Annotated in this window: 89 protein-coding genes; 27 read left to right on the top strand and 62 right to left on the bottom strand. The window is 67.0% G+C overall.

Going from position 1 to position 115343, the window contains the following annotated elements; translation table 11 throughout:
- Positions 1-47 precede the first annotated feature (47 nt).
- From ligD to AB0C34_RS20295, 3 genes are all read left to right on the top strand, one after another.
- On the top strand, positions 48-1022 hold the full coding sequence (gene ligD, locus AB0C34_RS20305) for a non-homologous end-joining DNA ligase (protein WP_357074980.1): 975 nt from the start codon (positions 48-50) through the stop codon (positions 1020-1022).
- 144 nt (positions 1023-1166) lie between these two features.
- Positions 1167-2117 carry a D-isomer specific 2-hydroxyacid dehydrogenase family protein gene (locus tag AB0C34_RS20300; protein WP_357074977.1) on the top strand — a complete coding sequence of 317 codons (951 nt, stop codon included), beginning with the start codon at positions 1167-1169 and terminating at the stop codon, positions 2115-2117.
- Between the two features lie 485 nt (positions 2118-2602).
- A complete protein-coding gene (locus AB0C34_RS20295) occupies positions 2603-3697 on the top strand; it encodes a methyltransferase (RefSeq protein WP_357074975.1) in 1095 nt (364 codons plus the stop codon).
- 19 nt (positions 3698-3716) lie between these two features.
- Here AB0C34_RS20295 and AB0C34_RS20290 read toward each other — a convergent pair whose 3' ends face one another.
- From AB0C34_RS20290 to AB0C34_RS20250, 9 genes are all read right to left on the bottom strand, one after another.
- Positions 3717-4070, bottom strand: a complete 354-nt coding sequence (locus tag AB0C34_RS20290) for a hypothetical protein (RefSeq protein WP_357074972.1) — start codon at positions 4068-4070, stop codon at positions 3717-3719.
- Between the two features lie 141 nt (positions 4071-4211).
- On the bottom strand, positions 4212-5117 hold the full coding sequence (locus tag AB0C34_RS20285) for a hypothetical protein (protein ID WP_357074970.1): 906 nt from the start codon (positions 5115-5117) through the stop codon (positions 4212-4214).
- Positions 5114-5728 (bottom strand): nitroreductase family protein, encoded by a 615-nt coding sequence (locus AB0C34_RS20280; protein WP_357074967.1) that lies wholly within the window; start codon positions 5726-5728, stop codon positions 5114-5116. The genes AB0C34_RS20285 and AB0C34_RS20280 overlap by 4 nt, the downstream gene beginning before the upstream one ends.
- The gene (locus AB0C34_RS20275; RefSeq protein ID WP_357074964.1) at positions 5728-6729 is read right to left on the bottom strand and encodes a ScbA/BarX family gamma-butyrolactone biosynthesis protein; all 1002 of its coding nucleotides are present in this window, start codon (positions 6727-6729) and stop codon (positions 5728-5730) included. The genes AB0C34_RS20280 and AB0C34_RS20275 overlap by 1 nt, the downstream gene beginning before the upstream one ends.
- Positions 6726-7646, bottom strand: coding sequence for a nucleoside-diphosphate kinase (locus AB0C34_RS20270; RefSeq protein ID WP_357074961.1), 921 nt, complete (start codon positions 7644-7646; stop codon positions 6726-6728). Before AB0C34_RS20270 ends, AB0C34_RS20275 begins: the two co-directional genes overlap by 4 nt.
- Positions 7643-8734 carry an SDR family oxidoreductase gene (locus AB0C34_RS20265; protein ID WP_357074958.1) on the bottom strand — a complete coding sequence of 364 codons (1092 nt, stop codon included), beginning with the start codon at positions 8732-8734 and terminating at the stop codon, positions 7643-7645. Before AB0C34_RS20265 ends, AB0C34_RS20270 begins: the two co-directional genes overlap by 4 nt.
- Complete coding sequence (locus tag AB0C34_RS20260; RefSeq protein ID WP_357074955.1) at positions 8731-9069, bottom strand: acyl carrier protein; 339 nt, start codon at positions 9067-9069, stop codon at positions 8731-8733. Before AB0C34_RS20260 ends, AB0C34_RS20265 begins: the two co-directional genes overlap by 4 nt.
- Complete coding sequence (locus AB0C34_RS20255; RefSeq protein WP_357074952.1) at positions 9066-12620, bottom strand: AMP-binding protein; 3555 nt, start codon at positions 12618-12620, stop codon at positions 9066-9068. Before AB0C34_RS20255 ends, AB0C34_RS20260 begins: the two co-directional genes overlap by 4 nt.
- Entirely contained in the window at positions 12610-15306 is a 2697-nt protein-coding gene (locus tag AB0C34_RS20250) for a phosphoenolpyruvate synthase (RefSeq protein ID WP_357074949.1), read from the bottom strand. The genes AB0C34_RS20255 and AB0C34_RS20250 overlap by 11 nt, the downstream gene beginning before the upstream one ends.
- Positions 15307-15519: 213 nt before the next feature.
- On the opposite strand from AB0C34_RS20250, the gene AB0C34_RS20245 reads away from it, so the two are divergent.
- The 3 genes from AB0C34_RS20245 to AB0C34_RS20235 all read left to right on the top strand — a co-directional run bounded on the left by AB0C34_RS20245 (position 15520) and on the right by AB0C34_RS20235 (position 17747).
- Entirely contained in the window at positions 15520-16224 is a 705-nt protein-coding gene (locus tag AB0C34_RS20245; RefSeq protein ID WP_357074946.1) for an ESX secretion-associated protein EspG, read from the top strand.
- 90 nt (positions 16225-16314) lie between these two features.
- Positions 16315-16689, top strand: coding sequence for a hypothetical protein (locus AB0C34_RS20240; RefSeq protein ID WP_357074943.1), 375 nt, complete (start codon positions 16315-16317; stop codon positions 16687-16689).
- Positions 16686-17747: a hypothetical protein gene (locus AB0C34_RS20235; RefSeq protein ID WP_357074940.1), complete on the top strand. Its 1062-nt coding sequence runs from the start codon at positions 16686-16688 to the stop codon at positions 17745-17747. Before AB0C34_RS20240 ends, AB0C34_RS20235 begins: the two co-directional genes overlap by 4 nt.
- Before the next feature lie 36 nt (positions 17748-17783).
- On the opposite strand, the gene AB0C34_RS20230 is transcribed toward AB0C34_RS20235, so the two are convergent.
- The 10 genes from AB0C34_RS20230 to AB0C34_RS20185 form a co-directional block, all read right to left on the bottom strand.
- Positions 17784-18083 (bottom strand): hypothetical protein, encoded by a 300-nt coding sequence (locus AB0C34_RS20230; protein WP_357074937.1) that lies wholly within the window; start codon positions 18081-18083, stop codon positions 17784-17786.
- A 76-nt stretch (positions 18084-18159) separates the two neighbouring features.
- Positions 18160-19260, bottom strand: coding sequence for a glutamate 5-kinase (gene proB, locus AB0C34_RS20225; protein ID WP_357075261.1), 1101 nt, complete (start codon positions 19258-19260; stop codon positions 18160-18162).
- Positions 19261-19446: 186 nt separating this feature from the next.
- Positions 19447-20901, bottom strand: a complete 1455-nt coding sequence (gene obgE / locus AB0C34_RS20220; RefSeq protein ID WP_357074935.1) for a GTPase ObgE — start codon at positions 20899-20901, stop codon at positions 19447-19449.
- A gap of 194 nt (positions 20902-21095) precedes the next feature.
- On the bottom strand, positions 21096-21362 hold the full coding sequence (rpmA, locus tag AB0C34_RS20215) for a 50S ribosomal protein L27 (RefSeq protein WP_357074932.1): 267 nt from the start codon (positions 21360-21362) through the stop codon (positions 21096-21098).
- Positions 21363-21384: 22 nt separating this feature from the next.
- On the bottom strand, positions 21385-21696 hold the full coding sequence (rplU, locus tag AB0C34_RS20210) for a 50S ribosomal protein L21 (protein WP_357074929.1): 312 nt from the start codon (positions 21694-21696) through the stop codon (positions 21385-21387).
- A 354-nt stretch (positions 21697-22050) separates the two neighbouring features.
- Positions 22051-25203 (bottom strand): translation initiation factor IF-2 N-terminal domain-containing protein, encoded by a 3153-nt coding sequence (locus AB0C34_RS20205; protein WP_357074926.1) that lies wholly within the window; start codon positions 25201-25203, stop codon positions 22051-22053.
- A 471-nt stretch (positions 25204-25674) separates the two neighbouring features.
- On the bottom strand, positions 25675-26091 hold the full coding sequence (gene ndk / locus AB0C34_RS20200; protein WP_357074923.1) for a nucleoside-diphosphate kinase: 417 nt from the start codon (positions 26089-26091) through the stop codon (positions 25675-25677).
- Positions 26092-26245: 154 nt separating this feature from the next.
- Positions 26246-26659: a DUF4233 domain-containing protein gene (locus AB0C34_RS20195; protein ID WP_357074920.1), complete on the bottom strand. Its 414-nt coding sequence runs from the start codon at positions 26657-26659 to the stop codon at positions 26246-26248.
- Between the two features lie 215 nt (positions 26660-26874).
- A complete protein-coding gene (locus tag AB0C34_RS20190) occupies positions 26875-28245 on the bottom strand; it encodes a folylpolyglutamate synthase/dihydrofolate synthase family protein (RefSeq protein WP_357075258.1) in 1371 nt (456 codons plus the stop codon).
- Between the two features lie 92 nt (positions 28246-28337).
- On the bottom strand, positions 28338-31016 hold the full coding sequence (locus AB0C34_RS20185) for a valine--tRNA ligase (RefSeq protein ID WP_357074917.1): 2679 nt from the start codon (positions 31014-31016) through the stop codon (positions 28338-28340).
- 1094 nt (positions 31017-32110) lie between these two features.
- Between AB0C34_RS20185 and AB0C34_RS20180 the strand changes: the two genes are divergently transcribed.
- A complete protein-coding gene (locus tag AB0C34_RS20180) occupies positions 32111-32731 on the top strand; it encodes an AAA family ATPase (protein WP_357074914.1) in 621 nt (206 codons plus the stop codon).
- 27 nt (positions 32732-32758) lie between these two features.
- Here the strand turns inward: AB0C34_RS20180 and AB0C34_RS20175 are convergent, their stop codons facing one another.
- Positions 32759-33721, bottom strand: coding sequence for a YegS/Rv2252/BmrU family lipid kinase (locus AB0C34_RS20175; RefSeq protein ID WP_357074911.1), 963 nt, complete (start codon positions 33719-33721; stop codon positions 32759-32761).
- Positions 33718-35295 (bottom strand): FAD-binding oxidoreductase, encoded by a 1578-nt coding sequence (locus tag AB0C34_RS20170; protein WP_357075255.1) that lies wholly within the window; start codon positions 35293-35295, stop codon positions 33718-33720. The genes AB0C34_RS20175 and AB0C34_RS20170 overlap by 4 nt, the downstream gene beginning before the upstream one ends.
- Before the next feature lie 165 nt (positions 35296-35460).
- On the opposite strand from AB0C34_RS20170, the gene AB0C34_RS20165 reads away from it, so the two are divergent.
- Together AB0C34_RS20165 and AB0C34_RS20160 are read left to right on the top strand one after the other, a co-directional pair.
- Positions 35461-36084, top strand: a complete 624-nt coding sequence (locus tag AB0C34_RS20165) for a helix-turn-helix domain-containing protein (protein ID WP_357074908.1) — start codon at positions 35461-35463, stop codon at positions 36082-36084.
- Positions 36085-36127: 43 nt separating this feature from the next.
- A complete protein-coding gene (locus tag AB0C34_RS20160; protein WP_357074905.1) occupies positions 36128-37678 on the top strand; it encodes a glycerol-3-phosphate dehydrogenase/oxidase in 1551 nt (516 codons plus the stop codon).
- Between the two features lie 28 nt (positions 37679-37706).
- Here AB0C34_RS20160 and AB0C34_RS20155 read toward each other — a convergent pair whose 3' ends face one another.
- Entirely contained in the window at positions 37707-38228 is a 522-nt protein-coding gene (locus AB0C34_RS20155) for a GNAT family N-acetyltransferase (RefSeq protein ID WP_357074901.1), read from the bottom strand.
- 51 nt (positions 38229-38279) lie between these two features.
- Positions 38280-38951 carry a TetR/AcrR family transcriptional regulator gene (locus tag AB0C34_RS20150; RefSeq protein ID WP_357074898.1) on the bottom strand — a complete coding sequence of 224 codons (672 nt, stop codon included), beginning with the start codon at positions 38949-38951 and terminating at the stop codon, positions 38280-38282.
- A 334-nt stretch (positions 38952-39285) separates the two neighbouring features.
- Here AB0C34_RS20150 and AB0C34_RS20145 point away from each other — a divergent pair, with 334 nt between their 5' ends.
- From AB0C34_RS20145 to AB0C34_RS20130, 4 genes are all read left to right on the top strand, one after another.
- On the top strand, positions 39286-40527 hold the full coding sequence (locus AB0C34_RS20145) for an FHA domain-containing protein (RefSeq protein ID WP_357074895.1): 1242 nt from the start codon (positions 39286-39288) through the stop codon (positions 40525-40527).
- A gap of 144 nt (positions 40528-40671) precedes the next feature.
- The gene (locus AB0C34_RS20140; protein WP_357074892.1) at positions 40672-42966 is read left to right on the top strand and encodes an FdhF/YdeP family oxidoreductase; all 2295 of its coding nucleotides are present in this window, start codon (positions 40672-40674) and stop codon (positions 42964-42966) included.
- On the top strand, positions 42963-43802 hold the full coding sequence (gene fdhD, locus AB0C34_RS20135) for a formate dehydrogenase accessory sulfurtransferase FdhD (RefSeq protein ID WP_357074889.1): 840 nt from the start codon (positions 42963-42965) through the stop codon (positions 43800-43802). The genes AB0C34_RS20140 and fdhD overlap by 4 nt, the downstream gene beginning before the upstream one ends.
- A gap of 153 nt (positions 43803-43955) precedes the next feature.
- Positions 43956-44414 (top strand): hypothetical protein, encoded by a 459-nt coding sequence (locus AB0C34_RS20130; RefSeq protein WP_357074886.1) that lies wholly within the window; start codon positions 43956-43958, stop codon positions 44412-44414.
- A 197-nt stretch (positions 44415-44611) separates the two neighbouring features.
- On the opposite strand, the gene mihF is transcribed toward AB0C34_RS20130, so the two are convergent.
- On the bottom strand, positions 44612-44926 hold the full coding sequence (gene mihF / locus AB0C34_RS20125) for an integration host factor, actinobacterial type (RefSeq protein ID WP_357074883.1): 315 nt from the start codon (positions 44924-44926) through the stop codon (positions 44612-44614).
- Between the two features lie 608 nt (positions 44927-45534).
- On the opposite strand from mihF, the gene AB0C34_RS20120 reads away from it, so the two are divergent.
- The 6 genes from AB0C34_RS20120 to AB0C34_RS20095 all read left to right on the top strand — a co-directional run bounded on the left by AB0C34_RS20120 (position 45535) and on the right by AB0C34_RS20095 (position 49654).
- On the top strand, positions 45535-46314 hold the full coding sequence (locus AB0C34_RS20120; RefSeq protein ID WP_357074880.1) for an AraC family transcriptional regulator: 780 nt from the start codon (positions 45535-45537) through the stop codon (positions 46312-46314).
- Between the two features lie 57 nt (positions 46315-46371).
- A complete protein-coding gene (locus AB0C34_RS20115) occupies positions 46372-46749 on the top strand; it encodes a nuclear transport factor 2 family protein (protein ID WP_357074877.1) in 378 nt (125 codons plus the stop codon).
- Between the two features lie 105 nt (positions 46750-46854).
- A complete protein-coding gene (locus AB0C34_RS20110; RefSeq protein WP_357074874.1) occupies positions 46855-47424 on the top strand; it encodes a carboxymuconolactone decarboxylase family protein in 570 nt (189 codons plus the stop codon).
- A gap of 230 nt (positions 47425-47654) precedes the next feature.
- On the top strand, positions 47655-48584 hold the full coding sequence (locus tag AB0C34_RS20105) for a hypothetical protein (protein WP_357074871.1): 930 nt from the start codon (positions 47655-47657) through the stop codon (positions 48582-48584).
- Between the two features lie 147 nt (positions 48585-48731).
- Entirely contained in the window at positions 48732-49094 is a 363-nt protein-coding gene (locus AB0C34_RS20100) for a DUF1304 domain-containing protein (protein ID WP_357074868.1), read from the top strand.
- A complete protein-coding gene (locus AB0C34_RS20095; RefSeq protein ID WP_357074865.1) occupies positions 49091-49654 on the top strand; it encodes a TetR family transcriptional regulator in 564 nt (187 codons plus the stop codon). The genes AB0C34_RS20100 and AB0C34_RS20095 overlap by 4 nt, the downstream gene beginning before the upstream one ends.
- A gap of 70 nt (positions 49655-49724) precedes the next feature.
- Here AB0C34_RS20095 and AB0C34_RS20090 read toward each other — a convergent pair whose 3' ends face one another.
- The 6 genes from AB0C34_RS20090 to AB0C34_RS20065 form a co-directional block, all read right to left on the bottom strand.
- The gene (locus AB0C34_RS20090; protein WP_357074862.1) at positions 49725-49991 is read right to left on the bottom strand and encodes a 50S ribosomal protein L7/L12; all 267 of its coding nucleotides are present in this window, start codon (positions 49989-49991) and stop codon (positions 49725-49727) included.
- Positions 49992-50539: 548 nt separating this feature from the next.
- Positions 50540-51820 carry an ATP-dependent Clp protease ATP-binding subunit ClpX gene (gene clpX / locus AB0C34_RS20085; RefSeq protein WP_357074859.1) on the bottom strand — a complete coding sequence of 427 codons (1281 nt, stop codon included), beginning with the start codon at positions 51818-51820 and terminating at the stop codon, positions 50540-50542.
- Positions 51821-52286: 466 nt separating this feature from the next.
- Positions 52287-52955 (bottom strand): ATP-dependent Clp protease proteolytic subunit, encoded by a 669-nt coding sequence (locus AB0C34_RS20080; RefSeq protein ID WP_357074856.1) that lies wholly within the window; start codon positions 52953-52955, stop codon positions 52287-52289.
- 70 nt (positions 52956-53025) lie between these two features.
- Positions 53026-53613: an ATP-dependent Clp protease proteolytic subunit gene (locus tag AB0C34_RS20075; RefSeq protein WP_357074854.1), complete on the bottom strand. Its 588-nt coding sequence runs from the start codon at positions 53611-53613 to the stop codon at positions 53026-53028.
- Positions 53614-53811: 198 nt separating this feature from the next.
- The gene (gene tig, locus AB0C34_RS20070) at positions 53812-55200 is read right to left on the bottom strand and encodes a trigger factor (protein WP_357074851.1); all 1389 of its coding nucleotides are present in this window, start codon (positions 55198-55200) and stop codon (positions 53812-53814) included.
- Between the two features lie 254 nt (positions 55201-55454).
- Positions 55455-56033, bottom strand: coding sequence for an FKBP-type peptidyl-prolyl cis-trans isomerase (locus AB0C34_RS20065; RefSeq protein WP_357074848.1), 579 nt, complete (start codon positions 56031-56033; stop codon positions 55455-55457).
- A 233-nt stretch (positions 56034-56266) separates the two neighbouring features.
- Between AB0C34_RS20065 and AB0C34_RS20060 the strand changes: the two genes are divergently transcribed.
- From AB0C34_RS20060 to AB0C34_RS20045, 4 genes are all read left to right on the top strand, one after another.
- Positions 56267-58732: a phosphoketolase family protein gene (locus AB0C34_RS20060; protein ID WP_357074846.1), complete on the top strand. Its 2466-nt coding sequence runs from the start codon at positions 56267-56269 to the stop codon at positions 58730-58732.
- 235 nt (positions 58733-58967) lie between these two features.
- On the top strand, positions 58968-59609 hold the full coding sequence (locus AB0C34_RS20055; protein WP_357074843.1) for a TetR/AcrR family transcriptional regulator: 642 nt from the start codon (positions 58968-58970) through the stop codon (positions 59607-59609).
- An 800-nt stretch (positions 59610-60409) separates the two neighbouring features.
- Positions 60410-60772: a hypothetical protein gene (locus AB0C34_RS20050; protein WP_357074840.1), complete on the top strand. Its 363-nt coding sequence runs from the start codon at positions 60410-60412 to the stop codon at positions 60770-60772.
- 157 nt (positions 60773-60929) lie between these two features.
- On the top strand, positions 60930-61472 hold the full coding sequence (locus AB0C34_RS20045) for a hypothetical protein (RefSeq protein WP_357074837.1): 543 nt from the start codon (positions 60930-60932) through the stop codon (positions 61470-61472).
- Positions 61473-61518: 46 nt separating this feature from the next.
- Here the strand turns inward: AB0C34_RS20045 and AB0C34_RS20040 are convergent, their stop codons facing one another.
- The 4 genes from AB0C34_RS20040 to AB0C34_RS20025 all read right to left on the bottom strand — a co-directional run bounded on the left by AB0C34_RS20040 (position 61519) and on the right by AB0C34_RS20025 (position 68310).
- Positions 61519-64065: an AAA family ATPase gene (locus AB0C34_RS20040; RefSeq protein ID WP_357074834.1), complete on the bottom strand. Its 2547-nt coding sequence runs from the start codon at positions 64063-64065 to the stop codon at positions 61519-61521.
- A gap of 42 nt (positions 64066-64107) precedes the next feature.
- On the bottom strand, positions 64108-66633 hold the full coding sequence (locus tag AB0C34_RS20035; RefSeq protein ID WP_357074831.1) for an AAA family ATPase: 2526 nt from the start codon (positions 66631-66633) through the stop codon (positions 64108-64110).
- Between the two features lie 111 nt (positions 66634-66744).
- Positions 66745-67326: a dihydrofolate reductase family protein gene (locus AB0C34_RS20030; RefSeq protein ID WP_357074829.1), complete on the bottom strand. Its 582-nt coding sequence runs from the start codon at positions 67324-67326 to the stop codon at positions 66745-66747.
- A 249-nt stretch (positions 67327-67575) separates the two neighbouring features.
- Positions 67576-68310, bottom strand: a complete 735-nt coding sequence (locus AB0C34_RS20025; RefSeq protein ID WP_357074826.1) for a MerR family transcriptional regulator — start codon at positions 68308-68310, stop codon at positions 67576-67578.
- 214 nt (positions 68311-68524) lie between these two features.
- Between AB0C34_RS20025 and AB0C34_RS20020 the strand changes: the two genes are divergently transcribed.
- Positions 68525-68881 (top strand): DUF1707 domain-containing protein, encoded by a 357-nt coding sequence (locus AB0C34_RS20020; RefSeq protein ID WP_357074823.1) that lies wholly within the window; start codon positions 68525-68527, stop codon positions 68879-68881.
- 6 nt (positions 68882-68887) lie between these two features.
- On the opposite strand, the gene AB0C34_RS20015 is transcribed toward AB0C34_RS20020, so the two are convergent.
- Both AB0C34_RS20015 and AB0C34_RS20010 read right to left on the bottom strand, forming a co-directional pair.
- Entirely contained in the window at positions 68888-71131 is a 2244-nt protein-coding gene (locus AB0C34_RS20015) for a tetratricopeptide repeat protein (protein WP_357074820.1), read from the bottom strand.
- A gap of 333 nt (positions 71132-71464) precedes the next feature.
- The gene (locus AB0C34_RS20010) at positions 71465-73009 is read right to left on the bottom strand and encodes an amino acid permease (RefSeq protein WP_357074817.1); all 1545 of its coding nucleotides are present in this window, start codon (positions 73007-73009) and stop codon (positions 71465-71467) included.
- A gap of 209 nt (positions 73010-73218) precedes the next feature.
- Between AB0C34_RS20010 and AB0C34_RS20005 the strand changes: the two genes are divergently transcribed.
- A complete protein-coding gene (locus tag AB0C34_RS20005; protein ID WP_357074815.1) occupies positions 73219-74283 on the top strand; it encodes an SPFH domain-containing protein in 1065 nt (354 codons plus the stop codon).
- 109 nt (positions 74284-74392) lie between these two features.
- Here the strand turns inward: AB0C34_RS20005 and AB0C34_RS20000 are convergent, their stop codons facing one another.
- The 18 genes from AB0C34_RS20000 to AB0C34_RS19915 all read right to left on the bottom strand — a co-directional run bounded on the left by AB0C34_RS20000 (position 74393) and on the right by AB0C34_RS19915 (position 102356).
- Positions 74393-79339 carry an NAD-glutamate dehydrogenase gene (locus AB0C34_RS20000; RefSeq protein WP_357074812.1) on the bottom strand — a complete coding sequence of 1649 codons (4947 nt, stop codon included), beginning with the start codon at positions 79337-79339 and terminating at the stop codon, positions 74393-74395.
- 167 nt (positions 79340-79506) lie between these two features.
- Positions 79507-80202: a hypothetical protein gene (locus AB0C34_RS19995; protein WP_357074809.1), complete on the bottom strand. Its 696-nt coding sequence runs from the start codon at positions 80200-80202 to the stop codon at positions 79507-79509.
- A gap of 1 nt (position 80203) precedes the next feature.
- A complete protein-coding gene (locus AB0C34_RS19990; RefSeq protein ID WP_357074806.1) occupies positions 80204-81232 on the bottom strand; it encodes a discoidin domain-containing protein in 1029 nt (342 codons plus the stop codon).
- A gap of 77 nt (positions 81233-81309) precedes the next feature.
- Positions 81310-81663, bottom strand: a complete 354-nt coding sequence (locus tag AB0C34_RS19985; RefSeq protein ID WP_357074803.1) for a helix-turn-helix transcriptional regulator — start codon at positions 81661-81663, stop codon at positions 81310-81312.
- 15 nt (positions 81664-81678) lie between these two features.
- Complete coding sequence (gene eccE, locus AB0C34_RS19980) at positions 81679-83403, bottom strand: type VII secretion protein EccE (RefSeq protein WP_357074801.1); 1725 nt, start codon at positions 83401-83403, stop codon at positions 81679-81681.
- Positions 83400-84758 (bottom strand): type VII secretion-associated serine protease mycosin, encoded by a 1359-nt coding sequence (mycP, locus tag AB0C34_RS19975; RefSeq protein ID WP_357074798.1) that lies wholly within the window; start codon positions 84756-84758, stop codon positions 83400-83402. The genes eccE and mycP overlap by 4 nt, the downstream gene beginning before the upstream one ends.
- Positions 84758-86281: a type VII secretion integral membrane protein EccD gene (eccD, locus tag AB0C34_RS19970; RefSeq protein ID WP_357074795.1), complete on the bottom strand. Its 1524-nt coding sequence runs from the start codon at positions 86279-86281 to the stop codon at positions 84758-84760. The genes mycP and eccD overlap by 1 nt, the downstream gene beginning before the upstream one ends.
- Positions 86278-87807, bottom strand: a complete 1530-nt coding sequence (locus AB0C34_RS19965) for a MinD/ParA family protein (protein ID WP_357074792.1) — start codon at positions 87805-87807, stop codon at positions 86278-86280. The genes eccD and AB0C34_RS19965 overlap by 4 nt, the downstream gene beginning before the upstream one ends.
- Before the next feature lie 34 nt (positions 87808-87841).
- Entirely contained in the window at positions 87842-88672 is an 831-nt protein-coding gene (locus AB0C34_RS19960; protein ID WP_357074789.1) for an ESX secretion-associated protein EspG, read from the bottom strand.
- Positions 88673-88725: 53 nt separating this feature from the next.
- Positions 88726-89040, bottom strand: a complete 315-nt coding sequence (locus AB0C34_RS19955) for a hypothetical protein (RefSeq protein ID WP_357074786.1) — start codon at positions 89038-89040, stop codon at positions 88726-88728.
- A gap of 44 nt (positions 89041-89084) precedes the next feature.
- A complete protein-coding gene (locus AB0C34_RS19950; RefSeq protein ID WP_357074783.1) occupies positions 89085-89393 on the bottom strand; it encodes a hypothetical protein in 309 nt (102 codons plus the stop codon).
- A 14-nt stretch (positions 89394-89407) separates the two neighbouring features.
- The gene (locus AB0C34_RS19945; protein WP_357074780.1) at positions 89408-90703 is read right to left on the bottom strand and encodes a PPE family protein; all 1296 of its coding nucleotides are present in this window, start codon (positions 90701-90703) and stop codon (positions 89408-89410) included.
- Between the two features lie 29 nt (positions 90704-90732).
- A complete protein-coding gene (locus tag AB0C34_RS19940) occupies positions 90733-91050 on the bottom strand; it encodes a hypothetical protein (protein WP_357074777.1) in 318 nt (105 codons plus the stop codon).
- 95 nt (positions 91051-91145) lie between these two features.
- The gene (eccCa, locus tag AB0C34_RS19935; protein WP_357074775.1) at positions 91146-95090 is read right to left on the bottom strand and encodes a type VII secretion protein EccCa; all 3945 of its coding nucleotides are present in this window, start codon (positions 95088-95090) and stop codon (positions 91146-91148) included.
- Positions 95091-95149: 59 nt separating this feature from the next.
- A complete protein-coding gene (gene eccB / locus AB0C34_RS19930) occupies positions 95150-96703 on the bottom strand; it encodes a type VII secretion protein EccB (RefSeq protein ID WP_357074772.1) in 1554 nt (517 codons plus the stop codon).
- Between the two features lie 256 nt (positions 96704-96959).
- Positions 96960-98720 carry a type VII secretion AAA-ATPase EccA gene (eccA, locus tag AB0C34_RS19925; RefSeq protein ID WP_357074769.1) on the bottom strand — a complete coding sequence of 587 codons (1761 nt, stop codon included), beginning with the start codon at positions 98718-98720 and terminating at the stop codon, positions 96960-96962.
- Between the two features lie 900 nt (positions 98721-99620).
- A complete protein-coding gene (locus tag AB0C34_RS19920; RefSeq protein WP_357074766.1) occupies positions 99621-101378 on the bottom strand; it encodes a hypothetical protein in 1758 nt (585 codons plus the stop codon).
- Between the two features lie 27 nt (positions 101379-101405).
- Positions 101406-102356 (bottom strand): NlpC/P60 family protein, encoded by a 951-nt coding sequence (locus AB0C34_RS19915; RefSeq protein WP_357074763.1) that lies wholly within the window; start codon positions 102354-102356, stop codon positions 101406-101408.
- A gap of 177 nt (positions 102357-102533) precedes the next feature.
- Here AB0C34_RS19915 and AB0C34_RS19910 point away from each other — a divergent pair, with 177 nt between their 5' ends.
- On the top strand, positions 102534-103490 hold the full coding sequence (locus tag AB0C34_RS19910; protein ID WP_357074760.1) for a hypothetical protein: 957 nt from the start codon (positions 102534-102536) through the stop codon (positions 103488-103490).
- 750 nt (positions 103491-104240) lie between these two features.
- Here the strand turns inward: AB0C34_RS19910 and AB0C34_RS19905 are convergent.
- From AB0C34_RS19905 to AB0C34_RS19870, 8 genes are all read right to left on the bottom strand, one after another.
- Positions 104241-106163 carry a type VII secretion target gene (locus tag AB0C34_RS19905; protein WP_357074757.1) on the bottom strand — a complete coding sequence of 641 codons (1923 nt, stop codon included), beginning with the start codon at positions 106161-106163 and terminating at the stop codon, positions 104241-104243.
- Positions 106164-106441: 278 nt separating this feature from the next.
- Positions 106442-108958: a hypothetical protein gene (locus AB0C34_RS19900; RefSeq protein ID WP_357074754.1), complete on the bottom strand. Its 2517-nt coding sequence runs from the start codon at positions 108956-108958 to the stop codon at positions 106442-106444.
- A gap of 7 nt (positions 108959-108965) precedes the next feature.
- Complete coding sequence (locus AB0C34_RS19895; RefSeq protein WP_357074751.1) at positions 108966-109286, bottom strand: hypothetical protein; 321 nt, start codon at positions 109284-109286, stop codon at positions 108966-108968.
- A 35-nt stretch (positions 109287-109321) separates the two neighbouring features.
- Entirely contained in the window at positions 109322-109693 is a 372-nt protein-coding gene (locus tag AB0C34_RS19890; RefSeq protein WP_357074748.1) for a hypothetical protein, read from the bottom strand.
- Entirely contained in the window at positions 109690-110433 is a 744-nt protein-coding gene (locus AB0C34_RS19885) for a hypothetical protein (protein WP_357074745.1), read from the bottom strand. The genes AB0C34_RS19890 and AB0C34_RS19885 overlap by 4 nt, the downstream gene beginning before the upstream one ends.
- Positions 110430-110774 carry a hypothetical protein gene (locus AB0C34_RS19880; protein WP_357074742.1) on the bottom strand — a complete coding sequence of 115 codons (345 nt, stop codon included), beginning with the start codon at positions 110772-110774 and terminating at the stop codon, positions 110430-110432. Before AB0C34_RS19880 ends, AB0C34_RS19885 begins: the two co-directional genes overlap by 4 nt.
- On the bottom strand, positions 110771-112246 hold the full coding sequence (locus tag AB0C34_RS19875; protein ID WP_357074739.1) for a PPE domain-containing protein: 1476 nt from the start codon (positions 112244-112246) through the stop codon (positions 110771-110773). Before AB0C34_RS19875 ends, AB0C34_RS19880 begins: the two co-directional genes overlap by 4 nt.
- 53 nt (positions 112247-112299) lie before the next feature.
- Positions 112300-113928 (bottom strand): hypothetical protein, encoded by a 1629-nt coding sequence (locus AB0C34_RS19870; protein WP_357074737.1) that lies wholly within the window; start codon positions 113926-113928, stop codon positions 112300-112302.
- Positions 113929-115006: 1078 nt separating this feature from the next.
- Between AB0C34_RS19870 and AB0C34_RS19865 the strand changes: the two genes are divergently transcribed.
- A partial coding sequence (locus tag AB0C34_RS19865) for a hypothetical protein (protein WP_357074734.1) occupies positions 115007-115343 on the top strand: 337 nt, incomplete at its 3' end.

Raw genomic sequence — 115343 nt, 5'->3', positions numbered from 1 at the left:
GTAGCACTCGAAACCTGATTCGCCCCGCATCGGCTAGGGTCGGATGCGTGGCCGGCAAATCTGCGGCGCCGACGATCGAACTCGAGGTCGGCGGCCGCACGATACGCATCACCAATCCGGACCGGGTCTACTTTCCGGAAACCGGCGCGACCAAACTCGACCTGGTCCAGTACTACCTGAGGGTCGGGGACGGCATCGTCAACGCACTGCGCGACCGGCCGTGCATGCTGCACCGATTTCCCAAGGGACTAGCGGGCGCGAAGGTGCACCAGAAGCGACTGCCCGCGAGCGCGCCGGACTGGATTCGGACTGTGCGGGTGCACTTCCCGCGCTATGACAGATTCGCCGACGAACTGTGTGTCACCGAACCGGCCGATGTCATCTGGGCGGTGCAGATGTCGACAGTCGAGTTCCATCCGTGGAACTCCCGCGCCGCCGACGTCGAGAGCCCCGACGAGTGGCGTATAGATCTGGACCCGATGCCGCAGTGTCCATGGTCGCGGGTGCGGCGGGTGGCCGATGTCGTGCACGAGGTGCTCGACGAACTCGGCGCCGTCGGCTGGCCGAAGACCTCCGGCGGCAAGGGGCTGCACGTCTACGTCCGGATCGCGCCGAACTGGGGATTCCACGACGTGCGCCGCGCCGCGCTCGCGTTCGCCCGCGAAGTCCAGCGACGGGCGCCCGACGAGGTGACCACCACCTGGTGGCGCCGCGATCGCGACCCGAAGTTGCTGTTCGTCGACTACAACCAGAACGCGCGCGACCACACGATCGCCGCGGCGTACTCGGTGCGCGGTGTCCCCGCCGCCACGGTCTCCACCCCGGTGCGCTGGGACGAGATTCCCGACATAGATCCACGCGAGTTCACCATCGCCACCGTCCCCGCCCGCTTCGCCGAGTTCGGCGACCTGCACGCGGGCATCGACGACGCGGTATTCCACCTGGATCGGCTGCTCGAGTGGGCCGCGCGGGACAAGGTCGACACCGAACTGGATGCGCACGCCGATCTGGCCGACAACTAGCCCCCGACCCGACGCGCAGGTGCTGTCCGACACTCCGCCACCCGGCGCTCACGCGACGGTGCTACCGTCGCTGCGGCGACCTCGGGTTGTCCACCCGTTGCACCACAGGCGCCCGAGCCGTACTGCACCGAAGGAGGTCCATCCATGAGCCGGCCGGCAGTTCCGATCGCGATCGGCCCCGCCGAACCTCCCCCCGCGTTGCTGGAGAAGGCGGTGGTCGAGGCGGGCGCCGCCGTGTCCGAACTCGACGATGCTCGCGCCCTGATTTGGGCCGGCGGTCCCGGCGAGTTCCCGGACGAGCTGCCCGCCACCGTCGAATGGGTACAGTTGCCTGCCGCAGGCATCGAGGACTGGTTCACCGCAGGTATCTTCGCCAGGTACCCTACTGTCCGATTCACTTCCGCCGCAGGAGCTTTCGCGGCCAGCGTGGCCGAGCACGCGCTCATGCTGCTGCTCGCGGGCGTCCGCTATCTGCCCGAGCACCTGCGCGCCGCCCGCTGGCGTCAGCAGGACTTCTTTCCGCACGTGGACACACTGCGCGGCAAGACGGTGACCATCGTCGGCGCGGGCGGCATCGGCCGCGCGCTGATCCCGATGCTGATCCCGCTCGGCGCGCACGTGATCGCCATCAACCGCAGCGGGCGCCCCGTCACCGGCCCTGGCATCCCGGAGACCGTCGAGACCCTCGCCACCGAGCATCTCGGCCGAATCTGGCCACGGACCGACCATGTGGTCATCGCGGCGCCCGCCACGCCGGACACCCGGCACCTCGTCGGCGCGGACGAACTCGCCCGACTCAAGCCGTCGTCCTGGATCATCAATGTCGCCCGCGGCAGCCTGGTCGATACCGACGCCTTGGTGACCGCGTTGGCTTCGGGCGCCATCGGTGGCGCCGGCCTCGACGTCACCGACCCCGAACCGCTCCCGGACGGACATCCGCTCTGGGTGCTACCCAATGCCATTGTCACACCGCATGATTCGAATCCGCCGCAGTTACGGTTCGCGGCGTTCGCCGATCATGTCGGTGAGAACGTCATGCGGTTCGTCGCGGGACGCGAGCTGATTGCCCCGATCGATCCCGAACGCGGATATTGAACACGAAAATGCCGCGGCGGCATAACGGTTGCGCGCCAGCGTAACGACTCGGGCGGCGAGCCTCCGCGCAGCCAGCCATGTCCGACGCTTCGGCGTCGGACACGACGAATCGTGGTACCAATCGACGCCGATCAGCGAAAACCGCGGATTGCAGCGATTTCCCAAAGGGCGGAAACCCGCGGCGTGACTCGGCGACGCCCTTCCTCGGCGGCTGATCGCGATTTGCGGCACAGCCGATCACGTTCGGACGCTTGATAATCGGCGTAGCACAGCGAGCCGTTCGGTACCTCCGACACCCGCGGCCCTGACCGGCCGCTGGAACCGTCGTCAGATATCCAGAGCCCGGTCGATAGGTGACGCCGCGCGTCCACAGCCCGCCGCCGTTCCGGGGTCCAGATTCGCGTGTGCGACTCCGGGCGAGCGCTCCCGCGACGTACGCTCCAAGAACACGCGCACAGTGCCGACCTTCGACGGATGGAGTCGCCATGACGTCCGACCGACCGAGAATCCCACCACGACCGCTGGTGCGCGCCATCGAGTCGGTCCGCGCGGTGCTGGCGCTGGCGTTCCGCAAACTGGTGCCGGGGCACATCGCCCTGATGGAGCTGATGGCCGCCGGATGGATCTCGCAGGCGATCCATGCCGCGGCAGCGCTCCAGGTCGCGGATGCGCTCGCGGCGGGACCTCGGACCAACGCGGAACTCGCCGCGGCGGTCGGCGCCGACCAGGACGCGCTGCGGCGGCTGCTACGGCTGCTGATCAGCTACGGCATCTTCACCCAGCGCGCCGACGGCAGGTACGCGCTGACGCCGATGGCACAGGCGCTGCGCCGTGATGCCGAGGTCTCGCTGCGCGACGCGATGCTGTTCTTCGGCTCGACGGGCCACCGCAACCACTGGTCACACCTCGTCGACGCCGTCCGCACCGGCCGACCCGTCGGCGAGAAGCTCTACGGCATGCCGTTTTTCGACTACGTGCGGCACGATCGCGAACTCGGCACGCTGTTCGACCGTGCGATGACCAGTATCAATACCCTGGCGATGGAACCGCTGTTGGCCGCCTACGACTTCGGCCGCCACGCGACCATTGTCGACGTGGGCGGCGGTGAGGGCGCTCTGCTCACCGAAATCCTGCGCCGCGCACCGCACTCGCACGGGATCCTGTTCGATCTGCCCGAGGTGGTGGCATCCGCGCCCACCCGATTCACCGAACTCGGCCTCGCCGATCGCTGCACCGCCGAAGGCGGATCGTTCTTCGACGCCGTCCCGAAGGGCGGCGACGCCTATATTCTCAAACACATCGTGCACGACTGGGCCGAACCGGAGACGAGCCGAATCCTGCGCACCGTGCGCGCGGCCATGGCGCCCGACGCACGACTGCTGATCATCGAGCTGGTCGTCCCCGAGCACACGGCCCCGCACCCGAGCAAGTTCATCGACCTGGAGATGCTGGTCAACGCGGGTGGACGGGAACGAACCGAGTCCGAGTACCGTGACCTCCTGGCCCGCCACGGATTTACGTTGACCAGGCTGGTCCCGACCATCTCCCCCGACAACGTGCTGGTGGCCGTACCGAGCTAGTATCCCGAACCGCTCGACGCTAGGGCGCCGCGACGGGTATGACGAACGCCGTGGTCGCGATACCCACCGCGTGGTCGGAAATGCAGGTGACCCGCATTGCCCCGCCGACCGGCGTCCGCTGCGACTCGAAGCCGCTATAGCGGCCGAACACGGGCGCGGATTGCGCCTGAGGCACGAAGAAGCCGAGGCACTCGGCCTCCAACACCGACGCGCCCGCACCGCTGTGACAGAGCGCGGTCGCATCGGTGAGGCCGCGGTCGACGAAACAACCGGTGGGCGCGGCCGTGGCCGGCCCGGTGGGCGCGAGAACCAGACCGCCCGCGAGGATCAGCAGGACGCCGCCTCCGCCCAGTCGCCGCATCATGGTGTGCATTGCAACCCTTCCTCGGCAGGCCTGGCCTGCCCGCATCCGGGGCCCGGCCACGCATTTTGCGCGAGTCCTCGACCCTCCAGCGACATTCCACCAGAATCGGGCGCACCGGTCGAGTGCGGTTCACCCGATGAACCGCGCCGTTCAGGGCACCACCAATGCCTGCGCGATCAGAACGAGATACAGCGCGAGGATGAAGAGAATCGCGGGAAGCACCGGGTGGTCCGACCGGTCCTGTGCGCCGAAACGCCAGGAACCGAAAGCAGGAATCAGCAGTAACGACAGCGGAATCCAGGCGATCAGCGCTGCCGGCCCGACCTGTACCCATGGTCGGACGAGCGCGACATCACCGAGCACCGCCACCACCGCGCACAGCAGCGCGGTCGCAGCACTTCCATTGGCGCCCAATATATTCGAGTACATCATTGTGCTGGGGTGAATGGTTCGCGTTGTCTTTCTGGCGAACTCGAATTGCAGGAATGCCCCCGCGAAGATCACCGCAACGGCTGCCGCACGCCAGTTCTTGCCGACCACACCGGTGTCGATCGCCGAAACCACGGCATACGCGGTGACCAGTAGCTGCACCGGATAGGTGACGACGAGGTTGACCAGGATGTTCGTACGGACCGTCAGGAACAGGCGCTCCATCCCCCATAGTGCGAGCCCGTACCCCAGCGCGGTGGTGATCATCACGGCCGATCCGACCGAGAGCGCGAGACTCGCGGCGACGGAAAAGATGGCGATAAAACACATGGCGACGCGTAGGTCGGCAGCTCGCACCGCACCGGTGACCAGCGGTCGATCGGGGTTGTGCACACGGTCGTATTCGAGATCCTTCTGCTCATCGACCATTCGCAGATACAACAGGACGACCGCGACGACCACGATGCGCACGACGGTGGCGGCGGTCGGATGCCAGTCCTGGTCGGTCACCAGCGCGGCGGTGCCTTCCAGCGCGAGCACCCACAGGATGCCGTAGAGCAGGTAGTGCGGCTTGTACATCAGCACCGTGAATCGCGCGATCCGCACCGCTGCGGCCGGCACGCTCATGCGCCGCCCCACCGGTCCCACATGGTCACTTCGGCGGCGGGGGCGCGGCGGCTGGACGCGGAAGATCCCGACCGCAGTGCTGCCACCGGGACCATTGCCATCTGTGTCACCTCGTCGAACGGAATGCCGAGCAGTTGCGCGACCTCACGCTCGTAGGCCAGATGCGCGGTAGTGAGGCAGGAGCCGAGGCCACGCTCGTGCAGCGCGAGCATGAAGTTCCACACCGCCGGATAGATCGAACCATAGAAACTCGCGAGTCGCGGTGGCGCGGCGGGCTCGGGTAGGCGACCGATCGAACAGACCAGCACGAGCGCGGGCACCTGATGAATATGCTCGGCCAGGTAGCGGCCGGAGGACAGGTCGGCGAGCTGGTCGGGTCGTATCGCGCGACCGGTGAGGTTGGCGGCGAATGCTTTTCGATAGTATTCGGCGATCCGCTGCTTCGTCTCGGGGTCTTGCACGATGAGGAACCGCCATGGCTGGCGATTGCTACCGCTCGGCGCCTGAACCGCGATCCGCACGCAGTCCAGCAAATCCTCGCGCGCCACCGGACGGGTCACATCGAGCCTGCGGCGGAAAGCACGGGTGGTGGTGAGCAGTTCGACACCCATCAGACGTCGTCCATGCCGGGCGTGGCGCCTGCCCGCGGCGGGTCCGCGACCAAGTCGTCCTCGGCGAATTCGAGGTCCACCTGGGCCGCCACCTCACCACACTGCCGGATCTCGCAATGCACGACGGTCCGGTCGGCCTGACTGCCGGTGATCTCCGCGACGCATTCGGCGGGACGATCCAGTTCGACGAACCGCTCGAACGAACTGGCGACGCACTCCAGCCGGGGCAACTGCCTCCCCACCATCGCCAGCGCGGTCTGTCTGCACGCCTCGATCAGCAGGCTGCCCGGCACGTGATCGAGCTGATGATCGAACAAGACGGGGTGGGCGAGATCAGGCGTGAGCAGCGCATGAGCGGTACCGCCCGCCAGCCGCGGCGAGCCGATCACCACATTGCGCCAGTTCTCCCTGCCCACCGCGGCGCACGCAGCGCGCTCGGTGCGCGCGGTGGCGCCGACGACCCGGCCGAGGCCGAGGCTCTCCCGGAAAGCGGAGCGCAGCGCCGACCACCGCTGCGGCGTCGTCCAAGAGAACGACCCATCGACCGTCATCATCGACTCGGCAGCGCCATCGATTTCCAGCACCATGTCCAAACCGGTCAACGTCTCGCCACTGTGGTGGCGGCGAGGTACCCGCACTCTCATCACCAGATTCGCGGGCGCCGTGCCGATCTGCCAGGCGGCCGTGTCCCCGCCGGCGCCATTGAAGGTGCGCACGATGAAAACCACCTCCGGCGGCACGCCGTAGAACTCGTGGGTGAGCGCGAGGGCGGCCTGCCGTGCCGCCTCCATCACCAGCAGCGGGTCATAGCGCACACCGAGTTGCCCGGCATGGTCACCGTAGTAGGCATGCATCCTGGGCAGTTGGGCGCCGACTACGAACTCGTCCGCCCCGAGCGAATCCAGCGAGGTGACGAACACCTCCGACACCGCACACCGGTGCGCGAGCTCGCGGGCGATCGTCCGATGATGGGTTGCTGTCTTCACCATCTCGATGTTCACGGTCGTGCCTCCAACCACTCTTTCGCGGACACCGGCCGCAGGGTCTGCGGCTGCGTGCCGGTTCGCATGGGAAGTACGTAGGACCCGAGCACGATCACCGACCAGGGATCGAGGTCCAGGTCGTCGGCCCATGCGGCATTCAGCAAGCGCGCACAGTCCGCGTCCGCCGCCGGATCGAAATCGGGCGGTACCGACACCCCGGCCCGCTCGAGATCACGCAGGATCTGCTCCAGCGCGTCAGTGCGATCGAAACTACGAGCCGGCGTGTGCGCATAGAGGTCGCGGGCGATCGCGACGGCATCGGACGAGCGGTCGCCGCCGGCCGCCGCCAGCGCCAGCAGCGACGCCCTGCTTCGCTCGTCGAGGTAGATGGCGAACTCCCGGAGCACGTCGGCGGGATCGTCCGGCGAGTGCACCAGGTTCAACAGATAGTTGTGCCGGCCGAGCAGGTAGCGCAGTTCGCCAGGCTTGCGACGCTGCGGATCGGTAGCGCCCTTCGCCTCGGCGAGCCGGACCGGTACCGGCACCTCGCCGTCCTCGCCCCGGACCACCAGCACCAGCACGTCCGCGATGCCCACCAGTAGATCGGCGAGACGCCTGCGCTCGGGCGAGGAGATGTTCCACGCGAAATACCACAGTGCGCGGGCCAGGTGTCGGTCCACCGGAATACGAAACGCGGCGACGACTCGAAACCCCTTGTCCCCTAACCATGTCAGTGCAGGTTCGACTGCCCTCGCGACAATAGCGTCCGGCTTGAGCAGCAGCAGCGAATGCTCCCTGGCGAAGGTCTCCGCATCGATACCCAGGCGGTCGAGCTGATCGACGGTCTCCTGCACGTAGGTATCGCTCAGGTAAGCGTTCACCTTCTCGGGTTGGGGAGTCAGCGCGGCGAGCAGCTCGCGCAGCGGCGCGCTCACCGGCCCGCTCCGCGGAGGTCGTCGCTCGCCAACACGTCCTCGATACCGGGCAGCGGGACACCGAGATAGCCGGACTCCAGGCAATGGTCCAGCAGCAACCGCAGATAGTCTTTGCCGGTGGCCGGGCTCCGCCTGCCGAGCAGTACCTCGGCCCGCGTGGTGTCGAAGACCAGACGGCGCCGGAAGTAGCTGGTGTAGAGCGATCCGATCCGCTGGTAGTACTCACGTTCGATCGCGCCGAGGTCGCGCTCGCTGAAAGTCGCTTCCGGCACGAATCTCGCGACCTCGAACGACGGGTATTCGGCCAACACGTCGGAGACTTCGCGTAACGACAGCGTGTCGCGGCCGAGCGCGTGCAGCGTGCGCCCCTGCGCCGAGTCGAAATCCAGAACCGCGGCCGCGACCACGTCGGCGACGTGGTCGATCGGCGCCAGCGACAGCGTCGCGTCGTAGCGACCGGGCAGCGAGCGCAACTTGCCCTCGACGATCAGCTTCAGGACGGCGTAGAGATTCTTGTACTCACGAATCATGCCGGTATCGCTCACCCCGGTCACGATGCCCGGCCGCACGACCACCGAGCGCAGACCGCGCTCACTCGCGGCCCGCACCAACTGCTCGGCGCGAAACTTGCTGCGCTCGTATCCGTTTCCGAACGACTGGCCGAGGTCGAGTTCGTCCTCGGTGATGGTGCCGCCCCGCATGCCGCACACATACGCGGTGCTGACGTACACCAGCGGCACGTCCCACAGCAGGGCGAGAGCGATCGCGTTCGCCGCTCCGCGCACATTGAGCTCGTCATACTCGATTGTGGACGCGTCGAAAGCCGTTGTCGCAGCGCAGTGCACCACGATTCCCACCCGCTCGGCGAGATCGTCCCGGTCGCGGTCGGCCAGGCCGAATCCGGGTGTACGGATGTCACCCGCGACCGACGTGCCCGCGCCGATCTCCGTGCCGTCGTTGCGCAGAATCGCTGCCGTGTTGTGCAGCACGGCAGCGACCGGCCTGCTCGCGGCGGCGAGCCGAGCGACCACCTCGGCGCCGACCAGCCCGGTGGCTCCGGTGATCAACACCGTGTCCGCGCCGCTCACCTCAGCGCCTCACCGAGGCTCGGCTCCGGCGCGCACGGCTGTGCGCTGTGCCTTGCGTGCATGCGCCGCCGCTCCCCTGCCGCTTCCGCCACGCCGCCCTCGACCAGTGCGATCACTTCGCCCACCCGCCGAACACCGACCAGGTCGCTCGGCTGATAACGCGGCAGATCGAAGGCCCGTTCGAGCACCACGGTGAGCTCCATCAACCGCAGCGAGTCGAAGCCGAGATCCTCCACGAGCCGCTGGTCATCGTCCGTAGGAGCCGCCTGATCGGGCGCCATCGCGCCGATGAGTCCCCGTACCCGGTCGGCCTGCGCGGAATCGGCGGCGGTCATGTCGGGTCCTTCGTCCGCAGGTGGGGTTGCTGCCCGCCCGAAGCCAGCAAGTCGCGCGCCTCGTCGAGGGGTAGTTCCGTGTCCAAATAGCCCGCGACGCGCAGCCAGTCGTATCCGATCGCCAGCGTGCGCCGCCATTGCTCGCGCGAAGCGAACGACGCCGGAAAGCCATCGGCACCGGCCACCGGGTCGGTTCCGGCGGCGACCCGGCGCACCAGCGTGACGAGATCATCGAGCACCGAAACCCCTGCCGCGATGTCGCCGCCCTCGGCGATGATCGCCGAGAAACGCACGCGTAGCGCTGATTCCACCTGTGCGAGCAGGTCTGTTCGATGTGCGGCCTGCGGGGGCAAACTCCGGCGCAGTGTCGCGGCCGGCGCGACATCGGCGGGCAACGGATGCAGACCGAAGGCCGACAACAACACCCGCACGCACATGGCGATCAACCGATGCGCCGCGATATCAGCGACCGGGCCCTGGGCATCCTGCACCGCGCCCGCCAAGTCCTCACGGGCGTTCTCCAGCACAATGTTCGACCACACCAGGTTCAGCGCGCATTCGGTGAAGCGTCGCGCGGGCAGTGCCGCGAAGGTCGCGACCGCGTCCGTGCGGGCCGCTCCGGTCAGACCGAGCGCGGGAGCGATTGTCGACGGCACCGGGGTATACGGACGCACGGGCGCGCACATCGCGAGCGCCGGAGTGATGAGTGAACCACCGCACCAACGCAATCCGACCAATCCGAGTCGAACGAATTCGGCGAGCTCGGCGGTGATGTCATGCTGCGCGCGTCCGAGCACATCGGCGACCGAGTGGCTGAACACCACCGATCGCCACGCTCGCGCACCGCTGTCGGAGAGCACGAAAACGTCGCGATCGCCGCGCAGCACGTGGATGCGCGAACCGATCGGCCAAGTGGTCACCCCAGGTATCCTGGCGAAGCGCACTCGTTGTGGATCGTCGACCGGTGCCTCGAGGCCCAGGTCCACGGCCAGCTCCAGCAGCTGTTCCCATGCGGATTCTTCGGCAGCCGCCCGGACAGTCGCGACGCCGAGCACATCGGTCGGGGCAGCGCCGAAGGCACGTGATTCGTCGGCGCCCGGCCACGCCGGGCCGTTCAGGTCGCGGTAGCGGTTGATCAGGTCGCCGCCGCCGATCCGATCGAGTTGCCCCGGGAGCCACTTGGTCTCCAGGTAGGTTTCGCCACGACGAGCGGCCCACCCTTTCATCGCCTGGAGCAGTCCGTCACGTGCCCAGCCCACCGCCTCGTCGGAAACCTTCAGTGCGCGCAGCGCCACCGCGTAGCGCAGCGCGTGGCGAGCGCGGCCGAACCACCAGTCGGCAAGGATGTCCGCGAGGACGGAATGCGGCAGCACCGTCCGCAATTCGGCGACGTCCGGAGCATCCGGCGTAGCGCGCACCACGGTGGCGCGCAGAAACCGCTGGCAACGATTGAGCACGTCCTCGGTCAGGTCATCGGTGGCCGCGGCGGCGGCCACCTGCTCGAGTTGACGGCGCAGTTGCGCTACCGAACGGGTACGGATCTCCACCCGGCGGCCGTCGACGAACAGCACCGTCGGCAAGGTCGGCAACTCTTCGGCTCCGGGGGCGAGGACCAGGAAGTCCACGTCGGAACCCGCGTTGCCGAATCCTTCGGCGAGCGAGCCCTCGAACAGGACGGCCGAGTTCGCCGGAACCGCGACGCTGTCCATGGCGCGGTCCAGCAGCTGCGTCACTCGATCGATGGGCAGCGCAGGTCGCGGTGGACGGTCCGCGGCGGCCGTCTCCGATGTCGTCGCGTCGGGTCCGGTCTCGGTGCGAGCCGCCACCTCGCCGACGCCATCGGCGAGCGTCGTCACGGTCACGCCGTCGGTCTCGTGCACGACCGCTCCCTCCAGTCCGCCGTCGCGGAACTGCTGCCATATGTGTCGGCGGCGCGGTTTGCCGCTGGAGGTCCGCCGGATGATGCCGCGCGGCCCGGTGACGATGGTGACCGTCTGCGCGGGACCGAGCTCGCCGCGAATAACTCTGCGGGCCGCCATGATCCACTCCCCGGGTGAGGATTCCACGAACAGTGCGACGCCCTGCGCACCGGGATCGGTGATCGCGACCGCCGCGAGCTTGCCCTTGACGATCCCGGTTTCCCCGGACACCCGCGATTCGAGGTCCTCCATGAACACCGAGCGTCCGCGCACCTTGAGGCTCGACCCCATCCGGCCGAGGACGAAAACCTCGCCGTGGTGCAGGAATCCGGCGTCACCGCTGTACAACGTGCCGTCCGCGATCCGGGTGGACGCGGTGGCCGAATCGTCCGAGTAGCCGAGCGCCACGGACTCGCCGACCACCACCATTTCGCCCAACACTCCGTCGGGCAGCTCTCGGCCTTCCTCGTCGACGACCCGCACCGTCGATTCGGGCGTCGAATAGCCGAGTCCAGTGATCCAGCCCGTGCCCTCGACCCGCTGGGTGTCGTCGAGTCGTTCCTCGGCGAGGATGGGCACCGGCGCACCGAACCGCAAACTCGTGTTGTCGATACGCAGCGCAGTGATCGGCCGGTCGCGTGCCGACGAGGTGACCATCAGCGTGGCCTCCGCGAGACCATAGGCCAGTGTGTACGCCTTCGTCGAAAAGCCTTGGCGGCCCGTGAGGTCCGCGAAGGATTGTAGATCGGCCATCTCGACCGGTTCGGAGCCGACCGCGAGCGTGCGCCAGCCGGACAAGTCCAGATCGGCGATCTCCGTCTGGCGCACTCGATGGGCGACATAGCCGAGGGCGAACGACGGCGAAGGCGAATGCTGGGCATGCGCCATCGCGCGCAACCACCGCGCCGGATCACGGACGAACTGATCGGGGCGCATCAGATACAACTCGCCCTGGTTGGTCACCGTGGTCAGAAACGCACCGACCAGGCCCATGTCATGGTAGAGCGGCAACCAGGAGACCATCGCCTCACCGTCACGCCAGTCGATCAGCGCCGAGATCATCGCGATGTTGTTCGCCAGGTTGTGCCAGCTCACCCGCACACCACGCGGTGCGCTGGTGGAGCCCGAGGTGAACTGCAGCAGTGCGCATTCACCCGGATCGCCGAACTCACGCGCCTCGAACGGGGTGGACAGCAGCGCGCCATCGACCACGAGTGGTTCGTCGGTGCGGCCCGCCACCTCGGCCGCCTGCCGCACCCACTGCTCGAACTCTGGGGAGGTCACCACCAGCCGGGGCCCTGCCTGCTGCAGAATCGCCGCGATGTGCGCGACGATCTGCGCCAGGTCGCCGAACATCGGCGGGGCGACGGGTGTGCAGATCCCGCCACAGGCCCACACGGCGTAGAACGCGGCGACACAGGAGAATCCGGTCGGCATGATCACGCAGACGCCGTCGCCGCTGCCCATACCGTGCGCGCGCATCAGTGCCGCGATCGACCAAGCCTGCTCGGCGAGCTCGGCATAGCTGCGGTACGTCCACCCGTCGACCTCGTCGGCCAGGTGAACACCGGTCGACTTCGCCGGGTCTACCAGCCAATATCGCACTGCCGCAACATCTTTGTCAGTCAGCATCGAGGTGATCCCCTCCGGACAGCACAGTAACCGCTCCATTGGTGCCGTCTACCCGAATTCTCGCGCCGGTCCGTATCTTTTTGGTGACGTCCTTGACCTGGACCACTGTCGGCACACCCAGTTCCCGCGCCACGATGGCGACGTGAGTGAGCGGACTGCCGCGCTCGATCACCAGTGCCGCGGCCGACGGCAGCGCGGCCACCCAGCCGGGATCGGTGCGGTAGGCCACCAGGATGCCGCCCGCGACGTCGCGCGGTTCGTCGACCACGACAGCATTTCCCTCGACTACGCCCGCGGCCGAGGGCGTGCCCGCGAATACCGTTCCCGCTTCGGCCGCCGGTATGTCGGTGACCGGGATCCATCCCTGGCCCGCCAATTCCGCACGGCCGAAGCCCGAACCGACCGTCACGAAGCGTGCCGGCGCGACCAGCCCGGAGTCTCTGACGCGCTGCGCCTTCCGCGCTGCGACCAGCTCGCGCAGGCCGTCGATGGCCGCTCCCTCGTAGCTGGCGCGCAATTCCTGCACGGTCAGGTAGAACACGTCGGAGAACTCATCGATCACCCCACGCTCGGCCAAGTCCCTTCCCATCGCCCGGATCATGCGCTTGACCATGCCGAACGCCCTGGTGCGGCAGAACCGCAGCCGCTCCCGATGCGCTGAGCAGCGGGACACCTTGCCGCGCAACCGTTCGTACATCCGGCGCCGGAGTCCGCCGAGACGCGCGTCGAGATACGCTTCGGCGTCGTCACGGCGGCCGAGCGGCGCGTCCGGAACAGCACTGCGCAGCATGATGAACAGGCTCGCCGGGTCCTCCCGCAGGTCGGGAGTCTCGAGTTTGAGCTCGTCGAGGCTGCGGTAGCCGTAGCGTTCGAGGTAATCGTCGACACGGACTCGGAATTCGGGATGGTTCGCCAGTGTGGGGTAGATCTGGTCCGGCGCGGTCGAGTTCACCAGCGCGGTGAGTTCCGGATCCGCGCGCACCAGCTCAGCGAGGAATTTCATCGCACGCGCCGGTTCTGCCGATTCCACGTCGGCTCCGGGGCCCACCACCGCGTAGAAGAACCACTCGGGCGCCGCGGGCAGGAACAGCTTGGTCAGCAGGTACAGCAGCCCCGTGCAGGTCAGCAGGATCGCATCCAACACCATAAGTGGTCCCCAGCGCTCTACCAGATCGCGGTCCACCCTGCGGTAAGCGCTATAGGCCCGCTCGCCGGAAAGCGCGGTGTAGTCGACGGAGTCGTATTCGGCGTACACGCGATAGAAGTCGACCATGAATTGCTCGACCAGTCGGTCGATCCCCAGCAGCCTGCGCACATAGGTCACCGAGGTGATCCCGCGCGAGAGCGCCCGACCGAACGGATTGCGAAACGTGAACGGACGCAGCGTCTTTGCTATCTCATCGGCAAGCGGCTCGTCCACACCGAGCGCCGCCTCCAGCACCTTGCGGTTGAGCGGATAGCCGGGCGCGATGCCCACCATGCGATACCAATGCAGCAGGTTGTAGTAGACGCGGCCGTGGAAACAGCCCAGCAGCACGGACGACCAGCGCTCGGTCTGGCACAGCTGCTCGCGCGGCACCCGTAGCGACTTCGCGTAGCCCTGGTACACCCGGCCGTAGATGTCGGCGGCGGTCGTGTAGGTGAGCGGGGAGGTGATGCCGTTGAAACTCTCGATGATGTTGGAGTTGTCCCAGATTCGCAACTCACCGTCCGCAACGTCCTCGCCGGCCCCGCGCAGGAACGCACCGCCCGGCACGCCGATCTCGGTCGTGATCGGCCGCGATTGCAGCACCCAGAGGCCGTCGTCGTCGAACGCCCACTCGATGTCCTGTGGCGCGCCGAAGATCGACGCTATCGCGTCCCCGAGGGCGACCACTTCGGCGATCTCGGCGTCCGACAGCGTCAACCTGCCCCGCCGCGACTCCTCGACCACGGTCACCCCGAGACCTTGCCCGCCCCTCGGCGCGTACGACCGGTCCTTGTCCCCCACCACCGTCTCCAGGATCGTGCCGGATGATTTCTCCACAACCACCGAGTCGGCGTCGACCGCGCCGGAGACCAGGCCCTCGCCGAGCCCGTATACGGCGCTGATCACGAGTTCGTCGGCGGCGCCGCTGATCGGGTTCGCGGTGAACGCCACGCCGCTGGCCCGCGCGGCGATCAACCGTTGCAGCACAACAGCGGTCGGGAGCGCCCGCGGCGTCCCGCCCGCGAAGGCATACCGGACCGACCGCTCGGAGAAGGCCGAAGCCCAGCAGTCGCGTACCCGGTCGAGCACCATGTCCAGACCGTTGACGTTCAGGAAGGTGTCGAACTGGCCCGCGTAGGACCGTTCGGCGCCGTCCTCGGCCACGACCGAGGAGCGCACCGCGATCGCGCCCGCGCCGAGCCGGTCGTACGCCTCGGCGATCAGCGCACCGATCTCAGGGGGAATGGGCGTCGTACCGATCGTGGCACGCATCGCCTCGGCCGCGGTCAGCGCCGCGTCGAGATCCGTAGCCTCCGTGATATCGATCACGTTCACCGACTCGGTCGCGGCGAGGAACCTGGCACAGACATCGGTGCCGAGCAGGGTCCAGTCCGGAACTCGGAACCCACCCTGATGCAGGCGATGCAATCCACGGGCCTTACCCCCGCCGATGGCGGATATCGTCGCGATATCGCTCCACGGTCCGAGAACCTGCACGGCATACTCCCATCCACCCCGATCCCCGTTGCGGAGCACAGCATCTCGGAACAACCAAGCCGAGTACAACCGGGTGGTTGCTTGTATATCCGAGAATTCGCCGCCGCGTTAGCCCCACCATACCTAGATCGTCGATCGTGACCGCTCCGCTCCTTGCGCGAGACCGCTAGGCTACGAGCAGCATTGGCGGTTCGGTAAGGATGTGATTCGGCCGTGGAATGGACCTTCACTCCAGACGAGTTCGCCCACATCTGGCGCGAGACCGATCTGGATCGCCACCCCTATCCCCTCCGCATCCTGGAGACGCCGCGGACCGAGACCGAGGCCGAGAAGCTACGGATCGCCCTCGCCGAACGGATTCCGCTCGGCTCCGACCCCGATCTCTCCGCCTGCCTGCGTATTCTGGCGCGGCCGCACACCCGGATCGTGGCGATCGGTGGCGCGCACCAACCCGGCACCGAACTGCGGCTGCTGGCCGCGACGATCTACAACCGTGCCGTGCTAGCGGTACAGGAGCCCGGGCCGATGCCGGATTTCGGCGATCGCGTGCGGATTTCGATCGGGCACAGCGCGAAACTGGGAACCCGGATCGCAGCGCTGCTTCCGAAAATCCCCCCGGGCAAGCACCCCGCCCGGGCCGCCTCGGCCGACGCCGTGCGCGATGAGGAGGCGGTGCCGGCACGGCAACCTGCCGCGCCACGGATCCGCAAGCTCTTACTCGAACCACATACCGCCGAGGGACACATTCGGATCGAGTCCCGGCTCGACCGGCCCACCCCACCGACACCGACCCACTACACCTGGATCGATGTCCGCGATGACGGGCGTTACCTGATCAAAGCGGGAGTCGAGGTGCATATCGCCCCCGCCTCGCCCGAGCAGATCGCAGCACAACTGCAAAAACGAATTCCCGCGTAGGCCATCGTCAGCCGACCGGTGGTTACAGCGGACCGACCACCCGGCTACCGGTTAGTCTGAGGCGGACCGAACGATCTCAGGGGGTGTGCGATGACGATCGAATCCAGCCGGGCCGATATCGCCCGATTCAAGGAAGCGGCGCAGGCGGGGACCGTACAGTTCGATCCGGCGGCGGCGCGACAGTGCGCCGAACAGTATGACCGGCAGGCCGATTCGTTGATCCACCTGCGGCAGCGCCTCGAATCCGCCGCAGAGTTGGACGGATTCGGCGGATTCGACTCCGCGCAGCAACTGCGCGCCGGTTTCAGCCGCAAGGCCGGCGACGCGGCCGCGCTGCTCGATCACTACATCGAGGCCGCCCACCGGATGAGGGAGGCATTCCTGATCAGCGGCGGACTGCTCGAAGAGGCCGACGCCGCGAGCGCCGCCGCCCTGCGCGCCGTCGACTCGAGGTCGGTCCGATGACCGGCTGCGACCCCGACTACATCGGTTCGATGGAGCACTTCGAGTCGATGCGACACGAACAGATCTATGCCAAGGCACAACAGATCGACGCCGCGCAGGTGTCGCGCGCCTCGGCAACGTGGCTGGAGGTGGCCGGCGCGCTCGCGACCTCGTTTCCGCTCACCAAGGGCAGCGTGGACCGCGTGCTGAACTCGATGCGGTGGCAGGGCGCCACCGCCGACGCCGCGTATGCCAGCGCCCGTAGCTTCGCAGCCTCGGTGGACGAGTTGGCCGCGGTGATGGGCGAGGTCGGCGCCCGGCTCGGCGGAGTCGCCGCGGCTGCCGAGGCGGTGAAACTCGCGGCGGTGCCGCCCGGCAACTCCGGACCGATCGGCACCGTGGCGAAACTTCTGGAGGCCGCACGCGTCATCGATGCGCAGATGGCTCAGGAGGCGCTGCGGCAGGAGGCCGTGCTCGCGATGAACATGGTCTACAAGCCCGCCTACTCCGCGGCCGGTACAGCTGTGCCCGCGCTGCCCGACCCGCCCGAGCCGCCCGGCGTGCGATCGGGCCCGGTCACGCCCCAGGCATCGGCGCCAAGCACGCCGAAGTACAAGACGCCCGAACAAGTAGGCCCGGACAGCCGATCTACGCCGGACACTCCGCGACCCACGCCCGCACCGGAATCGCCGGCGCCATCGCATGGTTCGGCACCAGGGGGCCAGCCGCAACCCGTTCCTCAGCCGACCCCGTCGATGCCACCGCCACAGCAATCGTCGCCGTCCGAGCGAACTCCTTCCACCCAGCCCGCACCCGCGCCGCAGCCCGCACCCGAACCGACCCCGCAGACGCAGCCGGCGCCGCCTCCTCCGCCAGTGTTGACACCGCCGCCGCCGAGCCCTCCTCCGGCACCCGCGATCCCGGAACCCGCGCGACCCGTGCACCCGCCGATCCCCAGCCCAGCCGAACCCCCGGTCCCGCTGCCCGATCCCGGCGGCCAGCCCGGCGTCACCGGCCCGGTGCAAGACAACCAGAACCAGGCACCCACCACGAACCAACCCGGCGTCGTCCCGTCCTGACGGGTGACGCCGCGCGTCAGCACGCATGGAGACCGATCAATTGCCGCGCTCTCGATTGCCCGCGGCATGAATTCCCAGCGGGATGTCGGGCGACTTTCTCCCTCGCTTCGGCCGCCTACCAAGGCAACCTTGCTCGACCGAATCGGCGCCGACCGGGTCTGCGATACCGGTCGCACCCATCAGCATTGCTTCGGCGAGACGGCGGTTGGCTCGATTGACCAGGCGCTTGCGTAGCGGAATATTCTTGCGCGAGGACCTGTCGTTCTCGCCGTAGATGTTGCGGCGATCCTTGGCATCGCTCAGCCGCATCTTCTCCTGAGAAGTCTTACGACGCATCCGCCGAGCGTCAGCCGGCCCCACCCGACGGGCGAGGCCTTCCCCGCGTCCGTGGTCGGGCGGCCGGCCGTGCGGACTACACCTTGACCAGGTCGTCGGCGTGAATGACCGGACGCTGCATAGTGTCCGGCAGTTCAGCGGTCGAGCGGCCGAGCATGCCGGCGAGTTCGGTGCTGTCGTATTCGACGACACCGCGGGCAACGACGCGAGTGTCGGGTGCCACCAGGTCGACCACGTCGCCGCCGGCGAATCGACCACGGACTCCGGTGACACCCGCGGCCAGCAGCGAACGGCGCCGATCAGCCACCGCCTGTACCGCGCCGTCGTCGATGAGCAACGCGCCGCGGCTGTCGGCCGCGTGCCGGACCCAGAACTTGCGGGCGGACAGGCGAACCGGACGGGCTGCGAAGGCGGTGCCCACCGCACCGGTGGTCAGGGCGGTGGCGGCCGAGGACGCTGCGGCCAAGAGAACAGGCACGCCCGCATCAGCGGCAAGGCGGGCGGCTGACAGCTTGGACGCCATGCCACCGGTACCGAGCGCACCACCGCTGCCCGCGATGACACCGTCCAGATCGGCACTGCTGCGGACCTCGGGAACGAGGGTCGCCGCGCCTTTGCGTGGATCGCCGTCGTAGAGGCCATCGACGTCGGACAGCAACACGAGCGCGTCCGCGCCGATCAAGTGGGCGACCAGCGCAGCAAGCCGGTCGTTATCGCCGAACCGGATTTCTTCCGTCGCGACGGTGTCATTTTCGTTCACCACCGCGACCGCGCCGAGGGAACGCAGGCGATCCAGCGTGCGCTGCGCGTTGCGGTAATGCTCACGGCGGCCGAAGTCGTTGGCGCTCAGCAGTACCTGGCCGACCGTTCGGCCATAGCGCGCGAAAGATGTTCCCCACGCGTGGGCCAGCGCCAGCTGCCCGACGCTCGCGGCGGCCTGCTTGGTCGCCAGGTCACGGGGACGGCTACTCAGTCCAAGCGGTGCGATGCCCGCACCGATGGCGCCCGAGGACACCACGACCACATCGGATCCCGCACGCATCCGCGCCTCGACCGCGTCCGCGAGCCGATCCAGCCGCGTGGTATCCAGCCCGCCCTGCAGACTGGTCAGTGCGGACGAACCGATCTTCACCACCACCCGGCGCGCCGATCCGATCGCCAACCGGGCCGCACTCATACCCGACGCCGAATCCGCCTCGGCGGTATCGGAACTCACCTGCATCGCAGCCGCACCCCCTGCACCACCATCGAATCGACGACAGTCCCGGCACAAGCTCGGACCCGAGCAGCACCGTGTCCGGTCGAGTCAGTCGCACGCGACTCACACCGCGACCAGGCGGTGGCCCGACCGTCGTCCATGGTCCTACTCCTCGTCTTCGTTCACCAGGCCACGCCGCACGCGGGACGCGTGCTTGCGCTCGGCCGCGCTCACCCGGTCGGACTGCTCCAACCGGATGTCGGTGCCACGACCCGTGGGCACCATATCGACGCCGGCCGAGATCTGCGGCTCCCACTCGAACGTCACGTCGCCGATGGTGACCGGGGCTCCCGGCTCGGCACCCATCTTCACCAGCTTGTCTTCGACGCCGAGCCGGGCGAGCCGGTCGGCCAGGTAACCAACGGCCTCGTCGTTGTCGAACTGGGTCTGGCGGACCCAACGCTCGGGCCGGGTGCCGCGCACGATGAAGCCACCGGGCTCCTCCGGGTCGGCGAGCACGCTGAATCCGGTCTCGTCCAGCGCGATCGGGCGGATGACCGGACGCTTCGGCGCCGCCTTCGGATGCTGCTCCCGGTACTGGCGCACCAAGTCGGCGAGGGCAAAGGTCAAGGGGCGCAGACCCGCCCGGCTCACCGCCGAGATTTCGAACACCGGCCAACCCCGCTCGGCGAACTCCGTGGTGACCATCTCGGCCAGCTCGGCGGCGTCCGGCACGTCGATCTTGTTCAGGATCACCACGCGCGGACGGTCGGCCAGGTCGCCGAGACCGGCGTCGGCGCTCAGCGCGGGCTTGTAGGCGGCCAACTCGGCTTCCAACGCGTCCACATCCGACACCGGGTCGCGACCCGGTTCCAGGGTGGCGCAGTCCACCACATGGGCAAGCACCGCGCAGCGCTCCAGGTGCCGCAGGAAGTCCAGTCCGAGACCACGGCCCTCGCTGGCACCGGGAATCAGGCCGGGCACGTCCGCGACCGTGAAGGTGGTCTCGCCGCTGGCGACCACGCCGAGGTTGGGCACCAGCGTGGTGAACGGATAGTCCGCAATCTTCGGCTTGGCCGCGGAGAGCACCGAAACCAGTGACGACTTGCCTGCCGAGGGAAAGCCGACCAGGCCGACATCGGCCACCGACTTCAGCTCGAGCACCAGGTCGCTGTCTTCGCCTTCCTCACCGAGTAGGGCGAAACCGGGGGCCTTGCGCGCCTTCGAGGCGAGCGCGGCGTTGCCGAGTCCGCCGCGGCCGCCCCGGGCCACGATGAAGCGGTTGCCCGCACCGACCAGGTCGACGAGTACCTTGCCGTCGTCGTCGAGCACCACGGTGCCGTCGGGCACCTTCAGCACCAGATCGACGCCCTGCTTGCCGTCGCGGTTGCCGCCCTCCCCCGGCTTGCCGCTGCCCGCCTTGGCGTGCGGGTGGAAGTGGAAGTCCAACAGAGTGTGCACATTGGCGTCGACCTCGAGAATTACGTCTCCGCCATTGCCGCCGTTGCCGCCGTCGGGTCCGCCGAGCGGCTTGAACTTCTCACGGTGCACCGAGGCGCAGCCGTGGCCGCCTTTACCGGCTCGCACATGCAGTACGACACGGTCGATGAACTTGGACATAGGCCGAATCATCCTCCTTCGGGACTGGTCGTACTCGGGCTGGGTCGTACTTCGGGCTGGTCGTATCAGAACACGAAAACGGGCCAGGGTTCGACAGACCCTGACCCGCTCGCTGTTGTACCGGAAGTGGTTAGGCGGTCACCTCGCCCGTGCTCGGCTCGGCGGAACTCCGCCCGGCCGCGCCCGTGCTGCGGTCAGGCCTGAACCGGCTCCGGGACGATGATGTTGACAGTCTTGCGTCCACGCTTGGTGCCGAACTCGACCGCACCCGTCGCGAGAGCGAACAGCGTGTCGTCACCGCCACGGCCGACGTTCACGCCGGGGTGGAAGTGGGTGCCACGCTGACGCACCAGGATCTCGCCCGCCTTGACCGTCTGGCCGCCGAAGCGCTTGACGCCGAGTCGCTGGGCGTTGGAATCGCGTCCGTTCCTGGAACTGGACGCACCCTTCTTGTGTGCCATAGCTGAATCTCCTCGGGATGTCTTACTTGATGCCGGTGACCTTCAGGACCGTCAGTGGCTGACGGTGGCCCTGGCGCTTGTGGTAGCCGGTCTTGTTCTTGAACTTGTGGATGCGAATCTTCGGGCCCTTGGTCTGCTCGACGACCTCGGCGGCCACGGAGACCTTCGCCAGTTTCGCTGCGTCGGTGGTGAGCTCGGCGCCATCGACGACGAGAACCGGGTTCAGCGCCACAGCGGTGCCCGGCGCGCCCTCGATCTTCTCGACCTTCACCAGGTCACCGACCGCGACCTTGTACTGCTTTCCGCCGGTCTTGACGATCGCGTACGTTGCCATCGGTCGGCTGCCCTTCTTTCCTGTAGTGCTCGGCACTCGCGGTGCTCGACACTTGCTCACGCGGCAGCTGCTCCGGCCGAAGAATGCCACCGGAGACCGCCACACAATGGTCTGGTAATCGCCGCCGCCTCGGTGCCTGGTGGCTCTCGGTATCGAACTGTCGAGAACCGGGCCACGAAGACAGAACACGCTGTCACCGGGCAGCGACTGACCAAGATTACAGGACGCGCACCGCCACAACCAAACCGGTGCCCGAGCGCGCACTCTGCCGACGCTGCGAGTTCGCTGCGGCATACGCGCGTGACCCCCGCCGGTCGCACCGACGGGGGCCACGTGGACTGTCAGCGACGGATGTCAGTTCGACGTCTCCGGCGCACCCGCCGGGCGGCCGACCGCACGTCTGCGTGGCCGCTCGCGCCGCGGCACCTCGACCGGTTCCGGCTCGGAATAGTCGATCGCGGGTGCCGGCGCCTGTTCTCCGGTGGGTAGCACGAACACCGCGCCGGAGCTGTCCGCAGCGGGCGCGGCAGCCGAACGGGCAACCCGGCGGCGGCGGGCCGGACGGGCCGCCGCCGGTTCGGACACGCCGTTGGCTCCGTGTTCAGCAGACGGCTCGGGCGCGGAAATGGGCTGCGCCTTCTCGACCACCTCGACAGCTTCGGCCGCCGGCTCGCCGGCTGGCACCACCACCGCGGCCTGGGCCGGCTCCACGTCGTCGGTCTCGATCGCCGCGGCGCCGCGGGAGACCGTGTCAACTTCGTCGACCGCCTCCGCCCGGGCGACCTCACGTTCAGCAGACTCGGCGACCGGCGACGGTACCGCCTCCGCCTTCGTCAACTGCTCGGCGTCCTCCGGATGATGACCTGCCATCGCCAACGCGACCGGGTGCGCTCGTTTCACAGCGGCGTCCTCGTCGCTTTCCGGCGCGGGGGTCGCGCCATTGGCGGCCGGAGCAGGCGCGGTGCTCGCGGCACCCTTGTCCCGCCCACGGCGCCTGCGCGAACCGCTCTCCCGGGGTCGCCCCGAGCCCTCGTCGCCGGAGCCGAGCTCCACCGGGTAGGTATGCACCAGGATGCCACGACCGTGGCAGTGCTCACAGGTGGTGGAGAACGCCTCGACCAGGCCGGTGCCCAGCTTCTTGCGGGTCATCTGCACCAAGCCGAGCGAGGTGACCTCGGAGACCTGATGGCGGGTCCGGTCACGGCCCAGCGCCTCGGTGAGGCGACGCAGCACCAGATCCCGGTTGGACTCGAGGACCATGTCGATGAAGTCGACGACGATCATGCCGCCGATGTCGCGTAGCCGCATCTGGCGGACGATCTCCTCGGCCGCCTCCAGGTTGTTCCTGGTGACCGTCTCTTCCAGGTTGCTGCCGCCGGAGCCGGTGAACTTGCCGGTGTTGACATCGATCACCGTCATGGCCTCGGTGCGGTCGATCACCAGGGTGCCGCCGGAGGGCAACCACACCTTGCGATCCAGTGCCTTGGCCAGTTGTTCGTCGATCCGATAGGTCTCGAACACATCGACGCTGTTGTTGTCGTGCCGAGATACCCGAGCCAGCAGGTCCGGCGCGACGGTGCCGATGTACTTCTCCACCGTGCTCCAAGCCCGGTCACCTTCGATGACCAACTTGGAGAAGTCCTCGTTGAACAGGTCGCGGATGACTTTGACCAGCAGGTCCGGCTCCTCGTAGAGGGTCTTCGGCGCACCACTGTCCTTGCCCGCCTGCCCAGCGATCGTGCGCCAGGTCGCTTGCAACCGTTCCACATCGCGGGCCAACTCGGCCTCACTGACGCCCTCGGACGCCGTGCGGATGATCACACCGGCGTCGGCGGGCACGATGTCGCGCAAGATGTCCTTGAGCCGCTTGCGCTCCGTGTCGGGCAATTTGCGGCTGATCCCGGTGGACGTACCGCCCGGCACATAGACCAGGAATCGTCCGGCCAGACTGATCTGGGTGGTGAGGCGGGCGCCCTTATGGCCGACCGGGTCCTTGCTGACCTGAACCAGCACCTGGTCGCCCGGCTTGAGCGCCTGCTCGATCTTGCGCTCGCGGCCGCCGAGCCCCGCAGCCTCCCAGTTCACCTCACCGGCATAGAGCACGCCGTTTCGGCCGCGGCCGATGTCGACGAACGCCGCCTCCATGCTGGGCAGGACGTTCTGCACCTTGCCGAGGTAGACGTTGCCGACCATGGACGCGGAGCCGGTACTCGTGACGAAGTGCTCGACCAGAATGTTGTCCTCGAGCACCGCGACCTGGGTGGCGGAAGGGTGGTCCTGGAAGGACTTCTCGCGCACGACCATGACCCGGTCCACCGCCTCACGGCGGGCCAGGAACTCCGACTCGGTGAGGATCGGCGGCCGGCGACGACCGGCCTCGCGGCCGTCGCGCCGGCGCTGGCGCTTGGCTTCCAACCGGGTGGAACCGGTGATGCCCTGCACCTCGTCGACGGTGGTGGCGGCGGCGCGGCTGCGGCTCTTGTTGCGCGGTTCGCGCTCGTGCACGACCGTGTTCGGCGGATCGTCATCTGCTTGCTCGTTCTCGCCGGAATCGCCCGCCACCTTGCGGCGGCGCCTGCGGCGGCGGCGACGAGTCGACCCCTCCGGCCCGCCGTCCTCGTCGTCGGACTCGGAGGTGGCGGTCTCGCCGGATTCCGTGGATTCGGCCTGCTCGGCGCTCTCGGCGGCGTGCTCGTCCTCGGTGTCGGATTCGGTGTCGGTCTCGTCGCCATCCGAGGACTGCTCGCCGCGACCGCGACCGCGGCCGCGGCGGCCACGACGCCTGCGGCGCGGCTGGCCATCGGCATCACTCTGCTGATCGAGCGACTCGCCGTCGTCCTCGGTGACCTCGGTCACGTCTTCCTCGGCCGGCTCCGGTGTCGGTTGCTCGGTTCGACGGGCCTCGCGCTCCGCGCGGCGTTGCTTGCGCGCCTGCTCGGCTGCCTGGGCGTCCGGCGGGAGGAACAGCGGCGTCTGCACGACGGCGGCGGACTCGAACGCTGCCGGGGCGGCAACCTCCGGGTTCTGCCGCACTGGGTGCGTGAACAACGATGACGGCTGGTGCGCCGGGCCGCTCGTTACCTCCGGCTGGTGGCCCGGACTGGGCGCGTCCAGTGCGGAGAAGACGACACCGGGACCGCTGACGGGGCCCTTCTCGGCCCGCGGTTGCCGCACGGGTTCCTGCTGCTCGGGCACGACGGACACCGGTTCGATGTCGCTCGGTCGCGCGATGTCACCGGCCTGCTCGGCGGTGCCCTTCTGCGCGGAGGTGACCTCGCCCGGCGCGGCGGCTTCCTCTCCCGAACCCAGGGCATCGCGCACCGACTCGGCGACAACTCGGTCGACGTTCGATTGCGCGCTGCGCGCGTCCGCCCCCAGCTCGGTTAATTTCGCCAGGATACGCTTGCTCGTTACCCCCAGCAGTTTGGCAAGTGCGTGAACTCGGATTCGCTCCGGCAATTGTTCGGCATCCTGTGATGTTGGTTCCAGCGGCTCTTTATCGGCCACGAAAGTCTCCTCGGGACCCCCGGGCGCGTCCCACCTGGTGGGAGTGACGCGGCCGACGCGGGGGCGCTGTCTATTCGACTCGCGCGCAAAGACGCGAGGTCAAGTGGTCTCGCCCCGCATGCCCGGTTATCTCCATGTCGTTTGTGTTCGGGCTAACTGGTCACGCGGCGCCTGGCTGTATGGCTGAACTCCGCGGATCGAGCGCTCATCCAGCGTGCCGACGCGAACAGCGAGCCCCAGCAACGGGCTGTTTGTCCATGGCAGCGATGATCGGCATCGAACCGTGGTATCACCCGGCTACGATCGCCACCTCTCGTGCACGCATCTGCGCGAACAGTCGGCGTCGAGCGCAGCCGATGCCAGTATCCCACACCGGCCGCCGGGCGTTCGCCATCGGCGCTCGGCTGCGCCGTGCCCAGCGCGCGTTCTCCCAGCATCCGGCCGGCGCGAGCACGGCGATCAGGACTCCGATCAGACCGGGAACGCGGGGAACCAGAGCGTGATCTCACGCTTGGCCGACTCCGGCGAGTCGGACCCATGCACCAAGTTCTCCTGGGTCTCCAGCGCGAAATCGCCACGAATGCTGCCCGGCACCGCCTTCTCGACCGGGTCGGTGCCGCCTGCGATCTGCCGGAATGCCGCGATCGCCCGCGGGCCCTCCAGAATGGCCGCCACGACCGGCCCGGAGGTGATGAACTCGATCAGCGAATCGAAGAAAGGCTTTTCGGCGTGCTCGGCGTAGTGGCCCCTGGCCAGCTCCTCGGTCACGTGCTTCAGTTCGAGGGCGACGATCTTCAGGCCCTTGCGCTCGATCCGGGCCAGCACCTCGCCGACAAGACCACGGCCCACGCCGTCCGGCTTGATGAGTACCAACGTCTGCTCAGTCACGGCGCACAGCCTAACGGGCATCCGTCCGGGCACCGAACCAGCGGTCGTCCAGACAACCGGTCCGGACGTTCCACGATCGCGCATCCACACCGGGACAGGTGTCGCTGGACGCAGTGTGACCGAATCCACATCGATCTCGGCGCACCAGCTGCGGCTAGGAGCGTGGGGGACGCTGGCTCGGTAGCAGCCCTTTCGCCATCCGGCCGCGCACATCGGCCCGCAGCACCAGAATGAAACCCCAGACCACCGCGAAAACTACGCCGATGACGCCGATAGAGACGTGGATGAACGCGCCGAGCAGGACGAGCACCTGCAGGCCCAGGTTGAACGGCAGCGCGAAGGAGCGCCGCTGCACCCCCGCGCCGAGGAACATCACCACCGCGAGTACCACCAAGTAAGTGCCCGACAGCCAGGTCACCCCGCCACCGACGTCGGCGACCACCGGCAGCGCGAGCAGCACGACGATCGCCTCGAGCACCAAGGTGCCCGCCATCACTCCGCGCAAGCCCTTCCACGGATCGGCCGCGGGCTGCGGCGGCCGCTCACCCTGATCGGCGGATTCGGTCATGCTGCATCCTCCTCGGCATGCGCGGGCCCTCCGTGGTCACACAAGCTGCCGCCTCCGGGCCTGACGCTCATGCCGCATCCTCCTCGGCATGCGCGGGCCCTCCGTGGTCACACAAGCTGCCGCCGCCGCCGGGCCTGACGCTCATGCCGCATCCTCCTCGGCATGCGCGGGCCCTCCGTGGTCACACAAGCTGCTGCCGCCGCCGGGCCTGACGCTCATGCCGGGTCCTTACCGAACAGTGCGCGGGTCGCGCCTGCCGTCACCACCGAGCCGGTCACCACGACACCCGCCCCGGACACCATTTCGCCCTGCCCCTCGATCTCCTCGGCGAGTGCGATCGCGGTCTCGAGCGCGTCCGGCAGGGTCGTGGCGGTGACTACCCGCTCGTCGCCGAAACGCTGCACCGCGAGATCGGCCAGGGTCTCCACGTCCATCGCGCGCGGCGAACCGTTGCTCGTGACGACGATCTCGTCGAACACCGGCTCCAGTGCGGCGAGGATGCCCTCGGCGTCCTTGTCACCGAGTACCGCGACCACGCCGACCAGCTTGCGAAAGTCGAACTCCGAGGTGAGGGTCGCGGCCAGCGCACGCGCGCCGGCCGGGTTGTGCGCGGCGTCGATAAAAATGGTCGGGGCGCTTCGGATGCGCTCCAGCCGGCCCGGACTGGTCACACTCGCGAAACCGGCGCGCACCGCGTCGATGTCGAGCTGCCGCTGAGCGCCCGCGCCGAAGAACGCCTCCACCGCGGCGAGCGCGAGCACCGCGTTGCGCGCCTGGTGTTCGCCGTGCAGTGGCAGGAAGATCTCGTCGTACACCCCGCCGAGACCTTGCAATTCGAGCTGCTGACCGCCGACCGCGATCTGCCGGGCGAGCACCCGGAATTCGGCGCCCTCGCGCGCCACCGCCGCGTCCACCTCGACGGCGCGGCGCAGCAGCACCTCCATCGCCTCCGGCTCCTGCTCCGCGATCACCGCGACGTTGTCGCGCGGGACCAGACTCTCCGGGGCGCGCTTGATGATCCCGGCCTTCTCCCCCGCGATGGACGCCAGGTCGGTCCCGAGGTATTCGATGTGGTCCAGACCGATCGGCGTGATCACCGCCACCTGCCCGTCGACGACGTTGGTGGCGTCCCAGGTACCACCCATGCCGGTCTCCACCACCGCGACGTCGACCGGCGCCTCGGCGAAGGCCGCGAAGGCCATACCGGTGAGCACCTCGAACTTGCTCATGGCGGGCCCACCCGCGGCGGCCGACTGCTTGTCGATCATCTCGACATAAGGCAGCAGCTCGCGGTAGGTCGCCACGTACTCGGCCGGTGAGATAGGCGCGTTGTCGATGCTGATCCGCTCGGTGGCCAGCTGCAGGTGCGGACTGGTGATCCGGCCGGTCCGCCGATGCAGCGCGGTGAGCAGTGCATCGATCATCCTGGTCACCGAGGTTTTGCCGTTGGTGCCCGCGACATGGATCGCCGGATAGCTCTGCTGCGGGGCGCCGAGCAGGTCCATCAGCGTGGCGATTCGCGTCAGCGACGGCTCGATCTTGGTCTCCGGCCAGCGCTTGTCGAGTTCGGCCTCGACCAGCGCCATTTCGGCCAGTTCCACCGGCGAGGGGCCGGAGTGCAGCCGGGCCGCGCCGCCGCGGTGCTCGTCGTCGCCGTACTGCGGTTCCGGCTCGGCGTTCACTTACCGCTCAGCTCGGTAAGGCGGGCGCTGATGCGCGCGACTTCGGCGGCGGCGATCTGTTGTCTGTTCTTGATCTTGTCGACCACCTGCTCGGGCGCCTTGGCCAGGAACGCCTCGTTGCCGAGTTTGGCAGCGGTGCCCTGGAGTTCCTTCTCCGCGGCCGCCAGGTCCTTCGCCAGGCGGCGGCGTTCGGCGTCCAGGTCGACCGTGCCGGAGGTGTCCAATTCCACGGTGACCGTCGCCCCGCTGAGTCGCACCTCCACCGACGCGGTCGCGGCGAAATCGGCGCCCGGCTCGGTGAGCCTGGCCAGGTTCGCCACCGACCCTTCCAGCGCGCTCAGTCCCGCCGCGTCCACACCGACCAGTTTGGCCGTCACCTTCTGCTTGTCAGCGAGGCCCTGGTCGCTGCGGAACCGGCGGATCTCGGTGATCAGCCGCTGCGCGTCCACGATGCGCTGCGCGGCGGTGTGATCCACGGGAACACCGGAGGGCTGCGGCCACGGCGCGATGACCACCGATTCACCACCGGTCAGCGCCTGCCAGAGCGACTCGGTGACGAACGGGATGACCGGGTGCAGCAACCGAAGGACCGCGTCGAGAACGGTGCCCAACACCACTTGGGTCGCCTCGGCGCGCGCACCCTCGGCGGCGAACTGCACCTTGGCCAATTCCAGGTACCAGTCGCACAGTTCGTCCCACGCGAAGTGGTAGAGCGCCTCGCACGCCTTGCCGAACTCGTAGCCGTCGAATGCCGAATCGACTTCGGCGCGTACCGCTTCCAGCCGATCGGTGATCCAGCGGTCGGCATCGGTGAGTTGCGCGCGATCGGGCAGGTCGCCGACCCGGGCGCCGTTCATCAGCGCGAACTTGGTCGCGTTGAACAGCTTGGTCACGAAGCTGCGCGCGGCGAGCGCCTGCGGCTCGCCGACCGACAGGTCACCGCCCGGCTGCGCGCCACGCGCGAGGGTGAACCGCAGGGCGTCGGCGCCGTAGGCGTTGATCCAGTCCAGCGGGTCGATGCCGTTGCCACGCGACTTGGACATCTTCTTGCCGTACTGGTCGCGGATCAGGCCGTGCAGGAACACGTCCTTGAACGGCACCTGACGCGCGGTTCCCTTGCCGGCGATCAGCACCGCGTCTTCGGCCACGTAGGTGCCGAACATCATCATCCGCGCCACCCAGAAGAAGAGGATGTCGTAGCCGGTGACGAGAACGCTGGTGGGATAGAACTTCTCGAGCTCGGCGGTGGCGTTGGGCCAACCCATGGTCGAGAACGGCCACAGGCCGGAGGAGAACCAGGTGTCGAGCACGTCCGGGTCCTGTACCCACCCGTCAGGCGCTTGCTCGTCGGGGCCGACGCAGACCACTTCACCCTCGGGGCCGTACCAGATCGGAATGCGGTGCCCCCACCACAGCTGCCGCGAGATACACCAGTCGTGCATATCGTCGACCCACTCGAACCAGCGCGGCTCTTGACTCTTCGGATGGATCACGGTGTCGCCATTGCGCACCGCGTCACCGGCGGCCTTGGCGAGCGATTCGACCTTGACCCACCACTGCATGGAAAGGCGGGGCTCGATCGGCTCACCAGTGCGCTCGGAGTGCCCGACGCTGTGCAGGTACGGCCGCTTCTCCGCGACAACCCGGCCTTCCTCCGCGAGCCGCTCGCGCACCTTGACGCGCGCCTCGAAACGATCCATGCCGTCGAATTCGGTTCCGGTCCCGGTGATCCGGCCGCGCTCGTCCATGATGGTGGGCATCGAAAGGCCGTGCCGCAGGCCCAGTTCGAAGTCGTTGGGATCGTGTGCCGGGGTGATCTTCACCGCGCCGGAACCGAATTCCGGATCGACGTAATCGTCGGCGATGATGGGGATCTGCCGCCCCGTGATCGGGTGCTCCAGCGTGGTGCCGATCAGCGCCTGGTAGCGCGGGTCCTCGGGGTGCACCGCGACGGCGGTGTCACCGAGCATGGTCTCCACCCGGGTGGTGGCCACGATCACGTGCGGCTCGTCGTCGTCGAGCGAGCCGTAGCGCAGCGAGACCAGCTCGCCCTGCACATCCTCGTACTTGACCTCGATGTCGGAGATGGCGGTGCGCAATTCCGGCGACCAGTTCACCAGCCGCTCGGCACGGTAGATCAGACCCGCGTCGTAGAGCCGCTTGAAGATGGTCTGCACGGCCCGCGACAGGCCCTCGTCCATGGTGAAGCGGTCGCGGCTCCAGTCGACACCGTCGCCGAGCGCGCGCATCTGCCACTGGATGGCGCCGCCGGACTCGCGCTTCCAGTCCCACACCTTCTCGACGAACAGCTCGCGACCGAAGTCTTCCTTGGTCTTGCCGTCGACCGCCAGTTGCTTCTCCACCATGGTCTGGGTGGCGATCCCCGCGTGGTCCATACCGGGCAGCCAAAGCACTTCGTAGCCCTGCATGCGCTTGCGGCGGGACAACGTGTCCATCAGAGTGTGGTCGAGCGCGTGTCCCATGTGCAGTGTGCCGGTGACGTTGGGTGGTGGCAGCACGATCGAGTACGCGGGCTTGCCGCCGGCGATGCTCGCCGTGAAATAGCCAGCGGCTACCCAGCGCTCGTACATCTCGGCTTCCACCTCGCTGGGCGTCCAGCTCTTGGGGAGGGCATCGGCACGATTACGCGTGTTGTCAGGGGCTGCGCTGGTCACCCCGCGATTCTAAAGCGCGACGATCTACGCACTTCGCGTCGGTCGACACCTATCCACTCGGGGTGACCTGTTCGGTGCCGAATACGTCACAGGAACCGGACCTGGATCTGACGCGGACACTACCGCTCGGCGCGGCCGGAGCCGCTCTCGGCGATCGACGACGAACCCGCTGCGCGTGGGATCTCGGCCGGTCGAGGTACAACTCTGCGCACTGGACACGACGAGAGGCACTGGACACAGAGAGGCGGAGCCTTCGGTGGATGAGGGACACCGAACACTCCGCCCACGTCAGCGAGCTTACCGGCGAACCTGGACTCGACCCTGAATCCATACGCAATTCTCAGCTTCCGGCATTTTCTACCCCGAATGTTCCCTTTATCCGACAGCAGGGAAATGGTCGTGGCGGTCGATACGAGGTCACTGTCGATCGCGACGTCGAATCGGCGCCGGCGAAGGTCGCCTGGGACGGCAGGTTGTCGCATTGCCACTACCCCGACCTCCGGTGAAACTGGTGCACTCCACCGGGTCTACGACGCATCCAGCAGTTGTCGTCGAACGCGCAGTTCAGCGCGACAAACCGTCCTCGTCGACGCGAAGGAAGCCCGCGCGCCCGGCAGCAAGCGCTTCGCCGGTCGGTCAGCGCTTTGCCACGCGGAGGCCGCCGGCCGGTGGACGCGCGACCTCAGGAGCCCGAGCACCGCGTGTTCAGGTGGGCACAGTCGGTGTCCGACGGGAGCTCGCGCCGGGGGAGAACACCACGTCACCCGTCACTGCGACAGCGGCGAGGTGTAGCGCAGACCCGGCTGGTGGATCCCCCGCCGCGTCGGCCGCGGGGTGAATGTAGTCAGCGGTTCGCGCTCCGCGGACCGACCGCGACCCAGATCCAGGAGCGACCGAAATGTCGGAGATTGCCGGATCGGGGAGAACCGAGGACTCTGGAGGAGGTGAATACCGCAGGAGATCCCGTCCCAACGAATCTCTTTGAAAGACCAGGGATTTCCCGGACGCCGAACGAATCTCCGCCGGGGACTACGCATAAGCTGACTACTCCCCTCGACGGGCTCGCGCCCCACTGCCCCGAACCACTGGTGCCCTTGGCGCCGCACACACTGCACGACCTGCGCGGTGGTTCGATCGCGGAGTTGCGGTACCCGAGGTCGGCGACACTGATCGTCGCGGGTGTCCCCGGCGCGGGCAAGAGCACCGCGCTGGACAGGTTGTTCGGCGCCACCTCCGACGCCGAGACGCCGCCGAGCGGACCGGACGGCTGCCTGGTGCTCGACTCACAGCAGGCGCGCAATCGTTGGCGGCGCAGGCTGTGGTGGCTGCCGTATCTGTTGCGCCGCCCAGTGGTGCACACCGCGCACTACCTCGCGATCCGCACCGCGTTACGCGAGGCGACCGGTGCGGTCGTGATCCACGACTGCGCCACCTTCCGCTGGACGCGCGCGCTGATCACGCACTGGGCGGCCCGCTACGACCGGGACCTGCACCTGCTCATGCTCGATGTGCCCGCGTCCGTGGCGCGCGCGGGCCAGCAGGCCCGCGGCCGGCGCGTCAACAGCGTGGCATTCACGGTGCACGCGCGGCGCTGGCGGCGACTGATGCGGACGGTAACGACCGAACACCGTAGACCGACAGGCGGTTGGTGCTCGGTGGTCATCGTCGATCGCGCGACCATCGACCGGCTGCGTCGCGTGGCCTTCGCCGCCTAGTGCTCGAACCCCTTGCCCGCGTAATGATCAGAGAACCAGCACGGTCAGCGCACGGGGTACCGCGCGCATCGTGATCGGCAGGGTACCCGCCGGCTCGCCGTCCGCGGTCGCGGGCGCGCCCGGCGCGGTGAGCGTGATCGCCGCGGCCCGGAACTGCTTGACCTGTGGATGATCCTGGCGTTTGCCCGCCGACAGCGATGGCAGCAGGCGCAGCATCTCGACCCTGGACAAGGCGCCGACCACGGTCAGATCGAGCAGTCCGTCATCCGGCACGGCATCCGGGCAGATGAGCATGCCCCCGCCGTAGGTGCGAGTGTTACCGACCGCGACCAAGACCGCCTCGGTCTCCAACATCGAGCCCTCGCCCGGGTTGCCGAGCCCCGCGGTCACCGCACCGGTCAACTCGACGCGGTACGGCACGGTGTAGCGCCCGGAGATCTCCACGAGCGCCGCGACCGTGTAGCGCAGCCGCCCCTTCGGCCAGCGCATGTCATTGGCGCGCAGGGTAACCCGCGCGTCGAACCCCGTGCCGGTGACGGTAGCGAACCAGATCGGTGCAGCCCCGGACGCGGCGGGCTCGAGGCGGCCGAGGTCGATGGTCCGCGTCCGTCCATTCAGCACGAGATCGGCCGCGGCGATCGGGTCCTCGGTCGGCACACCGAGTTCCCTGGCCAGATCGTTGCCGGTGCCCGCGGGAATCATGCCGAGCGGGACACCGGTTTCGGCGACGGCCGCGAGAATCACGTTGATCAGACCGTCGCCCCCGATGCAGACCACCGCGTCGGGCTTCGGCCCCTGCCCCACACCACCGATCTCGTCGCGCACCCGCCGAACCGATTCGGCGGCCGAGGGAGCACTCACTTCGGTGACCTCGGCGCCCCGGGCACGGAACCGGGCGATCGCGGCGCTTGCCACCGCACCGCCCTTGCCGAGCCCGGACTGCGGGTTGGTGACCACGGCGATCGTGCGCACGGTCGAATTCTCGGTCACGGCACCAGCTTTCCGGGATTCAGGATGCCGGCGGGGTCGAGCTCGGCCTTCACCGCGCGCAAGACACGTACACCCAGGTCACCGACCTCGTCCGGGAGCCATGGCCGGTGGTCGGTGCCGACCGCGTGGTGGTGGGTGATAGTGCCGCCCGCCGCGACGATGGCGTCGCCGACAGCTCGTTTGGCGACCTGCCACTGGGAGATCGGGTCGTCCAGTTGCTTGGCGACGACGGTGAAGTACAACGAGGCGCCGGTCGGGTAGGTGTGCGAGATATGGCACATGACCAGCGGTGGCGTCCCCTGCGCTCCGAGTGCGTCGGTCAGTGCGGTCGTCACCTCGGTCTTCAACGCCGCCAGGTTCGACCATGTGGTCGCGGTCTCCAGCGTTTCGCACAGCACCCCGACGTCCAGTAGCGCATCACGCAGATACGGCGCGGCGAAGCGGCCGTGCTCCCACTCCTCGGCGGGCGTCTCCCCGAGCTCGGTGCCACCCGCCGCGGTGAGTACCGCTCCTGCCTCAGCATTACGCGCCGCGACATGCGCCGCGGTGCCCTCGAACGTGGTGATGGCCAGACAACCAGCCACCGACTTGCCCCCCACGTTGCCAGAGCGGGCCAGATTGATTCCGGTCTCCGCCTCGTCGGACAGCCGCAGGACGGTCGGTGCGGCGCCCACCTGAACCACCGCACGCAGTGCGGCCACGCCGGTTTCGAAATCGGGGAACGACCATGCCTGATAGGCAATAGTTTCGGGGACGGGGTGTACGCGCAGGGTGACCTCGGTGATGACACCGAGTGCGCCTTCCGAACCGACGAACAGTTCACGCAAGTCGGGCCCCGCCGCCGAAGCGGGCGCGCGACCGAGCTCGAGAGTGCCGCAGGGCGTGGCGATCTTCAGCCGCTGCACCATGTCGTCGAAGCGGCCGTACCCCGCCGACGCCTGGCCGGAGGACCGCGTCGCAGCGAAGCCGCCGATACTGGCGAACTCGAAGCTCTGCGGAAAGTGACCGAGCGAAAGTCCGTGCGCGCCGAGCAACTCCTCCGCACGTGGACCGGTGAGTCCGGCACCGAGGGTCGCAGTGCCACTGATCGGATCGATGCGGGTTACGGCGTCGAGCCTGCGCAGGTCCAGCGTGATCACGGCGGCGAAGCGGCCGCGCAGCGGATCGACACCACCGACGACGCTGGTGCCGCCGCCGAACGGAACGACGGCGACAGCGTGCTCGGCGCACGCGGCGAGCACGGCGAGAACCTGCCCGTGATCAGCGGGGAAGACGACGGCGTCGGGTGCGTCCTGCGGGCCGTCGGCGCGGCGACGCAACAGGTCGGGGGTGCTCTTGCCGCCCGCGTGCCGCAGCCGGTCGCGGTGGTCGGTGGACACGTTGGCAGCGCCGACGACCTCGACCAACTCGGCTCGCTGCCCGGGCGTCAGCGCGGATTCGCGTAGTGGCACGTCATCCTCATCGCGTCGCGGCAGCGGGTCGCCCGACACCCCGAATACCTGGGTCAGCAGGCCCCGGATCTGCGCCGAAAGCGGCTTGTGTCCGGCAGGGATACCCCAGGCATCCCAGACCATGTTCGCCGCGATCCCACGGCCGCCCGAGTCAGCCGCGTGAGCCGACTGCTCATCGGTATGCTGCGTCTCCACCACAAGTTACAGTTTGACATAGACTGTCAAGCAGTAACTCTTCTTCTGGTCGACAGCCGAGCTGTCGACGAACCGACTACCGGTGGTGCCACCTTGACCGCTTCCCATGAGACCGACGCCGACGCCGAGAACATGCTGTCCGCACGAGACCTCGCGATTCTCGACGCGGCCCGCACCTGTGTGCAGGAGTTCGGCGTCCGCCGCACCACGCTCACCGAGGTGGCGCGCAGGGCGGGTGTCAGCAGGCCGACCGTCTATCGCCGCTGGCCCGACACCGGCTCGCTGGTGGCCGAACTGCTGGTGCGCGAGCTGCGCGGCATCGTCGCCGCCACCATGCCGTCCACGGGAATCGCGCGCACCAGGTTGGTCGAGGGCGTGGTCGCGGGCGCGGCACGGGTCCGGTCCAATCCGCTGTTCGGCAAGATCTTCCGCACCGACACCGACCTGATGCTCACGTATGTATTCGGCAGGCTCGGCCGTAACCAGCGAGCGCTGATCGAGCTGTTCTCGGCGGGTATCCGCGACGGTCAGCGCGACGGTTCCGTCCGCGACGGTGATCCGGACCGGATGGCCACCATGATGCTGCTGATCGTCCAGTCCGTCGTGCAGTCGGCGGGCACCGTCGCACCGATCCTCGCGAACGCGGACCTCGACACCGAACTCCGTCGCGCGATCGACGGCTACCTCGACGACGGCGACCCGAGCCGGCCGCGATGAACACCCCCGCGACGGCACCCCTTCCTACCGGAAAGGCATTGTGATGACCGCGAATTCGGTGCACACCGGAGATTCCGCGCTGAACGCCGACCGCCGCGCCGCGGCTCTGCGACGGCTGGGCGACGGCGCCGAGATCGACGTGCTGGTGATCGGCGGCGGCGTCACCGGCGCGGGGGCGGCATTGGACGCCTCCGCCCGTGGACTGCGGACCGTCCTGGTGGAACGCCGCGATCTCGCCTTCGGCACCAGCCGCTGGAGTTCCAAGTTGGTCCACGGCGGGCTTCGCTATCTGGCCGGCGGCCGAGTCGGCATCGCCCACGAGAGTGCGGTGGAACGCGGCATCTTGATCCGCACTACAGCACCGCATCTGGTGCGCGCACTGCCCCAACTGGTGCCGCTGATCCCCAGCATCGGCCCCGCGCAGACCGCGCTGGTACGCACCGGTTTCCTGGCGGGCGACCTGCTCCGACGCGGCGCGGGGACACCTGCCGCGATCTTGCCCCGGTCGCGCCGGATCGCCGCCGCCGAGGCGTTGCGGCTCGCGCCGACCGTACGCCGCGACGGGTTACGCGGCGGGTTGCAGGCATGGGACGGACAACTCGTCGACGATGCCCGCCTGGTGGTCGCGCTGGCGCGCACCGCGGCGGCATACGGCGCGACAGTGCTCACCCGCACCGCGGCGTTCGATGTGACCGGGAATTCGGCGATGGTGCGCGACAGCCTGACCGGTGAAACCATCGCGCTGCGGCCACGTACCGTGGTCAACGCCACCGGCGTTTGGGCCGACCAGGTGGATCCGAGCATCGAACTACGTCCGAGCCGCGGCACCCATCTGGTGTTTTCCGCCGCGTCCTTCGGCGGCCTCAGCGCCGCGCTGACCGTGCCGGTACCCGGCAGCACCAGCCGGTTCGTCTTCGCCTTGCCCGCCGCGCACGGCCGGGTCTACCTCGGCCTGACCGACGAGGACGCACCGGGGCCGGTGCCCGACGAGCCGAAGCCGACCGACCCCGAAATCGATTTCCTGCTAGACACCATCAACACCGCGCTGCGAGAGCCGTTGACGCGCACGGATATCCGCGGCTCGTATGCCGGGCTGCGCCCGCTGCTACAGACCACAGACGACAGCACGGCCGACATCTCGCGCAAACATGCGGTGTTGCGCTCCCCCACCGGCGTCATCACCATCGTCGGCGGCAAACTCACGACCTATCGGCGAATGGCCGAGGATGCCATCGATGCGACGATCGCGCACGGTGGCCTCACCGCGGGGCCGTGTCGCACCCGGCGACTTCCGTTGGTAGGCGCGGTCTCCGGCGCCGAGCGTGATCGCATCGATGCGGCACCGGTGCTGATCGAACGCTACGGCAGCGAGGCGGCCGCCATCGCGGTCGCGGCGCGCCGCGACCCTTCCCTCGCCGAGCCGGTGGCGCCCGGAATCGATGTGATCGGCGCCGAATTCGCGTTCGCGGTCTCGCACGAGGGTGTGCTGGACGCCGACGATCTGCTGGATCGGCGCACCCGCATCGGCCTGGTCGCTGAAGATCGCGCGGCGGCCGCCCCGGCGGCCGCGGCAGCGCTGGCGCCTATCGCCTAGGACGATTCTCGAGCAGCCCGCGCTCGGATCAATCCATCGACCACCCCGCGAGCTCCGCGCGCATGCACGCGCGCGGCCACCGGTCGAGGCCGTGAGCACGTTCGGCCGCCCGCAGCGCCCGCAAACCGGGCGTCTCCTCGTCCATCCGCAGAAATCGGAAGCCGAGCCGCTCGTAATACGGCCCGTTCCAGGCGACCTCGGTGAACGTGGTCAGGGTGATCGCCGCCATTCCCTCAGCGGCAGCCCACCGCACGGCTTGGTCGATGAGTCGCTTGCCGATCCGCCGCCTGGCGAAAGCCGGTCGTATCGAGACCTGGTCGATGTTGGCGATACCGTCGACCAGGTCCAGGACCAAGTAGCCGATCGGGTGGTCGGCGGCGTCGGCCCAGACCCAGGCGCGGCCGGCCCGCTGAAACGCGCGCAACGTGTCCAGCGCGGGCGGCTCGTCCTCGGCCACCGCCGTCATGCCCAGCGCCGCGAACGGCACACCGGCGGCACGCTCGATGTCCTGAAGTGCGCGGAGGTCGGCCGTCGTCGCTGGGCGGATCATCGGGCCATTGTGTACCGGGGCCCCGGCGCGAGCGAGCAAGTTTCCGCCCGATCAGTCCGTGGGCGTGGCGAGAATTCCGTTGACCAGTACCCGCACCGCCCAGGCCGCGCGCGCGTCGCCAGTGCCGGCCAGCAGCGCGTCGCGCATGGTCACCAGAGTCGGATACCGGTCGGCGGGCAGCTGGGCGAACTGCTGGGCAACGGCGGTGACGTAGTCCTCCTCAGTGCCGATCTTGGTGTTGTGGACGCTCTGCTCGACGGCCGCCGCGGCGATGTGCAGCGAGATCAGGTCTACCGCCCAGGCACTGGTGCGTTCGTCCAGCCCGGCCGCGGCCAGCTGCGCCAGCATCCTGTCGACCAGGTCCAACGCGTTCGGACCGGTCGGAATCGCACCGAGCGCGACAAGAGCCAATCCGTCGTGGCGGCTCATCGCCGCGACCGTGGATTCGATCAACGCGGTGAGTCGGTCGCGCCAGGTCGCTCCGGTCGGTTCGGGGATCGTGCCGAGGACGTGGTCGAGCATGGCAGCCATCAGGTCGTCGCGGTTGGCGACGTAGACGTAGAGCGAGGCCGCGCCGGTGTCCAGATCCTGGGCGACCCGGCGCATGGTGAGTGCCACCGCGCCGTCCCGGTCCAGGATTCGCAAGCCTGTCTCGATGATCACCTGGCGGCTCAGCGGGGCTTTGGCCGGGCGAGCCCGGCGGCTGGCGGGTGCTGCGCTCATGGGCCGAGCTTATCCCCGACGAACGCTGTTTGACACGAACATCGTTCGTTCATGCCGCCGTCGTCCGCGCGCGACCGGCACGGCGGTTCGCCACGGAGGGCTCCGGCATAGCCATTCGGTATTCCGACCGAGTCGACGGCCACGAAGCCCAACTCGACACGGTCGAGCTGGGTTGCGGGAAGGTGTACGGCAGCGACGAATTCGACGACGAGACGACAACGCGGACAGGACGCGTACCCGGCGGCGAGGTAGGTCGAGGCCACCGTTCGCACGTCGAAAACGCTCTATGCTGGCTTCGATATTCCGGTAGTTGCGCCGGGGAAGGAGGGCGCGGGTGCACGGAATTCCAGCCACCGTGGGTATCGCGCCGGGCGACGGTCTGGTCGCCCGCTTCGGTACGGTCGTCGCCTACGTCAGTGGCGAAACCACCTCCACAGACCGAATACTCGGCACCATCGAAGCCGTGGCCGACACCGAACACCCTGGTGCGGCGCTCGCGAAACGCCTGGCCGCGGTAATTTTCGGGAGCCCTTCGGAGCCGCCGCCGTTCGGTGTGGTCGCGCCGACCGAAGACGGAACACTGATTCTGTTGCGCGGACCCGTGGCCGCCGAGATCCACGGCGCGGAAGGCACCCGTCGACTGTCCGGCGCACGTGCGTTCACCTGGGTCGATGAGATCGTGCGTGAACCGGTGCGGCGCATCACCCTCGGCGCCGACACCGGCGCGGCACTGACACCGCGCCCGCGCAGCGATCTGCGCGCGGGTGTGGTTCCCGGTGGTGGCTTCGTCCTGCACGCGGCGGTCCGGCGGAAGGGAAAGGCCGCCCACCCACGCGCGGCGGAGCGCCCCACCGGCTCCGCCCGGCCCGCGCCGTCCACGGCAGCCGCCCAATCCGGGCCCGCTGCTGTGTCGAAGCCCGCACCCGAGCCCACCGCCGCGGCGGGCTTCGCGGCGATGCCCGAACCGACCGGCGCGTCCGCTGCCGTCGCATCGGTTCCCACCACCGCCGCGCGGACCGAGTCGGCGCGCCCGCTCGCCAAGCCGCGTCCGCCCAGGTCCGTGTCGGATCCTTCGCTCGCCTGGTCTCAGTTCCAGCCCGCGGCACAACCCGACGCCGAACCGGCCCCATTCCCCACGACTGCGAAAGCGGACGGTGGAACACGGGTGCGCGGTCCGGTCGACGCGGATGACGCCGTCGTCGGCGCACTGGTCGCGGAGGATGGCGCCGCCTATCCGCTGGACCGTCCCTACGTCCTCGGGCGCGGGCCACAGGTGGACGAGTCGGTCCGTGCGGCGACCGCCGCCCCGCTCGTCATCCAGCGGGACCGCCATGTCTCCCGTGTCCACGCCTACGTGTCGGTCGACGGCGGCAAAGTCTACGTGCGCGACGCCACTGCCACCGCAGGCACTTTCATCGCCGCCCCAGACACTGACGAGTGGACCCGAATCGGCACTGCCCCTACCGAGCTTCCGCCCGGTTGGCGCGTGCGTATCAGTGCCCGCATCCTCACCTATCAGGGCGATGACCAGCGCGCCGGAGTCACCGACAGCGCCGGCGCGCGACGCGGCGGCTGAGTGACGATGGCTCGCATCGACGAGCGGTGATACCGGCGAAGCAACCGAATCCGGGAACATTTTCCGGCACCCGTTTCGGGTGCCGACGATGCGACGAGCTAGCCCCCCGAGCGACTCAGACAGCTTTGGAGCACAATGGCCAGCATGCATCGAAATGGACCGGCCCGGGACATCGACGAGTCCCGGCTATCGGTGACCCCACCCAAGGAGCAGGCCGCCGGCGTCACCGCCGTGGCGGTCGCGTTGAAACGCTCGATGGAGGAGATGGGTGTGCTGCGCACCGCGCGCACGCTGTCCCGGGTCAACCAGGTGCACGGCTTCGACTGTCCCGGCTGTGCCTGGCCGGAGCCGACCGGCCACCGCAGACCCGCCGAGTTCTGTGAGAACGGCGCGAAGGCGGTCGCCGAGGAGGCGACGCTGCGCACGGTCACTCCAGAGTTCTTCGCCGCGCACTCGGTGGCGGACCTGGCGGACAAGTCCGGATACTGGCTCGGTCAGCAAGGCAGGCTGACCCACCCGATGGTGCTACGGCCCGGCGACACCCACTACTCCCCGATCGCCTGGGACGACGCCTACCAGTTGATCGCCGACCAGCTGCGCGCCTTGGCCACGCCCGACGAAGCCGTCTTCTACACCTCCGGCCGCACCAGCAACGAGACCGCGTTCCTCTACCAGCTGCTGATCCGCAGTTTCGGCACCAACAACCTGCCCGACTGCTCGAACATGTGCCACGAGTCCTCCGGCACCGCGCTGTCGAGCTCGATCGGGATCGGCAAGGGCTCGGTCACGATCGACGATTTCCAGGCCGCGGACCTGATCATCGTCGCCGGCCAGAATCCCGGTACCAACCATCCGCGGATGCTCAGCGCGCTGGCCGGTGCGAAGGCCAAGGGCGCGCGGATCATCGCGGTGAACCCGCTGCCGGAGACCGGGCTGCTCGGCTTCCGTGATCCGCAGACGGTCAAGGGATTCACCAGTGGCGTGGCGATCGCCGACGACTTCCTGCAGATTCGCCTCGGTGGCGACATGGCGCTGTTCCAGGCACTCGGGCGCCTGCTGTTCGAGGCCGAGGACCGCGCGCCGGGAACGGTGGTCGACCGCGAGTTCGTCGACGCGCACTGCGCGGGCTTCGCCGAGTACGAAAAGTCCGTGCGCTCGGTAGATTTCGCCACTGTCCTGGCGGCTACCGGCCTCACCAGAGCAGAACTCGACCACACCGCCGAGTTGTTCGCACGGTCGAAGAAGATCATCATCTGCTGGGCCATGGGCTTGACCCAGCAGGCACACGGCGTCGCCACCATCGAAGAGGCCACCAACCTGCTGTTGCTGCGCGGCATGATCGGCAAGCCCGGCGCGGGCGTCTGCCCCGTGCGCGGCCACTCGAACGTCCAGGGCGACCGCACCATGGGCATCTGGGAGAAGATGCCCGATGCCTTCCTCGACGCCCTCGACGCCGAATTCGGGATCACCAGCCCGCGCGAACACGGCTTCGATACCGTCGAGGCCATCCGCGCGATGCGGGACGGCCGCGCGAAGGTCTTCCTCGGCATGGGCGGTAACTTCGTCTCCGCCACCCCGGACACCACGGTGACCGAGGCCGCGCTGCGTGGCTGCGACCTCACCGTGCAGATCTCCACCAAACTCAATCGCAGCCATGTCGTCCACGGGCGGACCGCGCTGATCCTGCCCACCCTCGGCCGTACCGACGAAGACCTGCGCGATGGCGTCAAACAGCAGGTGTCGGTGGAGGATTCGATGTCGATGGTGCACCTGTCCACCGGCAGGCTGAAACCGGTCAGCGATCAACTGCGCAGCGAAGTCGCCATCGTCTGCGAACTCGCGCTCGCCGTGTTCGGTGCCGGCCACTCGGTGCCTTGGGCGCGGTTCGCCCGTGACTACGACGCCATCCGCGACGTGATCTCCCGGGTCGTGCCCGGCTGTGCGGACTACAACGCGAAGGTCAGGCAGCGCGGCGGATTCCAACTGCCGCACCCGCCGCGCGACCGCCGCGAGTTCCATACCGCCACCGGCAAAGCCAACTTCGCGATCAACGACCTGACCTGGCTTCCGGTGCCCGAGGACCGGCTCATCCTGCAAACACTGCGCAGCCACGACCAGTACAACACCACTATCTACGGACTCGACGACCGATACCGTGGCGTGCACGGCGGCCGCAAAGTGGTACTCGTGCACCCGGACGACATCGCCGCATTCGGTTACACCGATGGCGACCTGGTGGACGTCGTCTCCGAGTGGACCGACGGCGTCGAACGCCGTGTCGAAGGTTTCCGCCTCGTCTCCTACCCCACCCCGCGCGGCAATGCGGCCGCCTATTATCCCGAGACCAACCCGCTCGTCCCGCTCGACCATGTCGCGGCGCGGTCGAACACGCCGGTGTCCAAGGCCGTCACCGTCCGGCTCGAGCCGAGCCGATCATGAGCCGCGTGACCGCCCGCCGCCCGATGCGCCGGATCTCACCGGCCGGGGAGGTCCGGCGGCCGGATACCCTCGCCGTGGAGGAACCGCTGGAGATTCGCATCAACGGACGGTCGTTGATGGTCACCATGCGCACGCCGGGCAACGACATCGACCTCGTGCACGGATTCCTGCTGAGTGAGGGCATGATCGGCGACGCCGACGAGATCATCGCCGCGCGCTACTGCGCCGGTACCGACGACGAGGGACGCAACACCTACAACGTCCTCGACCTCACCCTGCGCAATCCCGTCCCGGTGGCGACCCGCAGCTTCCTGACCACGGGCGCCTGCGGCCTGTGCGGCAAGACCGCCCTGGACGAGGTGCGCACTCGCACCCGGTTCCCGCTGCCCGCGCAGGGCCCGGTAGTCGACACCCGCGCGCTGGCCACGATGCCGGACACCTTGCGGGGCCGCCAGTCGGTGTTCGACGCGACCGGCGGTATTCACGCCGCGGGTTTGTTCACCGCCGACGGCGCGGCGCTCACGGTGCGTGAGGATATCGGCAGACACAACGCGGTGGACAAGGTGATCGGCTGGGCGCTGCGCGAAAATCTGATTCCCGCCCACGATCTGGTGCTCATCGTCAGCAGTCGCGCCTCGTTCGAACTGGTGCAGAAGGCGGTCATGGCCGGGATCCCGATGCTCGGCGCGGTCTCGGCGCCGAGTTCGCTGGCAGTCGACCTGGCCGCCGAATCCGGACTCACGCTGGTCGGCTTCCTGCGCGGAGACACCATGAACGTCTACAGCGGGCCCGAGCGAGTCCGGGTCGAATCGGAAGCCGCCGCGCAGTTGGTATGACGCGCTCTTGCCACACCGGATCGTCCGTCTTACCGTGACGGCACAGCGTTCGGAACGTGTTCGGCGAGAACGGAGTGGCCGATGCGGATCTCGGTACCGGGAACCAGTGTGGGTCCGCGTGTGCCCAGCCGATTCGAGCATATCCGCGGCCGCGTGGCGATCACGTGGGTCATCCTGGCCATCCTGGCGGTACAAGGAGCGATCGTCGGGCTATGGGCCACGGTGGCGCCGCATTCCTGGTATTCCAGCTTTCCGGGATTCGGCACACAATGGGTGGCGGTGGACGGCCCCTACAACCACCACCTGGCCGGCGATGTCGGCGCGTTTTTTCTCGCCCTGACCGCCGTCACGATCGCCGCGCTCGTCGTCGAGGGCACCACGGCGACTCGGATCGCCGGCATCGGCTGGCTGACGTTCGGCATCCCGCACTTCGTCTATCACGCTGCGCACCGGCCCGCCGCGCTCGGCGCGACCAGCTTCGCAGTCAGCCTGATCGGCGCGTTCCTGCTCGTAGTCGCCGGCCTGTTCTGCGTCTTCGCCCCGCCGCTCGGCGATGTCCCGCGGCAGAGCGATAGCCGTTTCCCGGGCCGCCGTCCGCGTGCGTCCCGCTGATCAGCGCGGCGTCCGACCGTCCCGGTCGATTGCACGGTGACCGGGACGCCCGTGGGTCGTGCTCGTCACCACGGGCGTGATCCGGGGCGGCTGTCGTAGGACGCCGCATTCTTCGTGCACTTCTCGAGCGAGCGCCCGCGCCGCGATCCGCCGACGTGAGCGTTCGTTCCCCGGCATGGAGGACGACGACGCGTCCGTCAGTCCTTCAGCGCGTCGAGCAGCGCGGCACGCTGGCGCGCACCGAGGCCACCGATGCGGCGATCCTCCGGGATTTCCGCCTGGTCCATCAGTTTCGCCGCCTTGACCGGGCCGACGCCGGGCAGAGCCTTGATCACGGCAGCGACCTTCGTCTTCTTGACCAGCTCGTCGGAGTCGGCCTTCTTCAGCAGCTCGGCAACCGAAACCTTGCCCGCCTTCACCTTGCCGATCAGTTCGGAGCGTGCCTTGCGGACCGCAGCCGCTTTTGCCAGCGCTTCGGTGCGCTGCTCTGCGGTCATGGTAGGCAGTGCCATGTCTCCTCCGCTTCCACTCACTCGAACATCTGGTTGACCGGACCGAGTAAACATCACGGCGCCGAACCCGCAAGGCCGACACACCGGGGCCGATACAGCGGAAATAGCGACGAACTCTCCGGGTCCATGCCGTCCGATCGGGTGGCCGATCCGCGCGCAGCGGTCGAAAGGACGAAAGGAACAGCACGTCCCGGAGCTCTCGCGCACCCAGTTCGTCGCTTTCGACGGCACCTGTCGATCTTCCCGGTACTGGCCGGTGCCGGGAACCAACTGTTCACCGCCGATACCCAACCGCTCGGGCTCTGGCTCGCGGAATCCCTTGTGACCAGCAGCGGCGGGGTCATCGGCACCAATCGGAGCGCGGGTGCGCCGCAATAGGGGCGACCACGCCGAACAGGTCGCCGCGGCGCGGTAACAGTGTCGGCGTTTTCCTCGACAGGATCAGCAGGGCAGCAATACGGGACAGAAGGTTCAACGGCGAACCAGGAGGATCAACGGCGATCCCCGACACCGGGCGCGATCGGCTTCTGCCGATCGTCACCGTGTTCCACGGCGCGGGCGCGACAACAGAACACCGACTTCTTCTCGCCGCGTCCCACCGTGCCAGCATGACGAGCATGAGTCCGCCGGAAGCGCGCCCGCCCGCAGTCTTGTGGCTGTGGGCCGGACAGGCGATTTACCGTGGACGGTCGCTGCGTCTCGATGCGCATTCCACCGCGGTGGAATGCCTGGCGGTCGGAGTGGACGCGCCGTTCACCCTGGAGGCGGCCGGGACCGCGCGCATCGTGCGGAGCGCGTTGATTCCGCCACGCAGGGTGCACCGGGTCGTCGCGCACGGCGACGACATGATGTTCTGCTACCTGGATCCCGGATCCGCTCGGGCACGCGCAGGCCGCGACCGGATGACACTGTGGGACAACGATCTCGGGCTGACACATCAGGGCGAGGCGGCGCTCGCGGACGCAGCGGGCTGGGACCGGCCCGATCCGCAGGCGCTGGCGAATCTCATCGGCCTGGCGCCGCGTCCACCAACGGACGCCCGCATAGCGGAGGCGATGGCCACCCTTCTCGCGTACCCCGCGCGCGAGCTCACCGCGGACCGGCTCGCCGCGGCGGTGCATCTGTCGGAATCCCGTTTTCTGCACCTCTTCTCGGCGCAGGCCGGTACTTCGTTCCGGCGGTTCCGGCTGTGGGCCCGGATGCTCTGCGCTGGGCGAGCGATCGCCAAGGGAGCGAGCCTCACCACCGCGTCCGCCGACGCGGGATTCGCCAGTCCCTCCCATTTCAGCGACACATTCCACACCTTGTTCGGACTGTCGGCGACGGCACTGCTCGCCTCCGGTGTGCAAGTCGTGGTGCTGGACGAGGCTGGCGGGACCGAGCCGTGACCAGTGGACGCGAGTTAGGATGACAATTGGAACGTGTTCCACTTACTAGGAGGGGCCGTGACCACGCAGATTCGCGACGTGGTCGAGCAGTATGCGCTGCTGGCCGGGCCGGGCCGGACCGAGGACATCGTCACCCTGTACGGCCCCGACGCGGTCGCGGCGGACCCGATCGGCACGCCCGCGAATCGCGGCCACGATGCCATCCGCGGGTGCTACACCGCGATCGCAGCGCTAGACCAGGAGACCGAACTGCGCTGCGTGGTTGTCCGCGCCGCGGACAACCACGCAGCGTTTCCGTTTACCCTCGTCACCGAGGTCGACGGGCAGCGGGTCGCCCTGTCGCCGATCGACGTGATGGAGTTCGACGAGGAAGACCGCATCACCGAGATGCGCGCGTACTGGAGCCAGGCAGACCGGCGGGTCGAGCTCGAATAGCCGGTATGGATCCTGGTGCGCCAGGTCACAGCGCGATCTCATCACATTCCGTCGCGGTCTCTCGTCCGAGAAGTAGGAACGATCCACTGATCGAAGGAGATCGACATGGGTGCCACCCGTATCGCCGCCGTCACTCCGCAGCAGGCCAGCCCCCTGACCAAGCTGCTCTATCGGCTCGCCCAGCGCCGCTACCGCGCAGTACCTGAGCCTTTCGCGGTCACCGCCAACCATCCGAAACTGCTCGCCGCCAACGCCGTCCACGAGCTCATGGCGCAGCGGGCCAGCACCACATTGCCCGCGGCCGTCCGCGAGATCGCCGTCTATCGCGTCGCATGGACGGTCGGCTGCTCGTGGTGCGTCGACTTCGGCGCCATGCTCATGCGTCTCGGCGAACTGGACGTCGAACGACTCGAACATATCGCCGATTACGCTACGTCGCCGCGATTTTCCGATGACGAGCGCGCCGCCATCGCTTACGCCGACGCGATAACCGCCACCCCGACCACCGTCACCGACGTGCAGGTCGCCGATCTGGAGCGGCGATTCGGCCCGGCGGGCGTCGTGGAGCTCAGTTATCACATCGCACTGGAGAATTCGCGCTCGCGGTTCAACTCCGCGCTCGGCATCACCGCACAGGGATTCAGCACCGATTCGTGTCGAGTGCCCTGGGCGTGAGCCCCTGCGGCGGTCCGCAACGCGGCTGAAAGATGGTGGCCGACCTGGCACTTCGGGCCGGGTCGCCCGCCGGACTGTCGCTCCGGCCGGGAATGGACTAAGAATAGAACGTGCTGAGGCCGCATGTCCGCGCCCGGTCAGCGAGCTATCGTTGCGTGTTCGATGAACGGTAGCCCGTGTCGGCGTCTACGGTTTCTCGCGTTCCCCTCCGCCCAACCGTTTGGAGCCGCATGCTCGACGAACATCCCCTCGACGACGACGTCGCGCGGCTGGCGAGACAGGTCGAGAAAGCTCGCGGCCGCCTCGCCTACCAATTCGATCCAGCACTAACCGGCGCTCTGTCCGAAGAGGAGCTGAACGCCGAACGCGAACTCGCCGAACGGATCCGGACTCAGAATCGCGAGCAACGCTGGAAGCACGCCGAGGCCGCCGCCGAGGCGTCCGACCGAGCGCGCAACACCTCCGAGGCCATCGAGAAGGCGGATATCCGAGATCTCCTGCTGGCACGCAAGGCGATCGCCGCACAGCGGCGCGAATCCAGCCCGCATGCCCGGCTGGCCTCCCTGTACCGGCACCGCTCATGGTCGCTCGGCGCGTTGGCGGGCGTGGTCTTCTCGGGCATGCTGTGGTCGGCGGTCAACGTCCAGCACAACATCGCGCCTACCGGGCCGGACGATCCGCTGTACTGGTTCAGCTATCTGCTCGAGGCGATGATCAGCGTGTCGCTGATCATCATCATGATCGGCACGAACAAGGTCACCGAGTGGGGCGTGCTGGACAACCGCAGCCAAGTCGCGGCGGCCGAGATCGCGTTGCTCGCCCTGACGGTCGCCCTCAACACCTACCCGCATGTGAGCGCGGGGCGGTGGTTCGACGCCGCGGTGCATGGGGTTGCGCCGGTCATGATCGGCGTCGCGCTGCTCATCCACGACGCCGCCAGCGCACGCTACGGCCGCGCGATCACCTACGCCACCGAACAGGTCCGCAGTCTGCCCGATCCAGGCGCGCACGACCCGCTACCAGTACCACAGTCGACCTCGGACAACTCGGACGAACTCCCGGTGCCCGACGGCGCCGAATTCCAGCGGACGATGTCGGACGACGACATCCAGTGGTCCACAGCGCACACCTCCGACCTCGGAGCAAGCGCGTCGCGCTGATCAAAGCCGGATCGGTGGACGGTGAACCGCGCAGGTGCCGTGCCCACTGCCGCAGCGGTCGGACGGGCAGACCCCTCGTTCGGACTTTATCGACAGGTGTTCATAATTTATGGACAGGTGTTGATAAAAGCTGGAAAGGGGCCGATCGTGGCGGTCGTGGCAGGTGTACTGGTCGGGTTGATGGCGGTGCTACAGGCCTACTTCATGGTGTTGGAGATGTTTCTGTGGGATCGGAAGCCAGGGCGGCAGTTGTCCGGGTTCGATACGGAGATGGCGGTAGCGACGAAGCCGTTGGCGGCGAATCAGGGGTTGTACAACGGGTTTCTGGCGGCCGGGCTGGTGTGGGGACTGGTGGCGGACGACCCGGTCGGGTTCCAGGTGCGGGTGTTCTTCCTGATCTGCGTGCTCATCGCGGGTATCTACGGGGCGATCACGGCGAACTGGCGGATCCTGCTCGCGCAGGCGCTGCCCGCGACACTCGGGTTGGCCGCGGTATTGCTCGCGGGATGAGCGAGGGTGACCCACGGGCCGCGCGTACCCGGGCCAGGTTGCAGGCCGCACTGCTCGCCGAATGCGCCGAGCGTCCGCTCGAACAGGTCAGCGTGGCCGCTGTGGTGCGGCGCGCACGCGTGAGCCGCTCAGCGTTCTACCTGCACTACACCGACGCGCAGGCGCTGGCGGTGGACGCCTGCGCGGAAGTCGTCCGGGACGCGGTACTGGCGTTACACGCCTGGCGCGCAACACCCGATCCGTCGCGGCCACCACCGGCGTTGACGGGGTTCGTCGAGGGGATCGCGCCGCACGGCGCGCTATACCGGGCGCTGCTGCGCCCGGGCGGCGGCGGCCCGCTCGGCGAGTTACTTCACCAGGAGCTGCGCGAACGTAGCCGGATCGAGCGCACGCTGGCGGGCGCACCCGCCGCGGACCTGATGGCGTCCGCGGTCGCGGCGACTTTCGCAGGTGTGCTCGCCGACTGGCTGCACGGCGCGATCGAAGCCACCCCCGCACAGCTGGCCGCCCAGATCTGGCGACTGCTCATTTCGCTGCACCGAACGGCTTTATTGTCCTGACCACCGAAACTAGCTGTACCGAGCTGTTTTTCATGCGGTTGCCGCAAACCATCCCACGGACCAACATGGTTCAGTACGGATACCGCCGCTCGACCGCATCCTTGGCTTCTTTGAGCCCGCAGCCGGTCAACTCCCGGTACCGCTTGATCGCCTGAATCTTCTTTCCCTGCGCCAAAAGAGCATCGACCTCATCCAGACCATTGCCACTCGGCACGATGGCCCTGGTCTGGATCGGCGCGGCCGAAGGCAGCTCCGTGATACCGAGATGGTTCATGATCAGATCGAGCTTGAAGTTCAGCGCATCGATCTTGGGCTCTACTCGCCGGTTGCCAAACATGATTCGATCGTAGTGATCGACCGACGCTGCAGGCGGCTTTCAGCACCACGGCGACAAGACACCGGCACTCGCGAAGCACGCGCCCATCGGCGCTCGAGTCGATCAACGCGACGGGACCAGCGCGTACCACGACTGGAAAGACCCGCGCGTCGAGCAGTACACGATGCCCCACGCAGACGAACGTCACCTCGGACACGTCGATGATCAATCGCCGACCCCACGAATTCGACGAGCCGATCAATCAGCTTCGGAACACCTCGGCGAGATAGCGGTAGACCTCACCGACAGCGGCACAGCGTGCCCTCGCTGGGGCGCTGACAGCAACCGACCACCGCTCGGCGGGACCCGCCTACCTTCCCGTGCGAACGCCGGTGGCAGGAGCCGGCCAGCGAAACGTGTCGCCGTCAAGAACTCGGTTTGGTCGTCCGCGACCATCGGAAGACGCTGCCGCAGTAACTGCTGAGGCGACACGGCGGTCAGCCCTAGGCTGCTCACTCAACCCTCGAAGGTGGGGCACCAGTGGACCGCCCGTCCACCATGGTACCGATTTACGCCGACTTCTCCCGGCGCTCCGCCCGCTGTGCCTTTCGCGGCACAATCGTCGGTAGCACATTGTCGTTGACGGTGTCCGCGTCTACGACCACCTTGGCGACGTCGTCGCGGCTCGGGATGTCGTACATCGCGGGCTGCAGTACTTCCTCCATGATCGCCCGCAGACCACGCGCGCCGGTTCCGCGCAGAATCGCCTGGTCGGCGACGGCCTCTAGCGCGTCGTCGGTGAACTCGAGGTCGACCCCGTCCATCTCGAACAGCCGGACATACTGCTTGACCAGTGCGTTCTTCGGCTCGGAGAGAATCTTGACCAGAGATTCCTTGTCCAGGTTGGTCACCGAGGCGACGACCGGGAGGCGGCCGATGAACTCGGGAATCAAACCGAACTTGATCAGGTCCTCCGGCATGACGTCAGCGAAGTGATCGCTGGTGTCGATCTCGGCCTTCGACCTGACCTCGGCGCCGAAGCCGATACCGCGGTGGCCGGTGCGGTCGGAGATGATCTTCTCCAGGCCCGCGAAGGCGCCCGCCACGATAAACAGCACGTTGGTGGTGTCGATCTGGATGAATTCCTGGTGCGGGTGCTTACGCCCGCCCTGTGGCGGCACGCTCGCCTGGGTGCCCTCCAGGATCTTCAGCAGCGCCTGCTGTACGCCCTCGCCCGAGACATCCCTGGTGATCGACGGGTTCTCGCTCTTGCGGGCGATCTTGTCGACCTCGTCGATGTAGATGATGCCGGTCTCGGCGCGCTTGACGTCGTAATCCGCGGCCTGGATCAGCTTCAACAGGATGTTCTCGACGTCTTCACCGACATAGCCGGCCTCGGTGAGGGCGGTGGCGTCCGCTATGGCGAATGGCACGTTGAGCATCTTGGCCAGCGTTTGGGCCAGATAGGTCTTGCCGCAACCGGTGGGACCGAGCATCAGGATATTCGACTTGGCCAGCTCGACAGTCTCGCCGCGACTGTCACGGCCCTTGTCGCCGGCCTGAATGCGCTTGTAATGGTTGTATACCGCGACCGCGAGAGTGCGTTTGGCGGTGTCCTGCCCGATGACATAGTTCTCCAGGAAGTCCCGGATCTCGGCGGGCTTGGGCAGCTCATCGAGTTTGACCTCGCTGGACTCGGCGAGTTCCTCTTCGATGATCTCGTTGCACAGATCAATGCACTCGTCGCAGATGTACACCCCTGGTCCCGCAATGAGCTTCTTGACCTGCTTCTGGCTCTTTCCGCAGAACGAGCACTTCAGCAGATCGCCGCCATCTCCGATGCGCGCCATCTCTTGGGTCCCTACTTCCTTGTCCGCGTGCAACCGTCTGTCCAGGCACCAGCTGTCCGCCGCCTCCGTAACAACCGCACACACATCGACTGTTTTCTGGAGTATGAGGCAGTGCTGTCAACCGGGAACAAAGGTCCCTAGGTTGACCGTACCCGGTGTGTGGGATGGAGGTCGACAACTCGAGCATGTTTCTCCGGCGCGTTGTGCCAGTTCTCACGACAAACGGAATGCGATCCGTCCACCCGATGGTCGCCGTGAGCTTCGACCGTCCGCCATACGGCACCTGATCCGAACGGGGTTTCGAACTCGGGGTACCGCGAAAGTCCACCGGCCGGGCGGTGTGCCTCGTCATGCGCAACCCTCCCGGCCGGAATTCCCTGTTGTGGAGCGATTTACGCGCGAACTGCCGCCGGGACCGGCAATTCACCCCGTCATCCCGGTATACCCGGGATGACGAGCCGGAGCATTACTTCTGGGCGCTGAGCTTACGGTAATCGAACACCGTGTCGATGATCCCGTATTCCTTGGCATCCTCGGCGGTGAGAATTTTGTCGCGGTCGGTGTCCTTGCGGATGGTATCGGCGTCTTTGCCGGTGTGCCGTGCCAACGTGGTCTCCATCAGACGACGCATCCGCTCGATCTCGGCGGCCTGGATCTCCAGGTCCGACACCTGCCCCTGGATGCCACCTTCCAGCGACGGCTGGTGGATCAGCACGCGCGCGTTGGGCAGGCAGGCGCGCTTGCCAGGGGTGCCCGCGGCGAGCAGCACGGCGGCGGCGGAGGCCGCCTGGCCGAGGCAAACCGTGGCGACATCGGCACGCACGTATTGCATGGTGTCGTAAATGGCCATCAATGAGGTGAACGAGCCACCGGGCGAGTTGATGTACATGGTGATGTCACGGTCGGGGTCCAGCGACTCGAGCACGAGCAACTGCGCCATGATGTCGTTCGCCGAAGCGTCGTCCACCTGCACACCGAGGAAGATGATGCGCTCCTCGAACAACTTGTTGTACGGGTTGGACTCCTTCACGCCGAAGCTCGAGTGCTCGATGAACGACGGCAAAATGTAGCGCGCCCGCGGGCTCTGCGGGGCGATACCGGACAGGCCGGCGCGCGGGTCGATCGGATTGGCCATCTTCGTCTCCAAAGTCTGTGCGGCGGCTGGACGTTCGCGGCGTCCAGGCGACCTAGGGGTGATCAGGGAGTTACTTTTTGCCGCCGTTGGCCTGGTTCGCGTGGCTGATCACGTGGTCGATGAAGCCGTAGTCGAGGGCATCCTTCGCGGTGAACCAACGATCGCGGTCGGCGTCGGCGGTGACCTGCTCCACGGACCTGCCGGTGTGCAGTGCCTGCAACTCGTTCAGCTCCCGCTTGGTATGCGCGAACTGCTCGGCCATGATCGCGATGTCGGCGGCCGAACCGCCGATGCCCGCCGAAGGCTGGTGCATCATGATCCGCGCGTGTGGCAGCGCGTAGCGCTTGCCCTTGGTGCCCGCGGTGAGCAGGAACTGCCCCATCGAGGCGGCCAGCCCCATGCCGTAGGTGGCGATATCGCACTCCGCGAACTGCATCGTGTCGTAGATGGCCATACCGGCGGTCACCGAACCACCCGGCGAGTTGATGTAGAGCGAAATGTCCTTGGTCGGGTCCTCTGCCGACAGCAACAGGATCTGCGCGCACAGCTTGTTCGCGATGTCGTCGTCGACCTGGGTGCCGAGGAAGATGATGCGCTCACGCAGCAGGCGCTCGTACACCGAATCACTGAGGTTGAGACCAGCAGTCGCGGTTGTCATGACCCCTGCCTGGTTGATTGTCACGGATACCTGCCTTCTCTCGCCGGCTCGTTGCTGATAGCCCAACAGCCATCTCGGGTTCGCTTGTCACAAACAGTAACGAAGCAGGGCGGCACCGAACTCCCGGTACCGCCCTTCTTCGCTCACAGCGCAATCAGAGCACCCCTCGGGCGCCGAGCACGCTGGCATTCCATGAAATTATTCGGCGCTCGCGGCGGCCGTCTCCTCGGCCTTACCCTCGGTTTCGCCCTCGTCCACCGAATCCTCTGGGCCGCCGAACATTTCGGCGGTATCCACGGTGTTGCCCGCAGTGTCGGTGACAGTCACCCTACCAACCACACCCGCCAGCGCCTTGCCACGACGGACGTCGGCGAACACCGCGCCCAGCTGGCCGGCCTGCTGCACCTGCTGGATGAACTGCTCCGGCGACAGGCCGTAGCGCTGCGCCTGGAACAGGATGCGCTCGGTGAGCTCCTCCTGACCGACCTGCGTTCCTTCCGCCTCGGCGATCGCGTCCAGCAGCAGCTGGGTCTTCACCGACTTCTCAGCGGCCTCTTTGGTGTCGGTGTCGAACTCCTCGCGGGTGCTGCCCTGGGTCTCGAGCGCCGCGGCGAACTTCGCGTCATCGTGGTCGAAGCTGTGCACCGCGTCGTGGGTCACCGCGTCGATCTCGGCCTGCACCACGGCGTCCGGCAGCGGCACCTCGACCTGCTCGAGCAGGGTCTCCAGTACCTTGTCGCGGATCTCGCCGGCCTGCTGCACCTTCTTGACCTGCTCGACCCGGTTACGCAGGTCTTCCTTCAGCTCGTCGAGGGTATCGAACTCGCTGGCCAGCTGAGCGAACTCGTCGTCGGCCTCGGGCAGCTCGCGCTCCTTGACGGACTGCACCGTGACCGTGATCTCAGCGTCCTTGTCCGCGTGCTCGCCGGCGACCAGCTTCGAGGTGAAGGCCTTGGACTCACCCGCCGACAGCCCGATCAGCGCCTCGTCCAAGCCCTCGATGAGCTGGCCGGAGCCGACCTCGTGCGACAGTCCGGTGGTGGCGGCCTCCGCCACTTCCTCGCCGTCGACGGTCGCCGCCAGGTCGATGGAGACGAAGTCGCCGTCCTGCACCGGACGCTCGACACCGGTCAGGGTGCCGAAGCGCTGGCGCAGCGACTGCAGCTGCTCCTCGATGTCCTCGTCGCCGATGGTGAAGGCGTCGACGGTGACTTGGATGGTCGCGTAGTCGGGCAGCGTGATCTCCGGGCGAACGTCGACCTCTGCGGTGAAGGCGATCTCCTGGCCGTCCTCGATCTTGGTGATCTCGATCTCGGGCTGGCCGATGACCTTCACCTCCGAGGCGGTGACGGCCTCGCTGTAGCGGCCGGGCAGCACGTCGTTGACGACCTGCTCCAGGATCGCGCCGCGTCCGAGCCTGGCCTCCAGCAGTTTGGCGGGCGCCTTGCCCGGACGGAAGCCGGGGATCCGGACCTGCTTTGCCAGCGCCTTGTACGCCTTGTCGAAGTCCGGCTTCAGTTCCTCGAAGGGCACCTCGACATTGATCCGGACCCGGGTCGGGCTCAGCTGCTCGACGGTGCTCTTCACGGACATGCTCCTTGTTCGTCGTTCGTACTGGTCGGCGTTCGGTTTACGTGTTCCACCACGCATCCGGAAGGTCGGAATGAGCGGCGAAACGGCCCTGCGTGTGGTCGCCGCACTCCCCATCGGCGCTGGCCCGAGCCGATCCCGGCCCCGGCCGAGACGACGAGGGATGCGGCGTACGCATCCCGATCAGGGTAGTACTCCGGCCGAGCGGACTCGCACTCGGCGGTATCCCCAGCCGAAACGGCCGGTGTGCGTCACTTCCCCACCGAGACCGCGTCGGTGACGAACACCAGCGTCTCGTTCGGTGCGATGCCACGCCCGCCCGATCCATAGCCCAGGTCCGGCGGTACGACCAGCAGTCTGCGCGAGCCCGCACGCACGCCGACCAACCCTTGATCCCAGCCTTCGATGACCTGGCCCCCGCCGAGAGTCAGCTGGAAGGGCTTGCCACGGTCGAAGGAACTGTCCAGTTTCTGCTTGTTCGACCACGCGACCAGCGCGTAATTCATGGTGAGCTGCTGGCCTGCCACGGCGCCGGGCCCGCTGCCCTCGATCAGATCCTTGACGATCAACTGTGCGGGCGGGTCACAGTTGTCCGGAATGGTGATCGTCGGTGCGGCGCCGAAGTCACCCGTGACGCCGATGTCCTCGGCGGTGCATTCGCGGCCCTTGCTCTGTGTGGCCGGGCGCTGCGCTGCGGACGCCCCGGCCGACATCGTGGTCTTCGCGGAGGAGACCGCCGCGGATTTGTCATCGTCCGAGCCGCAGGCCGCCAGCGCGATGGCCGCCGCCGCGATGGTGCCGATCCCGATCATCCTGGCGAGTGTGTACATGCGGCGGACCCTAGACCACGCGCGCCCCCCAGCGGCCCAACCGGGCGGGAGCGGCTCCACCGCGCCGTGGTTTCCCACCTCCGCGCGCCCCGCGCTTTCCGCACCTCCGCACCGCCGGCCCCGCTAGGCTGACGATGAATTCTCCATCCGGCGTCGTCGACTCCGGTCGGTGACGATGCAGTCCCGCGAGAAGCGGTCCTTCGTGGTGCCCCGATCGTGAGGAGAGTCGGCGCATGATCCCCAGCACACGCACAGGTGACAGCACCTCGGCCGACAACGTCGGGAGCACCGGTGGTGCCACCGTCGCCCCACGTCCCTACCAGCTGAAGGGCACGCCTGGTCTGCTCGACCGCACCGAACTGACCGCGCTCGACGCCTGGTGGCGCGCCGCCAACTACCTCGCGGTCGGCCAGATCTACCTGATGGGCAATCCGCTGCTGCGTGAACCGCTGCGTGCTGAGCACATCAAACCGCGCCTGCTCGGCCATTTCGGTACCGTGCCGGGCCTGAACCTGGTCTGGGCACACGCCAATCGCGCGATTCGGCAGCGGGCTTTGCACGCGGTCTTCGTCGCGGGCCCCGGCCACGGTGGCCCGGGTCCGAACGCGTGCGCCTGGCTGGAAGGCACATATTCCGAGCTGTACAGCCACATTCCGCAGGACGCGGCAGGCATGGGTGCATTATTCGCACAATTTTCCTTCCCCGGCGGCGTCCCGAGTCACTGCGCACCGGAGACGCCCGGCTCCTTCCACGAGGGCGGCGAGCTCGGCTATTCGCTGTTGCATGCCTTCGGCGCCGCGCTGGATAATCCGGAGCTCACGGTATTCTGTGTGATCGGCGACGGCGAGGCGGAGACCGGCCCGCTGGCGGCGAGTTGGCACGTGAACAAGTTCCTCAACCCGGCGCGCGACGGCGCAGTCCTGCCGATCTTGGCGCTCAACGGGTACAAGATCGCCAATCCGACCATTCTCGCGCGGATTCCGGAGACCGAACTGGTCGCGCTCCTGCGCGGATACGGCTACGAGCCGATCATCGTCGCAGGTGACGAACCGACAGCGGTGCACCAGGCGATGGCGAGCGCGATGGATGCCGGTCTGGAGCGCGTCGCCCGGATCCAGCGCGCCGCGCGCGGCGGAATCGACGGGAATCGGCCGGTCTGGCCGATGATCGTCTTGCGCACGCCGAAAGGCTGGACCTGTCCGCCCGTGGTGGACGGCGATCGGGTAGAGGGCACTTTCCGCGCGCACCAGGTCCCGTTGCCGGCCGCCCGCACCGACGCGAGGCATCGAGATGTGCTCGAACAGTGGTTGCGGTCCTATCGCCCGGACGAGTTGTTCGACCCGACGGGCAGGCCGGTGTCGCAGTTGCGGGACCAGGTGCCCAGCGGCGATCGGCGGATGAGCGCCAACCCGGTCGCCAATGGAGGCGCGCTGGTCCGCGATCTCCGGCTACCGGACTGGCGTGATTTCGCCGTCGAGGTGAGCGCGCCGGGCGCGACCGAGCACGAGGCAACCAGGGTGCTCGGCGGGTGGCTGCGCGAGGTCACCAGAAAGAATCCGGACAACTTCCTCACTTTCGCACCCGACGAACTGGCCAGCAATCGACTGCAGGACATCCTCGAGGTCACCGGCCGCGACTGGCAGGCCGAGATCGGCGAATACGACGAGAGACTCGACCGCGCGGGCCGAGTGATCGAGGTGCTGTCCGAGCACATCTGCCAGGGACTATTGGAGGGCTATCTGCTCACCGGCAGGCATGGGGTGTTCACCTGCTACGAGGCGTTCATCCACATCGTCGACGCGATGTTCAACCAGCACGCCAAATGGCTCGATGCCAGCGCGGCGGTGCCGTGGCGGCGCCCCGTCGCCAGCCTGAACTACCTGCTGTCCTCGCATGTCTGGCGGCAGGACCACAACGGATTCACCCACCAGGATCCCGGTTTCCTCGATGTGGTGCTGAACAAGAAGCCTTCGATCGTGCGCATCTACCTGCCGCCGGACGCCAATACGCTGCTGTCCACCTTCGACCACTGCCTGCGTTCACGGCACTACGTCAACGTGGTGGTGGCGGGCAAACAGCCACAGGCCGACTGGCTTTCGGCGCACGACGCGGCAGCGCACTGCACGCGCGGCATCGGGATCTGGGACTGGGCCGGCCACAACGACATACTGGGCACCACCCCCGACGTGGTGCTCGCCTGCGCGGGCGATGTACCGACGCTGGAGACGCTGGCCGCCGCGGCGATACTGCGAGAACGCTTGCCCGAGTTACGTGTTCGGGTGCTCAACGTGGTCGATCTGATGCGTCTGCGGCCACGGGAGGAGCATCCGCACGGCCTGCCCGACAGTGAGTTCGACACGCTGTTCACACACGATCGGCCGGTGATCTTCGCCTTCCACGGCTACCCGTGGTCGGTCCACCGGCTCACCTATCGTCGGACCAATCACAGCGGGATGCACGTGCGCGGTTACCAGGAACGCGGTACTACGACAACGCCGTTCGACATGGTGATGCTCAACGACCTCGACCGCTATCACCTGGTGATGGACGTGATCGATCGCGTGCCGAGCCTGCGCGCACAGGCCGCGGGGCTGCGCCAGGAGATGGTCGATGCGCGCTTGGCCGCACGCATGTGGACCAGGGAGCATGGCGCGGACATCCCCGAAGTCGAGAACTGGACTTGGCCGTACGGCACCTGAGAACCGCGCGAAATGTCCTTACGGGTCTGCGCGCCAACGGCTTCGGGCCTCGCGTTGGAGTCCGAACGTCGTCAAGGTCGTGACGCCGCCACCAGCGACTTCGCCCGCCAGCAGCGCACACGCTTGCCATCGACCACGAATTAGGGATCCCACAGCCGCAGCGGGCAGTCCCGATCCGCGGACCGAGACGTCGGTCCCGGCAACGATACGGATGTTCATAAGTACGATCGATCGTATGCAAGATGGCCAGGAGCCCGTGCGACTCGCCCGAGAGGGCGGCGACATCACCGACAGGCGGCTGCTGCGCGGTGCGAAGACCCGTGCGGCGGTGCTGCGACAAGCCGTCGACATCGCCTCGCTGGACGGGTTGACCGGCCTGAGTTTCGGCAGGCTCGCCAACGAGACCGGACTGAGCAAGGCCGGCATCCAGACCCTCTTCCGCACCAAGGAAGCGCTACAACTGGCCACCGTCGACTACGCGCGCGGCCGGTTCGCCGAGGCGGTCGTCGACCCGGCACGGACCGCGCCGCACGGCCTCGGCCGCCTGCTGGCACTCGTCGAATCCTGGATGGTGTACGCCGAGACGCCGTTGTTCGCGGGCGGATGCTTCCGTGTCGCGACCATGGCCGAGTTCGACAGCAAGCCGGGTCCGGTTCGCGACGCGCTGCTCCGTGACCATCGAGAGTGGGTCGGATCGCTGGAACGCGAACTGCGTTTCGCGGTGTCCGCCGGTGAGATCGCCACGATGGCTGCCGATCAGGTCGCCTTCCAGCTCGACGCAGTTCTGTGCGCGACCAACACCGCGTTCCGGATCGGCGACACGGAGGCCGCCGATCGCGCCCGCCGCGCTATCGAAGGACTCCTGCGACCCGCCTGAACAGGGGCCGCACCCAGCGCGACGGAACGACGAACCCCTCGGTGCGCCCGTCCAGCTCAACCAGCCGACCACCAGGACGTGCGCGTCGGCACCACATTCCAGTCGTAATACCGTCATCGAGCTTCGCGACACACCACCGATCGCGCCTGACCGCGACCTACGGATCCCTTAGAATTCAGCCCGGGAAAACAATACGGACGATCGTATTTCGTTAGATCCCGCTAGGCGTCGCTCGCAGCTCGACCGACATCACCGCAGATAACCGCCCCGCAGACCGGCAGATCCTGAAATTTTCCCAATCCTGGGAAAACTGCTCGACAATAATCGACACGTCAATTAATGTGACGTTATCCAACGGCACGATAGACAGGGCATCGGAGAACGGACCGCAACGGCCCGCACCCGATCCCCGAGGTGACGAGAGAACGGACTTCGACAATGACCGGGATCACGGCACCACAGCGACGGACACAGACCTGGCTCGTCCGCCCGCTGATCGTGAGCGCGATAGCGGCCACGCCGGAAACCCCGGCGCCGACCGAAGCGCTGGCCGAGCCCGACACGACAGTCGCGGCATCGAGCCCCGGACGCCCGGGCCGCCAAGGAGACGACAGGCCGGGCTCCCCCCCTCGCAACGACCGGGACCGCGACGACCGGCACCGCACCGCGACCGACACGACGGCCGCGACGGCTGCCACCCGGCCCCATCTTTCGGCGGCTGCTTCGGCCACCGACGCTCGCCGGATCGACCGATCCGCGAGTCGTGCCGCACGCAGCTCAAATCCGAACGGAGACTTACGATGACCATCACCACCGCCGCCCGGCGACTGCTCACCTGTGCCGCGATCATCGGCGCCATCACCGCGGGTGGAGCGGGTATCTCCACCGCCGAGCCGCACGGCCCCTCGGACCCCCGTAACGGCACCGGCGACACCACCGGCTGGCATCACATCGACCCCATGGGTTTCAACCACCGGGACCGCAACCCGCTGCGGACCCAACAGCACAACAACGCGCTCCGCGACTACCACCAGCGCCAGAGTCAGGCAACGCCGGGCAACACCGGGACGGGCAACAACAGCAGCCCGAGCTGGTCGCATGCACAGCGCCCGGACGGCAGCGGATACACCGTATGCAAGCCGCAGGCCAGCTGGTGCCGGTGATCGCACCGCCGGCGCACTCACCAACATCCTGAGACTTCCCCGCATCATCCAATCCCTACCAAGTGTGCCGCTATGTAGCGGCACATTACCTGAAACATCCAAAATCTCGTAAATCCGATCGACATCGGCAGAGTTAGAACACGAAAGAGAAACACCAATGTTTAAAATCAACGCCCTGCGTCTGAAGCTCGCCCAGCGCACCGCCATGGCACGGACGCTGGCGCTGACACTGCTGGCGTCGTCCGCGCTGGTCGCGGGTGGCCTCGGCCTTGGAGCAGGCACCGCACAGGCCCAGGGCGCTCCCTGTCTCTGGGCGGGCAATGGCTACGGTCAAGGTGACACAGTCGTCGCCGGCGGCTGGAGCTTCGCCTGCGGTACCGACCAGTTCGGCGCCCCGTACTGGCACCGCGGGAACGCGGCGGGACAGCGGAGCACCGTAGCGAACCCGGGCGCGTCGGCCAACCCGGCCGGTCTGTTCAGCGCGGGCGCACGCCAGTACGGCACGGACTACAACGACTACTGCGTCGGAAACCAGCTCGTCGAGGGTTCCGAGGACGTCTACCAGGTCGTCTCGGACGGACGGGGTGCACTGTGGTGGAAGGCCGCGGGACCGATCGCGCAGTGGTCCTTCGACCCCGGCACCGGCCCGCAGCGTTCCTGGCGGTCGTCGAGCCTGTGCATCGACGGCTCGCTGACCTGATCGAACCCGACCCCGCCTGACGCCACGCCCGTAACCGCAACTGCGGTTACGGGCGTGGCGGCGTTCGTGCCGGACGCCGCTCGGTTTCCAGCTGTACCCGCTCCTCGAGGTGATCGGGTACGTGCCAGCTGATGTCGGCCCTGGTGGCCGCCATCAGCTTCCTGCGGACGGTGGCGACCTGCGCGTCGACCGTCCGGATCGAACTTCCTCTTCGCGCGGCGATCGCGCTGTTGGCCCAGCCCGCGGCGGCGAGTATCGCGACCTCGCCCTCCGCCGGCGTCAACTCGTCCCAGCGCGAGACAGTCACTCTGGCCTCGGGGAGTTGGCTCGGCACCTCGTCGATGGACAGCCTGCCGAGCACAAACCGTTGCAGCTCATCACGTTCCGGCCGCAAGCGCGCGCCGCGGTAGGCCGCCGCCGCGTAGGCGCCCACACTAATGATCGACGTCGCCACCTCGGTGGCGCCAGCGACGCCGCGCGCCACCAGCGTCACCCGGTCCGCGACGATGCCCATCGATCGGTGCAGCGTCGCGATTCCGCCCTGAAGATGGGCGATCTCGGTGGCGGCGGCGACCAGTTCGGCCCGGCCGGCGTCACCCGCGGCGATCCGGGCGGAGAGCAGATAGGTCAGTGCCATGGTGTGGAAGTGGACGACCCAGCCCGCCGTCCAGGTATCTCCGGTGGTCAGCACGCGTTCCAGGGTCGAACGCCCGAGCGATACCGCCTCATGTGGGTCGCCGTGTCTGGACACCGCGATCATCCATGCCAGTTCCGCCCAGGAGATCGCCCAGCCCGCGTCGGAGGCAACGGCCCGCTCCAGATGCCGTCGCGCGGCGCCGAGGGCCAGGTCGGCGTCCCCCAAGTTCGCACAGGTAAGTGCTTCGAACAGTTCACTGCGCTGTTCCCCCGCCCGATCGCCTGCGGCGGCGAATTTCCGCCGCGCCCTACCCAGAACGTCGACCGCCCGCAGGTCGAGCTGGACGAGAAGCAGTTCGAGGCCCCAGGTGAACTCGACCGCGGCAGGCAAGCCGACATCGGTGTCGGTGGTCTCGCGCCAACGGCGCCGCAGGTCCGGGTCGGACAAACACTCCGCTGCGCACTCGTCCAGCAGCTGCGCGGTATAGGCGTGTCTGCCCTGCCAGATGGCGATCCACCCGACCAACGCGGTCGCGTTGATCCGCAACCTGGTCGGCGGCGGGTCGACCCGTCGCGTAGCTTCCAGGGCTTGTTCGGTGAGGCCGGTGATGGCGCGGTTGGATCCGGTGATGAACGGGACGCGCAGCGCCATCAGCGTCGCGGCGGTCTCCAGGCCGACGACGGCCTCCTCCGGGTCGGCGAGGCTGGTCTCGATGGCGATGAGAATGTTGTCCCATGCCGCGCGGGCCCAGGCGAGCCACTCCTGCTCTTGCGGGCCGTACCAGGTGGCGGGCCCCGCGGCGACCCGGTCCCGGAAATGCCGCCGATGCCGAGCGAGTAGTCGCACCTCGTCCAGATCGTCATCGCGCGCCGACAACCGATCCCGCACGAATACCCGGACACTCTCGAGCAGGTAATACCGGACCGTAGCCGCGGTCATGTGCACGGAGAGCAACGACCGCTCGACCAGGCGCTCCAGCAGGCTCTCGATCTCCGCACCGGGCAGTGACGCGTCCGCACACACCGCCACGATGGCGTCGATCTCCACGCCGCCGCTGGGAGCTTCACTGTTTTCGGCGTCATAGCCGGTGGCGAACACCGACATCCGATCCAGCAGCAGCTGTTCGCGATCGGCACACAGGCCGTAGGACCAGGCGATCACGTCACGCACACTGCGATGACGCTCCCCTACCCCACCCCTGACATTATGTGACCACTGCAGGCGCCGGTCGTCGGTGTCGCCAGACAGTTCACGCAACACGATCGCCGGCGGCCGGTGTAGCAAGCGTGCCGCCGCGAGCCGAATGAACAGCGGGTTGTTGTCGACATGCCCGCAAATCCGGGCGGCGATGGCGAGTTGTCCAGGCTCCTCGGAGATGGGTCGTCCGGTCAGCTCGGCGCGCCGCCGGAACAGCTCGAGGGCATGATCGCCGGACAACGGCGGCACGGCCACCAAATGCTCATCGATCCAGCCGATCGGTTCCCTGCTGGTGGCGAAAATGGTGAGACCGGGCACCGCCTCCAGCAGGCTGACGATCAGCGGTCCCACCCCACCGAGCACGTGCTCACAGTTGTCCAGAACCAGTATCGTCGGCTCGCCCGCGCCAACGTCGCCGCCGCTGAAAGTCTCCACCAGGCCGTCCCAGGCCGACCGTCCCGCGACGTCGTCCTTGGCGACCGACTGCACCACTTCTTCGGCGACCGTCCCGGTCTCCGCTTCGGTCGCCAGCCGGGCCAGCCGTGTCCAGTAGACCGCGCGCCGCGCCGCGCCGCGATATCGACGTACTGCCTCCGCGGCCAGCGTTGTCTTGCCGATGCCGCCCGGACCGACCAGGGTGATCAGCCGGGCGCTGGATGAGCGAAGCAGCGTGTCGATCTGCCGTAGCTCGGCATGCCTGCCCACGAATTCACGGGGCGCGGCGGGGCCATCGCCACCGCCGCTTTTCACTTCCGACATGCCGGTGCACCTATCAATTCAGAAACCGTCGGTCGGAGCAGCCTATCGATTAGGCACCGACCTGCGAGAACGGCCGGGCCGTCGCTCGGACTCGTACCGTACGCGATCGCCGAGTTCGTCCGGAATATGGTCCACGATGTCGGCGCGGGAGACGATCATCAGTTTCCGTCGAATCGCTGCGACCTGCGCGTCGACAGTCCTGATCGAGCTGTGCCGCCAAGAGGCGATCGCGCTGTTCGACCAACCCGCTGCCGCGAAGACGGCGACGTCACGTTCGGCTTGTGACAACTCGCACCAGCGAGAGCTGGGCCGCCTCGACGTCGGACGCGGGCCGGCGGGCCGGTCGGGTCGCCGCGGTACGGGCGCCGCATCCCTGGCCGACCACCACAACTCGTCCAGCTCGGGGCGTAGCCGGGTCCTTCGTTCGGCCGCGGCGTACGCCCGGTCACCGAGCACCGCGCGCGAGACCTCCGACGCACTGCGGATCTCGGCGGCGATCAACGGAACCTGGTCGACGGTGATCCCCATCGACCGCTGGCGCGCCTTGAAACTGCCTATCAGATAGGCGATCTCGGTCGCGGTGAGGGGATCGCCACCGGTTTCTCGATCCGCGACGAGCGTCTGTGCGAGCGCGACGATGTGCGCGCCGACTGCCCAGCTCGCCGTCCAGGTGTGCTGCTCGCCGCCGTGGCGGGTGAGCACGCCGTTGGTCAGCGCGCGCGCCTCGGTTGCGGCCCCGTGTTTGGCCAACGCCACCGCGCGCGCGATTTCTGCCCACGCCGTCGACAGCGTCGAGCCCGACGACACCGAACGCTCCAGGAACCGCGCGGTGTGGTCCAGCGCTTCGGTCCGGTCGCCGATGAGCGCGGCACAGAATGCGACGAACACGTCGCTGCGCTCGGCACCGATGCGGTCGCCGATTTCTCCGAATTTGCGCCGCGCCCGGGTGAGCACGGTGATCGCGCGCCGGTCGGCCCGCACCAGCATCAACTCCAGGCCCCACATCCATTCGACCGGCGCGGACAGGCCGAAATCGGTGTCGGTGCAGCGCGGGCCGGCGCCGGATTCGCCAGCCCTCGAGAATGTGACGCAGTCCGCAAGCAGCCGCGGAATGTGATCGGTCCGTCCCTGCCAGAGCGCGATCCAGCCGAGCAGGGCGGTAGCCAGATCACCGAGGCCGGATGGACCGAGCCCGGACGCTCTGGTGGCATCCAGCGCTCGTTCGGTCAGCCGAATGAGCGCGGCCGCGCCGGACCGTACGAACGGCACCTTCATCGACAACAGGACGGTCGCGGTTTCCAGCGCGACGACGGCCTCCGCCGGATCCGCGAGACCGGATTCGATACCGAGCACGATGTCGTTCCACGCCGACCGCACCCACCGCAGCCATGTCTGGTCCTGTGGGCCGAGCCACATAGCCTGTCCAGCGACGACTTTGTCCAGGAAGTACCGGCGATGCCGGGCGGCGAGACGGTCGGACTCGCCGCGGTCGCGGCGACGCAGCCGGTCACGAGCGAAGACACGCACGCTTTCCACCAGGTACCGACTGACCGTGGTCGTGGTGTGATGCGTCGAGAGCAGCGATTGCTCGGCCAGCCGTTCTAGCAGGTAGTCGATCTCACCCGCTGGCAGGGCGTCGTCCGCGCACACCGCGATCGCGGCGTCGAGCTCGATGCCGCCACGCAGCGATTCGTCATCGGTCTCGTAGCCTGCGGCAAAAACCGACAAGCGCTCAAGCAGCAACTGCTCTTTCGGGGTACAGAGCTCGAAGGACCAGGCCACCACGTCGTACACGCCGCGGTGGCGCTGCTCGGCGCCCGCGCGCGCCCCATGCGTCCAGTGCAGGCGCTTGTCGTCGGCGTCTCCGCTGAGGTCACGCAACACCATGATCGGTGGCTGATGCCGCAGTCGCGCCGCGGCCAGCCGGATGAACAACGGATTGTGGTCGACTCTGCGGCAGATCCGCGCAGCGATGGTCACCTGCTCGCGCACGTCGGGGATCGTCCGCCGGACGAGTTCGGCTCGCCGACGGAACAACTCGAGGGACTGGCAGGGCGATAACGGGGGCACGGCCAGGATGTATTCGTCCACCCACCCGATCGGCTCCCGGCTGGTAGCCAGGATCGTGAGCCCCGGCACCGCCTCCAGCAGGTCGGCGATCATCGCGCCGACGGCGCCGAGCAGATGCTCGCAGTTGTCCAGCACGAGGACCGCGCGGTCGGTGGAAGTGGCACCGCTGGTGAGGGGGCGAATCAGGGTGTCCGCGGTCGGCCGGGAGCCGAGTTCGGTGCGCACCGCCGACTGCAGCACATCCTGCGCAGTCGCCGTGCTGTCGGGCTCCAGCTCGGCCAGTCTGGCCCAATAGACCGGCCTGCGCCTGGCCCGCGGGCAGCGGCGAAGTACCTCGGCCGCTAATCGCGTCTTACCTATTCCACCCGACCCGACCAGGGTGACCAGGCACGCGTCACTGTCCAGTAACACGCCGAGCCGGTCCAATTCCGTTTCCCGGCCGATGAATTCACTGGTGGATGCGGGGAGCACGCCGCCACGTGCCTGAACCATGGCCATACAAACGAAAGTTAGCCGACGCGGCGGCTACGCGCTCGACAATGCCGGGTCGAATTCCGACGACACCCCGCCGCCTTCCCTGCGGCGGGGTGTCACCGTTGCGCATGCGCGCTACCGGGACGACGCCGCGGCCGCCTGTTGGTAATGCATCTGGACGACGGCGCTGTCGAAGGTCAGTACATCGACCAGCTGCAATCCCGACACCACCGAGGGTGTCGGGAACAACGGGATCCCGCCACCCAACAGGATGGGGTGGACGAACAGCCGGTACTCATCGATCAGATCGTGCTTCATGAATTCCGACGCCGTCTCGGCGCCGCCGAACAAGACCATGTCACACCCGGGTCGCGCGCGCATCGCGGTGATCTCCCCGACGAGATCCTCCCGGACAATCCTCGTGTTCCACTCCGCCGCCGCCAGGCTGCGGGAGAACACGAGTTTGGGCGTCTCCTTCCAGCACCGCGCGAAGTCGATGTAGAACTCCGATATCGCTGGATCCACGTCGGCGGTCGGCCAGAACGATGCCATGATGTCGTACGTCTTGCGCCCGTAGAGGAACATGTCGGCCGAGCGCAGTTCGTCCAGAAACGATTCGCACAGTTCCTCGTCGACCACCGGCCAGTGGATTTCCTGATCCGGTCCCTCTGCGAAGCCGTCGAGCGACATCTGCATCCACAGTGTCACGCTTCCCATTGCCACACCCATCTGTCCGCTTTGTGCGATTGGCAGATTGTCGGGGAGAGCAACACCGGCGCGCATCGGTAGATTCGCCGAGGGCCTACGTAGGTAGGCGGGCATCAGCAGATTCCCACCCCGTGTAAACGTGGTCGGATGAAGCCAATATACCGCTAATCAACGGCACGTTACTGCCCCGCATCTCCATTCGTGGGAATGCGACAAGCACACCAGGCAGCGCCGGCCCATAGCCACCGCTCGAGCCGGTTACGCCTCCTGTAGCGCGTCGACCAGCTCGGCGTCCTGATCGAGATACCTTGCGACAAACAGGCTTACGAGCTCGGCGGTCACTTCGCCGGGAACCGGGCGCGTCGCCGCCAGCCGCTCCCCCAGCTCGGCGACTTCAGCCGGGCCCCGATCGGAGTCCTGGAACGATGACCAGGCAGTGCGGCGGAACAGATCCACGAATCGACGTGCTATGCGCTCGGCGTCCGCGCGCAGCTTCTCCAGCTCGCCGACTACCTCGTCGGTTGGAATACCGCCCGACCGCAATCGCTCGAGACGATTCACCAGCTGACGATCCGCGATGCGATAGGTCGCGGCATCGACCGGCTCGTACAGCCCCGCCGCGACGACCCGCGCGAGACCGTTGGGCACGTCGTCGTAGCGCTCGGCGAGTTCGGTCGCCGCGATCATGTCACCAGCGGCCACAGTGACCGATTCACCCGCTTCGGACTCGGCGACGCCGAGGATGTCGCCCAGGTCGTCGCCGCGATCCCAGGCGTTGAGCAATTCCTTGATGCCGTTGAGTTTGATCCCGCGATCGAGCAGCTTGCTGATGGTCCGTACCCGATTCAGATGGTCGGCGCCATAGAAGCCGGTCCGACCCTTGACCTGCGGTGGCGGCAGCACGCCGCGCTCGTGGTAAACCCGCAGGCTGCGCACGGTCGTACCGGCCTCCCGTGCCAGCTCATCGATCGTGTACTCCACACCCGCAGTCATACCTCAAGCAAACCACATCACAACACGAGCCGACGGTGGCTGCACGGGCATGTTCGGTAACCACCCCAACTTTAGCGACAATTCAGCAACACGACTTTATCCGGTCCGATTCGCTTGGCGCGGCACGGCGCGGCACGCCAGCGCAACACTCGCCTTCCCGCCCATGGAAACCGACGTGGTACACGGCTTTTGCCACTGCGCCTATCCTTCCGTTATGGCTGAATCTGCAGGCCCCCCGGCCAGCATCGCGGACCGTGAACGAGCACTGCGTGAGCTGACCCAGCACTTAGGCGCGGGCAGACTGGGCCTGACCGAGTTCGACGAACTCAGCGCGGCTGTCGCGGCGGCGACCAGCAAGAGTCAACTCGCCGAACTGTTCGCCGACCTGCCAGGCAGCACACCGCCGCCACCAGTGGTGCAGCCGACCAATCCGCTGCCTCGCATGGCGGTGCTGGCGGGGGCGGCCGTGGTGTTCGCCGTGGTGCTCACGGTATCCACCGGTAACTGGCTCTGGTTGCTCGTGATCCTGGCCGCACCAGCGCTTTTCATGATCACCGCGCGGACGGCCTGAGCTCGGTCACCACCTGGACTTCGGCCGCACGGAGTTGGCCAGGTCGACCAGGCGGTACCGGTGTAGGCGCTGCGGCGCGATGCGGGCGAGCGCGCGCAAACTCGATTCGAGCCCGCGCTGCAGCCCCAGGGGGGTCACCGGGAAACCGAGCAGGGTCGCCTCGGAATTCACCGACGCCCCGCCCGCCCGCACCCACTCCAGCGCCGCACCCACAACGATGACCTGCAATTGCAGTGCCCTCGGCTCGTCGGGCGCGGCATCGAGTCGCGCCGCCGCCTCGGTGAGATCGGCCTCGGCGGTCTCCGGAATAGGCTGCGAGACCAAAAGCAGACACCCGGTCATCCGCGCCACGCTCTGGTACCGCGATGCCTCCGGCACCTGGTCCAGAACCCCAACGGCCTCCAGCAGTTCGCCGTCGGCCACAAGCCTGCGGGCCAGGCCGAACGCCGCGCTCACCACACCGTGGTTGGTCCGCCACACCGTCCGGTAGTACTCCGTGGCGAGCCGATGCCAGCGGTTGTCGTCGTCGGGTGTGCCGAGATGCTGCAGCGTCAGCTCCGCGGTGGCGGCCAGCGCCAGGGCAGGCGCGATCTCGCCGGGCAGCATGTCGTGCACCAGGGCGAAGTACTCATAGGCGCGCTCGTATTGGCCGTCCAGCAGCGCGGCAACGGCGGAATACCACTCGATACGCCAGTCCGTGGGGTAACCCGGACGCAGGTCTGCGAGCCGATCGCAGGCGGGGACCACCTCCCCGAGATCGAGGTGCGCGCGGACCGCGGTCAGCGTTCCCTCCAACTCGAAGGTCTCGGGCTCCAGGATCGTCCCGGATACGATCCGGTCGGCGGTGCGGCGCAGCGCGTCGAGGGCGTGCCTCGGGTCGCCGTGCAGCAAGGTCGACAGCAGGTCGGCGCTGGGATCCTCGCTGTCGATCAATGGAACCGGTAGGGCCGCCACGACACTCGGCGCGTCCAATGCCGGCAGCCGATGACGTCCGTCGGCCATGCCATCGGTCTGTCCGATCAGCGTCTCGATGCCGAAATCGCCACGCATGGAGCCGAATTCCAGCGATGCCTGGGGATGCTCCGAGCCGGTGTCGGCAGCGAGCACCATTCGAAGGACCCCGGCTAGTTGGCCGTACATCGAATAGGCGGACGGAAAGCGCCGCTGCGGATCCGGGTCGGTGGCCCGCCGCAGCAACCGGTCCAGCGAGGGGTATCGCCGCAGCAGCGGCTGCTCGTCGGCTGACGGAATGCCGGGCAGTTGATGACCGTCATCGGTCTTGGGCATGTTCAGCACCAGCGCGGCCAGGGTGCGGCCGACGGTGTAGATGTCCGAGGCCACCGTCGGACCGGTCTCGGTGATCTCGGGCGCCTGGTAACCAGGGGTGCCGTAGATGCTGCCGTAAGACTCCATCGCGGCGACCGCGCCGAGGTCGATCAGCTTGACCTCGTCCTCGCTGACCATGATGTTGTCCGGCTTCAGGTCGTTGTAGGCGAGTCCGAACGAGTGCAGGTAGTCCAGCGCGGGAAGGATCTCCATCATGAAGGCGATCGCCTCCGAGACCGGAATGCGGTCCGGCGCGCGCAGATCGAGCATTCGCTTGAGCGAACGGCCGCCGACGTACTCCATAACGATGTAGCCGTCGGGAACATCACGCCCAGAGCGGTGCTTGACGAAGTTGTGGATCTTGACGATGCCGGGATAGGCGACTTCGGAGAGGAATTGACGTTCGGCGAGCGCGACCACATGAGCCTCGAAGTCGAGCGGATTCTGCAACCCCTTCAGCACCACCCAGCGATCGCTCACGTTGCGATCGATGGCGAGATAGATCCAGCCGAGACCGCCGTGCGCGAGACAGCCCTGTACCTCGTACTGGTCGGCGACCATCTCGCCTTGGTCGAGCGAGGGACGGAAGTTGAACGGAGATCCGCACCGGCCGCACTCACCCTCCACCACACCGGGCCCGGCGTCGCTGGTTCGTCCGACCGGCTGCTGACACTTCCAGCAAAACCGTTTGTGCTCTGGCATTTCCGGACTCTGCATGACCGCGGTACGCGGATCGAGCGGGCTCACCTTGGGCATGGACACCAGGCCATCACCCAATCTTCGAACGCTCGGCCGTGAGCGCGCACTGCGTCCGGAACCGGGATCCGATTCGAGATCGTCGAGCAGGTCGGCGGTGCCGATGGTGAGTTCGGGAGACGCGGGATCCCCGGCGGTCGACCGTGCGACGCTCGGGATCGAGTCCACCGTGACGGACCGTTGGGTCGGCGGACCCTCCACGTGCTGAGGCGTGGACCATGGATGAGGCAGTCGTGGGGGCATCTCGGTCTTGAGTAGATGCCGAGTCGCCCAGGGGTCGGAAGTTCGCCGAGGCACTTCGGTGCCGCGCATTCGCCGATTCGCCCACGGATGCGCAAGTGGACGGTCGGAGGCGCTGGGGTGCTCCGGCATACGAACCTCTCAAACCCACCGTTGAATCGGGGTTTCATTCTGGTCCGCTACCTGTCGATGCGCGCGAGTATTGTTCCCGAGATTGGGAATAGTATCCGCCCCGGGTCGAAGCCCGGGGCGGATACTGGCTCACTCCTCGTCGGGTTTGTCGAGGATCACCACCGCGTCACTACCCGCTGATGCGCGGTTACGCGGGGGCCGCTCGGCCAGGACCGGGAACTGACCGGTGACGCCCTGCCGGACCTCCGCAATGCGCAGTACCCGCTTGCGTGCCAGGAACCAGCCGGCGACCAGCGCGGGAGCGACGACCAGACCCATGGCGATCACCGCGCCGCGCTGCACCTCATCGTCGCTGCACGCCATCAAGATGACTACCGCCACGAGGAAGGCCAGCGTCGCGAAGCTCGTGTAGGGCGTACCGATCAGCCGGAAGGATGGGCGTTCCGCGCGACCCGTGCGCGACCATCGCCACAGTTGCAGCTGGCACACCACGATCGCGGCCCACGCGACGATGGTGCCCAGCGCCGACATGTTCAACACGATCTCGAATGCCTTCTCCGGCACCACCGCATTCAGCCCGACACCGATCAGCGCGACCGCGCCGGTGGCGAGGATGCCGACATAAGGCACTCCGCCCTTCGACATTCGCGCAGCGATGGTGGGCGCACTGCCGTTCATCGACATCGACCGCAGGATCCGACCGGTGGAGTACAGCCCAGCGTTCAGGCTGGAGAAGGCGGCGGTCAGGACGACGAGGTTCATCACCGAGCCGGCGCCATCCAAGCCGATTCGCGAGAAGAAGGTGACGAAGGGGCTCTCACCGTTCTTGAAAGCGGTGTAGGGCAGCAGCAGGCCGAGCAACACCAGCGATCCGACATAGAACAGCGCGATGCGGGCGATCACGGAGTTGATCGCACGCGGCATGATCTTCTCCGGGTTCTCCGCCTCACCAGCCGCCGTGCCGACCAATTCCACCGCGGCGTACGCGAAGACGACACCCGTGGTGACCAGAACAAGCGGGAGCAAGCCGCTGGGGAACAGTCCGCCACTGTCGGCGATGACACTGGGGCCGGTGTGCTGTCCGTCGATGGTGAACCGGCCCGCGAGGAAGACCGTGCCGATGATCAGGAAGGCGACCAGCGCGACGACCTTGATCAGCGCGGCCCAGAACTCCAACTCGCCGAACCATTTCACCGAGACGAGGTTGACACTCACCACCAGCGCCAAGGCGACCAGCGCGATCAACCATTGCGGGATCGCCTCGAAGGTCCCCCAGTAATGGACATAAGTCGCGATGGCGGTGATATCGACGATCCCGGTCATGCACCAGTGGAAGAAGTACATCCAGCCGACCGCGAACGCCAGTTTCTCGCCGTAGAACTCACGCGCGTAGGAGACGAACGACCCCGAGGAGGGGCGATGCAGCACCAGCTCGCCGAGCGCCCGCAGGACGAAGAACACGAACACGCCACAGATGGCGTACACGATGAACAGCCCGGGACCCGCGCTGGCCAGCCGCCCGCCCGCACCAAGGAACAATCCGGTGCCGATGGCGCCACCGATCGCGATCATCTGCAGCTGACGCGGGCGCAACGACTTGTGGTAACCCGCATCCTCCTCGTGGAGCGTGCCCGCCGGCGCGGGCACCTCCGAGGGAGGTCGAACTGTGGTCATGAGGATGGCCTTTCAGGTGACGGCGATCATAACTTCGCTCAATGTACCGTTAGATAGCGGCACGCTCAATAGTGACCCAACTTTGTAACAGTCCAGATACCGAAGACAGCCCTGAAAACGGTGTTCGAGCAGCAGCGATGGGAAGGGCCTCGTTGATCGGGCCACCGCGTGTCGGTACGCTCGGGATGAAATCGGCTGATGGAGCGCAGATGGCGTGGTTCGAACGGGAGTTCATAGCGGTCCCCGAGGATCGTAAGAACCAGATGGTCTACAAGTGGCCGGATGTCAATATCCGCCGCTACTCACGCGCGATGGTCAACGCCGACGAGATCGCCTTGTTCGTCAAGTCCGGGCAAGTGGTCGCGGCGATGGGCCCTGGACGGCATCGCATCGACGCCGACGAACTGCCGGTGCTCGGCGCGCTCGTCGACACCGTCACGGGCGGCAATTACTATCGCGCCGAACTGTATTTCGTCTCGACACGGGAGGTGCCGGGCGTCCGATTCGGCGGGCGACTGGCCGACATCCTCGACCCGGTCAGCGAGCAGGTGGTGACCTTGCGCGTCTTCGGCGAATTCGCGCTCGCCATCCGCGATCCGGCCGAACTGCTTACCTCGCTGGCGGGCACCGCCGATCTCACCGATCAGCACAAAGTACAAAACTGGTGCGCAGATCTACTGCTCAAGTCCATGAAAATCGCTGTCACCCAAGGAATTTCGCGAGGCGACTGGCAAGTACTCGGACTGTCGGCGCAACTACAGCCGATCGAAGCCGCGGTCATGCACCAGACCAACACCGCGCTCTACGAGTACGGGCTACGTATCCCGCGCATGGGTAACTTCGACATCACACTGGCGCCGGAGGACGCGGAACGGCTGAAGCGGCTCGCCAAGGACGTCAAATACATCAGCCTGACCGGCGACTTCCAGCGCTACGCCGCGGGCGAGCTGGCGCTCGGCGCGGGGCATGGGTTGGCACATGGTCACCACCACGGCGTAGAGGGCGGATTCCTCGGCGCCGCACTAGGTATCAGTGCCATCGGACAGCATGTGTCCAACCATTCCGGCGCGCCGCAACTTCCGCCCGCCACGGCCGACACCGGGCAATCCCTGTGCGCCAGTTGCCATACCGCTAACCCGGCGAGCGCGCGATTCTGCATGAACTGCGGAACCGCCCTTGCGCCACGGCCGCGGCACTGCCCCAGCTGCGGCACGGAATCGACGGCTGCGGCCAAGTTCTGCGGAAACTGCGGAACACCGATGCCCGGCGGCTGACGCCGAACCCGTCTGAGCTCACTCCGCGCTCATTCCACGGAAACCGCGGAAACGCCGATGCCCGGAGGCCGACGCCGAGCGCGTCGAACCTCCGGGCATCGTCCGTATCTCAGCCGACGACAGTCGGTGCTACGGCGGTGGACTCGCCACCGCTGCTCACCATGCTCCGGACCTGCCGCGCCGCGACCGAGAGCGAGGCGAGATCATGGGTCTCCGCAGCGAAGATCTGCGCCAGCGATGTGCCCGCGCGCGCGAGCCGCGACCGGTTGGTGGACTCCCAGTACGCGATCTTCTCCGCGGTGCTGTCCTGCGGTTCGGTGGCGGTCAGCACGTCGAGCGTCAGCGAGCGCAGCGAATCGTAGAGATCCTCGCGGACCGCGAGACGCGCCAGCGTGCGCCAGCGCCCGCCACGCTCGAGGTTGCCGACCGCGGTCAACAAGCGCTCGATCTGGAAGTGCTCGTTGAGCGCGTAGTACAGCACCGCGACCTCGGAGGGATCACGCTCGGCGATCTCCGCCAGATCGGTCACGTCGAGCAGTGGGAAGCGGTGGATGAGCCCGAACGCCTCATCGGCAAGATCCTGCGGCGCGCCACGAGAGATCGCCCCGCGTGACCGCTCGGCCAGGTCGTCGGCGAGGTAGCCGGTCAGCAAGACGGGCACCTGACTGGCGAGGGCACGGACACCGTCCCGGTACCTGGCGATATCGGCGCCGATCGCGATCGGCTGTGGACGGTTGGACAGCAGCCACCGGGACGCCCGGTCCAGGTTGCGTTTGGTCTCCAGTTCCAGTTCGTTGCGCGCTGCCGTGGACATCGGGGTCTGCCGGATCCGCTGCCAGAGCACGTGCAGATCGAAGATCTCCACGGCGGCCGTGTACGCGCGCACCGCGTCATCGGTGGTCGCGCCGGCCTCTTCCGCGAGCCGGAAGACGTAGGTGATCCCGCCGAAGTCGACCATGTCGTTGATCACCACCGTGGCCACGATCTCGCGCCGCAGCGGGTGCCTACCGATCGCCGCCGCGAACCGCTCACGCAGCGGTGCGGGGAAGTAGGCGGGCAGCACCGACGCGAACGCTGTGCTGTCGAGCAGGTCACCGGCGAGCAGATCGGCCTTGAGCGACAGCTTCACATGCGCCATCAGATTCGCCAGTTCCGGAGAGGTCAGCCCGGTACCCTCCGCGGCACGGCGCGCCAGTTCCGCATCCGTCGGCAGCGCCTCGAGCTCGCGATCGAGGCCGCGGCGCGCCTCGAGATCCGCGATCAGCCTGCCGTGCACGCCGGACATACCAGCCGCGTCAGCCCGTGACATTCCCAGACGGAAGTTCTGGGAGATGTTGTCACGCAGCACCAAATCGGCGACTTCGTCGGTCATCGAGGCGAGCAGCGGGTTGCGGTCGGCCACCGCGAGTTCGCCGCTGGAGACCACCGCATCCAGCAGGATCTTGATGTTGACCTCGTGATCGGAGCAGTCCACACCCGCGGAGTTGTCCAACGCGTCGGTATTCATCCGGCCGCCGTTACGGCAGAACTCGATCCGCCCCAACGCCGTGGCACCCAGGTTTCCGCCTTCGCCGATCACCTTGACCCGCAACTGGTCCGCGCTCACCCGCACCGCGTCGTTGGACTTGTCGCCGACATCGGCATTGGTCTCGGAACTCGCCTTCACATAAGTACCGATGCCGCCATTCCAGAACAGATCGACCGGCGCGAGCAGGATCGCCTTGATCATCTCCGGCGGGGACAGCGTAGTCACGTCCGGAGCCAAATCGAGCGCCGTGCGCACCTCCGGAGTCACCGGAATCGCCTTGGCGGACCGGTCGTAGACGCCGCCGCCGGGGCTGATCAGGGACTTGTCGTAATCAGCCCACGACGAACGCGGAAGCCCGAACATCCGCTGCCGCTCCACAAAAGACGACACCGCGTCCGGACTCGGATCCAAGAAAATATGACGATGATCGAACGCCGCAACCAAACGAATATGCTCCGACAACAACATCCCGTTGCCGAACACATCACCACTCATATCACCGACACCGACAACAGTGAAATCCTGCGCCTGCGTATCGATCTCCATCTCACGGAAATGCCGCTTGACACTCTCCCACGCACCCTTGGCCGTAATACCCATCGCCTTGTGGTCATACCCCGCCGAACCACCCGACGCGAACGCATCACCAAGCCAGAAACCATAACGCTGCGCCACATCATTCGCGATATCAGAAAACGTCGCCGTCCCCTTGTCCGCAGCCACCACCAAATACGTGTCATCGCCATCACGACGCACCACCCGCACCGGCGGAAGCACCTGCCCCGTCGCACGATCCACATTATCGGTGACATCCAACAAACCAGAAATAAACGTCCGATAACACCCCACACCCTCAGCACCCATAGCCTGGCGATCAGCCACCGGATCCCCCGTCACCACAGGGGGTTGCTTCACCACAAAACCACCCTTGGCACCCACCGGCACAATCACAGCATTCTTCACCGCCTGCGCCTTCACCAAACCCAAAATCTCGGTCCGGAAATCCTCCAACCGATCCGACCAACGCAAACCACCACGCGCCACCGAACCAAACCGCAAATGCACACCCTCCACCCGCGGCGAATACACGAAAATCTCGAACTGCGGCCGCGGCTTCGGCAACTCCGCAATCGCATGCGGATCGAGCTTCACCGACAGATAATCCAGCGGATTGCCCGCGTCGTCGTTTCGATAGTAATTGGTGCGCAGCGTCGCCTCGATCAGGCCGAACAGGGCACGCAGAATCCGGTCGGTGTCCAAGCTGACCACGGCATCGATCTCGGTCTGCACGCGTTCGGCGATCTCCGCGGCCCTGGTAGCGGCCTCCGGACCGACACCGTCCGGATCGAAGTACGCGGCGAATAGTTCGGTGCACGACCGCGCGGTCACCGGATGGGTCAGCAACACGCGGGTGATATTGCCGAAGGTGTAGGCGAATCCGGCCTGTTGCAAGTACTTCGCGTACGCGCGCAGCAGCACCACCTGACGCCAGTGCAGCCCAGCACGCAGCACGAGTTCGTTGAGTCCGTCGACCTCGGCGCGCCCGAACCACATCGCGGTCACGGCCTCCGGGAAGCGCCGTCGCACACTGGTCTCCGGCAACGCGCCGACATCGGCCGAATGCACGAGGTGCTCCGACGGCTCGCTGTCGATGGCCTCGCGCAGCGGCGCCGAAGTGACCCGCAGTCCGAAGTCGTAGATCCACCGGTCAGGGCGGTCCGGCACCGTGATGCGGTAGGGCCGCTCGTCGACGACTTCCACACCGAGACTGTGCAATACCGGCAGCACGCGGCTCAGCGAGATCCCCTCGCCCGCCACATACAACGTGAATCGCCACTCAGCCGAGGAGGTTTCCCGCTGCCGGTACAGGTTGGTGTCGATGGCGCCGTCGGCCAGCCGCTCGAGCCGTCGTAGATCGGTGAGCGCGTGTGCGGGCTCGTGCTCCTGCTGGTAGCTCGCAGGGAAGGCGGCCGCGTAGTCGGTGGCCAGCGCCTGCGGTACGTCGGGTGCGCCGGCGGCCTCGGCCACCAAGCGGTCGCCCCAGGTCCAGGTCGTCGCCAACAACAGCTCCTGGATCCGCTCGCGGTTCTCCTCGGAGATGTCGGCCGGTTCCGCACCCTGCTTGCGGTGCACCGTGAAATAGACGACGGCAAGTTCCGATTCGGTGGCCCGCGCCGAATAGGCGATCTGCTCGGCGTCGAACTCCTCCCGCAGAATGTCGCCCATGCGCAGGCGGACCTCGGTGGAGTAGCGGTCGCGCGGCATGTAGACCAGGCAGTAGATGGCGGCGCTGCGCGCGTCACGCCGGATGAACAGCCGCACCTGCCGACGCAGGCCCAGATTCATGACGGCGGAGACGGTTTCGAACAGCCGGCGCGCGTCGGTGGAGAACAGCTCGACCCGGGGGAACGACTGCATCATCTCCAGCATCGCCTGCCCGGAGAACGAATCGAGACCGAAGCCGGCCCATTCGATGACCTGCAGCACACGGCGCGAGATGACCGGAATGTCCAGGATGTTCTCGTGCAGGCCGGCGACGGTGAAGGTACCGACGAAGACGTGCTCACCCTTCACCATGGCGACGGTGTCGCCTGCGGCCGCGCGGCCACTGGGATCGCTGGAGCCGTAGTCGGCGACGCTGATGAAATACAGATGCCGCGAGCCGGGCAGCAGCGAGTCCACCGAGCCGTTGGCCAGGCGAAGGACCGTCCGCTTGGCGCCGACCACCGGCACGCTGATGTCGGCGACGGCACCGTTGCCGAGGACGCCGAGTCCGGTTCCCGGCAGCTGCCAGGGCTCGAAGTCCGCGTCCACGCTCGGCGCGGAGCGGCGGAAGTGGTAGTAGCCGTACCCAAGTGGGGTGAAGTGACCGTCGGACAGCCAGCGCAGCAGCTCGGCGCATTCCGGGATCTCGGCGTCGTCAGCCCACTGCGCGGCCTGGTCGAGCTGGGCGGCGACGGTGGTCAGCATCTCGCCCATGGTGGGCGTGTCGCCGGCGACCTGGCGCAGGTCGACCAGCAGAGGCGGGAGTTCGCGCTCGATCCGGTCCACCAGTTCGTCGGCGAGACCCGCGCCGAGCTGAACATGGATCCACGACTCGCGCAGCGTGTGGCCATCGGACTCGGTGCCAGGCTCGGCCTCCCCCTCACGGGGCGCGATGGCGAGCAGCTTTCCGTCCGCGTCGCGGGAGACATTGAACACCGGGTGCACGACTTCGGTGACCGTGGCGCCCAGGCGGCGCAGCGCGGCAGTGACCGAGTCGACCAGCAGCGGCATGTCGTCGTTGACGATCTGGATCGCGGCGCCGAGTCCGGTGCTGTCGTCCGGCCGGTACACCCGTGTGGTCGCCGAACCGGACGCGCGGTGGGCGGCCAGCTCGAGATGCTGCCGGAAAATCCGCTCGGCCCGATCCGTGATCGCCGAACTCGAGGGGCCCGGCTGGATCCACCGGAAGTAGGCCGCCTCTAGATCGGTCGGATCATCGCGGAACCGCTGCGATGTAATCGTCTGCTGGGTGGTTGCCACCATCGATCCGTTGCCTTCCCGAGAACTGCGCTCGTACGTTTTCGTACTGCAAATAACGTACCGCTAGATAACGGCACAATCAACAGTGTAACCATAATCATGTTTGCCGGACGGCGGTCGCGGCTTCCGGATCAGGGACTTCTCCGCCCAGGGATCCGGGTGGCACCCCGTCAGCGGACCAGACCTGCTCGCGAGAGGAAGGTCTGGGCGCCCGCCTTACCGGCGAACGTCCCGGTCTCCAACTTCAAACCCAGGCGGGTGTCCGCGTACCAGACGGTTGCCGACGGCCCGATCGCGACATATACGGGACCGTCGACGAGCGTCGTGCCGCCCGCGGCGCGCCACCGAGAGATGGCGTCCGCCAGGCGATCCGGCTGCGGATGCTCGGCATAGAAGGTCAGCTCCCTGCCACCCGCGATGCCACCGAAGAGCATCGGATGGTTGGCGGCGATCACACACTTCTCGCTCTTCCCACTGGAGTCCAGCGGCTGACACGCCGCCGCCGACCGCAGTGGCTCCGGCGTGATCTGCTCCGGCATCCCTCCGGGGAGCGAGGACAGCGAGGGCAACGACACCGAACAGGATCGGGCGACGACGATGGCCAGCACAATCAGGACCAGGATGGCCACCCCGACCGCGCGCCACTGCCAGCGCGGATATCCCCCGCTCACAATCTTTTCCGCATCGGCACCGAGTTTCTCGGCGGCCTTGGCAACCTTCGCGAGTTTGGCGGGCGTCTCCTCGACGACGGTCTCCACAGCGTGCGCGACGGCGCGTAACGGCGCCCCGCAGTGCCCACAGCGAGAATCGGCACCTGCGTTGCGGTGCGCGCAATACTGGCAGATCAGCTCGGACAGCTTCGACACCTCATCGCCCCGTGATGACGACCGACGAGATGGCGGTGGTGTTGACCGAGGGGTCGCCCTTGGATTCCAGCACGGTCAGCACGATCCGCGAAGCGCTCACCGGCGGATCGATCTTGGTCACCACCAACGTCCGCTGATCGAGCGTCGGCTGGGTATAGACAGTCTTGTTCCCGTCATCGAGCCGGTAGGAAACCCGGCTCACCGTACGGTATTTCCCCCACTGGTCGGTACCGTCCGAACTGATGTTGTCCCAGCCGGGCACGATACCGATCGAGTCGACCTGGTAGGTCTTGCCCAGATCGATCGTCACGACCTGGCCGTCGACCTTGTAAGCCCGTACACACGACCACGCCTTACCCGACTGCCCGCTGAAGGCGTCCATCGCCGATGTGCTTCCCGGCGGACACTTCGCATCCGCCGACTTCACCTGGATGATGGAACCCGCCGCGGGAGCGGCCGATGTCGAGGGCGCCGCCGACGTCGGCGGCGGGGTGACAACCAGGATCTGATCCTGTGCCGTGTCCTTCTCCTGGCCACCCGTGGTGATCAGAAGTAGCACGAGCAGCACCGCGACGACAGCGCCGACAGCCAGCGCCACCTTCGGTTTACGCAACTGAGTCAGCGCGTCTTGCCCGACCTGTTTGGCGGGCGCGAGCCGGTCCGCCTGCGCGGATGCGGGCCGAACCGGTTCCGGCTCCTCGGGCGCGACCTGCTTCGCGGATACCGCGGAATAGTCGTTCCCGAATTCCATCGTGGACGCGGATTCCTGTGGCTGACCGTTCAGCAGCGCGAGAATGCGCTCGCTCGCCCGCGGGCCGTCACCCGCGCGGCGACGTGGCGCGGCGGCCTCGGGCTCCGAATCGAAGTCGGGCATTCCGAACGACGGGACGCTGTATTCGGGAGTCTCGACAGGTTCGGGAGATTCCCGCGTTGCCACGCTGGAGGGCCCTAACGACGGATCGGACAGCAATGCGTCCAGGACCGCACCTCGATGACGGAGAAATACATCTCCCGGGTCCTCGTCGGGCATGATTCGGATCGTATCCGGGCCAGACCGCATGCCGAGCGAGCGCTATTCCCACTGGGGAGAACAACATTCGGGCTCGGTCAGCGTTTCTTCTCCTCGGTGACGAAATACTCCGGTGGCACATCGAACACTCTGGCCAGTGCGATCACCAGGTCAAGACGTGGGATGGCGTCACCGTGGATGAGCCGATACAGACCGGACTGCGACACCGGCACATCCGGATACGCCAATTCCAGGTGCTGCGCCAACGAGTACAGCGTCAGCGACCGCGTCGATCCGTCCTCGGTGGAGACGACGGATTCCGCGATCAACTCCGACAGCCGGCTGGAGAAAATCGCTGCGGCGGCCTGCCTCGGGGTTAGCGCATCCCCGGCGTCCTGATGAGAGAGATCGCCGCTCTCGGAATGCGTGTCCGCTACCACGGTGATAGACATTACCGACCACTCCCGTCAGCTCACGCGACGGCCACCAGGTTGCGGCGGCGCAACCGTGGGCCCATGGCTACCCGCGGTGATCGCGGGTGGGCCGTCGACGGAATCGAAATAGCGTGTTTCGCCTCTTGGCTCGATGAGATCGACCCGCACCGTGCGCATCGGAATACTCACGTCCACCGCGGTCGCGCTGACCTGATTGATCGCGAGATCGACGGACCGCCTACGCGGACCACCCGGTTCACTGATCGTGACGGTCGTCTGCGCGCTGGACGCTCGCAGCGGCATGTGGTCGAAGACAGCGATGGTCGCGGGAACCTCCCCGTCCGTCGCGCCACCGGCTTCCGGTCCCGCTCCGCCGCGCTCCGCCAGCCGCAGTGAGCGCGGGTCGCCGACCGCGGCGACCAGTTGCCGCCAGCTGTCCGGCCGCGCCGAGTGGATCTCCACATCCGCGCCGACCACCATCGCCCGCAGGATGATCTGCTGGGCGACCGGCAGCATGGCGTGCACGTCGATCGTGCGCCTGCGCGGGTTGTATCGGGCCGGGTCGAACAGCGGTAGCGCCAGGGTGTGCCGCGGCTGCCCGCTGATCGCGCCGAGAATCTGGCCGTTGGGGCCGATGGCGATGGTCAGATCAGCGATGAGGTCGTCAGGGGCGATGTCGGAACCCGACTCCGCACTGCGCAGCGCGCGGACCGAGGAGCCGGTGGGCAGCGACGCCAGCAGGGCTGCCGACTGGTTGCCGCCGAGCAGCCGCAGGTAGTCCGGCGGCTCGGTAGTCACGGCGGGCCCGATGAACCGGACAATCGCGCGCGGACCCGCTGTGTCGTCGCTCAGGCTCACCACGAGCGTGGTGCGGCCACGGTTCCAGGTCCAGCAGTCGTCCAAACCGACGCCGTCCAGGCGTGTCCAGTCGATCAAGAAGCTGGTTACGCAACGCCCGGGCACCGAAGACTCGAGGGAACTCCAGGTCTCCCGTAGATCAGACAGTTCGACCCCGGCGTGCAGCAATCGTGTGGCGTCTCGCAGGGCGGACGCGGGAAGCGCGTGCGCGGCGATACCGCGTTCGCGCAGTCGTCCCGCGATCCGGTGCGCGGCGGTCGCCAGTGCCTTGGGCGCCGCTATCGAACACGGACCACGCTTGCTCAGCGCGGCCAGGTTGCGCTCCTGGTCCAGCCGCACCACCAGCCAGGTCAGCCGGTCACCGACCACCGGGTGCGAGCCGATCAGCTGGTCGTACAGCATGCTGTAGCTGCCGGTCGACCGAACCCGCTGGCCGGTTGTCACGATGTCGATGTCGACGGCGATGCCGAAGTGGTCGAGCATCGGATGCAGCAGATCGACCGGGATGGTGTCCTCGGTGTAGAGAGTTCGGTCGCTGATCACCGTCGGCAGATCGAGGTTGGGCGCGAGTTGGATCATCGCGACCAGCGTGGTGTCCGCCTCGTTGATGCCGCACACGCCCGCGGCGACCTCGACATCACGGATCCGGGCCTGCCCTACCCGTTCTCGCGCCCTGGCGGTGCGGCCGAAACGGTACTCTGTCCAGTCGAGCAGCCAGCGCGCGCTGGTGCGTTCGCCAACCCGGACGGTCACGGTAGTGAGCAGGACCGTGACGATGACGGCGCTCACCCACCACGGCGTTTTCGCAGACAAGCCGACAAGCAGTGGACTGCCAACCACCACCATCGTGGCGAAGGGACCACGATCGACGCCGCCAACCCGAACACTCGGAAAACTCACCGCTGCCTCCGCAGCAGGGTGTTGGCGCGACTTCCACCGAGACCGAGCAGCACGGCCACGACGATGACGGCGGTCGCCGCGGCTGCCGGCCGAACGTCTTTCGCGCGGGCCGGGGCAGGCATGACCAACTCGGTGGACTGGAACAGTCCGGCAGGCTTCGCTGGGGGCGTGCGGTAACTCAGCGCGGCCAGCGGGTCGATCATGCCCGCGCCGACCGCGTTGTCGATACCACGGGCCGGAGCGTGCGCGCTGGCCTGCAGGCGGGAAGCGATCTCGCCAGGCGTTTCGTTCGGAAAGCGCGACCGCAACAGCGCGGCCACCCCGGCGACGTAGGCCGCGGCGAAGGAAGCACCACCCACCGGCACCAGCTTGTCCGGTTCGCCGACGCCATTGATCAGACCGCCGCCGCCGGGCCCGAGCGATTCGATGCCGGTTCCGGGTGCGGCCACCGAAACCCATGGGCCGGTCAGCGAATCCGGCATCGGCGCTCCGGTCGCGGTGGTGAATCCCACCGTGAGCACGTCGGCCCCGAACCATCCCGGCGTGGAGATCGTCTTCACGTCCCGCCAATTGCGCGTATCGGTCGGACGGGTCGGGTCGATATCCGGATTCTGCGCACAGTTGGCCGTTCCCGCGGCATTGCCCGCGCCCGCGACGATGAGCGAGCCACGGACATGCACCGCGTATCCGATAGCGGCCGACAGCATGGACTGGTCCACTCGCGCCGCCGCGGGCACACAGATGGGCAACGAGATGACGATTACCCCGGCTCCTTGATTCGCCGCGCGGGTGATCGCCCGCGCCATCGTGCGAATATCGACGGCAATCCGCTGATCCGGATCGGAGTTCGGCGTATCGGGGGTGAACGCCCCGGAGCGGACCCGAATAGAGATAATGCGCGCATCAGGTGCGACGCCGGAAAATCCGTCCGTGGGGTCGGACGTCGCGCCGACGATGCCCGCCACCAGCGTGCCGTGAGCGTCGCAGTCGGACAATCCGTCACCGCCCGCCGCGATGTAGTCACCGCCTCCGACGAGGTTGGGCAGTCGCGGACCGGGCTGCACGCCCGTATCGATCACCGCGACGGTGACGCCTGCGCCCCGGCTCAGTGCGCGAGCACGCCGCAGATCCAGCGCCAACTCCGGCGGCGGTGTGCGGGACAGATCGCTGTCCGGCAGCACGCCCGAGGCCAGACAGCCCTTGTTCTGTTTCATCGGGACTTCCGGCCCCGGTGGATCATCCGCGGGCGGCGACCCGACCACCACCTGAGGCGGTTCCAGTGCACCAGCCGGCGCGGCGGTGACGGCCAACAGTACCCCGGCCAGTACCGCGACAGCGGCGCTGCCGACCTTCATCAGATCCCTCGCATCGCCGTGTAGACACCCATGATCCAGAAGGCGATGACCGGAACAACCAGGATGAGCGCATACTCCACCAAGTCGATGACCCGGCGGGTCACCGGGGAGAGCCGCCTACCGGGCAGGCGAAGCGCCGCGACGCATCCGGCACACGCGGCAAGGACCGCCACCAGTCCGACGACGAGACGCGCGGCCGGACTCTCGTAGGCACCCACCAAGACAAAACTCACGCCGCACACGGTGACCGCGGCGGCGGTGATCAGGGCGATCGCCTGGACGCGATCCGGATACCAGCGCGCACGCATCGCCAGCAAGCCCGCGATCGCCGCGGACATGACGATTTCCCGGATACCACCCGGGGCGACCGCGGCGGTGATCACGGCCGCGACCGACAACAGGGTCGAGACCGCGACGATCAGACCGCGCAGACTGGTCACCGCGAGCCGGGCCCTGCCCTCGATACCGACCTCGTTGTTTCGGCGCTGCAGTTCGCTGTCCTCGGTGTGCTCGTGATCGTCACGCACGGTTTCCGCGTCGAACAGATCGGTCAGCGTCGTCGGCGAGACCTCGTTGCCCGGGTCGGGCAGATCCGGCGGCCGTATCCGCGCGATCACCACGGCCAAGCGCGGCGCCGCGGTCAACAGCACGATCCCGATGAGAACCGCACCGCCTGCCACCTGACCGACCGACAGGTCCAGATAGGTCAGCGGAAGCGCCGCTATGGTCACGACCACGCCGAGCACCGTCACCGCCATCAGCGTCGCGATACCCAATCCGCTCAACCGCATCATGGTGGCGGCGGCGACCGCGGCCACCACCGCACCGGCTGCCAGATTCGCCGCGGCGAACGGACCCGGCTGGCCGTAGGCGGGCGGCACCAGCATCGCACCGCCGGCGAACAGCAGCGGCGTGGCCGACAACGACAAGCCGAGGCAAATCTTCGCCGCGCCACCCCGACGCCGGACGGCGGCGGCCGCCCCCCAGCAGACGACGCCGAGTAGGAGGGCGGGCAGCGCACACCACAAGAGCGAACCGGTCTGGGTCCACGACCACGCCAACATTCCGGCCACCGCCGTCGCCCCGACGCCCAGCGTGGCGAGGCCGACGACCGCGGCGGTATTCGCGTCGAACTCGGCGAACTCGCGCTCGTTGATCAGCGCCAGCGCGTCGGTGATGTCCTCGACCACCGGCGTGAACACCTCCGCCGATTCGACCACGGACAGCATCAACACCGTGCCGTCATCGATGTCGTGGTCGGCGAGACTGCGCCAGCGCGGGATCGGCGGTTCGCCGGGGCGAGCCAGACTCCACTGCCCCTGTGGCGGGATGAAGTCGACGCCCTCGTCATCGATGGCCGAGGCGAGTACTACCAGCAAATCGTCGATGAACGTTTCGATCGTGAACTTCGTCGGCACCACCACGTCGACCTGGTAGGTGGAGACCATCACGGCGATTCGGGCCCGGGCGACCTCGGCTGACGGCTGTGTCGCGGACGCCGCGGGCGCTACGGCGGTGCTCATCGCCACCCTCCACGATCACCGGAGTTGTCGGCGCCGCCGGTCAGGTACCCGGGGAATCCATCCGCCAACCAGGCCGCCATTTCCTCATATGCGAGCAACGTCTCTTTCTCCAGCAAGCGCAGATCGATCTCGCCGCCTTCGGCCAGATGGGCATCGTAGGGCATCACACACGTGGGGCGCTGCGCGGTGGCGAACAGCTTCTCGATCGCGTCGACATCGACGGTCGGCTTCACCGGCTGGTGGTGCACGATCGCCACGATCGACTTGGCGATCAGGTGCTGCAGGCCGTGCGCGCTCAGCCAATTGAGCGTGGCGACGGCCCCGGTCACGCCACCGACGGTAGCCGGAGTGACCACGACTACGGCATCGCTGGTCTGCAAGACGGTCGCGGTCGCGGAATCGAGCACACCGGTGCCGCAGTCGACCAGCAACAGGTTGTAGTGCCGGCGCAGAACCTCGACGGCCGTGGCGTATTCGCGGCCGGAGAGGGCCTCGGTGGCTTCGGTGGTCCACGGCGAGGCGATCACCGCGAGATCCGCCGTGTTGATCGACGTGAACGACTGGACCGCGGAGAACGCGTCCAAATTCTGCGACTGCGCCAAGTCACGCAAGGTCAGACCATAGGGGTGCCTGCTGGTACGGGTGGCCAAATCGCCGAAGTCCGGGTTCGCGTCGATGGCGACGACCCGGTCCGGACGCAGGCTGGCGAAGGTCGAGCCGAGTGTCGCGGCGGTGGTGGTGCGGCCGACGCCGCCCTTCACACTCACCACCGCGATCTGGTAGGTCGCGGTGAGCTGGCGCCGGATGCGGTTGCGGCGATCCTCGGCACGCTGCTCGGCCGGCGAGAGCCCCAAGTTGAAACCGACCTTGTTCAACGCGCCCCGGACGCCGGAGTTGGAGCGCAACTGAGCGCGACGCGCGGCCGAGATGTCGGCGAGCAGTTCGATCGAGCTGAGCGCCGCGGGCAACACCTCGATCCGTGGCGTCTGCTCGTAAGCCGAGCGGTCGACCCGCTCGGGAACCCAGGCCGTCGCCGATCCGGACTGCCAGTCTTGACTCGGCTGGGCGGGATCCGTCCGCGCGATCGCTTGCGACGGCTGGTCGACGGAGTACTCGACCTGCTGCGCGCTCTGATACTGCTCGGCCGGCTGTTCTCGAGCCGTATGTTGTTGAGCTGCTTGCTGTTCAGCCATCTGTTGCGGAGCCGCCGTCGGCTGTGCAACGGAATGGTCGATGGGCTGCACGCTCGCCGGCGGCGGCGGACTCGCCCCCGGCGGCGGTCCGACGACGCTCTGGGCCGGACGAGCGCCGGATTCGGCGACGGGGGGCGCCTGCCGCTCGCGCGGCGCGCCGACTATGGGATCGACGTGGGTGAACGTGGCGGCATCCTGGCGGGCTTCGGGGGCCGGCCCTTGCGCGACGGATGTGTCCGTCAGCTCGCCGGTCTGTGCGAAGTACGCGTCGTAACCGCCGCGAGCCCGCGCGGCATCGGCCGAATGACCGTTGGTGCTCGGTGCTCGGTTCATTTCGTCGTCCTCTCGACAACCACGGTCCGACGTCTCAGCTCATTCTGCTGGTGTCGAACCAACTTCGGCCGGGTAATAGATCGACGAGGGCGGCGATGCCCGACCGCAAGGCGGCGTCGTCGCCCGGAGCGTACGTCGACCAGATCTCCCCGTCCATCGCTCTACTCGGGGTGACGATGAGTCGCCCTGACGGTGTGTCCAGCACGCTCACACAAACCTCCGGCTCCGCCGAGCTTCCGTCGTGATGCTCGATCACGAGGACCTCGGCGCGACGCACCACCTGATCGAGCACTCGGCTCAGCACACCCGCGGTGTGCGACTGTGCCCCCAACTCCAACAACGCGTGTCGCCGCTCATCGGGGTCGGACGGGACCTCGGTGAACTGCTCCAGTGTCGCAGTCAGTGGCACGAATTGTAGCGCTGGGCAAGGCCCCAACGCCGCGGCCAGGGCCGCGGTGACAGTGTGCAGGTCCCGCCCTTGTTGGAAGACCGACTGGACGACCACTTCGTCGTCGCAGCGCACAGCGAGCACATGCGTGTCACCACACCGCACAAACGACAACCGAAGCATCGCCTGCGGCTCACCATCGCGGCCGGTATCTACGATGCGGGCAACCAACTCCATATCCGGCCGGTACAGGCATTCCAGCCAATGTGCAATCGTAGGATGCACGCGGTCGCCCTCGACTACGCCCGCACTGGCGAGCTCGTCGAGGACGACAGCATGTACCCGAGCCTGGTCGGCCTCGTTGTAGATATTCGGCATCAACGCCAATACCGGAGGGTAGGAATCGATGTCGAGCATGGACTGCAGCACCAGGGCCGCATCCACGTTGAGAGTGACCAAAACCGGATCGGCATCCATGTCACACCGAACATTCAGCCGATTCCGGAATTGCAAGTCGAACCACGGAGTGTCTAGATCCCGCCGGTTCCGATGCCCTGAAACCTCATGCCCTGGCCAACGTCGACCGCCCGGAACATACCGTCGATGCCAGACACACTCTTGGTTGCGCTCTTCAACGCCGTCAGCGCCTCGTTGTACTGGTCGATCAGCCTTCCCACGCGCTGCTGCAGCTCGTAGTTATCGGTACCGGCGGCACCTTGGAAGTTCTCAGCGACCAGATTGACCAGCGTCGTCCGCTCTCCAGCGTCGACAGTCATGTCACTGAGCACCTTGTCGGTGCGAACAACCAGACCCTCGACGTCGTCGTACTTATTTACAAGAGCCATTTTCGGAAACCTTTCTCGATGGCTTTCTGCCGCAGACCGTCAGATCAGAAATTGAGATTGTATTTGTTGACATTTGCTGCGCCCTCTTGATCCTGGGCGTCGAAATTCGCGCCCGAATTGTTCAGCGCATCGACAATCTCCATGAAGGTCTGGTGCAGCTTGGCCCCTTTGTCCAGGGCTCCCTGCATCCCGCTCTGAATGGCATTGCCGGTGTTTCCCTGAACCGCAGGGGCGTACTCCATTTTGATGCCTTCGAGGATCCCCATGTGGGTCTTGAACGTGTCGGCATGCGTGAAGAACTTCTTGGCGGCGGCGTTGATCTCAGCAGGGTCGCCGGTGTAACTGGTTGGCATATCTTTTCCTTATCTTATGAAGCGTTTACCTGGCCTCGGTCCGGTTCGCCGAGGACGTTGACAAGGTGTGCGTCGGAATCATCGAGACGCGGTTCAGGCTCATCGACATACTCGATCACACCGATGACGGGGGGTTTCTCCAGAACCGGCACCTCCTGAGGTTCTCCGGGGACGAATACAGTCGCCGGTTTCTTGGATTTCTCGTCGTCCCGGCGGCGACGTCCCGTCTTAGGTGCGAAGGCGCCGCGCGGCGGGCCTTTGCGGGCAGGAGCTGCGGTGTTCGCGCCGTTGTTCAGCGGAGCACCGAAGGCTGTTCCCTTACCGAGCGACCAATTCGTCGGCATTCGGAAGCCGGTAGCGCCTCCTGGAATGGAACCCAGACCACCGCGCATCAAACTGACCCCCGCCAGGCCCCCCATACCGCCGTTCAGGGCGGCCAGTGTGGATGAACTCGGTGAGGTCCCGAAGAAGCCGGCATCTTGCGCCGTTCCATCGATCAGCCCCTCCGAGCCATAAGGCGCATCCGCGGGCAACTGCATCGGATCGGAGACGGGCTGCTGCACGTCCGACGGTGTGTTACCGAGGTCCGACTGGCCCGGCTGGTCAGGGTGCGTCGGCGTATCGCCACCGGTCTTGCCAGTATCCTGCGACACAGAGTTGTCCTGCGACACAGAGTTGTCCTGCGACCCGACACGGTCCTGCGTAGAACCGCCCGGATCGCGACCGACGATCCGTTCTATGCCTGACCCTTGTTTGAGGCCGGGGTCGGAACCCAACGGCGATGGATTGCCGATCTGGGGTGGGGACGGCGGTGGCGGTAGCGTAGCTGTATTCGCCATCGTCGCGCCGTGATACGCGTACATCGTCACGGCAGCCTGCGCCCACATGCCCATGTAGATCGCTTCATTGATGGCGAGTGCGGCCATGTTCTGACCCATGCCATTACTCGCCACCAAGGCCGCCGACGCCGCCCTGTTCGTCAGAATCACCGGCAACGGCGGCATACTGGCCAATGCGCTGGTGTACGCTTCCGCTTGGACGAGCGCGTGCTGCGCGACAGACTGCGCGATGCCTCCCTGTGCGCGTAGCCAACTGATATGCCTACGAAATGCCGCCTGCGCCGTATTTGCCGAATCTCCCTCCCACGTAACAGCCATCGCCGTGGTTTGACCTTCAGCGCCCGCCGCGGCCGCCAGCAATCCTTCGGCGATAGCCGAGTATGCGGCGGCGGCCGCTATCATCGGACCAGGCCCCAGCCCAAAGCTAAGCCTCGCTGAGTTGACCTCGGGTGGATACGCCGCGTACAACACGGCAGCCTCCTCTCAATGACCGCTCCGCGTTAGAAAGACTGGCTGGACTGCACCACGCACCCGTCGGCGACGTCGGTGGTCAGATACGCCGTACTGACGGGCACCAGCAATTCGGCGTCGCCGAGTAGATTGACCAGGCCGTCCACTGTCCCCGGCAAGAATTGGTCCACAGAATACTGGATGAAGGCTGCCGATCCCTGGCAGCTCGTGTCGTCGAAGGCAGCCGGGAACGGGCAGGTGGCAGGGGCTGCGCCAGCCACCACGGAAGTGATGGTGGCCTGAGTGACGCACATTTGCGCACTGGTGAGTTGCAGATGGTCTGGAGAGACAGCGGTAGGGAGTGCCATGGTGAAACTCCAATCGAGCGTAACTACCATCTCGGATCGAGCGGTACTTGAGAAAAACGGTAAGTCATTCCCAACAGTGGGAGTCATCACAGAAGTCAGAGCTGCTGCGGCACCCAAGCCACCTGCACGAGATCTCTGCGGGAGTTCATCGGCTCCACGAAAATCCCTCGTCCCGCAGGCTGTTTCGTCGCTCGCACGTCACCGATCAGCACGCCGTCGAGCTTCGAACCATCCATGACCAGACCCGAGGAGTTCAGGTTCTTCATCTGGCCGATCACGTTGTCGTAGAGGGCGGTATCGGCCTGCGCGATGTTGCGCGCCGCGATCACGTGCAAGCCGGTATCACGGCCGTCTACCAGGATTTCCTTCAACGGTTCCAGCGGGTTCATCGCGCCGCGCTGCGCCACCATGTGGTAGTCGTCGATCACGACGAAAACCTCGGGGCCGCTCCACCAGGACCGCTCCGCGAGCTGACGGGTGGTCACGTTGTCCGGTGGGCGCCTCGAGCGCATCTTCTCGACCAATGCCGGCAGCGCGTCGCGCATGTCCCGCTCGTTCGTCACGTGCCCGATGAGCATGTCTCCCGGGACGGTCTCCAGATGCCTACGGCGGTAATCGATCAGCAGGACGCGCGCTTGTGAGGCGTCGTACTGGAGCCGAATGGATTCCAGCAGTGCGGCCAACGTGGTGGACTTCCCCGACCCCGACGAGCCGAGCACCATGAAATGTGTCGACACCGCGAAATCGATCGCCGCGGGGCCGAGATCGGACTCTCGCACACCGAATGGGACAACGAGCCGCTGTGCCAGCGTCTGCGGTGCGGGAATGCCCGCCCGGACGGCGTCGAGGCCGATCTGCGGTGGCAGCAATTTGACCTGCGGCGCTTGCCGACCGGGATAGCGTTGGCGGATTTCGCCGACCGCGGCAGCCAGACCGTCCGCTGCGGAATCCGCGTCGCCCACACCATCGATGCGAGGCAACGCCGTCAGCATGTGCAGACCATCGGTCGAGATACAACGTCCGGGACGATTGGCGGGGATAGCGGCCACCACGGCGCGATGCGTGTTGAAGCTCGTGTCGGCCAGGTCACCCAGCCGCATCTCGACGCGGGTTTGCACCAAGTCCTTGATCGCGGGTCGGATTGCGATCCAGCGTGAACTGGTGAGCACCAAGTGGATACCGAAGTTCAGCCCCTGCAGGGCAATCGATTCCATGACCGAGGTGTACTCGTCGTAATACGGGCTGTTCGTGCCGAATCCGATGTCCCAACCGTCGATGACCAGGAATACATCCCCGTAGGGATCGCGGTCTATCCACGGCGGCTTCGCCCCTGGAGCGTTGCGCAGTGCGCGGAATTTCCGTGTGGTATCGATACCGAACTCGGCGAACATCGTTTGCCGGCTCTCGAGCAGGTTCGTGATCAGGGCGATGGTGCGCCGAATACGGTCACCATCGCGGGCGGCGGCCACCGATCCGACATGCGGCAAGTTCGCCAACGCCGACAATCCGCCGCCCGAGAAGTCCAGGCAGTAGAACTGGACCTGCTCCGGGGTGTGGGTGGTCGCCGCCGACAGGATGAGGGTTTGCACCGCAGTGGATTTGCCGGACTGCGTACCACCGACGATGGCCATGTGCCCGCCGGCGCCGGACATATCGACCGACCATACGTCCTGGCGCTGTTGACGGGGCTTGTCGACCAGTGCCAACGGTATCTGCAACGACCCTTGCGGCACGGCGGGAACCATCCGCTCCAGTGTCGGAGGTGCGATCAGAGGAGGCAACCACATCCGATGAGCCGGCTGGCCATGACCGGCCAGTTGCTGCAGCACTGCCTCCATCACGGTGATCGTTTCGCCATCGGCTACCTCTGGCGTGTCCTCGACCCGCACCGTTTCGACCACGGTGGGCCGGGCGTCGGCGATATGGACTGTGGTGAACCGCTGCGGCGGCCGATATCCGCCACCAGGCCGTCGCGCACGTTGCGCGGAAGCCGCTGACACCTGCGCGGGCGCGGTGTACCGCTCACCCACGTAGGCGGCCTGGAACCGTTGCAGATCGCCCGCGCCGACCCGCAGGTAGCCCGCGCCCGGTTTCTTCGGCAGGTGGTAGGCATCGGCGGTGCCGATCGCATCACGCGAGTCACTGGTCTGGTTGGTGCGCAACGCAATGCGATAGGACAGGTGTGCTTCCAACTCGCCCATCCGGTTGGCCGGCACCTTCTGCGACGCCAGAAGCAGGTGGATGCGAAGTGATCGACCGAGTCGGCCGATGGCTACGAATAGTTTCGAGAAGTTCGGGTGCTGCTCGAGCAGTTCGGCGAACTCGTCGAGAATGATCAGCAGGGTGGGCAAAGGTCGCAGGTTCGCGCCCTGTTCCCGAGCCCGCTCGTAGTCGGCGACACTGGCGAAATTGCCCGCGTCACGCAGAATCCGCTGCCGCCGCGACATTTCGCCGGTGATCACGTCTTCCATACGGGTGACCAGATCGGCTTCTTCCTCCATGTTCGTCACCACGGCCGTCACGTGGGACAGCCGGTCGAAGCCGAGGAAGGTAGCGCCACCCTTGAAGTCGACGAGCAGCAGGTTCAGTGCATCGGGGGAATGCGTCCCGACCGCTGAAAGCACCAGGGTCCGCAGGAATTCCGACTTACCCGATCCGGTAGCGCCGATGCACATTCCGTGCGGGCCCATGCCCTCTTCGGCCGATTCCTTGATATCGAGGTAGGTGACGCCGCCGGCCGGGTCATAGCCAAAAGGAATGTTCAGCCGTGCCCGGTCCTCGTCGCGGCGCGCGATCCAGGTCCGCTCGACCAGGATGGCCCCTGGATCGGCGATACCGACCATTTCCTCCCAGGAGGTGCCCCCGCTTGCTTGCTCGGCGGCCACCGCCTCCACCACCGTGGACAACCGGTAGGGCGAAATGTTGCGCGCCATCGCCGTCACCGCGGCGACCGACAGCGTGTCGGCGACGCCGACGCGGCGCAACCCGCGCGCGCTCACCTCGTTCAGCGATCGATCTTCGGTCACCGTGAACTTCAGGGCACGCGGCAGATTCTGTTCCGAAGCGCCCAGTCGCAGCCACGTACAGCCGTCGATACCCGAGATGTCGCGGTCACTCGCCGGGCCGCCGACGTCGACGATCAGCAGATAGTGTTTGCGATCCAGGGTGGGCTGCGAATTCGCGGAGAACGGCCCGCGATTGAGTCCGGCGAGCACCTTCGTGCGCAACTCGGCGACGGTGCGGTAGACCATCCGGCTCGATCCGATGGCGTCGGTATCGCTGGGATGCTGGGTGTGCGGCAGCCACTTGAGCCAGGACCATTCCGGCCCGTCCGGGTTCGACAACACCGCGGCAACCGCTACCTGGTCCGGCCCGTGCAGCACCACGACCTCGGCGACCATCGCGCGGATGAGTCCGGCCACCTGCTGCGCGTGGCCGTCGATCCCGACCTGTGGCGCGGACAGGAGGTTGATCGCGACAGGCATGCCGCCGACCGTGGAATACGCCTTCGCGAACCGGGTCAGTTCGACGACGCCGACCGGATCCAGATCCGAGGTGGGCGCCGCCTCGGGCACGATCACGCGCACCTGGTTCGCGATGCGGCCGAGGCCCACCCGTACGCGGAGGAACTGCGGACTGGCGACCTGCACCTCCCACATTCGCTTGCCGCCGATCAGCCGGGCGATTTCGTCCGCGCCCGGATGGGTGTAGCGCAGGAAGGAGTACAGCTCCGCTTCCGCCCCGTGCACTGTTTTGCGATTGTCGGTGATACTGCGGAGATAGTCTTTGCGTTCTTCGTTGAGGCTTGCCGCTCCGCCACTGTTGCCGCCGAGCGCGCCGCCCATCATGCCGCCCATCGAGACCAGCATCATGATCGGGAACATCAACATCATCGGCGACGGCGCACCGCCGCCGCGGAACATCATGACCATCATCCCGGCCATGGCCGACACCATGATCACCGGCATGATCATCTTCAACCGCGACGGCGGAACCGGCCGCGGCAACTCGGTCGGTGGCTGCAGTCGCAGCTCGGTCACGGCAGGCGCTTTGGGGCCGCGCACCATGCGGGCGGGTCGGACAAATCTACGAGTACTGGTCACGAAGTCCCACCGAGTCCGGCGACGATCTTGTTGGTCGGAATCCCGTCATGCTGAATGCGAGCGTCCTTCTGGGACAAGGCGGGGCCGACTGCGAACAACGAGACGATGCTCCATGGCGCGGGCACCGGCGCACGCATCCCGAGTGCGGTCAGCGTCGGGTCGCCTCCGTCGTGTTTCGGGTCGACGACGATGCCGTAACGTACGCCGCTGTCGGAGACCCAGTACAGCGATTCGCGCAGCGGCGACCCCGGCTCGATACCCGTCACCTGCACGAAACTGCCGGTGTCGCGAGGAAGGTAAGCCCCATCTGCGGTAGTGCCGCGAGAGGTGGGCGCGGACACGAGGTCTACCGCTTGGCCCTGCTCTTCTTTGGTCAGCGGCAGTTGCCTGCCGACCAAGAGTTCGGTGGCCGCATTCGGGTCGGCCCCGGAGCGCGACCAGTGATAGCAGGTCACGCCGGAGCGTTCCGGGTCGACGAGCCGGATGGGGCGGGTGGGATATGTCGCCGTACCCGGCCACGAGCCGGGACGTAGATTGGCCGCGATCACGTCCGGCCCGACCGTCCGGGTCGACACCGCGCCATGCGAGTCCGCGTTTCGAATCATCGCCGCCAACACGGCGGTCACCCGAATCAAACCGGTCTGCGAGACCAGGTAATAGGAGGCGGTCTGATCCGGCGTCGACACCGTCAGCACCGACCCGACCGGCGACGTGAATCCGGAGCTCAACGTCATCATGTCGCCTGCGCCAGGCACCTCCGGCACCCGCAACGGCGGCGCCTCCGGAATGGCGTTGACCAGCCCTTTGGACGCGGCTATCACTGGAGCGGTCGAATCGATGCCGAGCGCCATCGCGACGGCCGTATTCGACAGGTCGATCGCTGCGCGCACGATACGTTTCTCGCTGTCGCCGTACACCAGCCAGGTGGTGGTGTCGTCGCGCAGCAGGCGGGCCTCGCCGTCGCCCAACTGACGATTCGCATCACCGTCGAGGGTGAGCGGACCACCGATGGCCGTCGTCCGCACCGCGGAGCGGCTCACGGTCGGCAGACCGGTCGCCGGATTGACCGGCGCGGCGGCGCCGGTTCTCGCGGTGTCGCACACGGTCCACGACGAATCCGTATCGCCGGTGTCGACGATGCTGCCGGGTGCCCCCGGAATTCCGACCCACGGCCCACGCGGATATTTCGACAACTCGTCGCGGGAGACCTGAACCGGATTGTCCGGCGAGCCGACGATGAGGCGTGCCGAGGTCAGATTCAGTGCTGGGAACAGCCGGTTGTTGAGTCGCACGAACAGCGCGCCGGAGTCCTTCTCGGCCACGATCTTCGAGTCCGCGACCTTCTTGGCGGGTTTGAAGAACGCCAGCACCGCAGCGCCCGCGATGATCACACAGGCCAGTGCGATGCCGATCGACAACGCGGTGGAGCGGCCCCGTTGCGGGTCGTCGATCATCGAGGCATCCCGACGAACCAGGGCGTGTTCGATCCGACGCAGCAGAAAACGCCAACCAGATATCTGGTGTTTGGTCACAACCCGGAAGCGCGCCACCGGTTTTCGTTCCTTCCGCCGACCTGCAATCACACCATATCCGCCGGTTACAGGGCGAATACGGAACCTCTCCCCAGTCTTGGGAATTGCCTGACCGGAAGTATTGGACGGTTGAACAGTAGCGACCCCGTGACCATCAGCCAAGCAGCCCGATCACTCCCCGCGGCGCGAAGACGTGAATACGGCACGAGCGCCGGCGAAGTCCGACCAGGTGAAGTCCCACGCGCCGCACAATAGAACGACCCAGGCGAGGGTGTCACCCCCGGTTGGACGGCGCCAATCCTTCCAGCGCCGCCGTGACATCGAAGGCGTCGATGGTCATCAGTTCTTCGTCGGTCATCGCGGCGATGTCCACGTTCTCCCTGGTGAAGCGATAGTCACGTTCAGCTTCGGCTGCCTCGACCACATTGCGGACGAAGCGGCCGTTGCCCGCGAGGTCGATCAGCCGCCGACCGTTCTTGGTCTGTCCCGCCAGCTCTTCGCAGCGCAGGCGCAGCACCTCGCGCCCCTGCTCGGAGAGGATCGAATCCTTCTTGCCCGCGATGTGATCGGCGATCTGCACCAGTTCGTTCGCGTCATAGCTGGCGAATCTGATCCGCTTGGTGAATCGCGACGCGAGGCCGTCGTTGGACGCGAGGAACCGGTCGATCTGATCCTCGTATCCAGCGATGACCACCACGAGCTTGTCCCGGTCGTTCTCCATCCTGGCCAGCAGGGTGTCGACCGCTTCCTTACCGAAAGCGTCACCACCGGACAGACCTTCCTGGATCAGGGTGTATGCCTCGTCGATGAACAGCACGCCACCCAGGGCCGAGTCGATCAGCGCATTGGTCTTCGGCGCGGTGTGCCCCAGATGGGTGCCGACCATGTCGTTGCGGGACACCTCGATCACCTCGGCGTTCTCGACGACGCCGAGCCCGGCGAAGATCTTGGCGATCACGCGAGCGATGGTCGTCTTGCCGGTGCCGGGCGGGCCGGAGAAGATCAGGTGTTGCGACCGCGAATCCACGGCCAGTCCACGTTTGGCACGCACCTGATCCATCAGCACGCCGGATTTGAGCCGGTCGACCTGCTCCTTGACCGAGTCCATGCCGATCTGAGCCTGCAACAGATCCGATGCCTCCGACAGGAGGCTCTCCCGTTCCGCGCGCGCGGCGGTGGCAGCCGCCTCGGCCGGGTCGTCGCCCGTTTTCGGGTCCCACTTATTCGTCCGGGACGCGATGAGTTCGGCGGTGGCCACCTCGAAGCGGTACGACTTGTCTCGCACCGCGCGCTGCCATTCCTCGCGTTCGGGCCACAGCCCGGAACCCTGCAGGCCCTTCAAGATCTTGTCGGCGGCGTCGTGGTCTCCGTTGTGCCGCAACAGCATGCCGAGCAGGAAGTGCGCGTCGGCCCAGATGTAGGAGAGGCTTCCCGAGGAGCTGTCCTCGACGATCCGCTGGGCACGCGGCAACGCTTCGCCGAATCGGCCGACGTGGGCCAACGACTGGGCGGTCATCAGTTCGGCCGCGATGTCGAGCAGACCGTCTTCGAGCACCGGCCGCCCGGCGCGGGCGGCGATCACGTCCGGCCACTGTTTCGTGCGGAAATAGAGCGACATGCGGACGAAATCAGCGACGTCGTCGCTCGGCACCTCGTCGAGAATGGCCGCGGCTTCCTGCCATTCACCACCATCGGCGTACGAGCAGGCCTGCGCGATCGAGATCTGATCGCGGTCCGCCATCGCGACGCGCAGACCGTACATCCCGATTTCGACCTGGCACCACAGTGCGCGGTCGACCAGGCCGGCACGCTGTTGGTCGCGGTAGAGATTGTGCACCGACCGGTACGCGCCGTAGATCACCTCCGAGGTGACCTCCCCCGCCATGGCACGACCCAACCAGGCATCGCACATGTCCGGGTCGAGGTCGGTCGCCGCCCGAAACGCGGCTGCCGCGTGCTGCTCGTTGCGCACACCACCCGCAACCAACCCAAGATTCTGAACACCCGTGTAGAACGCGTCCTCGGCCGCTGACACTCGGACTTCCCTTCCGCCGATCTAGCCTGATCAAACGATAGATTCCAGCGGTCACACGCCGGACTCAATTTCTTCCCATAGTTGAGAACAACCGTGAAGTGCAGACTCCGACACAGCAGCGAGCCCGACGACATATTCCACTCCACAACGAGGGGTTTCAGATAGTTCAGCTTTGAACGGGCCGTCACCTAACGGTACGATCACTCGGGGTCGGCAACCATCCGCCTGCACACGGCCCTCTCGGCGGCGGCTGGCGAGCCGCGATCCGGACTCCAGTCGCCGCGCCGCAGGTCGCAGACCATTCGAAAATACTTGCCGCTAATTAGGTGCACACTATTGAACGTTCCGACAGAAGAGGGTACTGTCTGAACACGGATCGCCAGTCCCTCATCCTGACGATCTGAACCAAAAGCAACGGCCGGTAGCACCGGCAGGCTACCGGCCGTTGCGAGGTACAGCCTACGAAGCTGGGTCGAACCCGCGCAGACGGCAGTACGTCCTTACCTCTACCACTTCCCCCACCTATTTTTGTCTGCCCGTTCCCATCATGGGGAATGTGCGCCGCTACCACGGCGCCAGCAGATTTCGCACTTCCCTGCTCGTTTCCGGCACTCCTCGGACGAATCCGATTCCTGGCGACTCGGTGGTTCGGCTGCCCGGAGCACTCGACAGCAGCGAAGGTGCCTCGTATCGCCTGGAGAGGCGTTCGATCCGCGCCGTGGACACCCAGCGCCCGCACCGATAGCCGCGCGGGCGCGCGGTTCGTCCAGGATCATTCCGCCCACGACCGAAAACCGCGACAACAATGGATGAACCGCGATTCCGGCTCCCCGACGAAAGCTCCGGCATCGCCGCGCCGTGGTCGGCGCGCGGCGACCGATTCCATGTGGCGCGTAGCGATCAAGTTCGCCCGCGCGGCGAGTCGGCGGCTCGAGGCGCCTCGACAGCCGGTGCCGTCACGCGGGGCGGCGTGGCTCCGTCGGCGGTCGCACCCGCGGGTGCGACCTTCGGGTGCGGCGTGGCTCCGTCGGCAGTGGCACCCGCGGGTGCGACCTTGTCGTCGTGTCCGGGTTCGGTCGACTTAGGTCGAAGCCGGCGCAGGGATGGCCTGGTGGCCGGTGGCGCGTCGACCGCGGCGGGAACTTCTCGGGTCCGGTCGGTTTTGGTCCACGGCGTGACCACCGGCGCGCGAACGGCTGCGGGTCGGGCGCCTTTCGCGCGCGCGGGCTTGGACGGCGACGCCTTCGGGGTCCGACCCCGGCCACGTCCCCACGGTGTGGCCGACGCCGCTTTGGCGTCACCCGGCCGGGACGGTGGCGCACCGCCACCCGCCGGCGGGGCGGCTGGGTCATCGACGGCGGGTGCAGGGGTGGCGGCCGCACCCGAAGCTGACTCCCAGCCTATTCGGCGAGCCTCGGAACCGATCGCCGAATGCACTGGTTCGCCGGACACCGCATCGTGGGACGCGCCGATACCGGCGTGCGGGGCGTTCTGCTGGCCCGTGGATTCCGGACTCGCCGCGACGGGAAGCCCTCCCGACCGCTCTGCGTGCGGGACAGCCTGCGCCGGGCCGGATTCGGACGGCGGCATCGCGGAACCGAGCCCGGGGTCGGTGCGATCCGCGTTCCCGGCGGGTGCCGAAGTCCGATCGCCGCTGTTGTCGGCCGGTTGCCCCACCCTGTTACCAGCCTCGGCACCGCCGCCGGGCTGGTCACCGACGCCGGACCTGCCTGAACCCTCTTGCCCGGCGAGCGGTGCACGCGCACTGTCGGTTTCCGCGGGAAGGAGGCTGCGAAGCTCCGGTGGCGCGGTAGCGCCGGGCATCGAGTCGGCCAGTTGGCGCGGCCAGGAGGGCGCCGTACCGTCTGGACTGTAAGGGGGAAGGATTGCCGGCGGCGACGACCGATCAGGCGCTACGAGATCCGACGAGTCGTCGAATCTCGTCGGCGTGGTGAAGTCGAGGGTCGACACGTTCTCCGCGAAAGTCGCGGCATATTGCATGATGTCGTCGGCATGCTCATCCAGCACCTTGGCGTAGCGCTGTACTTCGTCGGGCTCGATGCGCAACGGCGTCGGATGGTCCGACGCCGCGGGAACGCCGAGAGCATGACGGGTGGCGTCGTACACGATGCCCTTGATCATGTCGTCGATGGCGTTCTCGAGCGGCTCGATCGCTCTGCCGAGGACCTCGGCGACGATATAGCCGATCAACGCCTGCTGCATCTGCTCGCAGAGTCGGCGCGCCGCGGCGGCCACGATCGGCCCGGACGGCGCCAGCGGCGGCGTCACCATGATCGCCGCGTAAGACGCCGCCAGCGCGGCCAGTTCGGCCAGTACGGCCACCTTCACGACGGTGATCACGGTGGCCGCCGCGTACAACGCCTGTTCCACGATCTTGCAGGCGTCGGCGAGCTGGTTCATGTGCGTAGAACTCATGCGTGCCCAGCTCGCGACCAGCTGCTCGTAGGAGTAGCCCGAGTAGACCGAACCCATGTCGTTGATCACGCCGGTCGCCGAGTTGTGCGTATTCTCCACCTGCGAAGCGAAAGTGCGCACATGCTGGGCGAGGGTGCGCACGTCGTCCTCGTTGATATCCGGATACGGAACACCAATCATGTTGAGGAAGAACGCGACCTCGCTGGGGAGCTCTATGGCCACGCGTCGATCTCCTCCACGGTCAACGATTCACAGCACCCGCACGACTACTGCTTCGCTGGGCATCCGGGACCATTTTACGGTCGAACCCGTGTAAGGCGCCTCGATTACCATTCCGTTCCCCGCGGCGAGCTGAACATGCTCGGGTCCTCTGGCGCTGAATGATCCGGCGGGGAACACGAGGTCGCCCGGCCGCACGTCCCCGGGGTGCACCCGGACCCCGCTGTAGATCTGCTCGTAGGTGGTGCGGGGCAACACCACCTCACCATTGCTGGCCTGGGCGACAGCGTACTGGGTCAAGCCGGAGCAGTCGAAACCGCCGCCGGTTGGTCCGCCCGCGCCGCCGCCGCCCCAGACATACGGCGTATCGAGCCAGGCGCTTGCGGCGCGGACCGCATTGCCACCCGAAGTCCCGTCCGAAGGCGCCATGCCACGGCGGCGCAACCGGGATGCCGACCGCGTCCTGGTCCGGGTGCGGGTGCGTCGCCGGCGCGGCGGGGCCCCGCGCCGGGCCGCGCGCGTCTGCGGCACGGCCGGCGGCATGATTTGCGCTGCCTGCTGCCGTGCGGCGGCGACATCGGCATCCACCTGCTTGGTGGCATTGGTGATGGTGGCTTGCGCGGCGTCGAGGAGAGCGGGACCACTGAAACGCGTGTCACCCACCGAGGCGATCGCCTGCAGACGTGTCTGGAAATCCGCGATCTGATTGGTCAAGCGGCCGCGGCCATTCACGGTTCCGTCGCCGGACTCTCCGACAGCTTTACGGACGATGCTGTCGCGGCCAGTATGCGCTTCCGCCACCGAAACCTGCATCCCCTGCGCATCGGAGTACCGCTTTGCGATCGATCCGCTATGGCCGCGCAAATCGGCCGCCATGGATTCAAATGTCGCCGCCTGGCCGGCGTCGGGCTGCCCATCGCCATACAGCCCCAGTAGCGATTGGAGAACTCCGCCCAGGTCGTCCGTCAGCGCTGGTGCCATTCGACCGACTCGCCATCACTCATCACCGACCGCCTCTCACATACTGATAGCCATTGTGTCGTCCGAACTATTCCTACGTATTCCCAATCATGGGTGGGGGCGCGAACCCGCGAATACTTCCCAGTATCGGGAAGTAGGGACAATGGGTGGAGACTTCTGAGAGGCGGTGGCGACGGTATGGCACCACAAACGACCATGCCCTTGGCGGATGTCGCCAATGCCAAGCACTTGTACCTGGTGCAGTTGGATCCCCCACCGGGTGCCTCGGCCGGGCTACGGTCCTTCATCGCGATGGGTGAAACCGCGATTCAAACCGCCGTCGATCTGCTCGGCCGTGGGATGCCGGTGCCGCCGCCGGATGTCGGCGAACTGCTGAAACCGGTGGTGTACGAAACTCTCGGCAAAGGCGAAGCGAGCAAGGAATACCAGAAGACGATCGACAAGGTCGACGCTACCCAGTTGAAACTTCTGCTGTTCGACAGCAAGGTACTCAAGACGTCCGAGACGGTGGCCCTGGATGGCGCCAATATCCTCAAAGAGATCAGGGATATCGTCGAAAAGCTCAAGGCGACGTTGAAGCGGGCCGGCTCGGCCAAACTCAAGCCTCCCCAGGAGGCGCCGTTGCTGGAAGCGGTCGCCACCGCCGTGCAACGGGTATACGACAAGATCGCCGCGTTCGCAGAGGCCAACGAGGACATGGCAAACGGGGGCGGCGGTAACGGCGGCGGCGGCAACGGCGGCGGCGGTAACGGCGGCGGCGGCGGTAACGGCGGCGGTGGCGCGGGCGCCGGTGGCGGCGGGGCCAGCGGCGGTGGAGACGGCGGGGCGGGTCTGGGACAAATGATGCAGATGCTCGGGATGCTTCCCATGATGGCGATGCCGCTGATCCAGCAAATACCGCAGATGCTGCAGAAAGCCGAAGAAGACAAACAGAAGAACGCCGAGTTGCAGCAGCAAAACGGCGCCACACAACCCCCTGGCGACCCGAACGCACCCGCGACAGCGGCTGCCATACCAGGGATTGGCGTTTCTCAGCGCAAGCGGACGGAGTCCAATGGACAACCCCCGTCCGCTACCTCCGGGGAGGGGACCGAAGAACCAGCTCCAGAACCGAGCCCTGAGATTCAGCAATAATCGATGCCGGCGGGCGCACTGCCCCAAACATGCTGCTGTGCAACGGAACCAATTCACCCGCATCCGACAAACGCGCAGCGATATGTCGCATACAAGTCGAACAGCGCAGGATAGCGACGAACTCAGAATCCGTCGTGCGGAAACCGGTGGCCGAGCCAGCGATGTAGTCGGCGCCAGTGTTACTGTGGCTGCGAGCTACCGGCAAGCGCGCCGCAATTGTCCAGTTCCATGTCTGCCGCCTGCGCAACCGATCCGGCAACCACTCGCCATCGATTTCGACCATCGTTCGAAGCGGTGCCCCTATGGACACAAGTAATTCCTCGCCACCGTCAGACGTGAAAGAGGCGCTGGTTCATACGCGATCTTGTCGACAGCGATAAAGAACCAGGTCTGTGTCCCCGGAAGCAGACTCGATGCCGTCGTTGTCCGAGTTTCAGAAAACCCGCATCTCGAGTCGACGCGCGAAAGGTCCACGTACGCGCCTCAACGCCCTGCTTGTCGACAACCCGGACGCATCGATGCCTGGATCCAGGTCCGACCCGACGATCGGGACGGACGCCGGTCAGCGTATTCCCCTGAAATCAGCCCGTAGTCACGTGGCGCACGCACATATCGCGAGGGGCGGATAACTCCGACGACCTTCAGATGCCGCCGCCCACAGATGACCACCGGACCCTGCGGCCACAGCCGACCGCAGAGCCCGATAAGTCACCACATCGCGAGATCGAACTCCTTTTTCCGCAGCAGATCTCACGAACGTTCCGACGAAATGCCAGGCGGAATCGCGGGGGGAATCGTCGGCGGTGCGACGACCGCGCCAGGCGGCGGCCCCGCGGTGACATTCGGTGCACTGACCTCTGGAGCCGTGGCCGAGCCGGGGCGCACCTCTGGACGGATGACGCGCTCGGGCGCCGCGGTCGAGACCGGCGCCGGGGTCACGACGAACTGCGGATGTTCGATGATCTGCTCGTGTGCATACACCGCGTCGCGCAAACTCTGCCGGTCCGATTCATTGTCGAGCAGCAGCACAAGTTCGTTGCAACGGCGTTCGAAGACCATGGCGCGCAACGGCGAAACGCCCGCGTCGACCCGCAACTGTCCGATCTCCACCCGGCCGACGTCGACGCGCTGTCCGAGCATCCCGGCCGCGAGCAAATCATCAGCGTCGCACAGTTCGTCCCAAAGTTCGCGTGACACGGGCTTGCCGGCCTGCACCACCGCCAGGATTCGTTCGCGCACCTGCCGTGACGCTGCGGCCTCGGCGAGGATCGGCCCGGACCGAGCGACCTGAGCATGCGCATCCGACGCGAGTTCCACGCACCGCGACCGAATCTGCGCGTCGGGTACCGCCGAGACATGCTCCAAGGCGGAGACGGTCCCGGTCAACCCGAGCCGGTCGGCCGTGTCGGGCGTGAACTCGCGCAGGTCGACGTCGTAGGCCGGACCGACGAGTCCTTCCATAGCCGCGTCGTTGAACCGCGAACGCAGCCCGGGGTCGATCGGTCCGGACGAGACGAGCGCCGACAGTTGCGCGTTGGCCTTCGCGCCCCAGGCCATGCCGAACTCCGCGAGTACCCGGGCCGGATCCGAGACGCCTTCCCACGGCGATCCACCGCCGTCTTCGTCCGTCAGCAGCTCATCCCAGATCCACGGGGTGGACACCTCACGCGGCAGGAAGAGCCCGGCCGGCAACCAGCCACGGCCTTCATTCGAGGTGATGAATATGCCCGTTCCCGCGGGACCGCGCATCACCGCCACCGACCACGCCATGCCCACGGGCGAGTCGACCGCGGCCAACACACTGCCGAGCAGGGTCCGCGCCAGCACCAGGTCATCGTTGACCTGATTGCCTACGACATACGACGGTTCGGATTCCTTGTCCTTCGCGTTGGCGACAGCGGCGGAGAACGGCGTCGACACCGGGATCGGCATGGGTGGCGCATCCGATCGACCGACCGCGCCGGTCGGTGGCTGTCCTGATCCCCGGTCGTCCCCGGACGAGTAGACAGGGCCGGCCGCGGCGGGAGACATGCCCGCCGACGTCGGAGCCGTGACACCGGAACTCGACCCGGTCTGCGGGGCGCCGGCGCCATTCGGTGTGCTCGAGGTTCCCGGCTGATCCGCCGGTGCCATTGTCGAACCAGGCGTACCGCCCGCGGCGGTCGACGGCGACGCGCCATTCGGACCGGCGGGTGTCGTACCGAGGGGGTTCTGCCCGGCGTCGGAGCCGCCTGAGTTCGAACCGGTGCCAGGCGGCGGTCCACCCGTGGAAGGCGTGAACGGCGCATCGCTCGGACCGCCCGCAACGGGCGAACCGCTAGGCATCCCGACCGGCGGTGTTATCGAGGACGGGTTGTCGACCAGTCCACCGGCCTGCCGGATCTGCGCAGCGAAATCTTCATCGGATTGCTCATAAGCGTCCGCGGACGCGCGCAACGCGTCGGCGGTGCGGTCGTGCTCGTCGGCCAGCGCCTCGCCCGCTCGTTGCCGAGCATTGTAGTAGTTCTCCAATGCCTTGTGGACGGGAGCTGCGATCTTGCCGTAGGTGGCTGGAAAGGCCTTGAGCCAATCCGATGGCGGCTTCGCCCACTCCCGGGTACGGTCTGCGACGTCGCGGTGTTGTTTCTCTAGCTCACGCAGCACCGCAGGGTCGATGTCAATGCTCTCCGGCATGCTTGATCAGGTCCTTTCCCACCACCAATATCCCTATTGTTGATCCTTCTCACACCTGGGGAGTTTTCTCGAAGTTCCCAACCTTCGTCATATGGCGTATTCAATGACGCGACAGTAGTTTTCGACGAAGTCCGAAAAAGTCCGATTCGAGCGCGTCAGCTGGTCGACACCACAGTAGGCACAGGAAGACGGCGTCCACGCCTGGCCGGGACGTTGAACGATGTCGATTCCCGACCACACCCACCCAGCGAACACATTCGCCCCGAGCGCATCCCGAGTCAGCGGCCTGGACCGGCTGTGATCGTCGGGCGGCGAGCCTGTTCCGCGACAGGCCGTGGGGCCACGGGTTCGACGAACGTCGGGTGTCCCACGATCTGCGCGTGTGCGTACATCGTGTCGCGCAGACTCTGGCGCGTCGGCGAGTTCGCCAGCAGAAGGACGAGTTCGTCACACCGCCGTTCGAAGACCAGCCCGCGCAAGGCGCTCAGGTCCGATGCCGATCGGCCCTCAGGCTGGTCCGAGCGCAGCTCACCCAGGGCGACTCGGGACACGTCGGCTCGTCGCGGCAACATCGACGCGGCGAGCAGGTCATCAGCATCCCGCAGTTCCTCCCACCACTGCGCCGGCACGTCGCGGCGCTGTCGCAGTGCGGTGAGAATTCGCTCGCGCAGACCAGGTGCGCCCAGAGATTCCAGCGAGCCCAAACCCGCCTTGTGCACTCGGACATGCGCGTCCGAGGCCAAATCCCAGCACCGTGCGCCGATCTCGGCCTCCGGTGTCGCCCCGGCACGTTGCAGCAACGCGGGCGCTCCGGTCAAGCCGAGGCGATCCTCCAATCCCGGTTTCGGCGCACTCAGGTCCATCGCTGACGAGACACCCACCTCGCCCACCATCGGCACCTCCCCCAACTGCCGCTGCAAATCCGTGTCGATCCGCTCCGACGACGCGACCGCCGACAGCCGCGCCCCGGACTTGCGTCCCCAGGCCAGCCCGAACTCGGCGAGCACCCGAGCCGGGTCGGACACACCCTCCCAGGCGAATCCGTCGGACACCTCCCACACCCATGGTGTGGACATCTCACGGGGCAGATACAACCCCGCGGGGAGCCAGCCCCGCCCCTCGTTCGACGTCACGAACGCGGTGACACCACTTTGATGTCGCATCACCGACACAGCCCACTCGAGACCGACCACCGAGGCACCGCCCGCGGCCAACACCCCGCTCAGCAACGTTCGCGCCAGCACAAGATCGCCGTCCACCCGCTCACCGAGGACGAACGACGGGACGGCCGCCGCGGTCATGGCCGCGCCGACCACGTCGCGAATCGACTCGTCGCCGCCGTCGGCTTCGCCTGATCCGCCTTCCGCCCGTTGCCCGATCTGGTTTTGCGGCGGCGCCTTGGCGGCGCCGGTGGAGGACCCCGAGGTCGCCGCGGCCGGGCCCGCGGTGACTTTCGGTACCGCGGAAGGACCTCTTGCTTCGATCGGCGGCGCCGTCGGCCTGGGCTGCCCCTGGGCCTGCCCCGAACCGGCCTGTGCCGGACTTGTCTGTGCCGGACCTGTCTGTCCTGAACCCGCTGGGCCCGAACCAGTCTGCGCGGCCGGAGCCGAAACCATCGATCCGGAGTGGGCCGCTGGCGCCGCCGGTACTACCGGCCCCATGGGGATGAACGGCAGTTGCGCCGAAATCGTACGATCCTCTGCCCCTGCCCCCGTCGTCGCCGATGTTTCGTACCGGGTATCGCGAGGTGTGTCCGTCGCGGATTCGACCACGGATCGATCGAAGGTCGTGGACTCCGCGGGATCGTCCGACACGTCCGGGTCGGTGTCATCGGCTGTGACATGTCGGCTCGGACCGGCGAGTTCACTGTCTGCTACGTGTGCCCGCGATGGCCCGCCCGCGGCGGACCAACCAGGTGAAGGTGCGTCGTGGACGGCGTCGGGCGAGTAGCCCGCTGGGATCGTCGTACCGCCCGGCGCGAACACGGTAGGCGCGGGCGTCGTCGACGAAGGAACAACAGATGTCTCGTCGGCTGGAAAGGGATTCGACGTGTCCCCGCGCTCGGTATCCGGCACTTGCGCGACGACCGGGTCGAGCAGCGGTTCGTCGCTTGCGAGGTCAGGCGACAGCGGTAGCGGGAGCCCATGCTCCGGTCCGGGATGCCCACGCGAACCGCCATGCCGCGGCGAGCCGGAATGGTCCGTGGCAGGCCGGTTCTGCTGATCGCCGTCCGGCACTCGATGTCCTGACGTCCAGGGCCCAGGGTGGCCGAGCACCTCGGCGACGCGGGCCAAGCTGGGCAGGCCGGTCGGGCTGATCGAGGCGAGCGCGGCCCGAACGACGTCCTCGACCTCTTCCCTGGCCGCGGCGATGATGCCGGGAATCCGGTTCCGGATGGCCTGGGCGTCGGCTTCGTCTTCCTCCGCGGCGGCAGCCCGTTTCGTCGCCTGGATCTTCGAGGTGGCGCGATCGACGATGTCCAGGATCTGGTGCCTGGTGCGATAGATCAGATCGGAGAAGTCCTGGAAGGTGTCCGCCGCCGCCTCCAGCGCATCGACGAACGCCTGCGGGTTCGCTCGTTGGCGCAGCATGTCGTCCTTGACCGATTGCAGGCCCGCGCTGGAGCGCACCCGGTCATCGAACTCACGCCGTCGGTTCTCGACTTCGTTCAGATCGAGTGCCGCGGCACCGTCGCGCGCGAGACGTTCGAGCGCGCTCCAGTCCGCCGGCGAGATCACCGGCCAGTCGTCGCGAACGATGGCGTCCCAATACGGGCTGTTGCGCTCCGGTTCCATAGGCGAATCAGAGGTATTCGGTCTTACGTATCCGGGCGCCGCCGGCGTGGTCCTGATGCGAAAGCGCGGTGGATACGGTACGGGCGTGCTGGGCAGTCGCGTCCGCACCGCGGCCGTTGGTCTTGACTTTGCTCTCGATCGCGGTCTTCATCCACTTCGTGAATGCCGCGAGTGGTTGCTCCACCTTCGCCTGCGGGCGTCGTGGCACGACGAAGTCTCGCGTGATCTGTTCGACCTGGTCACCGACCTTGGCCAGCGCGACCGAGTATTTGTTCGACGCGACGACCACCTCGTGCGGATCGTCCATGTCCAGCGGTTCGGTCGTCATGTCGATGTCCTGTCTCAGAATTCGATGGTCGGCATTCAGGAGTCGCGTCTGCCGAACTCGGCGTCCTCCATGGCGCGATACGAAGCCTCGGTGGGGAGGTCGAACGAATCGATCGTGTAGGAGCGGGTCCCGTTGTGCTCCATCTCGGCGCGCAACCCGACCCGCGATTTCATGTGGGCCAGCCGACCGAGCCGGAGGATCTCGGCCGCCAGCCAGCTGTCGCCGTTGTCACGGGCGTCGTCGGTGATGTACAGACCGATGATCTCGCCGTCCCGGTTGCAACCGACACCGACGGTGTGGTCAGGGTTGAACACCTCGTAGGTCAGGTTCCGCCAGTCCAGCGGCGCAGCCTCGATGTCGTCCTCGGGATCGAAGTCGTCCACGTCGATCGGGTGCATGTCGGTCATCGGCTGCTCTCCGAGAGTCGTTCAGCGGGTTGGGAACTGATCGCATAACCGGAACCCGGCTGGTCGAAGTCATCCTCGGCAGCGGAATCCAGCCGCGCCGCGAGCGCGGACCACGCGGCGTCCTCGATGCGCATGACCTGGCGCAACTGCCAGAACCGCGCGCCGAGGTACATCTCCCCGGTGCCATCGGCGTTGACATCGAGATGATCCGGACCATCGGTGGTCGCGTTCAAGGTCACCGCGGTCACCGGCGGACGCGTGTCATCGATGTTGACCAGGGTGGCGCCCCCACCGGGGATGAAACTCTGGCGCAGACGAGCGCTGGCGCCCACCGCGACATCGGAACTGTTGGTGGTGACAGTGATCTCCGGATTCAGCAGCAACTGCAGCACCCAGGACCTGGCCGCCTGCTCGGGATGGTCGGCGTTGATCGTAATGGCGAGGGTCGCGGCCAAATCGACGACGAGTACCAAATCCGCGCTCGTGACACCGACGACCACCAGGCGCTTGGCGGTACCGACCGGATACGGCAGGTCGTCCGCGGCCAGCGACACAACATCCGCGCCGACCCCGGCGCCGGTCGCGGGATGCGCGGACACGGTTCCGGTGGCCACGTCGACCGTGTAGGCGACGAGGGTCTCCGCGGTGCGGCCGGCGACTCCGGCCAAGCGCACGAGCCCCTCGTCATGCAACCACCGCACCGTGTCGGCGATGGTGACTTCCGGGGCAGGCTCGGTCATCCGACCCGCCCCGGCGCGCCCGAGGCCGGTTCGGGCTCAGCCGAGGGAACCGACGTGTTCATGATGCTCTCGTACTGCCGCGCCGCGTCGACGGCACTCTCCCGGATCGCGGCCATGATCTCGGTGACCAGTTCGGGGCCGGTGAGTCGCGCCGCGGTGCCCGGCGTCAGATACAGATCGGTCAGTCTGCCCATGGCATCGACCTCAGGGATGACCGCGCCGCTCGGCGACGGCCGCCGCGCGCGGATATTGTCGATCTTCTCGCGCATTTCGGCGATCCGATGCCGAAGGTCGCGAGCGGCATCCAGGGCCGCCTGCACGTCCGGGTGGATGGCACTCATGCGTTACCTCCGGGTTGGGTCGGGGTCTGGTTCGTCGGCGCGGGCGTCGGCGGTGTCACGGTGGGGGCAATGGTCGGCCTCTCCCCGATCACCAACTCCGTGTGCGGTGTGTCGTCGACATACATCAGGCGGTCGGGATGCCACGCTACGACACGGTTACGGTCGTTACCGCCGCCGCCCGCGTTACCCATGCCCGGCGACATCGGCATATAGGGCATCATCGGCGAACCGCCGCGCGCGGCTGCCGCATTGTTGGCCGACGCCGCCCCGAGCGGTTCGAGCACAGGTGTGCGCGGCATTTGCGACGCTCCAGCACCGAGGCTGCCCGCGGAGGCGACCAATGGCAAGGGGCCGATGTTGGCGCCCTGAGCGTCGATGTCCGGGATGCCGGCGCCGGGGCTGCTGATCGACATCCCACTGGGACCGCCTGATCCAAAACCGCTCGGGATGCCGAGGTCGTCGTAACCGTAATCGTCGTACCCGTAATCGTCATAGCTCGAGGCCGAGTCCTGGCCGAGCTGGCTCATCGGCATTCCGGCCGAGGCCATCGCGCTCATCAGCGCGGGCAGCATCGAGTTCAGCGCGCTGGAATCGCCGCCACCGCCACTGGCGGCCTCGCCACCGCTGTCCCCAGTCGGGGCCTTCGAGCCGACTTCGGTGCTGTATCCGGTAATCGTCTCCGCCGAGCGCGCGTTCTGCTCCTGAAATTTCGCCAGCGCCGCCTGGATGCCGAGCTCGTTCTTCGAGCGCATCGCGGCGACGAGCTCCTTACGGGCCGCGATGATCTCCGCCGGCGTGGGATGTTTCGCCTTCGCTGTCCGGAATGCGTTGCTGTAGGTATCTATTCCGTCGGCCAGCATTCCCAGGCCCGCGCCGAGCTGGTCGAGCCACCCCCGGTGTTGTCCGAGTTCGGTTGCCGCGTCGGCGCCGACCGGTTCCCAGTGCTGCATCGCGTTCGCCGCGAGGCCAATTCCGCCGGTGGCGGCGGCGTGCGGACCGCCGGTGAATTTCCGGATCTCGTCCGCGAATCCCTTCGCCGCGCCGGGACCCGGACCCGCGTGCAATTGCTGGGCGAAGGTCAGCGGGTCGACGGCGCCACCGCCCGCGGGAAACGACAACATCGGCGGACGTCGCTGACCGACCTCCTGAACCTCCCCCACCGGGTTGCTCACCAAGTCGGGACTACCGCTGCCGCCGACGATACGGCTGCCACGGTCATCGGCATCGGTGTAGTCGACCGCCGCGGCGCCGATGTTGTACGCCGTGCGTTGTACCTGGTTGAGGACCCCGATCGTTCCGTTCATCAGCGACGCGGCCTGTGCGTTGAGGTGCGGCACCGCCGCGGCCGAGATCGGGTCGGCCCCGGCGGGCACAACCCACCCACCGGGTAGCGCCGCCCCCGTTTCGCGCGCCATTTCGGCGAGCTTCGATGCGACAGCAACAAGTTCTTGCGGATCGACATTCAGTGCCATCGCGACCTCCTCTTCTCCACTACCGCGCGATCAGCTTCCCTACTACCACGCGATCAGCCCGCGGGAATCGAGATAGCCGGCATTGCCGTGGTCACGGACTGATCGGCTGCGCCCGGCATTGTCGAGGGGACGCTCTCGTCCTTCGGCGCCGTCAACTCGATGCCCTTCGGATGGGCGAACCCGGCGAACTGACCGAATTCTCCTGCACTGTCGGTCATCTCCGGAACAAAAGGCTTCAGTTCGCCGTTGACCACAGCTTCGAGGGTACCGCCCTCGTCCGACCCGAAGACCACCAGAATCGCAGAGCGCTTGTCCCATGTCGCGACATCGCCCGTCATCAGCTGGTACGGGTCGACCCGGTCACCGATCTGCTTCTTGTCCGACCACTTCGCAGGCGTCTTCTCGTACGCCTTCTGTGCGTCGGTGCCACTGGCGTTCCCGAATGCGCCATCCAGAGCCTGCGCGACCATCACGGACACCTTCTGGGTGCGACCATCGGGGAACGTGTACACCACACTGCCATCCGCACCCGGGGTACGACCGGGAGTCACGACAGGTTGGCCACCGGTCCCGGTGGACGGCGGACCGCTGTGTGACGCGGGCGCCGTGACAGCGGGCTGCGCCACGGCGGGCTGCGCCACGGCAGGAGCGGGGGCCGGTGGAACCACGGGTGCGACTTCCTCGTCGAAGCGCCTCGGGTCCAACTCCGCGCGCCGGTTGTTCAGGTCCTGGTCGGCCATGTTCCGCATCATCGCCTGCTGCATCATCATCGGCAGCATCGAACTCATCATGTCCATGCCGGAACCCATCGGCGACATCGCGCTCGCCGGCTGCACCGGCGGTGTCACCGGCGGCGCTGTCACGTCCGGTGTGTTCCCGAGATTGCCCATCCCGTTGGATGACGGGCCGCCCAGGCCGGAATTGTCCAGCTCGTCAGTTGACAGCACATCGTCGGGAGTGGTTTCCGGATTGGTCAGGTCCTCCCAAGCGGGCGGTAGCGTCGAGTTGTCCACCACCGGGGGGTTTGTCCCGGGCGGCGGCGTTCCGGGAGGCTGGCCGATGTTATCCGGAGTCAGTCGCGGATCTTTTTGCGCCTTCTCCAGATTCGCGACGCGCTCCTTGAGCGACTTATCTTCAGCCTCTTTGTCGATATCCTTCGCTGTCTTTTCCATAGCGGTATTTGCGTCCGTCATAATTTTCACGGAAGCGTTCATGCCGGCCGTGATGTAGGTCATGACGTGCTCGTCTTCGCTCATCGGATCTTGAGGCGGTGTCGCTGCCTGAGTATTGAGAGCATCGATCAGGTCGCTGACGTACTTCTGAGCTTCATCACTCTTCAGCTTCGCGTCTTCGACCTTCTTCTTGACCTTCAAATCAGCCGCATAAAGACTGCCGAAAGCCTTCTTGAGGCTATCACTGACCTGCACGTAATTTTCGAACATTGCGGATGAGTTGACCTGCGCCATGCTGACCTGCGGCACCGTGCCCTTCACCGGCACATCCTCCTTGGACCCTTTACCGAAGGCCGCCCAGTCAGCTTCCAGAACGGTGAGCAGACTTTTGTGTTCGCCGATATCCTTTTCCAACAAGTCTTGAACCGTATCAGAAAGCGTGAGCCGCTCGTCCGGCCATAAATCAGAATATTTATTAGGTACATATAAGGTCGGCATTTCGTCGCTCATCCGGGTGGTACCTGCCCTATCGCACTTTCACCTCGATACGCCACACCCGCCGGGCGTACGGGAAGGAGAGCGGGGATTTCCTCCTGCGGGCGACCCGACGGATTCCGAGAGGCCGCATACCCGGCGCCCAGGGCGGAACCGCCATACCAACCGAGCCCAGGCGACCGCATTACGGCTAGCCTACTTGCCCCCGCGGGGAGCGTCCTCGCGCCCAAAAGCTGCGCGCCCGCTCTCGCGCCTGCGAGTCTCGCCCCTGTGCTACCCAAGGTAAGAGCGCCATGGGCCGCAGCGCCAGCGAACCCTCCCCCCACCCCACCGAGGGCGCCGTCTATCAAGAAGGCTTCGAATCCCTTGTCGAAATTGCCGGTTTGAGCCCAAGTTATGCCCCCGCCCACCAACCCGGAAGCCAGCCCGGCGCCGATCGCCGTCCCGAGCCCAGGCGCGACCAACGTTCCGACCGCACCACCGATGATGGCGGCCCCGCCGGTAGCCACCGACTTGCCTATTTCACCCCACGACATCCCGAACGGCATGAGATCACCTACCTGATGCTTTGGCGAGCGCCTGTCCACGACGACCGGACGGTCGTCCCGTCTTCAATTTCCCCCGTTGCGGCCGACACCATCCGGTCAAGGGCTCGCAGGGTTCGAGCATCACCATGGCCAGGTCCGCCTCTCGATCAAACGGCTCATCGTCGAACGGAACGGCGCGAGCTGCGACCGGCCATGCGCGGTACTCCCTTTCGACTTGTTCATTGTCGAGGATTCCCAGCTACGGGAAGTAGCGTCCTCGCCCAATCCGGTCAGGATGGTCCACTGAATACTTACACTGACGTGCACGAATTGCCGTGGTCGTCAGACCGTTTCCCAGCCGGCGGTGACGAACACAGGAGGACATGGCAGATGAAGCCCCCGCCTACTACCGCCCAAGCGCCGTTCTCGTTTTGATCGAGCCAGGTATCAGAGGTAAGCCATGACAAGCGCGGAGATCTGGCCGGTCGAGTTCGACGCGAACGAGCCCGGAGCAGAGGAACGTCAACAACCCAGGCCGGTGACGCCGTGGTCGAGTCGACCGGGCAGTGAGCGTTCGCGCCCTGGTTCTTCTGCACCCGGCCAGCCGGGTCCGTCTGGGACCGGCCAGCCCAGTGATCAGTCGGGTGGTGCTGGGCCGTCTGGTGTCCCGGGTCAGCCTGCTGGGTCGGGTCAGCCCGGTGGGTCGGGCCAGCCTGGCGTTCCGGGGCAGCCGGGTGTTTCGGTGCAGCCGGGTGTTTCGGTGCAGCCGGGTGTGGTTCCCGGGCAGCCGGGTGTGGTTCCCGGGCAGCCGGGTGGGTCGGGTCAGCCGGTGCCTGGTCAGTCGGGTCAGTCTGGTGTTGCTGGTCAGCCTGGTGCTCAGGGTGGTCCGGGTGGTGTGGTGGC

It is taken from the genome of Nocardia sp. NPDC049220, assembly GCF_040647855.1.
Classification (GTDB): Bacteria; Actinomycetota; Actinomycetes; order Mycobacteriales; family Mycobacteriaceae; genus Nocardia.
Note: the sequence above shows the minus strand (reverse complement) of the source record. Positions and strands in the feature narration are given on the sequence as shown.

Coding starts and splice junctions, on each gene's coding strand:
- AB0C34_RS20300 (WP_357074977.1), top strand. CDS start 1,167: ATGAGCCGGCCGGCAGTTCCGATCGCGATCGGCCCCGCCGAACCTCCC.
- AB0C34_RS20295 (WP_357074975.1), top strand. CDS start 2,603: ATGACGTCCGACCGACCGAGAATCCCACCACGACCGCTGGTGCGCGCC.
- AB0C34_RS20290 (WP_357074972.1), bottom strand. CDS start 4,070: ATGCACACCATGATGCGGCGACTGGGCGGAGGCGGCGTCCTGCTGATC.
- AB0C34_RS20285 (WP_357074970.1), bottom strand. CDS start 5,117: ATGAGCGTGCCGGCCGCAGCGGTGCGGATCGCGCGATTCACGGTGCTG.
- AB0C34_RS20280 (WP_357074967.1), bottom strand. CDS start 5,728: ATGGGTGTCGAACTGCTCACCACCACCCGTGCTTTCCGCCGCAGGCTC.
- AB0C34_RS20260 (WP_357074955.1), bottom strand. CDS start 9,069: ATGACCGCCGCCGATTCCGCGCAGGCCGACCGGGTACGGGGACTCATC.
- AB0C34_RS20255 (WP_357074952.1), bottom strand. CDS start 12,620: ATGCTGACTGACAAAGATGTTGCGGCAGTGCGATATTGGCTGGTAGAC.
- AB0C34_RS20240 (WP_357074943.1), top strand. CDS start 16,315: ATGACGATCGAATCCAGCCGGGCCGATATCGCCCGATTCAAGGAAGCG.
- AB0C34_RS20235 (WP_357074940.1), top strand. CDS start 16,686: ATGACCGGCTGCGACCCCGACTACATCGGTTCGATGGAGCACTTCGAG.
- AB0C34_RS20230 (WP_357074937.1), bottom strand. CDS start 18,083: ATGCGTCGTAAGACTTCTCAGGAGAAGATGCGGCTGAGCGATGCCAAG.
- proB (WP_357075261.1), bottom strand. CDS start 19,260: ATGAGTGCGGCCCGGTTGGCGATCGGATCGGCGCGCCGGGTGGTGGTG.
- obgE (WP_357074935.1), bottom strand. CDS start 20,901: ATGTCCAAGTTCATCGACCGTGTCGTACTGCATGTGCGAGCCGGTAAA.
- rpmA (WP_357074932.1), bottom strand. CDS start 21,362: ATGGCACACAAGAAGGGTGCGTCCAGTTCCAGGAACGGACGCGATTCC.
- rplU (WP_357074929.1), bottom strand. CDS start 21,696: ATGGCAACGTACGCGATCGTCAAGACCGGCGGAAAGCAGTACAAGGTC.
- AB0C34_RS20195 (WP_357074920.1), bottom strand. CDS start 26,659: ATGACCGAATCCGCCGATCAGGGTGAGCGGCCGCCGCAGCCCGCGGCC.
- AB0C34_RS20190 (WP_357075258.1), bottom strand. CDS start 28,245: ATGGCGCTGGTCGAGGCCGAACTCGACAAGCGCTGGCCGGAGACCAAG.
- AB0C34_RS20170 (WP_357075255.1), bottom strand. CDS start 35,295: ATGGTCTGGGATGCCTGGGGTATCCCTGCCGGACACAAGCCGCTTTCG.
- AB0C34_RS20160 (WP_357074905.1), top strand. CDS start 36,128: ATGACCGCGAATTCGGTGCACACCGGAGATTCCGCGCTGAACGCCGAC.
- AB0C34_RS20155 (WP_357074901.1), bottom strand. CDS start 38,228: ATGATCCGCCCAGCGACGACGGCCGACCTCCGCGCACTTCAGGACATC.
- AB0C34_RS20150 (WP_357074898.1), bottom strand. CDS start 38,951: ATGAGCGCAGCACCCGCCAGCCGCCGGGCTCGCCCGGCCAAAGCCCCG.
- AB0C34_RS20140 (WP_357074892.1), top strand. CDS start 40,672: ATGCATCGAAATGGACCGGCCCGGGACATCGACGAGTCCCGGCTATCG.
- fdhD (WP_357074889.1), top strand. CDS start 42,963: ATGAGCCGCGTGACCGCCCGCCGCCCGATGCGCCGGATCTCACCGGCC.
- mihF (WP_357074883.1), bottom strand. CDS start 44,926: ATGGCACTGCCTACCATGACCGCAGAGCAGCGCACCGAAGCGCTGGCA.
- AB0C34_RS20120 (WP_357074880.1), top strand. CDS start 45,535: ATGACGAGCATGAGTCCGCCGGAAGCGCGCCCGCCCGCAGTCTTGTGG.
- AB0C34_RS20110 (WP_357074874.1), top strand. CDS start 46,855: ATGGGTGCCACCCGTATCGCCGCCGTCACTCCGCAGCAGGCCAGCCCC.
- AB0C34_RS20105 (WP_357074871.1), top strand. CDS start 47,655: ATGCTCGACGAACATCCCCTCGACGACGACGTCGCGCGGCTGGCGAGA.
- AB0C34_RS20095 (WP_357074865.1), top strand. CDS start 49,091: ATGAGCGAGGGTGACCCACGGGCCGCGCGTACCCGGGCCAGGTTGCAG.
- AB0C34_RS20090 (WP_357074862.1), bottom strand. CDS start 49,991: ATGTTTGGCAACCGGCGAGTAGAGCCCAAGATCGATGCGCTGAACTTC.
- clpX (WP_357074859.1), bottom strand. CDS start 51,820: ATGGCGCGCATCGGAGATGGCGGCGATCTGCTGAAGTGCTCGTTCTGC.
- AB0C34_RS20080 (WP_357074856.1), bottom strand. CDS start 52,955: ATGGCCAATCCGATCGACCCGCGCGCCGGCCTGTCCGGTATCGCCCCG.
- AB0C34_RS20075 (WP_357074854.1), bottom strand. CDS start 53,613: ATGACAACCGCGACTGCTGGTCTCAACCTCAGTGATTCGGTGTACGAG.
- AB0C34_RS20065 (WP_357074848.1), bottom strand. CDS start 56,033: ATGTACACACTCGCCAGGATGATCGGGATCGGCACCATCGCGGCGGCG.
- AB0C34_RS20060 (WP_357074846.1), top strand. CDS start 56,267: ATGATCCCCAGCACACGCACAGGTGACAGCACCTCGGCCGACAACGTC.
- AB0C34_RS20055 (WP_357074843.1), top strand. CDS start 58,968: ATGCAAGATGGCCAGGAGCCCGTGCGACTCGCCCGAGAGGGCGGCGAC.
- AB0C34_RS20050 (WP_357074840.1), top strand. CDS start 60,410: ATGACCATCACCACCGCCGCCCGGCGACTGCTCACCTGTGCCGCGATC.
- AB0C34_RS20045 (WP_357074837.1), top strand. CDS start 60,930: ATGTTTAAAATCAACGCCCTGCGTCTGAAGCTCGCCCAGCGCACCGCC.
- AB0C34_RS20040 (WP_357074834.1), bottom strand. CDS start 64,065: ATGTCGGAAGTGAAAAGCGGCGGTGGCGATGGCCCCGCCGCGCCCCGT.
- AB0C34_RS20035 (WP_357074831.1), bottom strand. CDS start 66,633: ATGGCCATGGTTCAGGCACGTGGCGGCGTGCTCCCCGCATCCACCAGT.
- AB0C34_RS20030 (WP_357074829.1), bottom strand. CDS start 67,326: ATGGGAAGCGTGACACTGTGGATGCAGATGTCGCTCGACGGCTTCGCA.
- AB0C34_RS20025 (WP_357074826.1), bottom strand. CDS start 68,310: ATGACTGCGGGTGTGGAGTACACGATCGATGAGCTGGCACGGGAGGCC.
- AB0C34_RS20020 (WP_357074823.1), top strand. CDS start 68,525: ATGGCTGAATCTGCAGGCCCCCCGGCCAGCATCGCGGACCGTGAACGA.
- AB0C34_RS20010 (WP_357074817.1), bottom strand. CDS start 73,009: ATGACCACAGTTCGACCTCCCTCGGAGGTGCCCGCGCCGGCGGGCACG.
- AB0C34_RS20005 (WP_357074815.1), top strand. CDS start 73,219: ATGGCGTGGTTCGAACGGGAGTTCATAGCGGTCCCCGAGGATCGTAAG.
- AB0C34_RS20000 (WP_357074812.1), bottom strand. CDS start 79,339: ATGGTGGCAACCACCCAGCAGACGATTACATCGCAGCGGTTCCGCGAT.
- AB0C34_RS19990 (WP_357074806.1), bottom strand. CDS start 81,232: ATGCCCGACGAGGACCCGGGAGATGTATTTCTCCGTCATCGAGGTGCG.
- AB0C34_RS19985 (WP_357074803.1), bottom strand. CDS start 81,663: ATGTCTATCACCGTGGTAGCGGACACGCATTCCGAGAGCGGCGATCTC.
- mycP (WP_357074798.1), bottom strand. CDS start 84,758: ATGAAGGTCGGCAGCGCCGCTGTCGCGGTACTGGCCGGGGTACTGTTG.
- eccD (WP_357074795.1), bottom strand. CDS start 86,281: ATGAGCACCGCCGTAGCGCCCGCGGCGTCCGCGACACAGCCGTCAGCC.
- AB0C34_RS19965 (WP_357074792.1), bottom strand. CDS start 87,807: ATGAACCGAGCACCGAGCACCAACGGTCATTCGGCCGATGCCGCGCGG.
- AB0C34_RS19960 (WP_357074789.1), bottom strand. CDS start 88,672: ATGGATGCCGATCCGGTTTTGGTCACTCTCAACGTGGATGCGGCCCTG.
- AB0C34_RS19955 (WP_357074786.1), bottom strand. CDS start 89,040: ATGGCTCTTGTAAATAAGTACGACGACGTCGAGGGTCTGGTTGTTCGC.
- AB0C34_RS19950 (WP_357074783.1), bottom strand. CDS start 89,393: ATGCCAACCAGTTACACCGGCGACCCTGCTGAGATCAACGCCGCCGCC.
- AB0C34_RS19940 (WP_357074777.1), bottom strand. CDS start 91,050: ATGGCACTCCCTACCGCTGTCTCTCCAGACCATCTGCAACTCACCAGT.
- AB0C34_RS19915 (WP_357074763.1), bottom strand. CDS start 102,356: ATGGCACCAGCGCTGACGGACGACCTGGGCGGAGTTCTCCAATCGCTA.
- AB0C34_RS19910 (WP_357074760.1), top strand. CDS start 102,534: ATGGCACCACAAACGACCATGCCCTTGGCGGATGTCGCCAATGCCAAG.
- AB0C34_RS19905 (WP_357074757.1), bottom strand. CDS start 106,163: ATGCCGGAGAGCATTGACATCGACCCTGCGGTGCTGCGTGAGCTAGAG.
- AB0C34_RS19900 (WP_357074754.1), bottom strand. CDS start 108,958: ATGGAACCGGAGCGCAACAGCCCGTATTGGGACGCCATCGTTCGCGAC.
- AB0C34_RS19895 (WP_357074751.1), bottom strand. CDS start 109,286: ATGACGACCGAACCGCTGGACATGGACGATCCGCACGAGGTGGTCGTC.
- AB0C34_RS19890 (WP_357074748.1), bottom strand. CDS start 109,693: ATGACCGACATGCACCCGATCGACGTGGACGACTTCGATCCCGAGGAC.
- AB0C34_RS19885 (WP_357074745.1), bottom strand. CDS start 110,433: ATGACCGAGCCTGCCCCGGAAGTCACCATCGCCGACACGGTGCGGTGG.
- AB0C34_RS19880 (WP_357074742.1), bottom strand. CDS start 110,774: ATGAGTGCCATCCACCCGGACGTGCAGGCGGCCCTGGATGCCGCTCGC.
- AB0C34_RS19875 (WP_357074739.1), bottom strand. CDS start 112,246: ATGGCACTGAATGTCGATCCGCAAGAACTTGTTGCTGTCGCATCGAAG.
- AB0C34_RS19870 (WP_357074737.1), bottom strand. CDS start 113,928: ATGAGCGACGAAATGCCGACCTTATATGTACCTAATAAATATTCTGAT.